Origin of the sequence: Gilliamella apicola (genome assembly GCF_003202655.1) — a bacterium.
Lineage (GTDB): Bacteria > Pseudomonadota > Gammaproteobacteria > Enterobacterales > Orbaceae > Gilliamella > Gilliamella apicola_R.
In genome coordinates this window covers 461,374-576,716 of the sequence record NZ_QGLR01000009.1, presented here as the reverse complement: position 1 = coordinate 576,716, position 115,343 = coordinate 461,374, and the positions used below count along the sequence as shown (strand labels likewise).

General features: G+C 35.0%; 111 protein-coding genes, 4 tRNA genes and 3 pseudogenes (2 of these 118 only partly in view). 51 read left to right on the top strand and 67 right to left on the bottom strand.

The window, feature by feature from the left end; genetic code table 11:
• The 10 genes from DKK70_RS16975 to DKK70_RS07235 form a co-directional block, all read left to right on the top strand.
• Positions 1–304, top strand: the end of a protein-coding gene (locus DKK70_RS16975; protein WP_219999713.1) for a phage tail-collar fiber domain-containing protein. The gene continues 1,196 nt to the left of window position 1, outside the view; 304 of the gene's 1,500 nt are visible here — the last part of the coding sequence; its start codon lies beyond the left edge, outside the window; its stop codon occupies positions 302–304.
• A gap of 15 nt (positions 305–319) precedes the next feature.
• Positions 320–928, top strand: a complete 609-nt coding sequence (locus DKK70_RS07275) for a tail fiber assembly protein (protein ID WP_110433383.1) — start codon at positions 320–322, stop codon at positions 926–928.
• A gap of 210 nt (positions 929–1,138) precedes the next feature.
• Positions 1,139–2,314 (top strand): phage tail sheath protein, encoded by a 1,176-nt coding sequence (locus tag DKK70_RS07270; protein WP_110423392.1) that lies wholly within the window; start codon positions 1,139–1,141, stop codon positions 2,312–2,314.
• Positions 2,315–2,327: 13 nt separating this feature from the next.
• Positions 2,328–2,840, top strand: coding sequence for a phage major tail tube protein (locus tag DKK70_RS07265; RefSeq protein WP_110423391.1), 513 nt, complete (start codon positions 2,328–2,330; stop codon positions 2,838–2,840).
• Positions 2,841–2,909: 69 nt separating this feature from the next.
• A complete protein-coding gene (locus tag DKK70_RS07260; protein WP_110423390.1) occupies positions 2,910–3,209 on the top strand; it encodes a phage tail assembly protein in 300 nt (99 codons plus the stop codon).
• 8 nt (positions 3,210–3,217) lie between these two features.
• Positions 3,218–3,340, top strand: a complete 123-nt coding sequence (locus DKK70_RS07255; protein WP_110423389.1) for a GpE family phage tail protein — start codon at positions 3,218–3,220, stop codon at positions 3,338–3,340.
• A gap of 138 nt (positions 3,341–3,478) precedes the next feature.
• Complete coding sequence (locus tag DKK70_RS07250) at positions 3,479–5,683, top strand: phage tail tape measure protein (RefSeq protein WP_110433382.1); 2,205 nt, start codon at positions 3,479–3,481, stop codon at positions 5,681–5,683.
• A gap of 1 nt (position 5,684) precedes the next feature.
• Complete coding sequence (locus DKK70_RS07245; RefSeq protein WP_110423387.1) at positions 5,685–6,122, top strand: phage tail protein; 438 nt, start codon at positions 5,685–5,687, stop codon at positions 6,120–6,122.
• A 7-nt stretch (positions 6,123–6,129) separates the two neighbouring features.
• Positions 6,130–7,266, top strand: a complete 1,137-nt coding sequence (locus tag DKK70_RS07240; RefSeq protein WP_110433381.1) for a contractile injection system protein, VgrG/Pvc8 family — start codon at positions 6,130–6,132, stop codon at positions 7,264–7,266.
• 260 nt (positions 7,267–7,526) lie between these two features.
• Positions 7,527–7,745 carry an ogr/Delta-like zinc finger family protein gene (locus tag DKK70_RS07235; RefSeq protein ID WP_082205083.1) on the top strand — a complete coding sequence of 73 codons (219 nt, stop codon included), beginning with the start codon at positions 7,527–7,529 and terminating at the stop codon, positions 7,743–7,745.
• A 415-nt stretch (positions 7,746–8,160) separates the two neighbouring features.
• Here the strand turns inward: DKK70_RS07235 and DKK70_RS07230 are convergent.
• Positions 8,161–8,237, bottom strand: a tRNA-Ile gene (locus DKK70_RS07230).
• Between the two features lie 220 nt (positions 8,238–8,457).
• Between DKK70_RS07230 and DKK70_RS07225 the strand changes: the two genes are divergently transcribed.
• Positions 8,458–8,817 (top strand): DUF4156 domain-containing protein, encoded by a 360-nt coding sequence (locus DKK70_RS07225; RefSeq protein ID WP_110433551.1) that lies wholly within the window; start codon positions 8,458–8,460, stop codon positions 8,815–8,817.
• A 58-nt stretch (positions 8,818–8,875) separates the two neighbouring features.
• Here DKK70_RS07225 and serC read toward each other — a convergent pair whose 3' ends face one another.
• The 6 genes and pseudogenes from serC to DKK70_RS07195 all read right to left on the bottom strand — a co-directional run bounded on the left by serC (position 8,876) and on the right by DKK70_RS07195 (position 16,562).
• The gene (gene serC / locus DKK70_RS07220; protein WP_110433380.1) at positions 8,876–9,961 is read right to left on the bottom strand and encodes a 3-phosphoserine/phosphohydroxythreonine transaminase; all 1,086 of its coding nucleotides are present in this window, start codon (positions 9,959–9,961) and stop codon (positions 8,876–8,878) included.
• 157 nt (positions 9,962–10,118) lie between these two features.
• The gene (gene argH, locus DKK70_RS07215; RefSeq protein ID WP_110433379.1) at positions 10,119–11,495 is read right to left on the bottom strand and encodes an argininosuccinate lyase; all 1,377 of its coding nucleotides are present in this window, start codon (positions 11,493–11,495) and stop codon (positions 10,119–10,121) included.
• 244 nt (positions 11,496–11,739) lie between these two features.
• Positions 11,740–12,951 (bottom strand): annotated as a pseudogene (locus tag DKK70_RS07210) (argininosuccinate synthase); the annotation flags it as partial.
• Between the two features lie 107 nt (positions 12,952–13,058).
• A complete protein-coding gene (gene argB, locus DKK70_RS07205) occupies positions 13,059–13,838 on the bottom strand; it encodes an acetylglutamate kinase (RefSeq protein WP_110433377.1) in 780 nt (259 codons plus the stop codon).
• A 51-nt stretch (positions 13,839–13,889) separates the two neighbouring features.
• A complete protein-coding gene (gene argC, locus DKK70_RS07200) occupies positions 13,890–14,900 on the bottom strand; it encodes an N-acetyl-gamma-glutamyl-phosphate reductase (RefSeq protein WP_110433376.1) in 1,011 nt (336 codons plus the stop codon).
• A 198-nt stretch (positions 14,901–15,098) separates the two neighbouring features.
• On the bottom strand, positions 15,099–16,562 hold the full coding sequence (locus DKK70_RS07195) for an aminoacyl-histidine dipeptidase (protein WP_110433375.1): 1,464 nt from the start codon (positions 16,560–16,562) through the stop codon (positions 15,099–15,101).
• A gap of 149 nt (positions 16,563–16,711) precedes the next feature.
• On the opposite strand from DKK70_RS07195, the gene gpt reads away from it, so the two are divergent.
• From gpt to proA, 8 genes are all read left to right on the top strand, one after another.
• A complete protein-coding gene (gpt, locus tag DKK70_RS07190) occupies positions 16,712–17,242 on the top strand; it encodes a xanthine phosphoribosyltransferase (RefSeq protein WP_110433374.1) in 531 nt (176 codons plus the stop codon).
• A 32-nt stretch (positions 17,243–17,274) separates the two neighbouring features.
• Positions 17,275–18,528, top strand: a complete 1,254-nt coding sequence (gene frsA / locus DKK70_RS07185; RefSeq protein ID WP_181415940.1) for an esterase FrsA — start codon at positions 17,275–17,277, stop codon at positions 18,526–18,528.
• A 26-nt stretch (positions 18,529–18,554) separates the two neighbouring features.
• The gene (gene proB / locus DKK70_RS07180; RefSeq protein ID WP_181415939.1) at positions 18,555–19,664 is read left to right on the top strand and encodes a glutamate 5-kinase; all 1,110 of its coding nucleotides are present in this window, start codon (positions 18,555–18,557) and stop codon (positions 19,662–19,664) included.
• Positions 19,665–19,687: 23 nt separating this feature from the next.
• The gene (locus DKK70_RS07175; RefSeq protein WP_110433371.1) at positions 19,688–19,978 is read left to right on the top strand and encodes a hypothetical protein; all 291 of its coding nucleotides are present in this window, start codon (positions 19,688–19,690) and stop codon (positions 19,976–19,978) included.
• Between the two features lie 32 nt (positions 19,979–20,010).
• Entirely contained in the window at positions 20,011–20,433 is a 423-nt protein-coding gene (locus tag DKK70_RS07170; RefSeq protein ID WP_110433370.1) for a hypothetical protein, read from the top strand.
• 219 nt (positions 20,434–20,652) lie between these two features.
• Positions 20,653–21,078 carry a hypothetical protein gene (locus DKK70_RS07165; RefSeq protein WP_110433369.1) on the top strand — a complete coding sequence of 142 codons (426 nt, stop codon included), beginning with the start codon at positions 20,653–20,655 and terminating at the stop codon, positions 21,076–21,078.
• 25 nt (positions 21,079–21,103) lie between these two features.
• Complete coding sequence (locus tag DKK70_RS07160) at positions 21,104–21,634, top strand: hypothetical protein (RefSeq protein ID WP_110433368.1); 531 nt, start codon at positions 21,104–21,106, stop codon at positions 21,632–21,634.
• 10 nt (positions 21,635–21,644) lie between these two features.
• A complete protein-coding gene (gene proA / locus DKK70_RS07155) occupies positions 21,645–22,898 on the top strand; it encodes a glutamate-5-semialdehyde dehydrogenase (RefSeq protein WP_110433367.1) in 1,254 nt (417 codons plus the stop codon).
• 51 nt (positions 22,899–22,949) lie between these two features.
• Here proA and trhP read toward each other — a convergent pair whose 3' ends face one another.
• The gene (gene trhP / locus DKK70_RS07150; protein WP_110433550.1) at positions 22,950–24,287 is read right to left on the bottom strand and encodes a prephenate-dependent tRNA uridine(34) hydroxylase TrhP; all 1,338 of its coding nucleotides are present in this window, start codon (positions 24,285–24,287) and stop codon (positions 22,950–22,952) included.
• Between the two features lie 415 nt (positions 24,288–24,702).
• On the opposite strand from trhP, the gene DKK70_RS07145 reads away from it, so the two are divergent.
• The 3 genes from DKK70_RS07145 to DKK70_RS07135 all read left to right on the top strand — a co-directional run bounded on the left by DKK70_RS07145 (position 24,703) and on the right by DKK70_RS07135 (position 28,532).
• On the top strand, positions 24,703–26,007 hold the full coding sequence (locus tag DKK70_RS07145; protein ID WP_086320046.1) for a GntP family permease: 1,305 nt from the start codon (positions 24,703–24,705) through the stop codon (positions 26,005–26,007).
• 17 nt (positions 26,008–26,024) lie between these two features.
• On the top strand, positions 26,025–27,170 hold the full coding sequence (locus tag DKK70_RS07140) for a glycerate kinase family protein (protein WP_110433366.1): 1,146 nt from the start codon (positions 26,025–26,027) through the stop codon (positions 27,168–27,170).
• Positions 27,171–27,383: 213 nt separating this feature from the next.
• Positions 27,384–28,532: a sugar diacid recognition domain-containing protein gene (locus DKK70_RS07135; protein ID WP_110433365.1), complete on the top strand. Its 1,149-nt coding sequence runs from the start codon at positions 27,384–27,386 to the stop codon at positions 28,530–28,532.
• A 16-nt stretch (positions 28,533–28,548) separates the two neighbouring features.
• On the opposite strand, the gene DKK70_RS07130 is transcribed toward DKK70_RS07135, so the two are convergent.
• Complete coding sequence (locus DKK70_RS07130) at positions 28,549–28,749, bottom strand: thermostable hemolysin delta-VPH (RefSeq protein WP_110433364.1); 201 nt, start codon at positions 28,747–28,749, stop codon at positions 28,549–28,551.
• Positions 28,750–29,692: 943 nt separating this feature from the next.
• Positions 29,693–29,766 (bottom strand) — tRNA-Cys (locus tag DKK70_RS07125).
• A 390-nt stretch (positions 29,767–30,156) separates the two neighbouring features.
• On the opposite strand from DKK70_RS07125, the gene DKK70_RS07120 reads away from it, so the two are divergent.
• From DKK70_RS07120 to DKK70_RS07090, 7 genes are all read left to right on the top strand, one after another.
• On the top strand, positions 30,157–30,453 hold the full coding sequence (locus tag DKK70_RS07120; RefSeq protein ID WP_110433363.1) for a DUF6694 family lipoprotein: 297 nt from the start codon (positions 30,157–30,159) through the stop codon (positions 30,451–30,453).
• 219 nt (positions 30,454–30,672) lie between these two features.
• On the top strand, positions 30,673–31,518 hold the full coding sequence (locus DKK70_RS07115; protein ID WP_110433362.1) for a MurR/RpiR family transcriptional regulator: 846 nt from the start codon (positions 30,673–30,675) through the stop codon (positions 31,516–31,518).
• Between the two features lie 208 nt (positions 31,519–31,726).
• On the top strand, positions 31,727–32,158 hold the full coding sequence (locus DKK70_RS07110) for a PTS sugar transporter subunit IIA (protein ID WP_110433361.1): 432 nt from the start codon (positions 31,727–31,729) through the stop codon (positions 32,156–32,158).
• Between the two features lie 11 nt (positions 32,159–32,169).
• Positions 32,170–32,643 (top strand): PTS system mannose/fructose/N-acetylgalactosamine-transporter subunit IIB, encoded by a 474-nt coding sequence (locus DKK70_RS07105; RefSeq protein WP_110433360.1) that lies wholly within the window; start codon positions 32,170–32,172, stop codon positions 32,641–32,643.
• Between the two features lie 37 nt (positions 32,644–32,680).
• Complete coding sequence (locus DKK70_RS07100) at positions 32,681–33,472, top strand: PTS mannose/fructose/sorbose/N-acetylgalactosamine transporter subunit IIC (protein WP_110433359.1); 792 nt, start codon at positions 32,681–32,683, stop codon at positions 33,470–33,472.
• Positions 33,469–34,284 carry a PTS system mannose/fructose/sorbose family transporter subunit IID gene (locus DKK70_RS07095; RefSeq protein WP_110423363.1) on the top strand — a complete coding sequence of 272 codons (816 nt, stop codon included), beginning with the start codon at positions 33,469–33,471 and terminating at the stop codon, positions 34,282–34,284. Before DKK70_RS07100 ends, DKK70_RS07095 begins: the two co-directional genes overlap by 4 nt.
• A gap of 14 nt (positions 34,285–34,298) precedes the next feature.
• Positions 34,299–35,357 carry a tyrosine-protein phosphatase gene (locus tag DKK70_RS07090; RefSeq protein ID WP_219999712.1) on the top strand — a complete coding sequence of 353 codons (1,059 nt, stop codon included), beginning with the start codon at positions 34,299–34,301 and terminating at the stop codon, positions 35,355–35,357.
• A 113-nt stretch (positions 35,358–35,470) separates the two neighbouring features.
• Here DKK70_RS07090 and DKK70_RS07085 read toward each other — a convergent pair whose 3' ends face one another.
• The 8 genes from DKK70_RS07085 to uvrA form a co-directional block, all read right to left on the bottom strand.
• Positions 35,471–36,085, bottom strand: a complete 615-nt coding sequence (locus DKK70_RS07085; protein ID WP_181415938.1) for a YiiX/YebB-like N1pC/P60 family cysteine hydrolase — start codon at positions 36,083–36,085, stop codon at positions 35,471–35,473.
• Positions 36,086–36,166: 81 nt separating this feature from the next.
• On the bottom strand, positions 36,167–36,577 hold the full coding sequence (locus tag DKK70_RS07080; RefSeq protein WP_110433357.1) for a DUF4878 domain-containing protein: 411 nt from the start codon (positions 36,575–36,577) through the stop codon (positions 36,167–36,169).
• A 124-nt stretch (positions 36,578–36,701) separates the two neighbouring features.
• Positions 36,702–37,115, bottom strand: coding sequence for a DUF4878 domain-containing protein (locus DKK70_RS07075; protein ID WP_110433356.1), 414 nt, complete (start codon positions 37,113–37,115; stop codon positions 36,702–36,704).
• Positions 37,116–37,359: 244 nt separating this feature from the next.
• Entirely contained in the window at positions 37,360–38,067 is a 708-nt protein-coding gene (truC, locus tag DKK70_RS07070; protein ID WP_110433355.1) for a tRNA pseudouridine(65) synthase TruC, read from the bottom strand.
• Between the two features lie 15 nt (positions 38,068–38,082).
• Positions 38,083–38,904, bottom strand: coding sequence for a pyridoxal phosphatase (locus DKK70_RS07065; RefSeq protein WP_110433354.1), 822 nt, complete (start codon positions 38,902–38,904; stop codon positions 38,083–38,085).
• An 80-nt stretch (positions 38,905–38,984) separates the two neighbouring features.
• Positions 38,985–39,590 carry a recombination mediator RecR gene (recR, locus tag DKK70_RS07060; RefSeq protein WP_110433353.1) on the bottom strand — a complete coding sequence of 202 codons (606 nt, stop codon included), beginning with the start codon at positions 39,588–39,590 and terminating at the stop codon, positions 38,985–38,987.
• A gap of 208 nt (positions 39,591–39,798) precedes the next feature.
• A complete protein-coding gene (gene plsY / locus DKK70_RS07055; protein WP_219999711.1) occupies positions 39,799–40,398 on the bottom strand; it encodes a glycerol-3-phosphate 1-O-acyltransferase PlsY in 600 nt (199 codons plus the stop codon).
• A gap of 45 nt (positions 40,399–40,443) precedes the next feature.
• Complete coding sequence (gene uvrA / locus DKK70_RS07050) at positions 40,444–43,278, bottom strand: excinuclease ABC subunit UvrA (RefSeq protein ID WP_110433547.1); 2,835 nt, start codon at positions 43,276–43,278, stop codon at positions 40,444–40,446.
• 315 nt (positions 43,279–43,593) lie between these two features.
• Here uvrA and DKK70_RS07045 point away from each other — a divergent pair, with 315 nt between their 5' ends.
• A complete protein-coding gene (locus tag DKK70_RS07045; protein WP_110433352.1) occupies positions 43,594–44,331 on the top strand; it encodes a cyclase family protein in 738 nt (245 codons plus the stop codon).
• A gap of 99 nt (positions 44,332–44,430) precedes the next feature.
• Here the strand turns inward: DKK70_RS07045 and DKK70_RS07040 are convergent, their stop codons facing one another.
• Together DKK70_RS07040 and DKK70_RS07035 are read right to left on the bottom strand one after the other, a co-directional pair.
• Positions 44,431–45,369 (bottom strand): sugar kinase, encoded by a 939-nt coding sequence (locus DKK70_RS07040; RefSeq protein WP_110433351.1) that lies wholly within the window; start codon positions 45,367–45,369, stop codon positions 44,431–44,433.
• 27 nt (positions 45,370–45,396) lie between these two features.
• Entirely contained in the window at positions 45,397–45,867 is a 471-nt protein-coding gene (locus tag DKK70_RS07035; protein WP_110433350.1) for a YhcH/YjgK/YiaL family protein, read from the bottom strand.
• A gap of 377 nt (positions 45,868–46,244) precedes the next feature.
• Here DKK70_RS07035 and DKK70_RS17495 point away from each other — a divergent pair, with 377 nt between their 5' ends.
• Positions 46,245–46,385: a hypothetical protein gene (locus DKK70_RS17495; protein ID WP_375334977.1), complete on the top strand. Its 141-nt coding sequence runs from the start codon at positions 46,245–46,247 to the stop codon at positions 46,383–46,385.
• A 454-nt stretch (positions 46,386–46,839) separates the two neighbouring features.
• Here DKK70_RS17495 and DKK70_RS07030 read toward each other — a convergent pair whose 3' ends face one another.
• Together DKK70_RS07030 and DKK70_RS07025 are read right to left on the bottom strand one after the other, a co-directional pair.
• The gene (locus DKK70_RS07030; RefSeq protein ID WP_110433349.1) at positions 46,840–47,364 is read right to left on the bottom strand and encodes a low molecular weight protein arginine phosphatase; all 525 of its coding nucleotides are present in this window, start codon (positions 47,362–47,364) and stop codon (positions 46,840–46,842) included.
• Positions 47,365–47,707: 343 nt separating this feature from the next.
• A complete protein-coding gene (locus DKK70_RS07025) occupies positions 47,708–48,052 on the bottom strand; it encodes a MerR family transcriptional regulator (RefSeq protein WP_110433348.1) in 345 nt (114 codons plus the stop codon).
• Between the two features lie 72 nt (positions 48,053–48,124).
• On the opposite strand from DKK70_RS07025, the gene DKK70_RS07020 reads away from it, so the two are divergent.
• The 4 genes from DKK70_RS07020 to DKK70_RS07005 all read left to right on the top strand — a co-directional run bounded on the left by DKK70_RS07020 (position 48,125) and on the right by DKK70_RS07005 (position 51,637).
• Positions 48,125–48,496 carry an EthD domain-containing protein gene (locus DKK70_RS07020; RefSeq protein ID WP_110433347.1) on the top strand — a complete coding sequence of 124 codons (372 nt, stop codon included), beginning with the start codon at positions 48,125–48,127 and terminating at the stop codon, positions 48,494–48,496.
• A gap of 500 nt (positions 48,497–48,996) precedes the next feature.
• On the top strand, positions 48,997–49,377 hold the full coding sequence (locus DKK70_RS07015) for a nuclear transport factor 2 family protein (protein ID WP_110433346.1): 381 nt from the start codon (positions 48,997–48,999) through the stop codon (positions 49,375–49,377).
• A 180-nt stretch (positions 49,378–49,557) separates the two neighbouring features.
• Positions 49,558–50,250 carry a JAB domain-containing protein gene (locus DKK70_RS07010; protein ID WP_110433345.1) on the top strand — a complete coding sequence of 231 codons (693 nt, stop codon included), beginning with the start codon at positions 49,558–49,560 and terminating at the stop codon, positions 50,248–50,250.
• Between the two features lie 205 nt (positions 50,251–50,455).
• Positions 50,456–51,637, top strand: coding sequence for a hypothetical protein (locus tag DKK70_RS07005; RefSeq protein ID WP_110433344.1), 1,182 nt, complete (start codon positions 50,456–50,458; stop codon positions 51,635–51,637).
• A gap of 206 nt (positions 51,638–51,843) precedes the next feature.
• Here DKK70_RS07005 and DKK70_RS07000 read toward each other — a convergent pair whose 3' ends face one another.
• From DKK70_RS07000 to DKK70_RS06955, 12 genes and pseudogenes are all read right to left on the bottom strand, one after another.
• On the bottom strand, positions 51,844–52,041 hold the full coding sequence (locus DKK70_RS07000; protein WP_110433343.1) for a helix-turn-helix transcriptional regulator: 198 nt from the start codon (positions 52,039–52,041) through the stop codon (positions 51,844–51,846).
• 35 nt (positions 52,042–52,076) lie between these two features.
• Positions 52,077–52,436: pseudogene (locus DKK70_RS17175) on the bottom strand (integrase domain-containing protein); the annotation flags it as partial.
• A gap of 70 nt (positions 52,437–52,506) precedes the next feature.
• Positions 52,507–52,764 (bottom strand): phage integrase N-terminal domain-containing protein, encoded by a 258-nt coding sequence (locus DKK70_RS16960; protein WP_110433340.1) that lies wholly within the window; start codon positions 52,762–52,764, stop codon positions 52,507–52,509.
• Between the two features lie 871 nt (positions 52,765–53,635).
• On the bottom strand, positions 53,636–54,358 hold the full coding sequence (locus DKK70_RS06980; protein ID WP_375334976.1) for a tyrosine-type recombinase/integrase: 723 nt from the start codon (positions 54,356–54,358) through the stop codon (positions 53,636–53,638).
• Between the two features lie 36 nt (positions 54,359–54,394).
• Positions 54,395–54,595, bottom strand: a pseudogene (locus DKK70_RS17490) (phage integrase central domain-containing protein); the annotation flags it as partial.
• Positions 54,596–54,625: 30 nt separating this feature from the next.
• On the bottom strand, positions 54,626–54,781 hold the full coding sequence (locus DKK70_RS17485) for a hypothetical protein (RefSeq protein ID WP_375334975.1): 156 nt from the start codon (positions 54,779–54,781) through the stop codon (positions 54,626–54,628).
• A 2-nt stretch (positions 54,782–54,783) separates the two neighbouring features.
• Entirely contained in the window at positions 54,784–54,933 is a 150-nt protein-coding gene (locus DKK70_RS16950) for a hypothetical protein (protein ID WP_219999708.1), read from the bottom strand.
• A gap of 216 nt (positions 54,934–55,149) precedes the next feature.
• Positions 55,150–56,733 carry a glutamine-hydrolyzing GMP synthase gene (gene guaA / locus DKK70_RS06975; RefSeq protein WP_110433339.1) on the bottom strand — a complete coding sequence of 528 codons (1,584 nt, stop codon included), beginning with the start codon at positions 56,731–56,733 and terminating at the stop codon, positions 55,150–55,152.
• A 299-nt stretch (positions 56,734–57,032) separates the two neighbouring features.
• A complete protein-coding gene (locus DKK70_RS06970) occupies positions 57,033–60,383 on the bottom strand; it encodes an autotransporter outer membrane beta-barrel domain-containing protein (protein WP_110433338.1) in 3,351 nt (1,116 codons plus the stop codon).
• 19 nt (positions 60,384–60,402) lie between these two features.
• On the bottom strand, positions 60,403–60,879 hold the full coding sequence (locus DKK70_RS06965; RefSeq protein ID WP_110433337.1) for a toxin-activating lysine-acyltransferase: 477 nt from the start codon (positions 60,877–60,879) through the stop codon (positions 60,403–60,405).
• A gap of 372 nt (positions 60,880–61,251) precedes the next feature.
• Positions 61,252–63,402: a phosphate acetyltransferase gene (gene pta, locus DKK70_RS06960; protein ID WP_110433336.1), complete on the bottom strand. Its 2,151-nt coding sequence runs from the start codon at positions 63,400–63,402 to the stop codon at positions 61,252–61,254.
• A gap of 67 nt (positions 63,403–63,469) precedes the next feature.
• Complete coding sequence (locus DKK70_RS06955) at positions 63,470–64,675, bottom strand: acetate kinase (RefSeq protein WP_110433335.1); 1,206 nt, start codon at positions 64,673–64,675, stop codon at positions 63,470–63,472.
• 192 nt (positions 64,676–64,867) lie between these two features.
• Here DKK70_RS06955 and yfbV point away from each other — a divergent pair, with 192 nt between their 5' ends.
• Both yfbV and priC read left to right on the top strand, forming a co-directional pair.
• Entirely contained in the window at positions 64,868–65,314 is a 447-nt protein-coding gene (gene yfbV / locus DKK70_RS06950; RefSeq protein WP_181415937.1) for a terminus macrodomain insulation protein YfbV, read from the top strand.
• A 13-nt stretch (positions 65,315–65,327) separates the two neighbouring features.
• Entirely contained in the window at positions 65,328–65,834 is a 507-nt protein-coding gene (gene priC, locus DKK70_RS06945; RefSeq protein ID WP_110433333.1) for a primosomal replication protein PriC, read from the top strand.
• A 531-nt stretch (positions 65,835–66,365) separates the two neighbouring features.
• On the opposite strand, the gene DKK70_RS06940 is transcribed toward priC, so the two are convergent.
• The 4 genes from DKK70_RS06940 to DKK70_RS06925 all read right to left on the bottom strand — a co-directional run bounded on the left by DKK70_RS06940 (position 66,366) and on the right by DKK70_RS06925 (position 68,182).
• Positions 66,366–66,602 carry a hypothetical protein gene (locus tag DKK70_RS06940; RefSeq protein ID WP_110433332.1) on the bottom strand — a complete coding sequence of 79 codons (237 nt, stop codon included), beginning with the start codon at positions 66,600–66,602 and terminating at the stop codon, positions 66,366–66,368.
• Positions 66,583–67,242 (bottom strand): zincin-like metallopeptidase domain-containing protein, encoded by a 660-nt coding sequence (locus DKK70_RS06935; RefSeq protein WP_110433331.1) that lies wholly within the window; start codon positions 67,240–67,242, stop codon positions 66,583–66,585. The genes DKK70_RS06940 and DKK70_RS06935 overlap by 20 nt, the downstream gene beginning before the upstream one ends.
• 16 nt (positions 67,243–67,258) lie before the next feature.
• Positions 67,259–67,543, bottom strand: a complete 285-nt coding sequence (locus DKK70_RS06930; RefSeq protein WP_110433330.1) for a hypothetical protein — start codon at positions 67,541–67,543, stop codon at positions 67,259–67,261.
• A 354-nt stretch (positions 67,544–67,897) separates the two neighbouring features.
• Positions 67,898–68,182 (bottom strand): hypothetical protein, encoded by a 285-nt coding sequence (locus DKK70_RS06925; protein WP_110433329.1) that lies wholly within the window; start codon positions 68,180–68,182, stop codon positions 67,898–67,900.
• Between the two features lie 481 nt (positions 68,183–68,663).
• Here DKK70_RS06925 and DKK70_RS06920 point away from each other — a divergent pair, with 481 nt between their 5' ends.
• Positions 68,664–69,038, top strand: coding sequence for a hypothetical protein (locus tag DKK70_RS06920; protein WP_110433328.1), 375 nt, complete (start codon positions 68,664–68,666; stop codon positions 69,036–69,038).
• A 796-nt stretch (positions 69,039–69,834) separates the two neighbouring features.
• Here the strand turns inward: DKK70_RS06920 and DKK70_RS06915 are convergent.
• The 3 genes from DKK70_RS06915 to DKK70_RS17170 all read right to left on the bottom strand — a co-directional run bounded on the left by DKK70_RS06915 (position 69,835) and on the right by DKK70_RS17170 (position 70,855).
• Positions 69,835–70,398 (bottom strand): hypothetical protein, encoded by a 564-nt coding sequence (locus tag DKK70_RS06915; RefSeq protein ID WP_110433327.1) that lies wholly within the window; start codon positions 70,396–70,398, stop codon positions 69,835–69,837.
• Between the two features lie 125 nt (positions 70,399–70,523).
• Positions 70,524–70,688 carry a hypothetical protein gene (locus DKK70_RS16945; RefSeq protein WP_219999707.1) on the bottom strand — a complete coding sequence of 55 codons (165 nt, stop codon included), beginning with the start codon at positions 70,686–70,688 and terminating at the stop codon, positions 70,524–70,526.
• Between the two features lie 44 nt (positions 70,689–70,732).
• Positions 70,733–70,855, bottom strand: coding sequence for a hypothetical protein (locus DKK70_RS17170; protein ID WP_258363913.1), 123 nt, complete (start codon positions 70,853–70,855; stop codon positions 70,733–70,735).
• A 418-nt stretch (positions 70,856–71,273) separates the two neighbouring features.
• On the opposite strand from DKK70_RS17170, the gene cysK reads away from it, so the two are divergent.
• Positions 71,274–72,239, top strand: coding sequence for a cysteine synthase A (gene cysK, locus DKK70_RS06905; protein ID WP_110433326.1), 966 nt, complete (start codon positions 71,274–71,276; stop codon positions 72,237–72,239).
• Positions 72,240–72,338: 99 nt separating this feature from the next.
• Here the strand turns inward: cysK and ruvB are convergent, their stop codons facing one another.
• From ruvB to recQ, 5 genes are all read right to left on the bottom strand, one after another.
• Positions 72,339–73,343, bottom strand: coding sequence for a Holliday junction branch migration DNA helicase RuvB (gene ruvB / locus DKK70_RS06900; protein ID WP_110433325.1), 1,005 nt, complete (start codon positions 73,341–73,343; stop codon positions 72,339–72,341).
• A gap of 18 nt (positions 73,344–73,361) precedes the next feature.
• The gene (gene ruvA / locus DKK70_RS06895) at positions 73,362–73,970 is read right to left on the bottom strand and encodes a Holliday junction branch migration protein RuvA (protein ID WP_110433324.1); all 609 of its coding nucleotides are present in this window, start codon (positions 73,968–73,970) and stop codon (positions 73,362–73,364) included.
• 256 nt (positions 73,971–74,226) lie between these two features.
• Positions 74,227–74,565 carry a YbaB/EbfC family nucleoid-associated protein gene (locus tag DKK70_RS06890; RefSeq protein WP_110433323.1) on the bottom strand — a complete coding sequence of 113 codons (339 nt, stop codon included), beginning with the start codon at positions 74,563–74,565 and terminating at the stop codon, positions 74,227–74,229.
• Between the two features lie 33 nt (positions 74,566–74,598).
• Positions 74,599–76,731 carry a DNA polymerase III subunit gamma/tau gene (gene dnaX, locus DKK70_RS06885; RefSeq protein ID WP_110433322.1) on the bottom strand — a complete coding sequence of 711 codons (2,133 nt, stop codon included), beginning with the start codon at positions 76,729–76,731 and terminating at the stop codon, positions 74,599–74,601.
• Positions 76,732–76,994: 263 nt separating this feature from the next.
• Positions 76,995–78,824 carry a DNA helicase RecQ gene (gene recQ / locus DKK70_RS06880; RefSeq protein ID WP_110433321.1) on the bottom strand — a complete coding sequence of 610 codons (1,830 nt, stop codon included), beginning with the start codon at positions 78,822–78,824 and terminating at the stop codon, positions 76,995–76,997.
• A 301-nt stretch (positions 78,825–79,125) separates the two neighbouring features.
• Here recQ and DKK70_RS06875 point away from each other — a divergent pair.
• A tRNA-Val gene (locus DKK70_RS06875) sits at positions 79,126–79,202 on the top strand.
• A gap of 502 nt (positions 79,203–79,704) precedes the next feature.
• Here the strand turns inward: DKK70_RS06875 and DKK70_RS06870 are convergent.
• Both DKK70_RS06870 and DKK70_RS06865 read right to left on the bottom strand, forming a co-directional pair.
• Positions 79,705–80,037: a tail fiber assembly protein gene (locus DKK70_RS06870; RefSeq protein ID WP_110433320.1), complete on the bottom strand. Its 333-nt coding sequence runs from the start codon at positions 80,035–80,037 to the stop codon at positions 79,705–79,707.
• Position 80,038: 1 nt separating this feature from the next.
• Entirely contained in the window at positions 80,039–80,590 is a 552-nt protein-coding gene (locus DKK70_RS06865; protein WP_181415936.1) for a hypothetical protein, read from the bottom strand.
• Between the two features lie 846 nt (positions 80,591–81,436).
• Here DKK70_RS06865 and DKK70_RS06860 point away from each other — a divergent pair.
• The gene (locus DKK70_RS06860) at positions 81,437–81,619 is read left to right on the top strand and encodes a ribbon-helix-helix protein, CopG family (protein ID WP_110433318.1); all 183 of its coding nucleotides are present in this window, start codon (positions 81,437–81,439) and stop codon (positions 81,617–81,619) included.
• Between the two features lie 702 nt (positions 81,620–82,321).
• On the opposite strand, the gene DKK70_RS06850 is transcribed toward DKK70_RS06860, so the two are convergent.
• Positions 82,322–82,393: transfer RNA gene (locus DKK70_RS06850), tRNA-Arg, on the bottom strand.
• Positions 82,394–82,520: 127 nt separating this feature from the next.
• Between DKK70_RS06850 and DKK70_RS06845 the strand changes: the two genes are divergently transcribed.
• Positions 82,521–83,279: an MlaA family lipoprotein gene (locus DKK70_RS06845; RefSeq protein WP_110433316.1), complete on the top strand. Its 759-nt coding sequence runs from the start codon at positions 82,521–82,523 to the stop codon at positions 83,277–83,279.
• Between the two features lie 61 nt (positions 83,280–83,340).
• Here DKK70_RS06845 and DKK70_RS06840 read toward each other — a convergent pair whose 3' ends face one another.
• Both DKK70_RS06840 and DKK70_RS06835 read right to left on the bottom strand, forming a co-directional pair.
• The gene (locus DKK70_RS06840; RefSeq protein ID WP_110433315.1) at positions 83,341–84,132 is read right to left on the bottom strand and encodes a TIGR03915 family putative DNA repair protein; all 792 of its coding nucleotides are present in this window, start codon (positions 84,130–84,132) and stop codon (positions 83,341–83,343) included.
• 3 nt (positions 84,133–84,135) lie between these two features.
• The gene (locus DKK70_RS06835) at positions 84,136–85,401 is read right to left on the bottom strand and encodes a putative DNA modification/repair radical SAM protein (protein WP_110433546.1); all 1,266 of its coding nucleotides are present in this window, start codon (positions 85,399–85,401) and stop codon (positions 84,136–84,138) included.
• 311 nt (positions 85,402–85,712) lie between these two features.
• Between DKK70_RS06835 and fabB the strand changes: the two genes are divergently transcribed.
• On the top strand, positions 85,713–86,924 hold the full coding sequence (fabB, locus tag DKK70_RS06830; RefSeq protein ID WP_110423267.1) for a beta-ketoacyl-ACP synthase I: 1,212 nt from the start codon (positions 85,713–85,715) through the stop codon (positions 86,922–86,924).
• 103 nt (positions 86,925–87,027) lie between these two features.
• Here the strand turns inward: fabB and DKK70_RS06825 are convergent, their stop codons facing one another.
• The 6 genes from DKK70_RS06825 to DKK70_RS06800 all read right to left on the bottom strand — a co-directional run bounded on the left by DKK70_RS06825 (position 87,028) and on the right by DKK70_RS06800 (position 93,699).
• A complete protein-coding gene (locus DKK70_RS06825; RefSeq protein WP_110433314.1) occupies positions 87,028–87,750 on the bottom strand; it encodes an amino acid ABC transporter ATP-binding protein in 723 nt (240 codons plus the stop codon).
• A complete protein-coding gene (locus DKK70_RS06820) occupies positions 87,737–88,498 on the bottom strand; it encodes an amino acid ABC transporter permease (RefSeq protein ID WP_110423265.1) in 762 nt (253 codons plus the stop codon). Before DKK70_RS06820 ends, DKK70_RS06825 begins: the two co-directional genes overlap by 14 nt.
• A gap of 12 nt (positions 88,499–88,510) precedes the next feature.
• Positions 88,511–89,293, bottom strand: a complete 783-nt coding sequence (locus tag DKK70_RS06815) for a basic amino acid ABC transporter substrate-binding protein (protein ID WP_110433313.1) — start codon at positions 89,291–89,293, stop codon at positions 88,511–88,513.
• A 255-nt stretch (positions 89,294–89,548) separates the two neighbouring features.
• Positions 89,549–90,595 carry a LacI family DNA-binding transcriptional regulator gene (locus tag DKK70_RS06810; RefSeq protein ID WP_110433312.1) on the bottom strand — a complete coding sequence of 349 codons (1,047 nt, stop codon included), beginning with the start codon at positions 90,593–90,595 and terminating at the stop codon, positions 89,549–89,551.
• 196 nt (positions 90,596–90,791) lie between these two features.
• On the bottom strand, positions 90,792–92,657 hold the full coding sequence (locus DKK70_RS06805) for a TRAP transporter large permease (protein ID WP_086359710.1): 1,866 nt from the start codon (positions 92,655–92,657) through the stop codon (positions 90,792–90,794).
• A gap of 25 nt (positions 92,658–92,682) precedes the next feature.
• Complete coding sequence (locus DKK70_RS06800; RefSeq protein ID WP_110423261.1) at positions 92,683–93,699, bottom strand: TRAP transporter substrate-binding protein; 1,017 nt, start codon at positions 93,697–93,699, stop codon at positions 92,683–92,685.
• Positions 93,700–94,069: 370 nt separating this feature from the next.
• Here DKK70_RS06800 and DKK70_RS06795 point away from each other — a divergent pair, with 370 nt between their 5' ends.
• Together DKK70_RS06795 and DKK70_RS06790 are read left to right on the top strand one after the other, a co-directional pair.
• Positions 94,070–94,834, top strand: a complete 765-nt coding sequence (locus tag DKK70_RS06795; RefSeq protein ID WP_110433311.1) for an SDR family NAD(P)-dependent oxidoreductase — start codon at positions 94,070–94,072, stop codon at positions 94,832–94,834.
• A 51-nt stretch (positions 94,835–94,885) separates the two neighbouring features.
• Positions 94,886–95,302: an RbsD/FucU family protein gene (locus DKK70_RS06790; RefSeq protein WP_110433310.1), complete on the top strand. Its 417-nt coding sequence runs from the start codon at positions 94,886–94,888 to the stop codon at positions 95,300–95,302.
• A gap of 829 nt (positions 95,303–96,131) precedes the next feature.
• Here DKK70_RS06790 and DKK70_RS06785 read toward each other — a convergent pair.
• From DKK70_RS06785 to DKK70_RS06760, 6 genes are all read right to left on the bottom strand, one after another.
• Positions 96,132–97,409, bottom strand: a complete 1,278-nt coding sequence (locus DKK70_RS06785; RefSeq protein ID WP_110433309.1) for an MFS transporter — start codon at positions 97,407–97,409, stop codon at positions 96,132–96,134.
• 321 nt (positions 97,410–97,730) lie between these two features.
• Positions 97,731–98,963 (bottom strand): pyridoxal-phosphate-dependent aminotransferase family protein, encoded by a 1,233-nt coding sequence (locus DKK70_RS06780; RefSeq protein WP_110423257.1) that lies wholly within the window; start codon positions 98,961–98,963, stop codon positions 97,731–97,733.
• A 50-nt stretch (positions 98,964–99,013) separates the two neighbouring features.
• Entirely contained in the window at positions 99,014–99,937 is a 924-nt protein-coding gene (gene allS, locus DKK70_RS06775) for an HTH-type transcriptional activator AllS (protein WP_110433308.1), read from the bottom strand.
• A 3-nt stretch (positions 99,938–99,940) separates the two neighbouring features.
• The gene (locus tag DKK70_RS06770; RefSeq protein ID WP_110433307.1) at positions 99,941–100,879 is read right to left on the bottom strand and encodes a DUF2877 domain-containing protein; all 939 of its coding nucleotides are present in this window, start codon (positions 100,877–100,879) and stop codon (positions 99,941–99,943) included.
• Between the two features lie 3 nt (positions 100,880–100,882).
• On the bottom strand, positions 100,883–102,142 hold the full coding sequence (locus DKK70_RS06765; RefSeq protein ID WP_110433306.1) for a DUF1116 domain-containing protein: 1,260 nt from the start codon (positions 102,140–102,142) through the stop codon (positions 100,883–100,885).
• Between the two features lie 11 nt (positions 102,143–102,153).
• Positions 102,154–103,821, bottom strand: coding sequence for an acyl-CoA synthetase FdrA (locus DKK70_RS06760; RefSeq protein WP_110433305.1), 1,668 nt, complete (start codon positions 103,819–103,821; stop codon positions 102,154–102,156).
• Between the two features lie 399 nt (positions 103,822–104,220).
• Here DKK70_RS06760 and allC point away from each other — a divergent pair, with 399 nt between their 5' ends.
• The 5 genes from allC (at position 104,221) to allD (ending at position 109,615) form a co-directional block, all read left to right on the top strand.
• A complete protein-coding gene (allC, locus tag DKK70_RS06755; protein WP_110433304.1) occupies positions 104,221–105,447 on the top strand; it encodes an allantoate deiminase in 1,227 nt (408 codons plus the stop codon).
• 12 nt (positions 105,448–105,459) lie between these two features.
• Positions 105,460–106,692, top strand: a complete 1,233-nt coding sequence (locus DKK70_RS06750; protein WP_110433303.1) for an MFS transporter — start codon at positions 105,460–105,462, stop codon at positions 106,690–106,692.
• A gap of 116 nt (positions 106,693–106,808) precedes the next feature.
• Positions 106,809–107,588: a (S)-ureidoglycine aminohydrolase gene (gene allE, locus DKK70_RS06745; RefSeq protein WP_110433302.1), complete on the top strand. Its 780-nt coding sequence runs from the start codon at positions 106,809–106,811 to the stop codon at positions 107,586–107,588.
• A 26-nt stretch (positions 107,589–107,614) separates the two neighbouring features.
• Complete coding sequence (locus DKK70_RS06740) at positions 107,615–108,517, top strand: carbamate kinase (protein WP_110433301.1); 903 nt, start codon at positions 107,615–107,617, stop codon at positions 108,515–108,517.
• 48 nt (positions 108,518–108,565) lie between these two features.
• A complete protein-coding gene (gene allD / locus DKK70_RS06735) occupies positions 108,566–109,615 on the top strand; it encodes an ureidoglycolate dehydrogenase (RefSeq protein ID WP_110433300.1) in 1,050 nt (349 codons plus the stop codon).
• A 564-nt stretch (positions 109,616–110,179) separates the two neighbouring features.
• Here the strand turns inward: allD and DKK70_RS06730 are convergent.
• Positions 110,180–111,667 carry a hypothetical protein gene (locus DKK70_RS06730; RefSeq protein ID WP_110433299.1) on the bottom strand — a complete coding sequence of 496 codons (1,488 nt, stop codon included), beginning with the start codon at positions 111,665–111,667 and terminating at the stop codon, positions 110,180–110,182.
• A 955-nt stretch (positions 111,668–112,622) separates the two neighbouring features.
• Between DKK70_RS06730 and asnA the strand changes: the two genes are divergently transcribed.
• Positions 112,623–113,615 carry an aspartate--ammonia ligase gene (asnA, locus tag DKK70_RS06725; protein ID WP_110433298.1) on the top strand — a complete coding sequence of 331 codons (993 nt, stop codon included), beginning with the start codon at positions 112,623–112,625 and terminating at the stop codon, positions 113,613–113,615.
• Positions 113,616–113,841: 226 nt separating this feature from the next.
• Here asnA and DKK70_RS06720 read toward each other — a convergent pair whose 3' ends face one another.
• The 3 genes from DKK70_RS06720 to DKK70_RS06710 form a co-directional block, all read right to left on the bottom strand.
• Positions 113,842–114,423: a DUF1161 domain-containing protein gene (locus DKK70_RS06720; protein WP_110433297.1), complete on the bottom strand. Its 582-nt coding sequence runs from the start codon at positions 114,421–114,423 to the stop codon at positions 113,842–113,844.
• Between the two features lie 138 nt (positions 114,424–114,561).
• Positions 114,562–114,795, bottom strand: coding sequence for a hypothetical protein (locus DKK70_RS06715; RefSeq protein ID WP_110433296.1), 234 nt, complete (start codon positions 114,793–114,795; stop codon positions 114,562–114,564).
• Between the two features lie 506 nt (positions 114,796–115,301).
• Positions 115,302–115,343 carry the 3' portion of an SWEET family sugar transporter gene (locus tag DKK70_RS06710; protein ID WP_258363435.1) on the bottom strand. It continues 222 nt past the right edge of the window, so the window shows 42 of its 264 coding nt (coding positions 223–264); the start codon falls outside the window, past its right edge; it ends in the stop codon at positions 115,302–115,304.

Sequence of the window (115,343 nt, the reverse complement as noted above, 5' to 3'; positions counted from 1 at the left end):
ATTTATCAGGGGGTGGGATAATGCGCGGGGTATAGATCCGTATCGAGTTATATTGAGCTTGCAAGAAGATGCAATACGTAATATAACCGGTGAGTTTCCTGTTTCTTTCCGCGATCGTCAAGGCATAATTGAACCGCCAGTCGGTGCATTCAGAGAAATCAATAGGTTCAATTCTGATTTAAAAATCGGCGGTCCTGATGAGTGGGGGCGTGTATATTCATTTGATGCGTCACGAGTTGTGCCGGCATCGCATGATAATCATCCGCGAAACATTGCATTTATGTATATCGTTAAAGCAGAATAATCAGGAGAACAAATAATGAAATATCAATTACAACCAGCATCAGCCGTATTAGATAAAAATGGTTTAACCATCTCCGCCGGTTGGGCAATTATTTATAATGTTGACACCAAAGGTGAATTTTCACAAGCTACCTATCAATATTTGCCTGTTGGCGTTGGCTTACCGGCTCATGCTTACTTAGAAGCCCCGAAAAACGTCCAAGACAATCAAGCCATCATCCACAATGGCCAACAATGGACCTACCCTACAGATTTACGCGGCACCAAGATCTACTCTACCGAAACTGGCGCGGAAACGACCATGCAAGAGGTTGGTGAGATTCCTGAAGGTTACACCACCTTAAAACCAGGCAGTGAATTTGACAAATGGGATGGTAAAAAATGGCAATTAGATAAAAATAAACAGCACCAATCGCAAGTCAACCAAGCGACAACTCAAAAAAATCAACTTATCGCGGAAGCAACCTCGCAAATCAGTTATTTACAAGATGCAGTTGATTCGCAAATCGCCACTGAACAAGAAATTCAATTACTCGCTGAATGGAAAAAATATCGCGCACTAGTCAATCGCATTGATGTTCAACAAGCACCAAATATCGACTGGCCAGATATGCCAAATAGCTAATTTCAATATTAATGACTGTCATTTACTTAGCTGATTTCCAATAATAAATGACAGTTTTTTGCCTGTTATATCTATCTAATCTGACAAACATTTTCGCTATAAATTGTAACAAATTTCGCTACAAATCCAATCACTAACCACTTTGTATTAAATATGCAAATATTGCCATGTACTTTAACTTTACAATATGTAAACCACAACGGAGAACTTATGGCTAACGATTATCATCACGGCGTCCGAGTCATCGAAATCAATGAAGGTTCACGCTCTATCAGAACAGTATCAACCGCTGTTATTGGTATTGTTTGTACTGGCGATGATGCCGATGCGACGCAATTTCCACTTAACACCCCTGTTTTAATTACCAATGTCAATAGCGCAATCGGTAAAGCTGGCTCAACAGGTACACTAAAACCAACGCTAGAAGCGATTGCCGATCAGTGTTCACCAGTGATTGTTGCTGTTCGTGTTGAGACAGGTGCAACTGTTGCAGAAACAGAAGCAAATATCATTGGTACCACCACTGAAGATGGCAAATATACAGGTATGAAAGCGCTACTTTCAGCACAAACGCAATTGAAAGTAAAACCACGTATTTTAGGTGTACCTGGTTATGACTCATTACCAGTTGCAACAGCACTAGTTTCATTAGCACAAAAATTACGTGCCTTTTGTTATGTATCGGCTTACGGCGCTAAAACCAAAGAACAAGCAGTACTTTATCGCGATAAATTAGGTGCGCGTGAAGCAATGGTAATTTGGCCTGATTTTGTCGGTTTCGATGCTACACAAAAACAAAATGTCACTTTAGCTGCAACGGCTAGAGCGTTAGGTCTACGTGCCCAAATCGACCAAAAAGTTGGCTGGCATAAAACATTATCAAATGTTCCTGTCAATGGCGTCACTGGCATTTCTAACGATGTATTTTGGGATTTGCAAGAAGAAAGCTCAGATTCAAATTACTTAAACGAGCACGATGTAACAACTTTAATTTGCAATCAAGGATATCGCTTCTGGGGATCTCGCACTTGCTCAGCGGATACATTATTTGCATTTGAAAACTACACACGTACCGCTCAAGTTTTAGCTGATACTATCGCTGAAGCTCAATTCCAATTAGTTGATGCACCAATGCATGCCTCATTAATTAAAGATTTAATTGAATCAATCAATAACAAATTCCGTGAATTAAAATCTAACGGCTACATTGTTGATGGTAAAGCATGGTTTGACCCTGAAGCTAATACCCCAGACATTCTAAAAGCAGGTAAATTATATATTGATTATGATTACACACCTGTCCCGCCTCTCGAAAATCTTATGTTACGCCAACGCATTACCGATAAATATTTGGTTGAGCTGGCTAATTCAGTCGCCACTAACTAAGGAGAACAATTAAATGGCTCTACCTAAAAAACTCAAATACTTCAACGTCTACGTTAACGGAACCTCTTTTGCTGGTGAAGTCGAATCATTCACACCACCAAAATTAACCCGCAAATTTGAAAACTATCGCGGTGCCGGTATGCCAGGCAGTGTACCAATCGACATGGGATATGAAGATGATGCATTAAATGTTGAATGGACAATCGGTGGCTTAGCTCACGAAGTGCTAAAACAGCATGGTGGCTTACTCAATGGTGTTACATTACGTTTTGCTGGTGCTTACCAAAAAGATGATAGTGAAGATTTTATTAAAGTCGAAATCATCGTTAACGGACGCCATAAAGAACAAGACCGTGGTGAACTTAAACAAGGTGAAAGCAACTCAACCAAAATTACTACGCAATGTACTTACTATAAAGAGATCATCGACAACGAAGAAATTACTGAAATCGACCTAATCAACATGATCGACAAAGTAAACGGAAAAGATCGTCTATCAAAAGCACGTAGTGCAATTGGATTATAACAATTAATTTAATCCTAATTAATCATTTAAATAAAAAAGCCCGCAAGGGCTTCTTACGAGGGGAAACAAATGACAAGCAGCAAAAAAATCACATTAAAAAATGGAATTAAATCAGGTAAAACCACCATAACCGAATTTACTATTCGCAAACCAGTAACTGGTGATTTACGTGGTGTAAAATTACTTGAATTTATTGATTTAGATATCGACTCATTAGCAAAAGTATTACCACGCATTACCACACCATCAATTGCTGAACATGAAGTATATACTTTAGATTTAATTGACTTGTCGGAAATCACCAAAGAGGTAATCAATTTTTTGTCCCCGAACTCGAACGATGCCAACAAGGAATCCCTAACCGAGTAGAAGAGGCAATGGCAGATATTGCACTAATCTTTCATTGGCAACCGTCTGCCATGGATGAATTAAACTTATCTGAACTTATGGAGTGGCGAGAGCATGCTCGCGTCAGAAACGGTACCAATAATCAACAATAATCAGGGAGTGAATTATTAAAAATAAGGTACCGTTTGACGCCATTGATTATTAAATAATTAAAAAACGAATTAGTACTTAATCAATGCGCCCAACATAAACATCATTAATCAAAATCAGAAAATAAAAGTTTATTAATTATGGCCAACGAAAATAACAGAAATTCAGAAGATGAAGAAAAAACAAGTTCGCAAAGTGAAAAACTAAAAGAGTTTGGCACAAATCTTGGTAAACCAATATTAAGTTCGGTTGAATCCTTTATAGAACTTGAACAGGCTATGAATAAAGTTGCTAGGCAAGTTAAAGGGCTATATGACCTACAAGGCAAACCAACTAAATTATTTGACAGCATGAAAGAACAAATTCAATCACTAAGTCAACAAATACCAACTGCCAAAGGAGCACTAGATATTGCTGAACAGGTAGAATCCAATGCCAAATTAGGCCTAACTAAACAAAGCGATCCTATAAGCGAACAACACAAACAACTACTAAACTTTACTAAAATCTCAGCAATTTCAGCCAATGCCTTTGGCTTACCGGCAAATGAGTTAGCCTCAGATCTGAGTGAAATTGCCAAATTATTCAATATTCCAATAGAAAATATTGAAAACTTAGCCGACACCATTAATTATCTAAGTGATAACACCGATGCTAATGTAGCAGATATCATAAGCTCACTAAAAAGTATGGATGATATTGCTGATAAACTCGATTTCAAACAAGTTATGGCATTAAATTCGGCATTCTTAAACCTAAATATAAAACCAGATGGTGCGATTGCCGCCACCAATGCTATCGTCAACAGTTTATCAAAAGCGACAACGCAATCGGAGCAATTCCAACAAACATTACAATCACTTGGATTTGATGCCACACAAATAGAAAAAAATATGTCAATCGATGCCATTGACACAATACAAAAAGTACTAACAACCATTAAACAACAGAATACAACCCAACAAACAGAAATCCTTAGTCAGTTATTTGGTAGTGAACAGGCGCAAAACACCGGCAAACTTACCAATAATTTGCCTTTACTCACCCAACAACAATCAGTAATTAATAACCCCAATGCCACGGGTTCTTTACAAATAAAAGCCGATATTGACAGTAAAAGTTTTGCGTCACAATTTGAAATATTAAAAGCCACACTAACTAATATCTCAAGTTCTATGGGTGGCTCCATGCAAGGACCAATAGCTAGTGCAATGCCATGGTTAACCGAGCTAACAGCAAGTACTCAGCAATGGATAAACAACCACCCTACTTTTGTAGCTACCTTTATGGAAATAATTTCAATCAGCTCCATGGCAAGTACAGCATTAGGTACATTAGGTGAAATTCCTATCAAAGGCGTAATCAATGCATTTAAAAGTTTAGGCACGGTTATCGCAACAGTTAGTCAAGCATTTTCACTTAGCACTATCGGCCTTGTTGTTATGGGCATCGCTGCTTCCGCACTGCTGATTCGCAAATTCTGGGAACCAATTAGCGCATTCTTCACTGGTTTCTGGCAAGGACTTACCAATGAAATACAGCCAGTTATTGATGCTTTCTCATCCTTAGGACCAGTATTCACAACGATAGGTGATGCAATAGGTGGAGTAATCAACTGGTTTAGTGAATTATTATCACCAATGAAACTCACAGATGAACAGTTTGAAAGCTGTAAATCGGCCGGAACCTCTTTTGGTTCTGTTGTGGGGAGTATCCTTATGGCACCAATCAGACTTTTTGAAAGTCTTTCAAAAATAGTCGGTGAGACATGGGATCTTATTATGTCATTACCTGAAAAAATAAAAGAACTACCTGAAAAAATAGGACAAATTTTTACTGGCGAAAATGGATTATTTAATAAGTTTTTAAAAATAGGCGGAGATATTATCGACGGAATAATAAACGGTATCAAAAATGCTTGGAACAGCTTAAAGGAAAGTATATGTAATCTTGGAAGTAACATTTGCAGTTGGTTCAAATCAAAACTTGGCATTAACTCACCATCGACAGTCTTTAAAGAATTTGGTGTTAACACCATTGAAGGCTATCAAAATGGGGTTGATGAAACGCAAGATACCGCTTTAGACTCAATGAGTAAATTTGCTGATAAAGTTAGTACCAAGGCGCCGCAGATTCCAACCAATACCGCAAATAATATACCAAATGCTAATAGCAATTCAGCGATTAACACTATTCAAGGTGGAACATCACAATATTACATTACCATCAATGCCGCACCAGGTATGAATGAAGAAGAAATCGCTAGAGTCATCACTCAAGAACTCGATCGTCGAGAACAACAACAATTATTTCAAATTAGAAGCAGCTTAAGGGATATCTACTAAAATGATGATGTGTTACGGCTTTTTTGTTTTCAGCTTAAAAACATTACCCTACCAAGAAATGACATTAAACAAAAGTTGGAACTGGGCAAGCAATAATAGGGTCAACAAACGTTCAGCCTTACAGTTCACCGGCCCAAATAACGAAACCATTACCTTATCGGGTTCAGTATTCAGCGAATTAACCCATGGTAGAGTCAGCATTGAAGTCTTAGAACGTATGGCATATTTATCTGTACCACTACCGCTTATTCAAGGCGATGGGGTACCGCTTGGCTTTTTTGTATTAAATGGTGTCGAAAGAAAATACACCGAACTCGATCGTCACGGTGCTCCACGAAAAATCAACTTCACCATAAAACTAACTAAAGTTGACATTTCAGACTTCTTTGATGAAGGTATAATCAAAGATATTATTGATATTATTGATATTATTATATAGGTACAACATGGCAAAACCATATTTTAAAATTATCTTATTAGATGATGAGCAGCAAGAAGATATTACCGAAAAATTTGATAATCGTCTTATATCAATGAAAATTGAAGATAAAAATGGATTTCAAGCAGACACAATCACTATAGTCATTGACGATTCCGATCAGAAAGTCAATTTGCCTAAAACAAACGCTAAATTAGAAATTACCCTTGGTTGGAAAGCGGATAAGCCAAAAACCACGATTGACGATGAAGAAGCGAAAATCTTTGAAGCAAATATAAAAAATGTATTTACCATTACGCAAGTTACCCATTCTGGTACACCAGATATCATTACTCTGCAAGGTACAAGTGCAAATCTAAAGGATGGTAATGCCCTAAAACGACGGGAAGATTCTTATATAAAACTAACCCTAGGCCAGATAATCGCCAAGATTGCAATACGTAACAAGTTAACTTATCGCTTTGATAAATTGATAGGTTCTAACTTCATACCACATATTGACCAAACAAATGAATCAGATAGCTCATTTCTTACTCGATTAATTGATGACTATGGAGGGGGCGTAACGATTAAAAATGATATGTTAATCGTGTTTAATAAAGGTCAAGGGATAACCGTAAATGGCAAAAAAATCCCACCGGCTAAAATCAAAAGAGCATCTGGAGACATGCACAGCTACACATTCATTAAAAGTCCATATATAGGTGTAAAAACCCGATGGTATGATTACCAAAAACCTACCAAAGAACCGCACAAAATTATTTATAAACAGCAAATTGAAGATAGTAAAGTTCACGTCGAGGGGATGGATGAAAAGAATGCCAACCGAGATGAGATGAAAGATAAAATCAAAGAACTCAAATATGTTTATGCCAATGAAGAGAGTGCAACAGCAGCAGCAAAAAGCGAATTGAAAAAAATTGTACAAGGAATAGCACAATTTAAACTCAAACTTGCTTTAGGCCGTCCCGACCTATTTAGCGAAATGCCGGTTGAAGTAGATGGATTCAAACCAGAAATAAACTCAACAAATTGGACTATCGCATCATGTACACATTCATTAAGTAAAGGTAGTGGATTTACTACTGAATTAGAATTACAAATAAAACCTGAAGAAGAAAGTTACGAAAATATCTTCAAATAATGCCCACACAGTACAGCGAACCAACTTAAGTTAAGTTTAATTTCGTTTTAAATACTTAGTAAATGATGACTCTTACCAAGAGTCATCCATTAAACCCCAAAAAAAACAGATAAAATCAATAGATAACCAAGTTATCGCTCAGCTAAGCTTCATCACCAATTAACAAAAGACATGGCAAAAAAATAAAAATAGAAAAACACTAGACTTAAACTTAAATTAATGTAAAATTAACTAAAGTTTAATTCAAAGGGGTTAGTCACATGAAATGTCCACATTGCCGAAACAAAACATTTATCCGATCTAGTGAAGAAATAAGCAACTTAACTCGCAAACAGTATTACCAATGTTCCAACATATATTGTGGACATACTTTTACTGCAATGCAATCAATCTCAGAAACGATTGTACCAAGCGCAATCCCAGACCCAAAAGTCAACATCCCAATATCGCCATACAGCCGACACGCCAAAAAAGCCTAAACCATCACCAGATTGCACCTCACAGCAATCTGGTGCCCTCTCCCAATCAAAACATCTACTAACGACATAACTAATATCATTATAAACAGATAGCTTTAATATTGGACTACCAGCCATAATTGCAGAGGAACAACCTAATTTACTAAACGAAAATACTAAACCACCACACTAATAACTACTAACTACTAACTACTAACTATTAACTATTAACTATTAACTATTAACTATTAACTATTAACTATTAACTATTAACTATTAACTATTAACTATTAACTATTAACTATTAACTATTAACTGACAAGATTGAAAAGTTAAACGGAAAAAATCAACCGCCATTTTATCGCCACAGCCAAAAATAACACATAAAAGAAAACATTATTAAGATAGATAACTGATTGAATTTAAAGATATTTGATGGTGGCCCCTACTGGACTTGAACCAGTGACCAATCGATTATGAGTCGACTGCTCTGACCAACTGAGCTAAGGGGCCTCTTTTAAGGTGCTACTGACTTAGTAGGGTTGCGATTATAATAGAGTTAAATTGAATTTGCTACATTTAATTAACAAAAAAGGTTGATTTGCTTAATTATTAAACTAACATCTATCAGAATATCATCATTTATAATAAGCGATATTTTTTAGTTAATTAACCTGATACAATGCTTTTAACAATTACTACTAATGATCGTTATATTGGTTGGGGAAATATTATGTCTATCAAAAAAATTCTTTTTATGAGCGCAGCTTTATCTACTGCATTGTTTTTAAATGGTTGTAGTAACTCAAATTACCAAGCCACTTCAGCTGGTCGACAAGTGCAGTTCATTGATACCAAACCTGCAGCAAATTGCCAATTCATTGGCAAAGCTGAAGGCCGTCGTGGCACTTTCTTTTCTGGTTTAAAAACCCATAGTGAGTTAATTAGTGATGCAGCAACAGATCTGATGAATAAAGCGGCGGCAATGGGCGGTAATGTGATTTATAATGCACAAGATGCATCTTTACAATATGTTTCAGATATTGCTCCGACAGATGCCGTGATGACTGGTGAAGTCTATCGTTGTAAATAATAAATCGTCAATAAAAAAGGGATATTGTTATCCCTTTTTAATTAGCTTACCAATATTATTAACCATTTTGCTTTTCAAATTGTTTCATAAATTCAATCAGGTATTTAACACCATCGATATCCATTGCATTGTAAATAGATGCCCTCATTCCGCCAGCGATTCGATGACCTTTGATACCAATAATATTTGCTTGAGTTGCCTCACTGACAAATTTTTTATCAAGTTCTTCGTTTGGTGATAAGAAAGTAACGTTCATAATTGAACGATTAGGAATTGCTACAGTATTGCGATAAAAACCGGATTGATCGATAAACTGGTAAAGTAATTGTGCTTTAGCTTGATTTCGCTGTTGCATAGCAGATAATCCACCCAAGTTTTTAATCCATTTAAACACTAAGCCTGACATATACCATGCAAATGTAGGTGGCGTATTAAACATCGAATCATGATCCATTAATAGTTTATAGTCTAATACTGAGGGTAATACCTTTTGAGCATAGCCAATTAAATCTTCTCGAACGATAACAATTGTGATACCTGAAGGACCAATATTTTTCTGTGCACCGGCATATATAATGCCATAACGACTAACATCGATAGGTTGAGATAAAATACAAGAAGATAAATCAGCAACTACTGTTTTATCGCCAAAGTTTGGTTGTTCAAATATTTCTATTCCGTCGATAGTTTCATTAGGGCAATAATGGACATAGGCACTATTATCACTCAATTGCCATTCAGACATCGGTTTGATTGAGGTTATTCCATCATTTTTAACAACCACATTTTGTTCAATCACATTACAGTATTTGGTTGCTTCTTTGGCGGCGCATTGACTCCAATAACCACTATTAATGTAATCGGCATCTGTTTTATTGCCTAATATATTTAATGGCACAGCAGCAAATTGTGCCCTAGCCCCACCTTGGCAAAATAAAATTTTATAATTTTCTGGTACCTTTAAAATATCACGAAGATCGTCAGTTGCTGCAATTGCACATGCATCAAAATCTTTACCTCGGTGGCTTAATTCCATCACCGAAGCACCTGTATCTTGCCAATTTAGTAATTCAGCTTGTACTTGTTTTAGAACATCCGCAGGAAGTTTTGCTGGACCTGCACTAAAATTATAACTTTTCTTCATTGCAATTCATTTTCATCCGTCAAAAATAGAAAATCTATTTTTACACTCTATTTACCGATATACAATCAATTTTTTTATCAAAAAAAGTTGCTAAACGTTTTTTGGCAGCATAAAAATGCCGACTAAAGTCGGCATTTAGAATAATTCGTAAAATTTATTATAGTGAAAGTTGCTGCTTGGCATTGTCAATTGCAAATTTGACCTGTATAGGCGATACCCCACCTTTAGCAGATCGTTTAGCTAAGCAAGATTCCAACGATAAAATTGGATAGACATCATTTTCAATAACATCACTAAATACTTTTAATTCTTCAAGCGTTAATTCCTCTAGTGCTTTTTGCTTAGCTATCGCAGCTACAACTGCTTCACCAACAATGTGATGAGCTTGCCTAAATGGAATACCTTTAGCAACCAGATAGTCAGCAAGTTCTGTCGCGTTAGAGTAGCCTTGTTTAGCGGCATCTTGGCAATTTTGGTAATTAATTTTAATATCCTCAAGAACCAAACTGGCCATATCTAAACACACTTGCCAAGTATCCAATGCGTCAAACAGGTGTTCTTTATCTTCTTGTAGATCTTTATTATAGGCAAGCGGTAAGCCTTTAAAAGTCACCATAGCCCCAGTTAATGCGCCGACTACTCGCCCAACTTTACCTCGAATAAGTTCTAAAGCATCCGGATTTTTTTTCTGAGGCATTAATGATGATCCTGATGTTACCCGATCGGATAGTTCAACAAAATTTGCTTCACCACTATTGAAAATAATTAAATCTTCAGCAAATCGAGATAGATGCACCATACCTATAGAGGCATTATTGAGTAATTCTAGAACATGATCTCTATCTGATACCGCATCTAAGCTATTATTCGTTGCAGTTGAGAAACCTAACCAATTAGCTAGTAGATCGCGATCCATTGGATATGCTGTACCGGCTAACGCTCCACATCCCAATGGACTAACATCTAAGCGTTTAAGCGTATCTTGTAAGCGACTTTCATCACGCGTTAACATTTCATAATACGCCAAGCACCAATGCGCAAAAGTGACGGGCTGAGCACGTTGTAAATGAGTATAACCAGGCATAACCGCATCTTGATGTTGCTCTGCGGTGAGCACTAAGCGTTTTCTTAATTGATTAATAGCAGAAATAAGATGAGCAATTTCAGCTTTACACCATAATTTAAGATCGGTGGTTGATTGATCATTGCGACTACGGCCAGTATGTAATTTTTTGCCTAAATCGCCAACTTTTTCAATCAGTTTTTGTTCTACCCAACTATGAATATCTTCCGCATCACTTTGTAGAATCTGCTGCGGATCTTGCCGTACTGAATCTAATAATTCGGTTAACGCTATTTCAAGCTTTTTTTGTTCATCATAAGATAAAACGTCCACAGTAACCAATGCTTTAGACCATGCAATTGATCCAATGATATCTTGCTCTGCAAGCCGATAATCAAAGCGTAAAGAATCATTAAAATGTTTAAATCGCTGATCCGCAGCTTGGCTAAAACGCCCACCCCATAATGCCATAATTACCTCAAATGTTATTTTCAATCAATCCTAAACGATTTAAATTTTATCGTTTTTCTAATAATGTTAATGATAAATTAAAATGCAATAATACGATAAAAAATATATACAGACTAAAGCCTGTATATATTGTGTGTTATATCTTACTAAAAAGTATTAAAAATTACTTTTTACTTTTAGTATTGCTCTTAGATTTTGTAGTTTCTTTTGCTGCTACTTTAGCTTTTTTGACCGGTTGATTTTTCTTACCTTCATTTAATGCTCGAATACGTGAAGATAATGAGAATAAACGAATAAATCCACCCGCATGGCTATGATCATAAACTTCATCTTCACCAAAAGTTGCAAACTCTTCACTATATAAGCTATTTGGTGATTTCTTTTGAACAGCTGTTGCATTTCCTTTGTAAAGTTTAACGACAACTTCACCAGTCATATCTTCTGCCAATACATCAGCCGCCGCTTGAATAGAACGACGATATGGCGCAAACCAACGACCATCATAAACAACATATGCCATCTCTAAACCGAGTTGTTCACGCCATTTAAAGCTATCACGATCTAAAATCAGTTGTTCTAAACCACGTAATGCGGTCATCATGATTGTTCCACCCGGGGTTTCATAACAACCACGAGATTTGATGCCAACTAGACGGTTTTCAATGATATCAACACGACCTACACCATGTTTGGCACCAATTTTATTGAGCGTGGCTACACAGTTATATGGGGATAATTTTTTACCATTAACAGCCACAACTTCACCTTTTTCGATACCAATGGTGACAAGTTCTGGTGTATTTGGCGCATCTTCTGGAGACACTGTCCAAGCCCAGCAATCTGCATTAGCTTGATTCCAAGTGCTTTCAAGCACACCACCTTCGGTAGAGATATGCCACGCATTTTCATCACGGCTATAGATTTTTTCAACGGTTGCTGTTGTTGGAATTTTTCGTACTTTTAAATAATCAATTAAAGCTTCTCGTGAGCGTAAATCCCATTCACGCCAAGGTGCTATGACTTTAAGTTGTGGCGCTAAAGCGGTATAGGTTGTTTCGAAACGGACTTGGTCATTACCTTTACCGGTTGCGCCATGGCAAAGGGTGTCAGCGCCAATTTCTAATGCATATTCAACTTGCGCTTTGGCAATAATTGGGCGAGCCATCGAAGTTCCAAGATAGTAAGTTCCTTCATATAACGCGCCAGTTTTCAAAACAGGGTAAACATAATCTTTAACAAATTCTTCTCGTAAATCGACAACTTTGCACGCTACTGCGCCAGATGCTTTGGCTTTTTTCTCGACATCTTTTAGTTCTTTAGGATCTTGACCGACATTAGCGACTAAAGCGTAAACTTCACAACCGCCATAATTCTCTTTTAACCAAGGAATAATGGCGGATGTATCTAATCCACCCGAATAGGCTAAAACCACCTTTTTTGTTGCACTTTTTTTCATGTTATACCCTTTCTTAATTTACTGACGAAAAAAATAAATGATTTAAAGATTAAATAAAGTATATTTAATAACAAATACACCCACTTAATATACTAACTGATCTATATTTAAGCAATGATTCTTGTACCTGTTATTCCCGATTTTCCATTAAATAATTCAATGAGTTTATCTGATTCTTTCCAACTGGCTATATCAATTGGTCGTCCGAGCGTTTTTGCTGCTTCAAATGCCGAATTGACTTTGACTATCATGCCATCTGTAATAATACCTTTGGCAATGAGGTGATCAGCTTCAGTTTGTGTTAATGATGCAATTAGTTGTTTGTTTCCATCTAACACTCCTGAAACATCAGACAACAAAATTAAATCAGCATCTAACGTTTTTGCTAGTGCAACGGCAGCGTGATCGGCATTAACATTCATCATCTTGCCTTCATCAGTAATACCAATTGAACTAACAATAGGTAAATAACCATTATTAAGTAACAAATTGATTAAAGATGGATCGCCGACTAGAGCTTCGCCTACATAACCTAACTCTTCAGAAATTTGCTTAACTTTGACACTATCACCATCAGCTAAACACAGACCGATACTAGGAATTTGTTGTTTTTTGGCTTCCGATAATATTGTCGTGTTGGCGCTTCCTGCAAGACTACCCACAATTACATCAATCTGATCTGCTGGAGTAACACGTAAACCATTACGACGAACCACCGGTAATGAAAGTCGATCCATTAATGCATCAACTACACTACCACCACCATGAACAATAATTAAAGGTCGTTTAAAATTCTTTTTATATTCGCTAATGACAATGAATAATTTACTTAATACATCTTTATTATCGAGTAAAACACCACCAAACTTAATAATTAAAGGTTTCATTTTGCTTTCCTATCCATTTTAATATGGGTCATCTTATATAAAATTATTAATTTATAATAAGGCTGTTGTTTCATCAAAGCCAAATCGAATATTCATACATTGCACCGCTTGTGCAGCAGCACCTTTTAATAAATTATCTTCTACCGAAATTAGAATTAGATGTTGCCCTTTAAGCACAAAGCCAATATCACAATAAGGTAGACCAATTACTGATTTTAATGCAGGCCAATCTTTTTGATAAACTCTTATTAACGGCTTATCTTGATAATATTTGTTTAACGCGTTAAGAATATCATCTGATGTTACCCCTTCTTTCACCAAGCAGGTAATGGTGGCATGAATACCCTGCTTAAAACAACCAAGGTGAGGTGTAAAAATAATTTCTTGACCTAAATGTGTTGCAATTTCAGGTTGATGGCGATGAGTAAATAGTCCATAAGCATGTAAACTGACTTCACAAAATATATTATTTGTTGAAGGTTTGCGGCCTGCACCACTCACACCACTAACGGCATTAATAATAGGCCATTGCCTTTTGTCTAATAAGTCTTCTTCGATTAGTGGTTTTAATGGCAATTGTGATGCGGTTGGATAACAGCCAGGAACAGCTATTAATTGCGCCTGTTTTATTGCCTCAAAATTCCATTCAGCTAATCCATAAACGGCTTTATCCAACCATTGCTTGTGCTGATGTTCAAAACCGTAAAATTGAGTATAAAAAGATGAGGAATTAACGCGAAATGCACCAGATAGATCAAAAACAGTACAGCCTTTTTCTAAGAAATATGGTGCTATATCATGACTAACTGAGTGTTCGGTAGCTAAAAAAACAATATCAATATCGTTAATGAGAGATGAATAATCAGCGGTTGCAATTAATGGTAAATCCACCACACCTTTTAATTGCGGATATAAATCATAATCCGAAATCAGCTTGCCACCATCAAGACTATTTTCTGAAACGGTTAAAGCCACCAACTCAATATTAGGATGCTTTGTTAAATAATATGCTAGTTTTGCACCTGCATAACCACTTGCTCCAACAATTATTGCTTTCAACATACCTTTCCTTATTCATTACTATTGATTTTTTTAGGCATTATAGTAGGCTTTCTAAAAAAACAAAGCAAGTAAAAATTGAATTTTTATTCACTTTTTGTGAATTAATTTTCAGATAACAAGGTTTCAATCATTGAAAAAGAGTATGTATAGGTAGGATGATTCCTCCTACCAACTTATTAATAGGAGGAATAATAGTGATTATTTCAAATAACAGGCCGATTTTAAGATGGCAATTAATAATTCCCAATAACGGTAAACGCTTTGAATATTGACCTTCTCATCAGGTGAATGAGGCGACACAATAGTTGGCCCAATTGAAATCATATCCATATGTGGATATGACTGTTTGAATAATCCACATTCTAAACCAGCATGGATGACCATAATTTTAGCTTGCTTAGAGAAAATCTCTTGGTACTTATCCTTGGCCAATTGTAAAAGGCTAGAATTTAAATTCGGTTCCCAACCTGAATAACCACCGCTGATCTCATAATTAGCATTTACTAATTGACTTAGTGATATTAAGGTTGAAACTACAGCATCTTTGGCACTATCAACTTGTGAACGGATTAAAAAATTCACGCTTAATTGGTTATCACTAATAGAGACAATACCTAGATTTAAAGATGTCTCTACCACACCGTGAATCTGATTGCTCATACTTACCACACCATTAGGTGCAGTATTTAACATATTGATGATTTTATTTTGTTGTTCAATGGCGATAACCCGTTTAACACTATCTGTTGTAACTTCTTTCACCGTCAATTCGATATCAGGTTCAACTTGACCAAACTCATTTTGTAAGATTGATTGGTATTGTTTAACTATCTCTGCTAATTTAGGTAAATCTTGTTTATTTAAAGTTAATTCAGCAAAGGCTTCTCTTGGAATTGCATTACGTAATGAACCTCCTCTGATATCAGCTAATCTAAATGAGATATCTTGCCCGTATTCAGCTAGTAATCTCGCCATTAATTTTATGGCATTACCACGCCCCAGATGAATATCACAACCTGAATGACCACCTTTCAAACCTTTTAACGCAAGTTCAATATAGCAATCGTGAATTTCTGGCATTACCGCATAAGTAATTGCAAAATTAATTGAGAAATCTACACCACCCGCGCAACCTGTAAATATCTCACCTTCATCTTCAGAGTCAGTATTGATGAGATAATGGCTTTTTAACCAATTTGGTTGAAGACCGAAAGCACCATGCATGCCAGTTTCTTCAGAAGTAGTGACTAATACCTCAAGTGGACCATGTTCAACAGAGGGATCAATTAATACCGCCAGCGCAGAAGCAAGACCAACACCATTATCAGCGCCTAATGTTGTTCCTTTTGCTTTAACCCATTCACCATCTACATAGGCTTGAATAGGATCGGTTAGAAAATCGTGCTGTGTACCTTCATTTTTTTGAGGAACCATATCCATGTGAGCTTGTAAGGCGATAGATGGGCAATTTTCCATACTTTTAGTTGCAGCTTTGCTTAATAAAATATTTCCAGCTTTATCAAGCTGACAATCAATATGATGAGTTGCTGCAAAATCGACAATATACTTGGTTATCATTTGTTCATGATGAGAAGGATGGGGAATTTTACAAATATCATTAAAAATCTGCCAAACAAATTTTGGATTTAAGGTCGATAGCATATTTTATCCTCAATATTAGGTGGGTAAAAAATTAATGAGTGATTTTTTTATCTAATCACTCTATAATAAGGTGCAATTTTACATCTATTTTAAGTCCATTAATATTAATTTATTGAATTCGTTTATTCGATTAAAATTGCAGGTTACACATGTCAATAGAACAAAATTTAACAGAAGAACAAATCAAAGCCAAAAAACAGCATAAAGCAGAGATCATTGCTGAAAAGAAAAAATTTAACGTTACTTGGGAAATGCTACAATCTTATGGGCGTCAACTTGCTGAAAGATTATTACCTGCCAATCAATGGAAAGGTATTATCGCCGTTAGCCGTGGTGGCTTAGTTCCTGCTGCAATTCTAGCTCGTGAACTGAGTATCCGTTATGTTGATACCGTCTGCATTTCAAGTTACGACCACGATCATCAACGTGAAAAGTTAATCTTAAAACAAGCTAATGGTGATGGCGAGGGTTTTATTGTAGTTGACGATTTAGTTGATACCGGAAGCACTGCTCACACTATTCGTGAAATGTATCCGAAGGCTCATTTTGTGACTATCTTCGCAAAACCTGCTGGCAAACCATTAGTAGATGACTATGTTATCGATATTGCTCAAGATACTTGGATTGAACAACCATGGGACACTGGTGTAATGTTTGTTAAACCAATAAGCGATCATTAACAATTTAACATTTTTACAAGGTTGCCATGGTTATGACTGAAAACTTGTCTGAAAAGATATTCAAACCACAATATGACTACCCTGAAACATCATCGCTAATCAAACGAATAGATAGTAGTAATGGTAGCAGTACAAGCCCATTTGATGGTGAAATTGATTCAAAGTGGTACCGAATCATTAACCCTATTTTATGGTATTGGCGAGGTTTGCCAAAATTAGAAATCGAAGCGGTTTTATCACAAATCGCTATATCGACTAAACGTCATACTGATGATAAATGGCTAGATACAGTTATTGGTTATCAACCTGGCAATTGGATTTATGAGTTTTTAAATCAAGCAGCAAAATGGCAAGCAAAAATTGATGCGGTAGATCAAACAAACTTATCTGAAGAAGCTAAAAATAATTTACATCAAGATTATTTAATTGCAAGCGAATATGCTAGTATCGCAAGTTATCCTCATTTCAAAAATGATGAACTCGCGTTGTATGCACAAACTTGTGCATATCAAGCTTATATGAAAGCACTCGAATATTCGCCTTACACGACAAAACAGATTGAATTTAAAGTTGAAAATCGTAGTATTAAAACGATTTTACATTTACCGCAAAATTGTGATGGCGTATGCCCTGTCGTCTTAGTATGTAATGCATTAGGCAATCTACAGATCGATTATTATCGTTACTTTAGTGAATATCTTGCTCCACAAGGTTTTGCTATGTTAACGGTAGATTTACCAACGGTCGGATTTAGTCGAAATTTTGTATTAACTCAGAATAGTAGCCAAATTCATCAAGCGATTATCGAACAATTAGCAACAGTACCATGGATAGATAGTAATCGCGTGATAGTTGCGGGATTCCGTTTTGGTTCGCATATTGCAACTCGCCTTGCCTATTTAATGCCCAATAAAATAAAGGGACTTTTCAACTTCACCCCTTTTGTACATCAAATATTTGTGGATAAAACTTTACAACAAAATTTACCTAACTGTTATAAAGACATGTTGGCTTGTCGATTGGGTTTAACATCGGTATCAAATCAGCAATTAGCAGCAGAATTGAATTATTTTTCGCTTAAAAATCAGGGATTATTAACTCGTTCCTGCCCTGTGCCTATTATGAATATTATCTTTGAAGATGATAAATTGAGTAATCTAACTGAGGCGAAATTAATTCAATCTTCGAAACAAAGTAAAATTGTGACTATTGCTAAAACACCATTACAAAAAAGCTTACAAAACGCTTTAACGCAATCAGTTAAATGGATGGAATCTATTTTGTAATAAATGATTTAAATAAGAGTATTGCTATGAAGAATAAAAAACAACTAACGGTCGTTGTTAAGCTAGGTACTAGCGTTTTAACCAGTGGTACTAAACAGTTAGATCGTGCTCGAATAGTAGAGCTGATTCGTCAATGCTCTTATTTACATCAAAATGGTCACAAAATTATTATCGTTACTTCAGGTGCTATCGCTGCCGGCCGAGAATATCTAAACTTCCCTAACCTTCCTAATACCGTTGCATCAAAACAGTTACTTGCATCGGTTGGTCAAAGCAAACTTATCCAACTTTGGGAACAGTTATTCTCTATATATAAAATTTATATCGGTCAAATGCTATTAACACGGGCAGATTTAGAAGATCGTGAACGATTTTTAAATGCACAAGATGCCCTAAAAGCGATGTTAGATAATAATATTATTCCTGTTATCAATGAAAATGATGCGGTTGCCACTGCGGAAATTAAAGTTGGTGATAATGACAATCTATCAGCACTTGCCGCGATTTTAGCTGAAGCGGATAAACTCTTATTACTAACCGATATAGAAGGACTATATACAGCCGATCCGCGAACCGATCACGATGCAAAATTGATAGAAGAAGTTTCTCAGATTGATGATAGTTTACGTAGCATTGCTGGTGATAGTGTATCAGGTCTGGGAACCGGTGGTATGAGTACCAAAATCCAAGCAGCTGAAGTAGCTGGTAGCGCGGGTATAGAAGTAATAATTGCTGCCGGGAGCAAAGAAAATGTGATTATTGATGCCGTCAATAATCAATCTGTGGGCACTCGTTTTTTACCACAAAAAACACCTTTAGAGCATCGCAAACATTGGCTATATGGTGCTCCCAATGCCGGAAAAATTATTCTTGATGATGGCGCTATTAATGCTATTTTAAATAATGGTAGTTCGCTCTTGCCAAAAGGAATTATCGCGGTTGAAAAAGATTTCTCTCGTGGAGAAGTAATTGATATTTGTGATAAGTCTGGAAGACGAATCGCACGAGGTGTAAGTCGTTATAATAGTGATGCATTAAAACAAATTGCCGGCCATCATTCGCAACAAATTAGTCAAATTATTGGTTATGAATATGGGGCTGTTGCTGTACATCGAAATGATATGATTATTAAATAACCAAAATAATAAGGAAATAAAGAATGGGACTAGCGATAGGTGGTGTAATAGCTAACTGGTTTGGTGTATTAATCGTTTACATGTGCTCACTTGAAGATCAAATTTATGGAAGTATTTTACCAATTGCCTGCATATCAGCATTAATAAGTACGATAGGAATATTATTTGCAGGAGATAATAAAAAGATAGCAAGTATTTTAATTATTATTGGCAGCATAATATTTGTCCCTTTGGGATTAATTGGGATTTTTGGCGCTAGACAAATAACTAATCTTGCTAATGAAAAAACATTAGAAGAGAGACGTAATTCATAAAATAACATGAATATTATTTTTTAAGGATAAAAATGGAATCTCATAATCAAAATATAAAAGAATTTCAAGCTCGACGTCACATCATACTTTTGATGATAATATGTATTATTGCATTTTTCATTATGTTAATACTTCCTACAAGTAGAAATGTAAGTGTAGGAGTGCCAATAATCTTATTGATGCGCGCTATTTGGCAATTTAATATGATTTACATCTCTATTGGAGATGATTATATTACTTATAGACCTACTGCACCTCTAAGAAGTGGGGCGAGTATGCTTTTTAAAGAAATCTCATCAATTAATTATCAAAAAAATAAAGTAATTATTAATTACAAAAATAAAATTAGTCATAACGAACATACTGTAAAAATACCTTTAACAGTTATGGAAAATGAGGAAAAAGAAAAACTTTTAACTACTTTACGTACTGTATTAAAAGATAAGGAACAATAAACTAATAAAAGTTATGATTTAGAACAAAGATTAAAACATCTTTGTTCTAAACTTTTTTATTAATTGATGACTCCACATTAGGAGAGTGATGCTTTTTTGGTACAAATTGTAGATCATCATTCACAACAAATTAGTAGGTAATTGGTTATGAATATGCATCGGCTACTGTATATCGCAATGATATGATTATTAAACAATAAATCTAGGTTAAAATTAAAAATGGACTCTAAAAATCAAAGTGTTAAAGAATTTCACGCTCGAGGTTATGTTTTACCAATAGCCTTAACATTTCCAGTTCTACTATTGCCTTTAACGATAAGCCTCGAATTTATCATAATAGTTCTTGGTTTGATTATATTTCTTTCAATTTTAATATTACTTCAATACAACATGGTTTATGTGAAAATCGGGCATGATTTTATTACAATAAAACCAACATTAGGAAGAATGAAGCAAACAGTACTTTTTAAAAATATAACCTCTGTAAGATATGAGCCTAAATGTGTCCATATCAATTATTTTAGTAAAATCAAAAATGCAGAGTTAACATTAAAAATATATACCAATCAGTTAACGTCTAAAACTAAAACTGAGCTTTTAAACACCCTACATACCGTGTTCAAAGATAAAGAAAAAAGAAGCTAATATAAAATATTAAAAGGTTATAACATTGAGTATTGAAGTTAGTAGTTATCACGAAAAATGGCAAAAAGATGAGCAAGATTTAGTCTTTTATCGACGTAAATACATCAAAAATTTTATAATAATTCTGCTTACCTGCTTTATTGCTTTCTTTATTTTCTCACACATAATCGAAATCCCTTATCACCTCGGATTAGTTTTATTATTAATGATTGTTTTTTTGTTATTGCAGTGGGCAGAAAAATATATCATTTTGGGTAAAACATTTATCAGTATTAGAAATAGCCAGTTTACTGTCACGGATCTCATCATGTTTACACTGTTTTTTATTGTTTATGTATTTCTAAGAAGAAAAGATAATAATAAAATGACCTGTATTCTGTTTAAAAATATTATTGATATCTCAGAAAAAAATTCTAATACCATAATAATAAAACACAAGATAAACAATACTATTGAGGATTATATTATTGATCTTAATATGATGTTGGATACAGACAAACAATTATATTTAGAAAAAATGCAGTCTATTAGAAAATTTTGTGAACACAATCTATAAAGGTTAAGTAATGATAAACGAAAAGGGAAAAGCAGCCAAACTTGCTTCATATCAATTAGCGCAATGTTCAACAGAAACTAAAAATAACGCATTGATTAATATTGCTGATTTATTAGAACTGAACTCTGATAAAATTCTTAACGCAAATCAGAAAGATATGGCTATAGCAAAAGATCAAGGATTAAGTGATGCAATACTGGATCGTCTGCTATTAACATCTGAACGATTATCATCTATTGCCAATGATGTTCGAAATGTTGTTTCTTTGAAAGATCCGATTGGCCAAGTTATCGATGGTTCAACTTTAGCTAGTGGATTGAAGCTACAACGTCACAGAGTCCCTTTGGGGGTGATTGGCGTTATCTATGAAGCCCGTCCTAATGTGACTATTGATATTGCAGCTCTCTGCTTAAAGACCGGCAATGCAGCCATACTGCGTGGTGGCAAAGAGACGGTTAATACTAATGCCGCTATCATAGCTATTATTCAACAAGCGTTAAAACAAGTTGGTTTACCTGAAACAGCTGTTCAATCTATCGATAATCCCGATCGTAAATACATCACTGAACTGCTTAAACTGGATAAATATGTCGACATGATCATTCCTCGTGGTGGTGCCGCTTTACACAAACTTTGCCGTGAACATTCAACCATACCTGTGATCACTGGTGGTATTGGAGTTTGCCATATTTTTGTCGATGAAAGTGCTGATTTTGATAAAGCGCTATCAATAATAGTTAATGCCAAAACTCAGCGACCAAGTACTTGTAATACCGTGGAAACATTGCTCGTCCATACCGCAATTGCTAACACCTTCTTACCAAAACTTAACCAAATCATGGCTGATAACCAAGTCGTATTACATGCGGATGCCGATGCTTATAAAATTTTAAATTCAGGGGTTGCTAATGTATTTCCTGTTAAGGATGAAGAACTTAGACAAGAGTGGCTTTCTAAAGATCTGAATGTTGTAATCGTAGACTCACTTGAATTAGCTGTTGAACATATACGGGAATATGGAAGTGGCCATTCAGAAGCCATTCTAACTCGTAGTTTACTTAATGCTGAACAGTTCGTTAATTTAGTGGATGCAGCTGCCGTTTATGTCAACGCATCAACGCGATTTACTGATGGAGCACAATTTGGTTTAGGCGCAGAAGTTGCTGTCAGTACACAAAAATTGCATGCCAGAGGACCAATGGGTCTGGAAGCGTTAACCACTTATAAATGGATTGGTTATGGCGAAGATTTAATTCGCCAATAAGATAGCAACTAACTGCTCGCAAACTCGAGCAGTTAGTTAAATTGAGATGGTTTACTCAAAATTACGCATTAAAAGCGCATAATTCAAATCGATATCTTCGTCTACTGGAATGTAAACAATATGACCATCACCAAGGCCAGCAGGGACCGGTTGACCTTTTTTATTTTCCATTCGTTCAATAATAAATGTCATATTACCTTTAGGAGTCATCATTTCAACACTATCGCCTACTGAAAATTTGTTTTTCACAATAACTTCAGCCAATCCATTTAGACGTTGACCACTAAACTCACCAACAAATTGCTGTCTATCTGAAACTGAGTGGCTATGCAGATAATTTTGCATATCTTCATGTTTATGACGACGCAAAAAGCCTTCGGTGTAGCCGCGATGAGCTAATGAATCAAGTTCAACCAATAGGCGAGGATCAAATGGTTTACCTTCACTGGCAGCATCAATAGCTTGACGATAGACTTGAGCGGTTCTTGCACAGTAATAAAACGATTTGGTTCGCCCTTCAATCTTAAGTGAATGTACGCCGATCTTAGTTAAATCTTCGACTAATTCAACCGCTCTTAGATCTTTTGAATTCATGATATAAGTACCATGTTCATCTTCAAAAGCTTGCATATATTCACCGGGACGACCAGATTCTTCTAACATAAAAACTTGATCAGTTGTTGTGCCAATGCCCAAAGTAGGTTCAACTTGTTGTACCGGAATTGGCTCGCATTTATGCACAATCTGCCCTACTTCATCTTCTTTACCTTCGGATACTTTATACTCCCAACGACAAGCATTGGTACAAGTACCTTGATTAGAATCACGTTTGTTAATATAACCCGATAATAAACAACGCCCCGAATAGGCCATACAAAGCGCGCCATGAATAAAAACTTCAAGTTCCATTTCCGGCACTTTTTCTCGAATTTCTTTGATTTCATCGATGGATAACTCTCGTGACAACACGACACGCGTCAATCCCATCTTATGCCAAAATTTTACCGTCGCCCAGTTAACCGCGTTGGACTGCACAGATAAGTGAATTTCCATCTCAGGAAAATGCTCACGAACCAACATAATTAAGCCAGGATCAGACATGATAAATGCATCTGGCTTCATATTTACGATTGGTTCTAAATCACGGATAAAGGTTTTTAATTTCGAATTATGCGGTGCAATGTTCACAACTACGTAAAACTTTTTACCTTGAGCATGAGCTTCGTTAATACCGATAGCAAGATTCTCATGGTTAAATTCATTATTGCGCACCCGTAAACTATAACGTGGCTGCCCGGCATAAACTGCATCAGCACCATAAGCAAATGCGTAACGCATATTTTTAAGCGAACCAGCAGGTGAAAGTAATTCTGGTTTTGGATATAACATTGTCATTAAAAAATGCCTCTGATTTCAAGTCAGTATTACCGGTGAGGTAATAGGTTAAGCAAAATAGGATGGGCATTTTACGCTTTAGCTATAGGATTGGCAAATTAATTGTAGTTGTAATGAAGAATAATAAAATCTCAATAACAAACAAGAAACGATAATTTGTTGAATATGGAGTTATGTTATAAATTTAAATAAAAATAGTGAAATATTTTTTAAATCGAATAAAAATAATAAAATACCTATAAAAGCCCCTAAATTTGTGACTAAGATCACATAAAACTATTATAAAGCCCAATATTTTTTTGTTTTTATTGCTTATATTTGTGCAAAACCACATAGCATAACCAACAAATTCAATAATAAAATTAGTGCAACTTTTTTTAATAGTTGTAAAAACATGAGGAAAATTTAAATGACTGAACTCATTAGTTGGTATGGAGCAATTATAGGGCTTTTTCTTGCTATTTTTTTAATTCTACGCGGAATAAATCCTGTTTATTCGTTATTTTTTGGCGCGATAATTGGTGCTTTTATTGGTGGTGCAAATCTAGTACAAACTGTTTCCGTTTTAACTAGCGGCACACAAAGTATTATGGGTACCGTAATACGAGTATTAGCGGCAGGTATTCTAGCTGGCGTAATGATGGAATCAGGTGCTGCGGAAACCATCGCACAAGCTGTGGTAAAAAAATTAGGTGAAAAAAAAGCATTACTCGCTTTAGCATTAGCTACTGGCATTATCACTGCATCAGGGGTATTTATTCCTGTTGCAGTATTAATTGTTGCCCCAATTGCACTTTCTGTAGGTAATAAAATGGGCATTTCCCGATTAGCTTTATTACTAGCACTTTCAGGTGGTGGTAAAGCGGGAAATATTATCTCCCCTAACCCAAATACTATTGCGGTTGCCAATGGATTCAATTTAAGCTTGAGTGACGTGATGATAGCTGGTTTTATTCCTGCACTATTTGGTTTAATTGCAACAGTTTTAATTGCTTCATTAATCAAAAAGAAAGGTGATAAAGTAACTGATCAAGAAGTGATTGCTTTGCAAAAAAATGATACTGAACAAAAAAATAACAACCCTTCTCTAGGTAAAGCTGTTGTTGCACCTGTAACCGCAATTTTACTATTAATGATCAATCCTATAGGTAATATTTTCCATATTGAAGCATTAGCTAATTTAAAACTTGATGCTTTATATGTACTGCCTGTTGCGGGGATCATCGGAATGCTAGCCATGGGACAACATCGTAACATTGCTATGTATACCAAATCGGGAATTGAAAAAATGACACCAACTGTACTCATTTTGGTCGGTGCTGGTGCTATTGCAGGTTTAATTGGTGCATCAAACCTGGCAGCTCAAGTTATCTATATTATTGATTCCATGGGTATCTCAGGCTATTACTTATCACCAATTTCCGGCGTATTAATGGCAGCAGCCACAGCTTCAACCTCTACTGGTGTTATTTTAGCAACAGGAACTTTTGGTTCAACCATTACTGACATGGGTATACCTGCTATTAGTGCAGCAGTTATGATGCATACCGGTGCAACGGTTATTGATTCATTACCTCAAGGAAATTACTTCCATGTCACTGGTGGAAGTATGAATATGACAATTAAGCAACGTATGAAACTGATTCCATATGAAGCTATGGTTGGTGGAACAATGACACTCGTTGCCACAATTTTCTATCAATTTATTATGTAATATTAAGAGTAATTTTTATGAAACAAAAAACATTTGTACTTGCACCTGACTCGTTTAAAGAAAGTTTAACGGCAAAACAAGTCTGTCAGGCAATGGAATCAGGGTTAAAAAAAGTTTTTCCTGATGCAAAATATATTCATGTCCCGATGGCTGATGGCGGTGAAGGTACAACACAGTCATTAGTAGATGCCACTAACGGTACATTATATGCTTGTGAAGTTACAGGCCCGCTGGGTAACAAGGTAACGGCCTATTATGGAATTTTGGGTGATAACGCAACCGCAGTTATTGAAATGGCATCTGCAAGCGGTATTCACCTTGTTCCTAAAGAACAACGTAATCCACTAATAACTACAACCTTTGGAACTGGGGAGCTAATTCTCGACTGCTTAAAACGGGGAATTAAAAAAATCATCTTAGGTATTGGTGGTAGTGCCACTAATGATGGCGGAGCTGGCATGGCACAAGCTTTAGGTGTAAAACTTTATGATAAAAATAATCAATTACTTCCTAAAGGCGGTGGTGCATTAGGAGATTTAGCTAAAATTGATACCTCGGAAATCAATCCTCAATTAGATACAGTTGAATTTATTGTTGCTAGTGATGTAACCAATCCATTATGTGGCGAAAAAGGTGCTTCAAGAGTCTTTGGTCCGCAAAAGGGAGCAACCCCTGAGATGGTTGAACAACTAGATGTGAACTTACAGCATTACGCATCAATCATAAAGACTCAGCTAAATAAAGATGTCGCAACGATTCCGGGCGCAGGCGCTGCTGGTGGATTGGGTGCTGGATTAATGGCTTTTACCAATAGTAAAATGGAAAAAGGCATTGATATAGTTATCAAGTACAGTAATTTAGAAAATCAATTAATTGGTGCTGATTTCTGTTTTACCGGCGAAGGTGGAATTGACTTTCAAACTAAATTTGGAAAAACGCCTTATGGTGTTGCACAAACGGCTAAAAAGCACAATGTTCCGGTTATTGCATTAGCGGGAATGATTGGTGAAAATATCGAGGAACTTTATCCTGAAGGTATTAACACCATTTTTGGCATTATTCCTTCTTTAGCTAAGATTGAAGATTTATTAGCAGATGGCTTTAAAAATATTGAACGCACCAGTGAGAATATTGGTCGTCTAATTAATATTACTCAACTTTAACATTTTCAGACAACTAACAAATAAGAGAATGGGGAAATAAAGAGGCTATTTTTATTTCCCCAATTATTATAAACACCAATAATTTTTATCATTAAAATAACCTATTCAAATTAGCTATAATTGAAATGCTTCAGACGATATGGATAAAGATCCAAGCAATAAAATCAATAAGCTATAAAATATAAATCATTAAAAATAAAAGAGTTTATCACTATGAAAGTTCAAAGCATCTCACCAAAACTTGCTCAATATATTGTTGATAAAACCATGCAAATCATCAATTGTAACGTAAATATAATGAATAACCATGGAGAAATTATCGGTAGCGGTGATTTAGAACGAATTGGCGAATTACATGAAGGTGCGGTATTAGCCATATCGCAAGGCAGAGTTGTTACCATTGACAATCCAACTGCCAAAAAACTTAAAGGTGTTAAACCGGGTGTTAATTTTCCCCTGAAACTTAAAGATGAAATTGTTGGTGTTATTGGTGTCACGGGCGAACCTAATAAAATCATCCAATTTGCAGAACTAGTAAGTATGACAGCCGAGATGATGATGGAACAAGCGTTATTACTCAATCAGCTCTCTCAAGATAATCGTTTAAAAGAAGAATTTATATTATCAATAATTCAATCAGATAACACAATGGCAAACATAACTGAGTGGAGTCGAAAATTAAATATTGATTTATCTTTACCGTATGTAACTGTGATTATTGAAATCGAAAGTGGCCAGTTAGGAATTCAAACAGCTATGAGTGAATTACAACAAATTCAAAATGAACTCGAAACAATAACCAAATTAGTTGCCATAAAATCGCTAACCGAAATTGTGATATTACTTCCAGCCTTAAATAAGTTTAATCGATGGGATTTAGTAGAGCATAAAGCAAAACTTGAAAAACTAGTTGGTCAGACAAAACTACTTAGTAAATTTGTAATAAAAATATCTTTAGGAAATTACTTCCATCAAGGTAACGACGCCATAGCAAGATCTTATCAAACCGCCAAAACAGCATTGGAAATTGGAAAAAAAAGATTACCACATTGTCGTAATTATTATTATCAGGACCTAATCTTACCGGTTTTATTGGATGGTTTAAACCAAGATTGGCAAGCTGAAGAGTTACTTTCACCGTTAAATAAATTAAAAGCATCTGATACAAATGGCTTACTGCAAAATACTCTCCAAACTTGGTTTATTCATAATCTTCATAACAATAATACTGCAAAAGCCCTATTCATACATCGCAATACACTTGAATATCGATTAAACAATATTGCCAAAGTAACAGGATTAGATTTATCAAAAATTGATGATCGTGTACTGCTTTATATTGCATTACAACTCGATAAATAGCTTTATCAATTGGATATTAATCCTTTTCACCCTCCCCCCCAATAAGCGGTAAATATTCTTGCCAGCGATATTCTCTTATTGGCATTGGATTAGCATTTTTAAAATATAAAACTAACGCTGGCTTGATACCGTTCCAGTTATCAACAAATTCGTATCGAACAAGTAAGCCCTCTTTTATCAAATTTTTGGCTTTGGCATGATAGTTAAAGTAACCCATATTTACTTCATCCTAATTATTCAGCAACATTATAAGAGGCTAAAATTCAATCAATACTTAGGACTAATGATGACCTCTAATTTTGATTGAAACCCAGACGTTAATTTTAATTAATAAAGTAAAAAATCGAAATCAATGGTGCATTAATTAATCACAAAGATTTAGTAAAAAATAGCTACAATCCCTGATTTTGAATATATTAGTAAAATTAGTGATTTTTGGTTGTGCGGATGATAAGCATAGTGATCATCTATAAGTAATTTTGAAAAATCATTATGCGCATTGGTGACCAATTATCCTGAAAGGTATAGTGAAAATCAACTTTGAGATGAGCCGATTATTGTTTCTCTAATCACCCGACTTACTCTCGGTAACTAACCTCTTATAATTACATTTTATATATCAAATCATGTGAACTATGAGAACTATGGGAATTATATCGAAAAGTAAAAATGAAACAGTCGGATAAAGCTATTAGGTAATTGAAACTTTATTAAATAGCTTTAACAACCATTAAATTTGCATTATTAAAAAAAATAACCATCAAAAAAGGTAACTAAATGTAATAAGCATGAAATATTAATTGAATAAAATCAAACCTATCGATAAATTAAAGTTATGACGACGACATTATTCCGATTCTCTTTGCATGAGGATATTATTTAATTGTGGTGCCAAATACGAATTTTTTTATAGATAATTTAGTGAAACGGAAGCTACTATTGATAAATTTAAAAAAATTAAATAGTAAGATATGTTCAAAGGCTTTAAAAGTACTCATCCTATACTTTATGAGTTAATAGCACTTTAAAAAATACTAACGTATTACAAACGGACTAACCTTAGGTAAATAGATAAAAAAGTTAAGCAAACTTAATACTCTAAATGTTAAAACAATCGAATTTGATAAGACTATAAGAAAGTGATAAATCTGATAATATAATGGAGGCGCGTCCCGGAGTCGAACCGAGGTAGACGGATTTGCAATCCGCAGCATGGCCACTCTGCCAACGCGCCGTAGAGGTCTATCTGAATAGGTGGCAAATATTAGCATTGGCTTACCTTATCGTCAAGGCTTAATAGCTTATAATTACAGCAGTCGGTTAGATTATTTCACTTGTACTAAACATAGAACAGTAATTAAATACGCCAATGAGTATATATAAAGCAGTATTATTATTAAAAGTTGAAAAATTATTTCAAACTTTAAAAACCGATTTATTCGAAAGAACATTGCTTGATAATTTCCTAAAAAGAAATAATTTTAGCTAAAATTAATTTGATTAAATTCATCTTTTTTTTAACAATTTTTATTTTTATTGAAGAATGGATTTATTACTTGATAATCATGTGTATTTAGTATAAAAATAGCGCTACCTATTAACCATATATTTTTAAGGAAAGGAAATGTTCAAAAAATTATTAGCGGTATCATTATTAAGTTTTGTTCTTGTTGGTTGTGGTGACGATGCTCCTAAACTGGACTTATCAACAAAAGAGGCTTATACAACTTCTGTACAAAAAGCCGGTGAAAAATTAAGTGACGCGGATAAAATTGCTTTTGCACGTGCAATGGTTAAAGTAACTGCTACTGCAGCAACTAACCAAGCGAATGCTGGCGATGAAAACAAAATCTTTGATGAAATTAAAAGCAAACTTAACGGTAAAACAGCTAAAGAAATTATCAGTGAATTTGATAAATAATTTCCTTGGTTAACCGGTAAAACCCGCATAAGCGGGTTTTATATGAATAAATCTAGCTATATTTTACCTTTTTTTATTACTTCCTTTCTTTTATAAATGATAATTACCACTGGTTTTAATTATGATAATTTTATTAATTACATAATTTATAATTTTTTTTTAATTTTTTAGTCAAATTTTATATACTTACTTCACTGAAAGTTTTTTTTGAGGTGTGCAATGATTGAATTAAAACTCAGAGAAGTGAAAAAAGATTTATCAACTAAAGAGTTAAAAGTATCAGAGTATATTATTGCCAATACTCAAGCACTAAAAAATATGAGTATACAAACCTTAGCCAAGCTCAATCATGTTAGTACAAGCACTATCTTACGACTCTGTAATAAGTTGGGTTATAAAGGCTTTAGTGATTTTAAGGTCGATCTTATTGGATCAATTCCTCAAAAACTAAGTACTGAAATTCTTCAAGATGATATTAATCTCAATGATTCTCTTGAAGATGTTAACAGTAAAGTTCAAGCTATGGAAAAATCCTCAATAGACGAAACTCACTCTATTGTTAATGTGAACGCATTAAATAGTGCCATTGAATTAATCATCCAAAGTAATAAAATTGTGATATTTGGCGTGGGTAGTAGCGGCTTAGTTGGTAAAGAACTTGAATATCAACTGATTAAAATTAAGAAAGATGTAAATTGCCATTTTGATCCGCATATGTCGCGGAATTTAATCAGTACATTAGACAATAATGATCTGGTTATTATTATTTCCCATTCGGGTGAGACGCCCGATTGTGTTGAATTACTTAAACTCGCTGAGCAATCATTTGTCCCCTCAATTGCGATTACTAAAATGGGACAAAGTCAAATCTCCTCATTAGCCTCTATTGTCTTGCATACCACCTCAATGGAACACGCATCGAGATTAATTCCTATACGATCTAAAATATCACAAATATCGGTAGTGAATATGTTACTCACTAACTTATTCATTCGAAAATATGATGAAAGATTGTTACAACAAACGCAAAATCGTGAAAAACGAAAATATCCGCGAAATAATTAAAAACAAAGTTTAATAAACAAACATACCAAATAATCCCATCATATTAGAGGGTTACTATCTTCTACCTTTCACTTAATAAATTTGATCTTGTTCACAAAATTATAAAAATTTAACAAAAAATAGATGACTATTTTTAGTTGAAGATGTAACTTTGTTACTAAGCAAAACAAAATATTTAGTAATAAAATTACATTATAAGGAAATTTTTATGTCAAATCCTTTACCTATCATTTTAGCCAGTCATGGTCCATTTGCTCAAGGTGCACTTGAGTGCGCACAGATGCTTATGGGCGAACAAGAAAATGTCCATATTATTTCAGTCTTAATTGATAGCAATATCGATATGTTACGCCAAGAAATGCAGAGTAGTTATAGTCAACTTAATCAAGGTAATGGAGTGATTATTTTGGTTGATATTATGGGAGGAACTCCCTGCAATCTTGCTAGCGAATTACTGATATCCCATAACGATTTATTGTTATTTTGTGGATTTAATATTCCTGTATTACTTGAAGTTTTAAACAATCGAGAAGGAACATTAAATGATGTAAAACAAGCTATTGAAGATATTTTTCCTCAAAGCTGTATAGATGTTAAGCAATTATTAAATGTTCAACATGAAGAATCTAATGAGTTGTAAGGAGAACAGCAATGCCAATTAATGTAGCACGAATCGATGACCGCCTAATTCATGGACAAGTTATTACTACTTGGGTAAAAAATTATGATATAGAGCAAGTGTTAGTTATCAACAATAAAGTGGCTAACGACAAGGTCCAACAATCAGTATTAACCATGTCGGCACCACCAGGATTAAAAGTACTAGTATTTGGAGTACAAGAATTTATCGAAATTCTTAAAAAGACAACTATTAAAAAAAGGACGATGTTACTTTTCACCAACAGCATTGATGTTGACGCATTAGTTGATGGTGGATTGCCGCTAGAAAAACTTAATGTTGGTGGTATGCGAATGCAAGATGGTCGTCATCAATTATCCAGAGCGGTTTCAGTTACTCCTGAGGAAGAACAAGCATTTAAGAACCTAATTGCGAAAAATGTCATAGTTGAAGTTCAAATGGTGCCTAAAGACCCAATTGTCGATCTTAAAACACTACTCAGTTAATTAATATATCTTTATTTCATCATTTGGAGGTTAACATATGTTAACACAAGCTATTCTTGTCGCCATTTGGGCGGGAATTTGTTCACTCGATGACGTCGGACCACAAATGCTACGTCGACCTTTATTAACTGGTACTGTAGCTGGGATCATTATGGGTGATATGGTTCAAGGATTAGCCATTGGCGCAACACTTGAACTAATGTGGATGGGCGTTGGCAATGTTGGTGCCTATTCTGCCCCAGATATTGTTGCTGGCGCAATTATTGGCGTTTCATTAGGAATTTCTACCGATGGTGGCGTCGCAACAGGCGTCGCTCTTGCCTTACCGGTTTCAATTCTTTGTCAGCAGTTACTCATACTTTGGCGATCATTTGCTTGTTTCTTAAACCCATGGGCAGAAAAAAGTATACAAAATGGTAATTATAAAGGACTTGTTAAAGTACACTATTTTTCAACGCCTATTTGGTTTTTGATTAGAGCCGTCCCATGTTTCTTAGCTATTTATTTTGGTAGTGATCTGATTAAAACAATATTAGACGCGATTCCAAAGAATATCATTGACGGTATGGGTGTCGCTTCAAAATTAATCCCCGCAGTCGGTATCTGTATTTTATTACTGATGCTCTTAAAAGGATCTATGTGGTTCTTCTTTTTACTTGGATTTGTTTTAACGAGTTACCTAAAACTACCGATCATACCAGTTACCTTTGTTGCACTTGCCTTTGCTGTTTTATATGACATGGCATTTACCGCTGGTAAAAATAATAATCAAACTAACACTGAAAAACCGATACAAAATGACAGCATTGAAGAGGAATATGACCTATGAGCAATGAGAAGAAAATTACGAAAAAAGATCTTAATAGCGTCTTTTGGAAAATTCAAACTATCCCTTTTTCATTCAACTATGAAAAATTACAAACTATTGGATTTGCACATTGTATGATTCCAATTCTCGATCGTCTTTATAAAGATGCGGATAAAGAAACCCGTGTTAAGGCAATGCAACGTCATTTTGAGTTTTTTAATACTCAGGTTAATGCTGGTGCTTTAGTCCTTGGTGTTACTGCTGCTGTCGAAGAGAAAACAAGCGAAGAAGAAAAAGATGCCGTCATTTCATTAAAAGCTGGATTAATGGGACCGTTTGCTGGATTGGGCGATAGTTTACTAAAATTTACCTGGATGCCGATATGCGGAAGTATTGGCGCGGCCTTTGCATTGCAAGGTAATATTATTGGTCCAATATTAATGTTTTTAATCTACAATTTTGTGAATATTTTCACAAAATATTTCTTTGTTCACTATGGATATAACAAAGGGATTGATCTTATTGAACAATCCAAAAATTCTAATATTATCCAAAGAATTAGTAATGTAGCCAATGTCGTGGGGGTAATGGTATTGGGATCGCTGATTGCTTCAACTGTAAAAGTTTCAACGCCTTATTTGATCGAAGTTGGAGAGCAATCAATAAAAGTACAAGAGATGTTTGATAAGGTAATGCCGAATTTATTAACACTTCTTTTTACCTTAGCTGTATTTTTCTTAGTTAGAAAATTCCAAGGTAAGTATACGGTATCACTAATTATCGCGGTTATGGTAATCGGTGTCATTCTTTCATCATTCGGTATATTACACTAAGCAGGAAGATAGCTATGATAGAAAAAAATAACGAAATATCTGTAGTTCGCAACAAACAAGGAAAATTGGAGGTAACTTTTAGTAGTGATCAGCCTGCTAATTTATATTGGACAACCGAAGCTAATGCCCATACTAATAATAAAACGTTAATTGGAAAGGCATTAAACTCACCGGTAATATTTGATGATCCGTTAAACGCCAAAAGTCGAATCTATCTTATATTAGATATTCATGGCCATTCGCCATATCTATTTGCAGAAAGGACATTACCAATCACAGGACTTAATAATTTCCGTGATTTTGGTGGGTATGCTGGTGCCAAAGGGAAACGGGTAAAATGGGGACTGTTATATCGTTCCAATCATCTTCATGGACTCAAACCCGATGCGCAACAATATATACAGGCGTTGAATATCAAAACGATAATTGATTACCGTAGTGAAAATGAAATAAAAACTAACCCCAATGATACAATAGGCGAAAAACAAACCTTCAATTTTGATGCGTCAGCACAAACAGCTGAACTTGCTGCGCAATTTGCTGCCGATCCAAGTAATGAAGATCAAGCATTGATTGAAAGTGTGCTGCGCGATATTCCAAAAGAGTTAGTTAATGGCGATGGCATACAAGTCCTTGAACAGTATCGTAACTTTGTACTGAGTGAAAAATCGAAAACAGCTTATCGACAAATGTTAAAAGTAGTTTTAGACGCCAACAATAGTCCTAGCCTACAACACTGTCGTGGAGGAAAAGATAGGACTGGTTATGGTGTAATGCTAATCCAAATTATGTTAGGTGTATCTGAATCTGATATTATTTATGATTATATGCTAACCCATGATAATCGTTTAGAACGTAATAAAATCAAAATGGCAGCTTATCGAGAAATTACAGATAATGAAGATGTTTTAGGTTATCTACTAAGTTTAATCGATACCCGAGAAAGCTTTATTAATGAGATTTTCGATACGATGAGAAAAATAGCTGGCTCACCGAGCAACTACATTAAGCAAGAACTTGGTTTCACCGACCAAGATTTCGAAAGAATGCAGTCTATTTATCTAGAAAATTAATCATCAAATAAAACAATTCAAAAGCGTAATTGTAAAATTGCGCTTTCTTATTTAAAAACGCTTCTAATAGTGTTTAAGCACAGCTCCTAGCTGGCAATAGAAAGCAACATGCTCTATGGCTTTTTGTCTGGATAAACATAAATCCAAGTGATATTTGGATAATTAGCAAAGGCCCCGGGAAATAAATAATCACCACTTAACAGTGGAAATTTGGCGTATTGCCATTCTGGATTAAAATCAGGTTGATATTTGATAATGGTATCATATAACAAAGATGTACAATATAAATGTTCTTGATCGCGAGAAGCAAGTATAAATTTCTCACCTTGTTTGGTTAACAGCTCTTCAATAATCTGCTTTTTTTGCTTATCTGATAAAAAATTCGGTCTTGCCACCGCATACATTTGCGCTAAATCGGGGGCAGTGAACTCAGTTAAAGTAGAAATGATTACTTGATTAGGCTTATTTTCATTATCATTGGTTGTTGCATGAATTATCTTAATTTCAGGTTCCACGGAAACAATCATGCCAATATGGGAATAATCACTACCATCAAGTTTTTTAACGATAAAACTATCTATTTGAACACCATTACGGAAAATCCAATCACCAGCTTTAATTTGTGAAAAATTTTTTATAGAGGAAATATCCGAATTTGCCAAGTCTAGTGCATAAACAGGAGTTTTTATAAAAAGGAGAAAAATAAAAATATAATGGAGAAATTTCATAAACATTTAAAGTTGTAATCTATAACCTAAAAAGGTAATAAAATTAGTTTTCCTTTTTAGGTTATCAAATAATTCTATGAATTATTTAAAATTAATAAACCATTTATCCTCAACTTTTATTAAAGATAATGCTGAATTAGTCTTAGTTCCATTTTTAAAGATAACGGTTGTTTTAACATTTGCTAACGTTTTATCACTATTATATTCAATTGGTGATAATTCTACTTTGTCAAAACCTCCATTTTGTTGGGCTGTAGCGACGGCTTGGTCGGTAACACCTTTCATTTTACTCTTCATTAACCCCTTGACATCAACACCTTTAGTTTTTAATTCATCAGGAATGTATAAAGCATCGATAAGGCCATTAACATCACCTGTATAACCAGCTTTAATGAATTTTTCAGCTACCGCCTCAGGTGTATCATTTGAAGAACAAGCTGTAACAACTAATGCCAACATAAATACACTTAAAAATTTAAATAACAATTTCATATTTTATTTCCCTATTTAATAACTTATTTATTTTATTCTTTACTTTTAACTGAACAACAGCAAATAATAAAAAACATTCTCATTTAATACATGATTAGAAAACCATTAATATATAATATTAAACCTAATGACCTAATTCAATAAACCAATTACCATCAACTTTAATTAATTTGAGTTTTTCATTTTTATTCTTACTGTCTTTAAAGACAACATTCATCTCAACCACTGCCAGAGTTTTATCATCATTAAGATATTTTGTTGGCTGATATTCAACTTTATCTACGCCACCATGATTCTCAGCATAGGTTTTCGCTCTGGTTACACTATCTTGTAATTTACCTTTGATCATCATACTAACCTGAGATGATTTTTCACTGTCAGGAATATTTATCATCTTTATTATGGTATCGGCATCACCGTTATACATGGCGCTTACATATTTTTCTGCAACTTTTTCTGGTGAACTTTCACCTGATGAACAGGCAACAGCAAGTAAAGTAAAAAAAAGAATTCCTATATACTGAGCTAATCGTTTCATTGTTTTTCCTAAATAATTTGTTTAATTTTGACTTTATAAATTTCTAACAGTGCTAATAATAATCTAAAAACAGTATGAATAAAGTTCTTTAATTATTGTGTAATGGAATAGTTAATTGCGGTAAAAGGTTATACCACCTAATTGAATAATGCAATAACCAATGAATTTTTATTAAATTGAATAATTGAGATTTATTAATAATATTAAGGAAAATATTCAAAATTTAACGATTAATCAATTCAATTTACTTGAATTCCCTCAATATTTTTAACCAATCATCACTTAATTTTGCATGAATAGTGAGGGGGTTAAGGGTAATAGGATGGATTATTTTAACGGTGCTAGCATGCAACATAAGACGCTTAACAGCAAAATAATGACTAAAAGCACGATTTTGATGAAGATCACCATGTTTGCTATCACCAATAATGGGATGGAAGATATGTTTAAGATGACGACGTAATTGATGCTTTCGCCCTGTTTGTGGTTTTAATTCAACAAAGCTATATCTAGCTGTTTTATATTTTCCCACTTCGATAGGTAACTCTATTTTGCTAAGACCTTTATAAAAGGTTATGGCTTCTTGAGCAGGTTTATCTTTATTGGCAAACTTATCAGCAATCTTATCCAATTCTTCAACTAATGGATAATCGATGATAGCTTCACCATCAACATAACCACGTACAATGGCATGATAAGTTTTCTCAATTTTATTTGAGGCAAATTGTTCCGACAACAGCCTTGCTATCTCACTAGATAAGGCAAAAATGAGTACACCTGAGGTTGGTCTATCTAAGCGATGAATGGGATAGACATGCTGACCAATTTGATCGCGCAACGTTTGCATGACCACGACAGTTTCATGTTTATCAAGCCAGCTCCGGTGCACTAACCACCCTTCTGGCTTATTGATTACGATTAAATCATTGTCTTGATAGAGAACTTCAAACATTATCTTAAAATTAACTTAATTAAAAAATATTTTCTCAAGTTCAGCGGCAATACTTGGGCTATTGTTATCACCAATTGAATAACTCGCTTTTTCTTTGACCTCTTTTTCAGCATTACCCATTGCGATACCTAATCCTGCAATAGTTAACATGCTAATATCATTAAAGCTATCCCCAAAAGCAACGATTTCGCTTAATTTGATATTTTCATGTTCGGCCCAATGCTTTAATCCATTGCCTTTAGTTTTTCCTTTTACCGCCACATCAGCACGATTTGACCATGACCATTCACAAGAAAATTCATCAAGCGCATCAACCGCTTTTGAGAATTGTTTTAATGCTGGAATATCATGACTACTTGTCGCAAATTTAAAAATTAAATCAGCCTGTTCAATAAGTTTTTCGAAGTCATCAACTTTTTTCACTTCCGGTTGTAAAAATTCAGGTAAAGATTTTATCCATTGGAAGAAACCGGCTAAATGATCATCAAGAACTTCATAAGTCATAAATTTGTCGGTATAAATTAAAGTATGGATGCCATGTTGATTAACTAAATTTAACAGTGTATGTGCTTGCTGTTTAGTCATTGGTTTTGCAGCAAAGCTTTGTTGTTTTTCAAAATCGTAGAGATAAGTTCCATTACAACAAATCGCTGGTGTTGATAATTTCAATTGATAATAGTATGGATAGATAGCGGTATGATGGCGACCGGAAACCAAAATGACTTTTATTCCTTTATCACTGATTTTTTTTATCATATCTACAGTTTCAGGGAGAACTAATCGGTTACTACCAAGTAAAGTACCATCCATATCAAAGGCGACTGCTTTATATTTCATAAAATCTTTTTTCCCATTATTTAATATATATTGATATTTAATAACCCTGTTGGATTATAAATCGTAATTAATAATAAAAGCTAAAAATCTATCTTCTGGCGACCAATAAATGAATGCGATAATGTAGTGCCATCCACCATTTCAAGCTCACCTCCGACAGGAACACCATGCGCGATGCGAGTGGCTACAATGTTAAATTCACTGCACATTTGAGCAATATAATTGGCAGTAGCGTCACCTTCAATCGTTGGATTGGTGGCTAAAATAACTTCACTTATTGATTCTGATTCTAGTCGCCTTTTTAATAAATCCAAACCAATGTCACTCGGACCGATACCATCGAGTGGCGATAGATGACCAAGTAAAACGAAATAACGACCACTATACTGCCCAGTTTGTTCAATAGCAAAAATATCTGCTGGTGATTCCACCACACAGATTTGATCATTACTTTGTCGTCGAACATTCGCGCAGATATTGCAGATCTCTTGCTCAGTGAAAGTTCGACACTCTTTACAATGACCTATGTTAATCATTGCCTCATTTAACTCTTGAGCTAAATGGAGCCCTGCTTGACGGTTACGTTGTAATAAATGGTAAGCCATTCGTTGAGCCGATTTGGGACCAACCCCTGGTAGACAGCGAAATGCACTAATAAGTGATTCTAAAAGCGGACTGATTTGCATGAATTATTTTGTTACCACATAGTTATACTAATTAAATAATAATACCTTGTTTCAATTGTCTATAAAACAAAATTATTCTATTACTTCAATTTAAAATTATTTAGATTTTGAGAAATTTCAATCAAAATCAATTAGTTTAGTTTTTCGAATTTTTATCGCTAAGATTTTAGTGATAAAAGATTAGGATCTATAAAGACTAGCATTTAGTTTATTTTTTACTGCGATGATAAAAACTTTTTGACTCCTCCCCTTTCAACAATCGCATAATATTACTGCTATGACGAACAATGATTAAACATGAAAGCATTGTCACAGGCAATGTCAATTCTGGTTTAAATAACCATACATATAAAGGCGCAAAAAGAAAACCTACTATTGCTGCAACGGAAGAATAACCGGTTATTATTAACACTAAAAACCACGTCAAAAGAAAACAACCCGTAAAATCAAGCCCAATAGGCGCCATCATCCCTAACGCAGTTGCCACACCTTTTCCTCCACGAAAATGAAAAAAACAGGGGAAAATGTGTCCAAGACAAGCTGAAATACCAATAATACCTAAAAAGAAAGGTGATATCCCAAGCCGATAAGCAATATAGACCGGAATAGCACCTTTTAACATATCAAAGATTAAAACAAAAACAGCAGGTAATCGTCCATTTATCCTTAATACATTAGTTGCGCCAGGATTATGTGAACCATATAAAGAAGGATTATTTAACTTCATTAAATGGCAAATAATCATAGCGCCAGAAAGTGAACCACAAAGATAAGCGATAATGATCATTAATATAATTTGTAATGCCAAATCCTTTCTCCTAAGGTTTACTTGATTTAGATATATAAGTAGTTATTATTTTTGCTTTTCCAATAATGGTTTCAAATATTGACCAGTATAGGATCTTTTCGATTTAGCCACATCTTCAGGTGTACCTTCAGCGATAATTTCACCACCACCACTTCCGCCTTCTGGACCTAAATCGACAATCCAATCGGCGGTTTTGACAACATCTAAATTATGTTCGATAACCACAATGGTATTACCTTTGTCCCGCAATGAGTGTAATTGAGCAAGCAATTGTTTAACGTCAGCAAAATGTAACCCAGTGGTTGGTTCATCTAAAATATAAAGCGTACTACCAGTATCTCGCTTAGATAACTCTTTTGCAAGTTTTACTCGTTGTGCTTCACCACCAGATAGTGTCGTTGCTGACTGACCAATTGTGATATAAGCCAGCCCCACATCAATTAATGTCTGTAACTTACGGGAAATCATTGGTACCGCGTCAAAAAATTCTCGCCCTTCTTCAACCGTCATATTTAGAATTTCATTAATCGATTTGCCTTTATATTTGATCTCTAATGTTTCACGATTATATCGAGCCCCATGACATTGATCACAAGGTACATAAATATCAGGTAGAAAGTGCATTTCAACTTTAATTAAACCATCGCCTTGGCAAGCTTCACAACGTCCACCTTTAACATTAAAGCTAAAACGGCCAGGATTATATCCTCTCGCTCTTGCTTCAGGCACCCCGGCATAAAGTTCACGAATCGATGTGAAAAATCCGGTATAAGTTGCTGGATTTGAACGTGGTGTCCGTCCTATAGGGCTCTGATCTATCGCAATAACTTTATCGAAAAAGTCCAATCCTTTAATTGATTTATATGGCGCAATTTCGGTTTTTTCTGCACCATTTAATTCGTTTTGAGCTAAAGGATATAAGGTATCATTAATTAAGGTTGATTTCCCTGAACCAGATACACCGGTAATACAGGTAAATAGTCCCACTGGAATATTTAAAGTTACATCTTTAAGATTATTACCAGTCGCGCCAATTAACGATAGCATTCTTTTCTTATCAACTTTATGACGCTCTGCTGGGATCTCGATTTTCTCTTTTCCTGAAAGATATTTACCGGTTAATGAGTTATTGCATGCCATAATCTGCTTTGGTGTACCTTGAGCGACAACCTCACCGCCATGAACACCTGCTCCTGGACCAATATCAATAACATAATCAGCAGCCATGATCGCCTCTTCATCATGTTCTACAACAATGACGGTATTACCTAAATCTCGTAAGTGAGTAAGCGTATCAATCAAGCGACTATTATCCCGTTGATGTAAACCAATTGATGGTTCATCAAGCACATACATCACACCAACAAGCCCTGCACCAATTTGACTAGCCAGTCGAATTCGCTGCGCCTCGCCTCCGGATAAAGTTTCCGCAGAACGTGACAGGGTTAAATAGTTCAATCCAACATTGATTAAAAATTGTAGACGATCATTAATTTCTTTTAAAATCTTTTCAGCAATTTGAGCTCGTTGTCCAGTTAAAGTGAGTTTATCAAAAAAATCTTTAGCTTGTTGTGTACTTAAATCGCTGATGGTTGGTAAGTTAGTATCATTAATAAATACATGTCGGGCTGTTCTACATAAACGTGAACCTTCACAACATGGACAAGGACGATTACTGATATACTTAGCTAACTCTTCGCGAATAGTTTGCGAATCAGTTTCTTTATAACGGCGACTAAGATTATTGATAATCCCTTCAAAAGGATGATTACGTTTAACAACATCACCACGATCATTGGTATAAACGAACTGTATTTCTTCGTCACCAGAACCATTTAAGAGAATATCTTTTACTTTTTCAGATAATTTCTGATATGGTTTATCGATATCAAACTTATAATGGTTAGCCAACGATTTTAACATCTGAAAATAGTAAAAATTACGTCTATCCCACCCTTTAATCGCTCCGGCTGCCAATGATACTTCTGGCATCTGAACAACGCGTTTCGGATCAAAATATTGTTGTACACCTAAACCGTCACATTCAGGACAAGCACCAGCAGGATTATTGAATGAGAATAATCTTGGCTCAAGTTCAGAAATGCTATAACCGCATAATGGGCAAGCAAAGTTGGCAGAAAACAGATGCTCTTCCGCTTTAGGATCATCCAAATTAGCGACTTTAACAATACCATTGGTGATGGAAAGTACGGTTTCGATTGACTCCGCCAAACGCAATTTCAAATCATCACGAATACGAAAACGATCAACAACCACTTCAATGGTGTGCTTTTTCTGAAGTTCGAGTATCGGTGGATCAGACAGATCATATACATCACCATCAACTCGAACGCGAATATAACCACTTGCCGCAAGTTGCTCAAATAATTTAACAAACTCACCTTTACGCTCAGTGACAACCGGCGCAAGTAACATATACCGGTTTTCAGATGGCAACGCCATAATACTATCAACCATTTGTGAAACAGTTTGCGCTGCTAACGGTAGATTATGATTTGGACAACGCGGTTCACCAATACGAGCAAATAAAAGTCGTAAATAGTCATAAATTTCAGTGATGGTACCCACTGTTGAACGGGGATTATGTGATGTTGATTTTTGCTCAATCGAAATAGCAGGCGATAATCCTTCAATATGATCGACATCAGGTTTTTCCATGAGTGACAAAAATTGACGAGCATAGGCCGACAACGACTCAACGTATCGTCTTTGTCCTTCTGCATATAAGGTATCAAATGCTAATGATGATTTACCTGAACCAGAAAGACCTGTAATTACCACCAATTTATCTCTTGGTATAATTACATTTATATTTTTTAAATTGTGTGTTCTTGCACCACGAATATCGATATCTTTAATTGACATAGATCTCTTCTTTTGTGTGTTTATAGATGAATGAAACAAAAATTAACTGTATATTATGCCAGTATTTATTGATTAAATATACAACTATTTAGTTTAATAGTGTCGGTTAGCAGAATTTCAATGATACAAAGCAAAAATCTTAATTAAAAAGCATTAATAAAGTATTTTTCTTATTAAAAAATCCTTTCCTCAACTTTTTCTTAATTGATTAAAACAAAAAGTTATATTTTTATAACTCAAAATTATTGGTTAACTTAATCTATTCATTTTACAATAAAAAAGAGATTTTTTTAAATATAAGGAATAATTTTGAATAACCAAGTCTTACAAGCATTAACTTTATTAAAGTCGAAAAAATGGATAGATTTGACTCATGCTTTTGATCACAATTCTCCCCACTTTTTTATGTTTAAACCTGCAGAAATAAAAACACTATTCGACCACAGCGATGGCTTTTTAGCACAAAACTTTAGTTTTGCTGGTCAATATGGTACTCATTTGGATGCGCCAATTCATTTTGTTCCTAAAACTCGTTATTTGCATGAACTGGAGTTGCAAGAGCTTGTATTACCATTAATCGTCATCGACCAATCTGAACGAGCCAAGCTAGATCCCAATTTTTCGTTTTCTAAAGATGACGTATTAGCTTTCGAACAGCAGCATGGACAAATTGAAGCTGGTAGTTTTGTGGCGTTACGCACAGACTGGAGTAAGAAATGGCCATCTCAATCTGCGATGGAAAACAAAGATGCCGCTGGAAATAATCAAATTCCAGGCTGGGGACTTGATGCATTGAAATTTTTATTCGAAGAGCGAAAAATTAAAGCTATTGGTCATGAAACTTTTGATACTGATTCAGCGAAAGCATTCCGAGAAAACAATGCGTTAAAAGGCGAATACTATGTTTTAGAGCAAGACACTTATCAAGTTGAGTTAATGACCAATTTAGATCAATTGCCAGCTAAAGGAGCAGTGATCTTTAATATTGTTGCTAAACCGAATAATGCTTCAGGTTTTCCGGTACGCTCTTTTGCCATAATGCCATAATAATTATTAGGCTCTAAAATCAAGATTATATTTTTAGAGTCACTATATCAAAATACGATAATTTGAAATAAAAAACGGTCAATAATGACCGTTTTTTTATTAAGCTTCGATTAATTTTGGTGTAGCATCTAACGGAATAATAGCGCCACGATATTGAATCACGGTACCAGCAACTAAGTGACCTTGGCTTGCTGATTGTGAAGGATTGTGACCACTCAAACGCGCCGCTAAATAACCAGCACTAAATGAATCTCCCGCCGCAGTTGTATCTATAACATCTTCTTTGGCGATTTTGTTAGCAGGTACCTCAAAACGACCTTCCAAAGAGTCAATAATACAACTATCGCTACCACGTTTAATCACAACTTCGCTAACACCAAATTTCTTGGTGCGCTCAATAACTTGTTCATAAGGTAATTTACCCCATAATAAGTCTTCATCATCGAGAGTTAAAAACGCAATATCAGTAAAAGATAAAATATCAGAATAAACGCTACGCGCTAAATCTAAGCTACTCCATAAACGTGGACGGAAGTTATTATCAAAAATCACTTTACCGCCATTGGCTTTAACTTGTTTTAATAAATCTAATAATTTAATAATACTTTCTGCATCTAAAATCGCGATACTAATACCACTTAAATAGACATAATCACATTTAGCGATTTGTTCAGCAACTTGGGCTGTTTCAGCTGTTTTTAACCAAAATTTAGCCGCTGCATCATTACGCCAATAATAAAAAGAGCGCTCACCTTGATCATCCGTCACAATTGAATAAAGTCCCGGCATTTTATCCGACATTCTTTGTACTAAATCAGTTGAAACATGCTCTTTTTGCCAGCTATCAAGCATCTCTTGACTAAAAGGATCGGTTCCTAAACCTGTCACATAGTGAATAGAAAAATCTTTATTTTTTAATAAACGAGATAAATAAACTGACGTATTAAGAGTATCTCCGCCAAAGCTACGGGTTGTTGAATCTTGTTTTATTGAAAGTTCAATCATACATTCGCCAATAACAGCGATTTTTGTTGTCATAGTGCTACCTAAAATCCTTACTTCTACTTATAAATAATCTAATGCGATTTTTACCACAACTTTCCGAACATTTGCAATCTTATTGTCGACTGCACAAAGCGGTTTGTGTACTTCATTCGGTAAAAATACAATAAAATCGTCTTGCTGTAATACTAACATAGTTTCTTCGTCAGGTGTTTTGATGAAAGCAATATCATTCTCAGTTATTTTATCATCTAATACTTGCGTATGCGGAGGTAGAGTAGAAACAGCCATCCCTTCTTGACCATCTAAAACAATCTGCACATCGATATACTTCTTATGATACTCAGGATTGGCTTCATGAATATATCTTAATGAATTATCAGACACAACAAAGAACATATTATCACCATCAATATCATAACGACCAGCTGGTGTATTGCTATTAACATTGTCTTTTACATATTCAATTGATTGTTTAATCTTGGTAGGCAAATAAGGAATTAAATCCAAATGATTAATATTACCTAAAATCATACTTAACGGTCCTTAACAGATAAATTGATGCAATAACTATTTTTATACTCTTCTACATATAACTTTGGAAGCATAAAATCTTTAGGCAAGAGTATATACTCAAGCGATGTTTTTTTGTAGATCATTTGTTAATAAGTATAACGACATTTTATAATTTTTATGAGATGTTAAAATTTATCATGATAATAAAAACAACAAATAAAAACATTTATTATAAATTTAGCAATTTAATCATTAAAAAATCCTGTATTGAAAAAAATGTTAAAGTTTAGAACAAGATTATCAATTATCTGATGATTACATTCGACATATTTCTAACGATTATCTAACTAACGGTGAAATTGACTGTGACTAACTCATATAAGTGTTTATAAAAAATTATCGATAATAACCTTCCATATACCTTAATTCTTGAAGATGATTCTGTTTTAAAAAAAGTACCCAAATTTTTGAAAAGTTTTGAACAGAAATTTTTAAACACGGAATTTATCTACTTACTGTGGATTTATATTATCTGATGAATAAAAAAGTCAAGATTGGCGATTTTGAACTGTTCAAAAGCACTAAAGCGGTAAGAGCAATTGGATATATAATCACAAATAATGCAGCGAGGTAATTAATCAACTTTTACCCTCCCCATTCGATATGTTTTGATTTATTTTAATTATTTAAATTATGCTCCGGCATAAAGATATATGGTTTAGTACCCTATTTGATCGTGGTAATTAAAGATCATAATTTGAATTGTTCGATTGACGCAGACAGAGTTTTATTAATTAAACATCTTTCAAAATACAGAAAAAGTATTTTTAAAAAAAATATCATAATAAGATTAATATCTTACTTGCTTTGGAAAATTCCATTAAAGAAATTCGAAAAAACTAAATATTATACTGATTAAATATTTTTCAATAAAAAACCCGCTAAGCGGGTTAAATTGTTCTGATTAATATAATAAAAAAATAACTCAAATTATTTCTCTTTAGCAATTTTATCCAAAGCCAATGGTAAAAATTCATCTAATTGTTTTTCTACTTTGATATAAGCAGATAATGGTAATTTATATGGATCAGAAAGATCTTCATTTTTACCTGTGGCAAATTCAGATAATGTAAATACTTTACCTTTCGATTCAGGAAATTGACTTAGAATTTTATCTTTATGTTTTTGCGTCATTGTCAGTAAATATTCTGATTTATCAATATCTTCTTTCTCTAATTGCGTTGCTTTATGTGACGATATATCAATATTTCTATCTTTTAATACTTTAACTGTACCTTCTTCTGGGGTTAATTCACTCGGATCTACATTAACACCCCGTGATTGAACCTCAATATTGAGATTATGTTTGTTGACATAATCCTTAGCTAATGCTTCGGCCATAGGGCTACGGCCGGTGTTACCAGTACAAACAAAAGTAACAACGTGATCGAGAGCAAAACAAGAAGCACTAAACAATGCCAATAAACCAACTAAATATTTTTTTAAATTAAACATGTTTTACCTTAATAATTAGCCAAAAAACAAATTTTATAATAACAAAAATAATATTAAATTCTAATTAGTTTTAATTCAATACTTACTCCTAATAGCATCCTATTTACTAACTAATTCAAATCATTTTCAATCTGCAAAAGTCATCAACAATAACCTTTTACTAAAAATATCACAGGATTATTAAAAGAAAACTACCATTAATTTTTATCAATATCGTTGTAATTAAGATGATAACGCCACCCCACAAAGGATTAACTTATCCATTGTTTAGTAAATTTAGGTAACAACCCACTCTATCTTAACATTTGGCTATTGAAAACCTTTTCATGTAAAAAAATAAATATTAGTTTTCATTTAACAAACTTATTAAATGACTACGACTTTGCTGCAAAAGTTCAATTTGCTCATCTAATTTTAATAAAGTGTCACTCAATCCATTTTTGAATTCTTTACAAGGCGAAAACTTTTTATTTTGATGTTGCCAACAAGGAAGGATCTTGCGTATAACTTTTAATGTTAATCCAGCACTATTTAATTTATGAATGAGTTTAACTCGCTCAATGTCCGCTATTTCAAACTGGCGATAACCTGAAACAGAACGTTTTGGAGCAAGCAATCCTGCTTCTTCATAGTATCTAAGCATCCTTATACTAATTTGACTAAGTTTGGATAATTCACCAATTTTCATAACACCTCCTATTGACTCTAACAGCGCTGTCATACTTTACCATATGGTTTTATTTATTAAAGGAGATATTAAATGATCAAATTAATTACGTTAGTTAAACGCAAAAAGACATTAAGTTATCAAGAATTTGATGATTATTGGCATAACCATCATGCAAATTTGGTTAATTCACAAAAAGAAGCGCTAGGAATTCTTCATTACGTCCAAAGTGTTCCATTACAGGATAAAAAACCGGGAAATGCTATGCGCAATAGCAGAGGTGCACCTATTTTTGATTTTGATGGAATGGCTGAAATTTACTGGCAAAGTAAAGAAAAAATGTTAACTATCAGAACTTCACCTGAAGCCCAAAGAGCCATCCAATTGTTATTAGATGATGAAAATCAGTTTATCGATCACTCACAATCGTTAATCTGGTATGCAACAGAACGAACGATTATTTAAATGCATATGATTTACTATAATTCGTTATTATCATTTTAAATTCTAATAATTTTATTCTAAGTAAAAAAGCCATTCGGAAATGAATGGCTTTTATATAGATTAACAAAAATTAATAACTGTAAAGGATTTACTCCCACTCAATCCTAGCACTCACTTATTTTTATTATTTAATCAATAAGTTATAAAATAAAAAAAATGCTTATACCGTTAAAAATACCGTGCAATACTGAGTGGATATATAGTAGACAATTGAGCCCCTAAAAAAATATTTATAATCAATGAGTTACAAAACTCTAATAAAAAATATTTTTTTAACCTAACCACTTGCAATCTTTTTATACAATATATTACACAGAAACTATATGATTATGAATAAAAAGACTATTTTTTATGAGTTTAATATTACCCCAAAATCCTAAAATTTAATACCGTTTGTTAGAATTAAAAATACAAATTATATTATCGTTTTGACCTATGTTATAAATTATAGGGAGTTGGTTATGAATCAAAGAACGGTATCGGCTAATAAATATAATGAAGTCACGAATATAGCCGCTAAATATATTGAAGCCTTACGAATAGGCAGCGTTGATATGTTGTCTGATATTTTTCATAAAGATTGCGTAACCTATGGAACCGTCAACGGTCAACTTATGGGCGGAGCCAGTAATCCCACCTCCGACTTTATCAATAACTATGATAAATACCCTAACATCGTTTCTCATATCGACATTCTCGATATTACCCCAACTACCGCAATTGTTCGAGTTGTTATGGCAAAAGATGCAGTTAATTCTGATTGTAACGACTATCTAACGTTTCTTAAACTTGATGGAAGCTGGAAGGTTATCACCAAAGTTTTCCACCAGTTTGATAAATGATTTTCTTTTGAAGCAACCATTGACTGAATAATATACTTATTGCTTCAAGGCATATTAAATTAGTCAACCTGTAGTGAAAAATATAAACTACATATCATTAGCTTAGCTGATGCCGTTTACTTAAAATAGCCTGTAAACTATGTTATATTTTTGACCAACACTCCTAACTAAGAACGACCTATGGATATTAAACTCGGTAAAAATGATAAGCGTTATATAGAAAGTTCAGATGATGTATATAGCATCATGCAACGCGTACTCCTTCGTGAAAATAAGATAGACAAGGAAAAAGAACACTTCTGGATTATCGGCATGAACGAAGCAGGGTATATTCTCTATATAGAATTAATTGCTTTAGGTTCAGTAAAAGCCGTTAATATAGAGCCTATGAATGTTTATCGTGTTGCTGTGATGAAAAATGCGACACGAGTCATTGCTATTCACAATCACCCAACTGGACGCTTAGCTCCTTCCAAAGCAGATTTAGATATCACAGATCGCCTTATTCAGGTAGGGCGTATACTCAATATTGCACTTGTAGATCACCTTATAATCAGTACCGAAGCCTATGATAGCTTAAAATCAAGGGGAGTAATGGACGAGTTAGAGAAAAGCCTTAAGTATGTTCCGACTTATCAGGTTATAGAGCAGATTAGGAAAGAAGAGAAAGCAATTGCCCGAGATGCCGTTAAAACAGCAAAAGACATTGCTAAAGCGGCTAAAAATGAAACTAAGAAAGAGCGTCAACAAAAAGAAGCTTTAGTTATAGCTCTTTGGGAGAAAGATGTTTCAGTCGAACAAATTGCCATAATTATGGAGACAACTCCAAAATTAGTTGAGAAGATTGTAAATAGGAAAAAGACTAGTGTTTGATCTATTTACTTATCTATAACTTGATGCTGTTGCCATATTTAAATGATTACAAAATAATGTGTTAAAATATAGGCACATTTCTATAAATTTAAGATGAGTAAAAGTCAGAAAAGATGTTAGAGAAATGTTCGTCTTGTGGAAATGGAGCTTTCTATTAAATTATTAGATTCACAGAGAGCATAAACTAAAACAACAAGGAGGAAATATGTCTCAAGAACTAGAAAAAGCCGAAGTAAAACCGCGTAGTTCCAGAGCAGGCAAAAAGCAGATATCGACAAATGATCTTCCCAAGAAAACGCTGGAAGAATGCATTGCAGTTATTAAACCAATATATGATACATATGCTGGAAATCCAGTTACTTGGGATGAAATAGCAGGAGCAATGAATGTTGGTGCAAAATCAAATAACACCAAATATTTAATTTGGGGAGCTCAAGCTTATGAGCTTATTGTCAAGGAGGGCGATAAATTCAGACTCTCTGAAACTGGTCGAAAATTATTAGCTCCAACATATCCACAAGAGAAGTCAGAGGCAGCAATTAAAGCTGTAAGAATTCCTACACTACCTAGCAAGTTTTATTCGGATTTTGATGGCAAACTTATTCCAGAAGATGAGTTTCTTAATAATGTACTAGAAACTAATTATGCTATACCTCGAGATCGTATCGAAGAAGCTAAGAACATAATAATTTCTAATGCAGAATATGCTGGAATAATTCTAGAGCACCAAGGTGGCAAAAAAACTATACGTTTAGATGGAGTTGCACCAAATGCAGTAACAAATAGTTTTAAGGAAAATAAAAAAACTGATATTTTAGAGGCTGAAAATGAAGTTTCCGAGGACACCGATGATAATCAAGCTGATATATCAGATGTCGAAAAACTATGTTTTTATATTACTCCGATAGGCGATGATACTTCAGCAGAGCGAAAGCATGCTGATATGCTTTTAAGACATTTGGTTGAGCCTGCGTTTTCTGAATTCGGTATTCAAGTAGTGCGAGCCGATAAAATTGGTCGATCAGGACTAATTTCACAACAGATATTTGAGCATATAGTTTCTAGTAAATTCTGTGTTGCAGACCTTTCATTTGGTAATCCTAACGCATTTTATGAATTGGGTGTTAGACATATGACGAAACTTCCGACAATTCAGATAATAAGAAAAGGAGATAAAATTCCATTCGATGTAGCTCAGGGACGTACGATCGTTATAGATGTTTCAGATATCTATACGTTAATTGATAGAATGGAATCGGCTAAAAACGAGCTAGTTGAGCATATTAAAAATTACCTAAATCCTTCAGATAGTAATCGAGGTGAAGATAATCCGATAAGTATCCATTTACCAGGATTGCAGGTCAAACTTCCTAGTGTAGGAAAATAATTCCTTTAAAAGAGCAGCTTTTAGATAGATGTCTTGCTGCTCAAACTAGCTTAAGATTTACGCTTAACTATCTAATTTTAATCGATTTCCAGATTTAATTGACCTTATTAATACTTAGGTTTAAGACTAAGAATTACCAATCCATGACATATATGAAATAGTGCTACAAACTTGTAACACTATTTTAAGGTACACCTAATAGATAACTATTCACCTTTTCCCTCCATTTCAACCAAATACCCATCAATCCAATCATCAATATCGCTCTCTAACCAAGCAACGGCTCGTTGACCTATCTTGAACTGCTTAGGGAACGTATTTTGCTTGATATGAAAATAGATAGTGGCTCTTTTTAAGCCTGTTTTTTCCATTACTTTAGGTAAACGGAGTAGAATTTTGCTCATTGTTCTTCTCCTGTATTACCATAAACCAGCTTAATCTAGCGTCCTCTGCCATCACCATGACCTAAGTTCATTGAAATCATAGCCATGACCTTTTTTTCTGAATGTCCTTTCGCTTTGTAATATCGCATTAAATTCTGAGCAAATGCATACCGTAAACTGTGAGGTGCCAATTTACCCGTTACCCCTATAGAACTACAATGATTACGCCAATAAGTCATTGCTTGCTTTAAGGTGGGGTTATTAATTAACTTTCCATTTTGTTATTCAGCGATCGCTAAGGCATTATTGACAGCATTAATTACTCTAGTTCTGTCTAATACCGTTGTTTCTCTAGGTCTACCACCTTTAGTGCCAAAAACCACTTTAAGCTTGGTAGCTCCGTTGGCGAGTACTGTTTGCCAAGTTTTTAAGGATTGACAACTTTGTACTGCTTCTTCACCTCTTAAGCCTAATACTCAGGCAATTTCAATAGTGGCGGTTAATGCAGGGCTTTTTTGGAGTGCGTTTTTTTACTCCCTGCTCAAAACGATGAGCAATATAGCTTTGAATATATTTGGCTTTGATTTGACTGATGTCTTTAATTTGGATGTTATTGACTTTTAAATAATAGCCAAGACGTATAACATGTAGTTTCCTTGCGTGTTCAGTTACTCGAGCTCCTTTAGCTTGCACAGCAACTTGCATTAATTGTTTGTTTAGACTTTTTGATTTTCCAGATTTCATAATTTTTTCCTCTAACGTAATTCATAAATGGTTAATTGCTATCTCTAATGCGCGCTTTTTCGAAATAAACACAACAATAAAAAGCGTTTACTTTTTCCTGACCTGGTTATTTCCTTGAGGGATACCTTTGCACCAGAGCGGAACAACGTTGAGGTCAAGGGGCTCGGATGATGTACTTAGTACGACCGCCTGTTACATGTAATCCCTTCATGTCATGGATGGTGACAAGCCATCGGTATCAGTCAAGTGCTCCTAATAAACATTATTGGCAACAATAAATTATGAAAAGTGGTGAAATTATCTAGAAAACCTGTAGAAAGCCTGTCGGCTTAGATTTAAGACAGTGTCTATAAACGGCGTCACTTTCTAACTCCACGCTTTAAGGTGACGCCTAAGAGCAGCGTAAGTTTGAAACTTAGCTATTGTTGATTAGTAAAAAAGCAGCAGGAAAAGGGATTAAGCTTGTGCAAAGTCCCTTAGTAACATTTATGCCGTAGGAACGGCTAAATGAAAAGGATTGAACCTTAATGAATGTTCTTACAGCAGTTCATTACGCTTCAATAAGCAGAATTAGGCACCCATTAAATTAATAAATAAAACAAGTTTAACAGAACAATAGATGGCAAATGGCTTAATAAAATAAAAAATTAGCAAACTTTGTAGAATAAGTATGCTCTCTACAGCTTTCTATTACGAAAACAGCCCACACGCAGAAGGAAGTTTAAGGTGTATGTGGTTCTTATCCTAGTTTTTCACTTGAACAGAGACTCGAAAGAACCTGTCTCACTGGGATTGTGGATAGCCCCACGCGGCATGATGCGTTCCACGAACGCGATACATTGTATTTATTATGGATATGAAAAAATATAAATCAATAGCAAATTAATTTAAAAACTTTTATAAACAACAGGTTAATTTCAATTTTTAGACGATAATGAACATTAATAGCAACTAACGGAAGGTTAAAAAATATTTTATTGACTCTGTAAATTTTTATTTCAACACGGTCGTTTCGAAATTCTCTGAACCTGTTATGCATATTCAGCCTTGTTGTAAACTGCTCTAACGCCTTTCTGTTCGTGGGATAACGCTTTTTAATCCAGTCCGAATGATAGACTGGTTCATGTAAGTGGGTAGAAGCGGTTCGGCGCATATCATGCAGTACAAATTTTTCTATTGGCAAGCCGTTTCTTTGCGCTAGCTCAAAGGTATGTGCGGCGGCTCGATTTAATGAACTTAGTGATACAGTGCTATATTTTGATTGACCGAAACTAAGTAAAACATATTCTGAACCGCTCGCTAATACATACAGCTGCATAAATAAGTCTAATGCTTGTATTGATAGGTAAACAACGTGTGGACGGCCAGCACCCTGACGGCTTACTTTCATTTTTTCGGTAGGTATTGTCCATTCGGCTGCCACAAAATCAATTTCATCCCATGTGGCATTAACCAAGTTACTTTTTCTAACCATCGTTAACATAAGTAGTTTCAAGGCAACTTTTAAAGCGTGAGAGGTTTGAGCATTTTTTAAAGTATTAAAGAAAATACCGATTTCTCGTTTAGATAAAGCTCTATCTCTAGGATTAAATATCGCGATCGTTGAGGGAACAACATATTCGGCAGGATTTTCACAGTTAATCCCTCTAGCTTTGGCATAACTGAATACATTACCAATAATATCACGAGTTCTTACAGCTGATGCAAATGCCGCTCGATTTTTAATTTTTTCACAATGGCTTTGTAGCATATCCGCTATGATTTCATTGAAGGCTTTTTTGCCAAACATAGGCAAAACATCGCGTTTAATAATGCATACAATAATATTACGAGTGCTATCTTTATAATTAACATCTTTTAGCTACTTTTCTAGCCAATTACTAAAATGATTTAATTTTCCTTGTTCTTTTATACGTTGTTTTTCTGTCGCTTGGGAAACGCCTTGAGCTAATAATTTCTTGGCATTTATCAGTTTCTCTCGAGCTTCACCTAGCGATATAATACCATATTTACCAATTGTTAAAATCTTTCGGCGTTCATTAATTTTGTAATCAAATCTAAATGTGATTTGCCAGATTTAGCAACAGTAGCGTATAAGCCATCACGATCCGAAATTTTATAGACTTTATCCTTGGATTTTAATGCCTTCAATTTGGTTTCAGTCAACATATCTCCCCCTTAAAAGCTAATTAAATTTTACCGCAACCTTGAACGGTAAAAATATAGCATATCACAGTATATAAAAATTTTTACCGTTATTTTTTACGGTAAAATCTAAAAAATGTGCTGGATTAATATGGATTAAAAAAGACAAAAAAGCCAGTAACACTATTGATATCACTGGCTTTTTAAATATTGATTTATATTAATAACAAAAAGAGAACATTATTCCCACTCAATAGTCGCAGGCGGTTTGCCGCTGATATCATAAACCACTCGTGATATGCCATTAACTTCGTTAATGATACGGTTTGATACTCTTCCTAAAAAGTCGTAAGGAAGATGCGCCCAATGAGCGGTCATGAAGTCGATGGTTTCAACCGCACGCAGTGAGACAACCCAATCATAGCGACGGCCATCGCCCATAACGCCAACCGAGCGTACCGGTAAAAATACGGTAAAGGCTTGGCTAACTTTGTGATATAAATCGGCTTTGTAGAGTTCTTCGATAAAGATAGCATCCGCTTGTCTCAATAAATCACAGTACTCTTTTTTCACTTCACCTAATACCCGTACACCTAAACCTGGTCCAGGGAATGGGTGGCGATAAAGCATATCGTATGGTAAACCAAGTTCCAGACCGACTTTACGTACTTCGTCTTTGAATAATTCACGTAACGGTTCAACTAAGCCCATTTTCATATCTTCAGGTAATCCACCCACATTGTGGTGAGATTTGATGACATGGGCTTTACCGGTGTTAGCCGCCGCAGATTCAATAACATCAGGATAAATAGTCCCTTGAGCAAGCCATTTTACATCTTTAAGTTTTGCTGCTTCTTCATCGAAAACTGCGACAAATTCACGACCAATGATTTTACGTTTAGCTTCTGGATCGGCTTCACCTTTTAGTGCTGCCATAAAGCGATCTTCAGCATTAACAGCAATAATATTTAAACCAAATTTATCACCAAACATCTCCATTACTTGCTGTGCTTCATTTAAACGTAGTAAACCCTGATCCACAAAAACGCAGGTTAGCTGATCGCCGATGGCTTGATGTAATAAAAGTGCGGTAACAGATGAATCAACGCCACCAGAAAGACCTAATAATACTTTATCCTTGCCCACCTTCTCTTTGATACGGGCCACCGCATCAGTGATAATAGAAGATGGTGTCCATAATTTTTCACAATGACAAATATCAATTACAAAACGTTGTAATAATTCAAATCCTTTAACAGTATGGGTTACCTCTGGATGGAACTGTACACCATAAAACTGTTTTTCGTCATTTGCCATAATGGCAAATGGACAGGTTTCTGTTTGACCGATTACGGTAAATGTGTCAGGTAAAGCAGTGACTTTATCACCATGACTCATCCAAACATCGAGTTGCTCAATACCCGCATCATTCGTGCTATCTAAAATACCCTCTGTTAATTTGGATTTTGCAACAATATCAACTTTAGCATAACCAAACTCACGTTGATTAGATGCTGTAACTTGTCCGCCATGACCTACTTGGATCGCCATTGTTTGCATACCATAGCAAATCCCTAATACCGGCACTCCTGCATTAAATACAAATTCAGGTGCACGAGGGCTATTTTGCTCGGTTGTACTTTCCGGACCACCCGATAAAATAATGCCTTTAGGATTAAACTGTTTAATTTTCTCTTCCGAAACATCCCACGGCCACAGTTCACAATACACACCGATTTCGCGAACTCGTCGAGCAATTAATTGCGTTACTTGTGAACCAAAATCCAAAATCAATATACGCTGTTGGTGGATGTCTTTATTCATCAATTTTAATTCCTAAAATATGGGCTAATACAAAAATTGGAGGCTATTGTATCATCTAATTATTATGCTTAAATAGCGTAGCAGTATTTTTTTTGTATATTGTGTCTATGTATTAATAGATCGATAACTTACTTAGAGAAATAAACTGCGTAATGGAGATAATTTAATAGACATGTGAAGTAAGAGTTGTGGAAAATTTTTGAAAATAGTTTATGAATAATAAAAAAAATATATACGTAGCAACTATGGAGCAAATTACTACGTATATATAAATAGATAAAACTAAGCAATTTTATGTCTTACCATTTGTGCTCAACACCAATATTACCGCGATAACCTTGATGTTCAGCACTACTGAAATTATGTTCGAAGCGCGCATCACCATATAAATAGGTATCTTTAACTATTGGTGTTTTTGCGCCTAAACCAATTTCCCCCCAACTACTGTTATATTTTTCACTTAAACGGTCTCTACCCACTTCAATACTACTTGGTTTAATAAAATCGTGCCAAACATTGGCTATAGTATAAAAAGAAGAGATTTGTTGTGATTGCGCCAGGTCATTGTAAGCCAATCGAACACCAATGCGACCACGAAGTAGTTTTTGGTTATTTTGATCCACACTTCGATATTTATCCTTAAAGTTATCCAAATCAATATATTGATAGACAAGTTGCATTTGTGGTTCCATTGACCAATCACTTTGCTTAATATTATTTTGGCCAAAATTAAAAGCATATCCTGTTTCTGCCGAAACCGCTACAGCAAAGCCATTTTGGTGAATTGAACTAGTGCTTTTATGCGCATCATATTTGTTTCGTAATGCCGAGAATTGGCCAACTAAATCGATGTAACTATTATCAATTGAAAAATAAGTATTAGTTAATCCAAGGCTAAATGCTTCCGAGGTACCTTTACCTGTTTTTTTGTTATGAGCAATTAAACCATTAACTGCACGATATTTATCGGAAAAATCAGTATTGGCTTTGGTATATGAAAAATAGGCTCCGATATAATTGTGGCTACCATCGGCAAATAAATTATTTACTAGATCATGACCAAGTTGTAATCCATAGACATCAGTTTCTAAATTCAGCCGTTTTTTCCCATCTAATTTTAGATGTTTTCCTAATATTCTTCCCCATGTTTCACTTAGATAGTTATCACAGGTACTACAATTTGCTAAATTAAAATTGGTAAAGCTACCTCTACGTTCATGCAAAGTACCAATACTTAATAAACCTTGCTCTTGGTTTACTCGTGGCATTGAAACATATCCGGCCACTGCATGTGAATAAATCACTTTTTTCGGTGGCGTCGGAGGCACTGGTGGTGACGGCGGTGACGGCGGTCCCGGTGGTGATGGTGGTTCTGGCGGTGACGGCGGTCCCGGTGGTGTTGGCGGTTCTGGTGGCGATGGCGGTCCCGGTGGTGTTGGCGGTTCTGGCGGCGACGGCGGTCCCGGTGGTGTTGGCGGTTCTGGTGGCGATGGCGGAGTTACTGGCTTAGCAGCCTCCATCGTCCAATAGTATTCATCACCATTAGCTGTTTGGCGTTTTGCTAATTGAATTTCAGTCGCACCTTTGGTTTGAGCATCTCCAGTAAAATTGTTTACGGTGGTTGATTTTTCTATTTTAATAATCGGTATACTATTCAATACGGTAGCAACTTGATGTATATTGCCATCAATAACATTTTCATCGCCATTGGTATCAACAGGTATGATTTTGGTCAAACCCTTAACTTCACCCATAATTTTCAGTAAGTCTGATTGCGAACTGTTTGCATAAGTATCACTTGGATTATTCCATAATGTATTCATCTTAACTATCGCATTATTGGATGCAAAATAGTTACCTTGAATGGTTAAAATATCATTATATTCTCCATGTGAACGGTTATCCATACTGATAATGCCACCATCATTGGTAACATTGCCTTGTAAAACAAATTCATTATCGCCGGCATTATCAAATGCCGCATTAAGTACTGCGCCATTGGCTAAGGTCAAATTATCAAATAATGCGGTTTTATTAGCGCCATTTGCTTTCAAATTCCAAGTAAAACCATTATTTAAGTTTAAATTAAGTGATGGCGTTTTATCGGTATCTAATACTTCACCCTCTTCAGTTTTAACCAACCCTTTATAAACTAGCCCAGTCATACTACCTTTATCAGAAGCATTAAAGGTAACCGATGACGCTTGATAGGCATCATGGTTCTGTTCATCACCAGTTTGATCATAAGTGTTAGAAAAGAATTGATATCCAGGAGCGGTATAATTGCCACTCACATTGATAATATAACCAGCATCATTTGCCGTAAGATCTGTTTTATCACCACTGAAAGATAAAACGGTATTGACTTGCCCTTGATCGACAAATATTAAATCTTTACGACCGACCGAACCACTAATAACAGGATCAGCACTGGTACCATTAGTAGTAAATATGGCATTTTTAAAGCTGGCACTAACATTATGTGAGGCAGCTTGTTCAAATTCGCCATTTGAAGTAGTATCATCATGGGTACCTATTTCAAGTGCATAACCATTGGTCTTGATAATTGTCGAACTAGCATCATAATCAGCTTTTAATAAAGAATTTCGCACCATTTTAATACCAGAACCATTTAAAGCATTAGTCGTATCAATGGTGAGTTCGCCGTGAGATTCTAAAATACCGGGGCCTTCCCCCATATTACGTGTCTTACCTAATTTAATACCACTACTGTCCCAATCTATTGATGAACTATCACTACCTTTATTCAAAACAATACTATTTTTAGCACCTTTTAAAATCACTATTGGCGTCAATTGACCATTAGAACCTGTCTCGTTGGCTCCCTTATAATTGCTTGCATTACCAGATACATAAATACCTACAGCACGATTACCTGTCAACGTCATATCCAAATCATCATTAACAATAACTCGGCCGGTTGAACCATCGCCGCTATTAGTATATGCACCTTGAATAGCGCGAATACCATTATTTAATAACGGTGAAGTTTTACCTCCTGATGTTGTTTGATTGATTGTCAGTTTATCTACTGTAATTGTGCTATATTTACCATTATAGGTGTTTCCTTCAGCTGAATTAACGGCTGAGCCAGCTAATATTCCATAAGCTTCAACCCCACCACTAGAGTTTTGACCACGGGTATAATTATCGTTTATATTTAATGCAACATCTTTAGCGGTTATATCGACGTTGTTGTAGGTAATCAACCCCAACACATTACCATTATTATTAATAGTAAAATTTAAATTACCAGCATTAATTGAACTACCGTAAACACCATAAGTATATTGGTTACCTAAACCAGTATAATCGCCTCTGACATTTGCAGTAAGGGTTGTATCACCAACATTAAGTTGTTCATGTAATTTACTCCTTGTTAAAATATAGAAACTTGCATTACCTGTTTGCGTTACAGTTGCCTCCTTTATATTATTGCAACTAGGGTTATTTTGACCGACTAAATATGATCCATTAGCACTCGGTGTACAATCTAACGCAAAAGACGAGGCGGAGGCAGACAAAATTGAAACCGTTATCATTACTTTACTAACACGTCGTGTCAATTCAGAACAAACTATGCTAGTACCAGTAATAAAATTATATTTAGTTTGGTATATTCGATTCATAATTTAATCCTTATAGACTCTAACATTGAACTTTTTTTACGACAGTTTTTGTTTTCGATTTGTGATAACCAAAAAAGCAGAGATTATTTTTTAGGACTTTTTTACATATTGATTTCATTAAGAGAGATTCATTCAATCCAAATGGACAAAAAAAAGATAAAAGCCATAAATTTTTGCTATCATCTTTGGTATTGCATTGAACAAAATTTATATAACTATCAGTTTTATTTAAATATTGACATTCTTCATCTGAGTTCAAATAAGCCCAATTGAGATAACCCAAGGGTCGGTTATTTTTAATGAGTAAAATGAAATTTTTAGACTGAATGATAGGTAGTAATGTTTCCACCGCCGAGTTTATGGCAGCATTTCGGTAATATGAGTTTCTGTTCCACAACCAAACCATAGCACCTAATACTTCTGCCTCATTCCATGAAGTGTCATGATATATATTTGGTGCAATAACTCTTATGGAGTCATGATTAAGACAATTCATTTCGTTCTACCTTTTGTAAAATTAATGAGAAATTGATCTATTTGGAAAAATAAAACCTAATTTTTTTAATGTAGAAATAGAGACGCAAAACCGTCATTTTTTTAATTAAATAATTAAAGAGGTGAGGCATAACAGCAAATGTAACCACATGATTGAATTACAGAAATATAGGTTACAAATAAAAAATTATTTAAATATTAACCAAAAAATATTCAATAATTATGAGAATAAGATCAAAAAACAGCATTAAACAATGTAAAACTTACATCATCCTTAACTAATTTTGTCATTTATAAAAATGATAAGACTTGTGAGACAGGAAAATTGAGAGGTTATAGAAAAACCTCTCATAAATTAAAACATAGATTTTAACTATTTGCTAGCATTTTGTTCTTGTGCAGATTGAATAGCAGTTAGTGCAATAGTATAAACGATATCGTCAACTAAAGCACCACGTGATAGATCGTTAACAGGCTTACGCATACCTTGTAACATAGGTCCAATTGAGACAAGATCAGCTGATCGTTGTACCGCTTTGTAAGTGGTATTACCAGTATTTAAATCTGGGAAGATAAACACTGTCGCTTTACCCGCTACTTGTGAATTTGGAGCTTTAGATTTAGCCACATCTGGCATCACTGCCGCATCATATTGTAACGGTCCATCAATCATTAAATCTGGACGTTTTTCTTGAGCTATTCTTGTAGCTTCTTTCACTTTTTCAACATCAGCACCTTGACCTGAACTTCCGGTTGAATAAGAGATCATAGCAACACGTGGTTCAATACCGAAGGCAATAGCGGTATCTGCTGATTGAATAGCGATTTCCGCAAGTTCTTGTGCATTCGGATCTGGATTAATCGCGCAGTCACCGTAGATATACACTTGGTCTGGCATCAACATAAAGAACACTGATGACACAAGTGAACTGCCTGGTGCTGTTTTGATTAATTGTAGTGGAGGACGAATAGTATTAGCGGTGGTATGCACTGCACCAGATACTAAACCATCAACTTCATTTGCTTCAAGCATCATTGTACCAAGTACCACGTTATCCGCTAATTGTTCACGCGCAATAACTTCGGTCATACCTTTGTTTTTACGTAATTCAACTAATCGAGGTACATATTTGTCACGAATACGTTCTGGATCAACAATTTCAACACCAGCACCTAAAGTAACACCTTGAGATGCAGCTACTTTTCGTACTTCATCAGGATTACCAATTAACACACATTTAGCAATTTGACGTTCAGCACAAATTGCAGCCGCTTTAATTGTTCTAGGTTCGTCACCTTCTGGTAATACCACTACTTTTTTCGCATTACGTGCCAGTTCAGTTAATTGATAACGGAATGCAGGAGGAGATAGACGATGAGCTGAACTAACTACTTCTTTTAAAGATTTAATCCAACTTGCATCAATATGGTCGGCAACAAAGTTTTGAGTATTATCCATACGCTCTTTATCATCGACAGGAATTTCTAAATTAAATTGTTGTAAGTTGATTGAAGTTTGGAAAGTGTTAGTTTTAACTGTAAATATTGGTAAACCTGTATCAAATGCTGGTTGACATAATTTAGAGACATTTTCGTCAATGTCATAACCACCGGTTAGTAATACACCACCAATTGCCACTCCATTCATAGCAGCTAAACAAATTGTTACTAACACATCAGCACGATCGGCAGAAGTTACAAGTAACGCGTTAGGTTGGAGGTGATTAATGATATTTGGAACACTACGTGAACAGAAAGAAACATGCTTAATACGACGGTTTTTAATGCCACCTTCATTGATGATTTTAGCTTGCAAATGGTTAGCTATATCATAGGTACGACAAGCACTTAAATCGATATTCCAAGGAATACAACCAAGTACCGGTAAAGGACTATGTTCATTTAAATCTTTAATTGTGATTTTTTTACCGTCAAATTTAGGGGTATGATAAATTTCAACCACATCTGGGCGAGCAAGATTTTGCTCTTCAACCGGTGCATTTACTTTATTGACGATCACACCAATGATCTTATCATTTTTAATACCACCAAAATTAGATCGAGCAATCTCAATACGATCTTTTAACTGCTCTGGGCTATCTTTACCCATATTCACAACAAAAATAATTTCTGCGCCTAGCGTTTTGGCGATATTATTATTTAATTCATTCGCAAATGGATAATCCGTGGTCGGTACAATACCTTCAACTAAAACAACATCAGCACCCTTAGTATTTTCGGCGTAAAGTGCGACAATTTCTTCCATTAATACATCTTGTTGATTTAAACCTAATAAGTTTTCTACATGACTCATTTTTAAAGGTTTTAGAGTTGGAATTGATGTATTGTTGCTAACTAAAGTTGTAGTATTATCTGGAGCATCACCACCAGATCTTGGTTGTGCAATAGGTTTAAATACATTTAAATTAATACCTTGACGTTCCATTGCTCGAATAACACCAAGACTTACACCTGTTAATCCAACATTAGTACCAGTTGGAATCAGCATAATGGTACGAGACATAATATGTTTCCTCTTAATTCTTTATTAAATCCAAAAACAAACCGCCTTAACGGCGGTTTTAAAATTCTTAAGCTGTTAAGCGTGCAGCATCTTGTGCAATGACAAGTTCTTCATTAGTTGGGATAACCATTGCGATAGCTGAACCATCTTTAGTGATGACACCACCGTTACCAAAACGTGCTGCTAAATTACGTTCTTGATCAATCTCAAAACCTAGAATGTTTAATTTTTCTAGTGTTTTACGGCGAATCCCTTCAGCATTTTCACCAATACCGCCAGTGAATACAATTGCATCTAAACGACCATCTAATAGCATTGCATAACCACCGATATATTTTACTAATCGATGAACAAACACTTCTAAGGCATTTTTAGCATTTTCATCTTTATCTGCATTATCAGTTACATAACGACAGTCACTGCTAACACCAGTTAAACCTAGTAAACCAGATTTTTTATTTAATAAGTTATTAATATCAGCAACAGACATATTTAAATTGTCATGTAAGAAAAACATAATAGCCGGATCGATATCACCACTACGTGTTCCCATAACAAGACCTTCAAGCGGCGTTAAACCCATAGAAGTTTCAACACATTTACCGTTTTTCACGGCTGTAATTGACGCACCATTACCTAAGTGACAAGTGATCACATTTGTTTGATCAACTGGCTTATTGAGTAATCTTGCTGCTTCACGACTTACATAATAGTGGCTAGTACCATGTGCACCATAACGACGAACACCATACTTAGTATATAATTCATTAGGAATGGCATATAAATATGCTTCTTTAGGCATTGTAGTATGGAAAGCGGTATCAAAAACGGCAACATTTTTATTTTTTAAATGTGGAAATGCAGCAAAAGCTTCACGAATACCGATTAAATGAGCTGGATTATGTAGAGGAGCAAAAGCAGCTGCATCCTCAATACCTTTTAAAACGGAATCATCAATCACAACTGATTGGGTATATTTTTCACCGCCATGAACAATACGGTGCCCAATTGCTTTTATACTGTCTAATAATTCTGGTTTTTGTGGAAAAATGTTATTAACGATAAATCTAATCGCTTCGCTATGAGCCGCACCAGCACCTAAAGAAGCTTCTTGCTTTTCACCATCTAATTTCCATTTTATACGAGCATCAGGAAGGTGAAAACATTCAGCTAAGCCAGACAAAAATTCATCGCCATTTTCAGGGTTTATGATCGCAAATTTTAAAGATGAACTTCCACAATTCAGAACGAGAGCGTTATTACTTGATGACATAGTAATTCCTATAAATTGAATAAAAGATTTATACCAATCAAAATTGGTAACTCTACACATGACTAAATAATCTATGTGTTATACAAGGCGACTTCTGATATCTTGAATTTTGATATAAAATAAAGAGAGCCCCCAATTTGAATGGCACTATTTTAAGACAATAAAATGTGAATGTCGAGGAATCCAAAGCAGATGAACTTAGTTAAAATTTTTAAACAAGGACAAACATATATGGATATTTGCCCAAATGATAAAGGACTATCCTACTCATTTCCTGAATTAAAAATTATAAACTACATCAAAATGGCAAAAAAAATTTTACCGCCAATCATCATCGGTCTAATTCTTTGGCAATATTATTTACCCGCACAATTAGTGGTAACAATCATCACCATTTTATTTACTTTAAGCTTACCTATCCAAGGGATCTTATGGTTAGGCTATCGATCCCAATCACCTTTACCACTCAATTTAGTTGACAACTATAACCGAATTAAATTACAACTAATTGAAAAAAAAGTATTAAGTCCAAATAAAAATCCAAATGAAAAATTAACTTTTGCATCGTTAATGAAACTTATAAACTTATCTAAAATTCATTTAGGTAATTATTTTGGACAAGATAACGATAATCAATAATGAAGATAGATCCATGCAAAAATTTTTGGACAAATTAAAAACTCAAATAAATGAACTTGAACAGCAGATCAACTTAGCCGATCAACACTCCTATCAAGAGCTCTATTTTGATGAACATCTGTTTAATACGAGTAAGATTGAAACTAATCTTCAATTCTATTTGGACAAAATCAAACAAACCTATCAAGCACTTTGTGATGCAACACGCTTACAAAAACTAACTCAAATTGAATTTTTATCTGAAAAACTTATTAACCAAATCACCGCCCTAACACGTGAACTTGCCACAGTACATCTCCGTAAACCAACTCCTGAGGATATTATTCAAGAAACATTAGTAGAAAAACACTCAAGACATTTAGATTATTTACGACGATTACAAGAGATGAAGTATGAATTTGAACTCTCACCAAAGTTAATAGATCACACTAGATTAGCCGCCCTTGACAATCGAATATATCGCTGCCAACAAGCGATAACAAGAATTGAATTAGAAATGGAAAATAGTATACCGGATTAATTTAATAAATTAATTGATTTTACCAAACCATATTCATCCATCATGATAAAAAAGAAAGCTATTCTTTGCTCTAGACAAACTAAAAACTATCATCACAAATATCCTTAAAATCATCTGTGTTAATTCTAATGTTTTTGAATAAAAGTCATAATAATATCCGGAGTTGATATTATATTGCTTAACAATATCTTTAAATTTATCTAGACAGTTATTCTCAATTTGGTGACAACTATTGTTTAAATGTTTATCCAGATTATTGATTTAATTAGCAAAATTTTGCCATTTTCCCTTGGCTAGAATTTGCCAACGCTCTTTTTTGTTATTAGATAAAAAATTATCAATATAAAAACTTAAAGCATCCATAATTCATTTCATGAAGTAATATGATAGTTATTTGCAATATATCATTCGCATTATTTTTTTGTCGTTAATGAATTTAATCATTGAGGTAGTTTGGCTGAGTTGATCTTTCGAGCTAGGCATAATTTGGCTACTTTTTACCGAGGATCAACATATAAACAACAGCCACCATTAAAACTCCATACTGGCGGCTGTTTGCTTTGATATTGCTGCATTTTCACTAGATTGCAGTGCTTTTAATAATGCCCTTAAGTCCTCTGGACAATTGTCAAATATTAAATTATAGACTTTATCCGTTTCATGCAAAGCATTTCCTAACTCACTTTTCTGCTCTAGCATATCATTATCAAATTTAGCTAAATTATATTTAATATATGCTAAACTCTTATCATATTTTGAATAACCCACACAGTTTGATTGCTGTCAGTTCGGCAACTAATGCTTCTTTTCTTGCAAAAACTACTGTTTCCGCTAGAGTAGTCGGAGTTCGATTTAATTGTTTAGCCGTTGAATGTCCAAATTCATGAAACAAGTCATTATAATAACCTTCCGCGGTATCATATTGTGAAGGATGTGGCATATGAATAGAGTGATTGATAGGATTATAACGAGGACTAGAACAACTATTATGCAATATTGCAATCTTTTGTGCTTTCATAACTTCTTCAGCAGCATCATTTCTAACCCAACTCGGAGTAGGTTTTACATCTATGGGTAAAGTGTCAAAAGAGGCCTTATCTAACTGCTCAACATTATAAAATTTAACATTTCTATAATGAGTATCATTTTGATATAAATCACTTTCGATAAAATTTGCTATTTCATCGGGTTTTAACTGTAATCCTTTAGCCTTTATTTCCTCCTCAGTTAACCAACACGTTTCGTTAAATCCTTTTCGATGACCATATCTGTATAAATCATTAGCTTCGTAGATTTCATTGGTATAGGGGTTTTTAGGATAATTGACATTAGTTTGGTTAAAATTAGGAGTAGGCAGAGATTCATCCGCTAATTGAATTTTTTCATATAGTTCATCAACTTCGTTCATAGTATCAAAATCCTTTTTACATCTCTATAAGCCATGTATATTCTAGATTGTTTTTAGTACGTTCTCTCACAAAACTAAGTGCAATAACCCTTTCATAATAGGCATGAATTTTTAACCAATCTTCATCGTAAAAACAGAGATCATTTTTATACTTTTCATAAATATAATCAGTTAGTGCTTTAAGCTCTTGTAAATAGTTGTCATGCTGCTCTTGAGTGATTAAATTGACCTCTAAGGCATATTCAAATTCATTTTTCATTGTACTTTCAATAATATACATCCTTTCTCTTTGGTCTCGCATTTCTTCTCCTTTTAAATGACTAATCTCTAAAATTAAAATATTTTTTTATCTTATGCAATCAGTTTTATTGATTATGGTTAATGCAGTGGTAAAAAAAGCTAATTGAGGTGATAACTTATTTTTTAGCTGATTAATGTTTTTAAATATTGTAAGAATTTATATTTTAATATAATTAATTAGCAACCTTAAAAGAGTCAATAGATTTTATACTTATAAAGCGAATTGAAGGAAGTTGGCAGGAATGGATATTAATTCAGATAAATTTGGTTAAAATTAGCGATGACCTGAGTCTTATCCACTAATTGCATTTTTTATATAATACATTAACTTTCTTCGTGACATCAATATTCATTTTTACATCTCTATAAGCCAGAAATATTCTAAATCCTCTTTGATATAGGGTCTTACAAAGTCAAGCGCAATAACCCTTTCATAATAGGCATTAATTTTTAACCAATCTTCATCGTAAAAACCAGGAAAATCTTTATACTTTTCATAAATATAATCGGTTAGTATTTTAAGCTCTTGTAAATAGTTGTCATGCTGCTCTTGAGTGATTAAATTGACCGCTAAGGCATATCTAAATTCATTTTTTACTAATAGTTCAATACTATACACTCTCTCTTTTTGGTCTCGCATTTCTTCTCCTTTTAAATGACTAATCTCTAAAATTAAAATATTTTTTTATCTTATGCAATCAGTTTTATTGATTATGGTTAATGCAGTGGTAAAAAAAGCTAATTGAGGTGATAACTAAGTTGTCGTTAATTTTCATGCTCACAACTCATTGTAAGTTTAAGAAGAATTTATTGAAATAATGGCATAGCTAAGAGTTTTTTAGGTTAAATCTTTATATTATTCATAACGCAAATACAATAATGGCATTAACCGATAAAGTTCTGTTTGGATATATTTAAGTCTACTATAATTATATTTGTCATCATTCTGCCAATAATGATATCGCTACAACAAGATAAAAACAGCAATAGCTAAATACCATTATAGTGAGCTTTTTTTGGTGAAATTCATTGCCCAAGTTAATTAATATGGTGCGATAATTGCTAGGCGCGTAAAATATCTAAACGCTTTAACGTTTAATTATGTAATGGAATAAGTAATAATGATTAGTAATCTTACAGTAGACTCTTCTGGAAGAAACATATCTTGGATGAACTGTAATTCAACCATAAGCAAAAATTTTAAAATGAAAGTTTTTCAGGTAGTGGAAATTAAATTTTTAAATCAAATATTAATCATATCTGACTATAAAGAAAACGGTGAAAAGAATATGTTCATATATGATGAAAATGGATATTGTATTGCCAATCCTAAGATGCCTTCATCCGAATTTTATGGTGTTTATGCTATTTGGTATAGAGATAATAATAAATTGCAAACAGTTGTATTGTTGAGTAATGCTAATTCAAGTTATGAAAAAAAATGTATGTTTAATCTTGAGACTTTTGTTTTTTCAAATTTTTCAGAAACTAAATGATGGTTAATGCTAACCATAATAAATTATACAGCTTCTCTCCTAATAAAATAAAATCTAATTCAATTAAATCATACTAGGCGTAATGATTTAGTGACATTGTTGATATTTTAATTTAGAAATCTATAGCCATCAAATCACAATTAAAGTTCAGCATTAATAACCCGAATCATTCGCTTATAATTATTAATTGAATAATATAGGTAATCCATGCAACAAAATTAAGGTGTATAGCGATATTAAGACGAAATTAAAGATAAAGCTTTAAAGATAAAGCTAAATTATTAAGCTTAAAATCACACGGCAAGATATAGATATATGGCAACTTAACCATCTGAAGTTTATACAAAAACAGTTTTTATCAAAAATTTTATGGCAAACCTAAAAATGGAAAAAATGAATATAAGCACAATAATCGATCCGAAGGTGTAGCAACATTAAACGTGTAAGATGTTTTTTAATTGGTGAATGCATAAACAATCAAATTGTAACCACAACTTTAGCTATACTGCAAAAAGTAACTGTTCTATTTGCAAAGTGAATAAAAAATATATCAAAAAAATTATATTAGATTGGATATAAAATAAGATAAGTTATCCAAAATAATCATAAATCTATTTAAATAGAGATAATAGCTAATGGAATTAACTCAATTACGATTATATTAGTAGATTCAAATCTTGTGAGATTAGTAACCAGTACATTAGTTCCAAAGGTACCGGTTGATTTCTGTTGGATAGGCACTTTTGTGGTATAAAAGAGTGTGATGAAGAAAAATTTTACCCGTTTATCTATTCAACTATCCAAAGAAAAAATACATAAAATTATCAATATACAACTTAGAAGAAAGATTTTTGTTTAATTCCTCTTCAATTCTTGATAAATATTCAGGTTTGGGATTAAAATCATCATCAGTCACATCCCCGCCAAATTCAATCTGTTCCACCTCAATAAATTTTGAATAAATAATCAAAAATTCACTTAATGAGTCAGTCAATTTATACATCTCCATCTGTACACTACCATAAACTGGAGATTTAAGGTCAGATGAATCGCAAAACAATACATCACCATTACATTCAGCAAATATGATATAACTATCTTTCCATTCAGGATTATTGTCCCAACCTTCAAGTATCCTTTTGAATCTATTTCTTTCGATAATACTAATCCAAGGATTGCATCCAAAAAATGGCCCATCTTCAAGTATTAAATGGTCATAAAAGTACAAAATCTCTCCAGTCAATGGAAGGTCAATTTTATCAGCCTGCAATTTCGTATCAGAATACTTCATTACTCCTAGCGGTTCACCACTATTTTGAAAGGATTCTACAAATTTACGTAAAGCATCATCTATAAGCATACATTTTTACCTTTAATATTAATTGCTTTGCTTTTATTATCTTTTTTCTATCGACAAACAGCCATTGCTGGTGTTTTGAATATTGTTTTTTATCATTTAACTTGCTAATCGACTTCTTCTATCCTCTAAAAAGGTAGTGCTCCTTTAATAGCAGAAAATTTTTTAATTTCAATGCGTTGCCCTCTAAAATAATTTAAAGCGTCTTCTATATTGGAAAACCTACTAATTTCTTCAATGGCATAGTCTTCAGTGGCATAGTCTTCAATGGTAAAGTCTTCAAACATTGTCATTTTATTTTCCGGTATATGGAAAAATAGGTATGGTATTTTTCATCCTATTTTTTAAAAGCATATTCGAATAAATAATTTTCACCATTTATTTCCTTTACTTCATCAAAACCTCTAACTTTACCTTTTTCTATAGCAGTAATTGATTTTTCAATATCTAAATCCATCATCTATATCAATCCTAACTATTCTTTTAGTAATGTTATCGTTGGTATTTGTTAGTCGCAATCATAATTGCAATGTTATTTGATGAGATAAACAACTTTATTATTTAATCATTTTGTTGGAATATTTCATATTATTTTAGATATTATCTTTTGCAGATTAAAAGTTCAAGAATGGATAAAATAGTAAATCCATCAATGATTGTTATGGGGGGATGGAATTTAGCAACTAACACGTTTTTCCAATTAGTATTCTAACATCTTTGATGTCAGTCATTTTTCTCATTATTTTTTGCTTATGACTAAAATGTATATTGTTATAATTATTAATTAGTTTCATCTTTTATCGTTGTATTTATAATGGTATTACTTATTAGCACTAACTAAATGCTATTTATCATTAGGCAATAAAAAGGATACTAACATGAGTAAAATATTTGATGATAATTCCCAAACCATTGGTCATACGCCTTTAGTTCGATTAAAACATTTTGGTAAAGGTAATATATTAGCCAAAATCGAATCTCGTAATCCTAGCTTCAGCATAAAATGTCGTATTGCATCAAATATGATTTGGGATGCCGAAAAAAGAGGTTTACTCACCCCTGATGTTGAACTTATTGAACCAACCAGTGGCAATACCGGTATTGCATTAGCCGCAGTGGCTGCTGCTCGCGGTTATAAGTTAACCTTAACTATGCCAGAAAGTATGAGTATTGAACGCCGCAAACTTCTTAAAGCTTTAGGCGCCAATCTAATATTAACCGAAGCGAGCAAAGGGATGAAAGGTGCCATCGAAAAAGCAGAAGAAATCGTTGCCAGCAACCCAAAACAAAATATCATGCTTCAACAATTTAGTAATCCCGCCAATCCAGAAATTCACGAAAAAACTACCGGACCAGAAATCTGGCTTGATACTGATGGCCAAATCGATATTTTTATTGCCGGTGTTGGTACAGGTGGAACATTTACCGGCGTAACCAAATACATTAAAAAGATCCAAGGTAAAAATATTACTGCGGTCGCAGTCGAACCAACTACCTCACCAGTCATCACTCAAGCGCTTGCAGGTGAACCTATCAAACCAGGACCACATAAAATACAAGGTATTGGGGCTGGATTTATTCCTGATAACTTGGATTTAAGCTTGATTGATTTGGTCGAAAGAGTCTCTAACGAAGAAGCCATCGAAACGGCACGAATAATAATGGAAAAAGAAGGCATCTTAGCGGGAATTTCATCCGGTGCGGCAGTATTTGCTGCTGACCGCTTGGCGCGACTACCAGAAAATGCCAATAAAACCATCGTGGTTATCTTACCATCTTCAGGTGAACGTTATCTTAGTACTGATTTATTCAGTGGTATTTTTACTGAAAAAGAACTCGGTTAATTTATACTACAACAGCAAACACCGCCAATCGGCGGTGTTTTATCAAATATTCGGTAATTTAAACTGAATGTAAATTAATCTAATTGTAAATTAGTCTAATTAATCATCTTGAACAATACCAAAGTGTCGATAAGCATGCGGAGTTGCAATTCGTCCTCTTGGCGTTCTTTGAATATAGCCCTGTTGAATCAAAAAAGGCTCCAACACATCTTCAATGGTTTCACGTTCTTCGCCTATTGCAGCGGCAATATTGTCTAATCCTACTGGTCCACCCATAAACTTTTCGATAATAGCCAGTAGTAACTTACGATCCATATAATCAAAGCCTGCATTGTCGACATCTAACATATCTAAAGCTTGTGTGGCAATACGTTCATCAATAATACCTTTAGATTTCACATCCGCATAATCTCGTACCCGTCGCAATAAACGATTGGCAATGCGCGGAGTTCCTCGTGAACGTTTAGCAATTAAGTAAGCGCCTTCTTTAGAGAGATCCATCCCTAAAAATTTTGCGCTACGGCTTACAATATATTCCAAATCCTCAACCCGATAAAACTCAAGGCGTTGCACAATTCCAAAACGATCACGTAATGGCGATGTTAAAGAACCAGCTCGTGTGGTTGCGCCAATGAGCGTAAACGGTGGTAAATCAATTTTGATTGAGCGTGCAGCAGGACCTTCACCAATCATAATATCGAGCTGATAATCTTCCATTGCAGGATATAAGATTTCTTCAACAACAGGGGATAAACGATGGATTTCATCAATAAATAGCACATCATTCGGCTCTAAATTGGTTAACATTGCCGCTAAATCACCTGCTTTTTCTAACACAGGACCAGAAGTTGTGCGCAAATTAACATTCATTTCATTAGCGACAATATTGGCCAATGTTGTTTTACCTAAGCCTGGTGGGCCAAAAATTAGAACATGATCAAGTGCATCACTGCGTTGCTTAGCTGCTTGAATAAAAATTTTCATCTGCTCACGCACTTGAGGTTGACCAATATATTCATCCAGATATTTAGGACGAATAGCTCGATCTAGCGACTCTTCTTCTTTTTGAGCCTGTGGTGCGATTAAACGATCCGCTTCAATCATCATCGATCCCTACTTTCTTTATAATGCTGACTTTAATGCTTCACGTATTAGCGTTTCACAATCCATATCTGGTTTTATGACTTTGCTAATAATACGGCTCGCTTCTTGCGGTTTATAACCTAGAGCAATAAGCGCAGAAACCGCTTCACCTTCAATTTGATTGGATGATTTTTTAACGCTACCAGTCTCAACAGTTGCGTTCATATTAGCTAACTCTTCACCAAATCGTTTAACACGATCTTTCATCTCAACAATCAATCGTTCAGCCGTTTTGGTACCCACACCTGGTAATTTTACTAACGTTTTAATTTCACCTTGTTCAACTGCGCTAATAAATTGACTGGCGGACATTCCTGATAAAATAGCTAACGCTAATTTAGGTCCAACACCATTGACTTTAATCAACTCACGAAATAGCTCTCGTTCTTGTTCATGATTAAAACCATATAACACTTGAGCATCTTCACGCACGGCAAAATGAGTTAACACAATTACTTCTTTACCATTTTCAGGCAACTCATAAAAACAGGTCATTGGCATAAAAACTTCATAGCCAACACCACCAACTTCAACTAACACTTTGGGTGGTTGCTTTTCAATTATGATTCCACGTAAACGACCTATCACAGCATATCCTTAATAATTAATGTTAATCAAACAATTTGAATCAAATAAGACCGATATTAAATAACTTCTACCCTTCAACATCAGTCTAATTAGCATGATCAAGATTGAATTAGAATTAAAAAACGATTGTGAGTTAGTTTACCTGATAGGAAAAAATTAATAAAGATAAACTGTATAAATAGACAGGCGATAAATAGAAATTTTGCCAACACAAGTTGGCAAAACCAATAATAAAATATAGCGTTAATTATCCAAATTAAAATGGCATTTTAAAACCAGGTGGTAATTGCATGCCACCAGTAACTTGAGCCATACGCTCTTTTTGAGCTTCTTCCAAACGTCGAGTGGCATCATTATAAGCAGCAGCGATCAGATCTTCTAACATCTCTTTATCATCCTCGGTTAATAAAGATGGATCGATTTCAACCCGTTTACAACTATGTGTACCATTAACGGTAACCTTAACGATACCCGCGCCAGACTCTCCAGTAACCTCTAGTTTAGCTATCTCTTCCTGAGCTTGCTGCATTTTTGCTTGCATTTGTTGGGCTTGTTTCATCAAATTACCCAAACCGCCTTTTCCACCTGGAAACATAATTATTCCTCATTAAAAACATTTAGTCTGTAATTATACAGGACGAATACTCGATTCATCAATCTTGGCATCAAAATATTGACAAATCGTCTCAACTTTAGGATCTTGGTGAATCGTCAATTTAGCTTGTTCAAGCTTTTGTTGATATAAATCCTCACGCATTTCTAACGGTGTCTTATTAGCCTTATTATCATCAATCACCACCTCTAGATTGAGTGTTTTTTGACGATAATTTGACAGCGCAGTTCGCAACTTAATACAATTTGCTGACGATTTAGCTAGATGCTCCACAGCCGAACGCGTATGCAAAATAATATGATTATCATCAATTAATTCAGGGTAGGAATTAATCGCAATTTGCTTAATTAACGGTGCAATCTCCAACTGTTCAATTTCCGCACTCCAAGCATCTTTACTGACCATCTCTTCAACCAATTTTTTCGTCATCTCTGGTGTTTTATCAACTTTAAGCGATTCACGAACCGATTTCGCATCAATCAACGAGTCATTTTTAGCGTCATTTAGTCCACTAGATTGCCATTGATAATTTTCTGCGGTAATTTCTTCTTCATCATCCAACTCATCAACCACCGCTACCTCAACCTTACTGTTTGAGTTTGCCACAGGACTAACGCGCTTCAATTTAGATTTAACTAGGTTGCTTGCTGGTTGATTGACATCAACCGATTCAGACTTTTTTGGCTTCTGTTCCTCTTTAATTAACTGCATTCGCATCTCTAAAATATTTTTAGTGATGGATGAGGCTTCCTCAGGAAGCGATATCGACGAATCAGATCCAGACGAAAGAGCATTGTTAGCTTGATTAGCCTGTTGTGGTAATGCTGCATTATTGGCAGCAAAAGCAGATAATTGTGTGTCGGTTTGCTTTTGTGGTTGTTCCTCAACTTGTGATTCAACTGATGACTTATTGGTTTCTTTGATTGTAGAGATCGGAGAAGAAGTCACCGAGGTTGTTGCTACTGTTGCCGGATCCATTTTTGGCGGATTAGACTTTGCGATGGGTGAATGTCCAATAGCCGTTTCGCTAACGGTTGTAGCTGGTGGAGTAATCGAATCAACATTTTTAGGCATAAAAGCTAAAGCTCGTAAAAAGCTCATCTCAATGCCCATTTTCTTATCTGGTACAAAGGCGAGCTCTTTTCGCCCCATTAATAAAATTTGATAGAACAACTGCACATCATTTGGCGCCATATATTGCGCTAAAAAGCGCAACTGCTCCTCATGATCTGCATAATCACCTAAGGCAGTAGGTACCACTTGCAATAATGCAATTTGGTGCAACAACGCAATACTTTCCGCCAATAAATTATCCCAATCAGCACCTTGCATTGCCGCCGCGGCAATATGTTGCATCAACGCATTTCCATCGCCTTGATAAAGCGCATTAACTAATGCAAAAGGGATGGCCTTATCTAAGGTGCCTAACATAGATGCAACCGAAACGGCATCGACCTTACCATTGCCAAGTGCAATAGCTTGATCGGTCAAACTTAACGCATCACGCATGCTACCATTCGCGGCTTTTGCTAACAATTGAATCGCTTTTGGTTCACTCTCAATATGCTCTAATTGTAAAATATGATTCAGTTGCTCGCCAATTATCGACGTATCAAGCACATTCAAGTGCAAATGCAAACAGCGCGACAAAATAGTAATAGGTAATTTTTGAGGATCAGTTGTTGCTAACAAGAATTTAACGTGTTCCGGCGGCTCTTCTAAGGTTTTCAACAGTGCATTAAAGCTGCTGCGTGACAACATATGCACTTCATCGATTAAATAAACCTTAAAACGCCCTTTAGTTGGTAAATATTGAATATTATCTAAGATTTCACGAGTATCTTCGACTTTAGTTCGTGAGGCGGCATCGATTTCCAACAAATCAACAAAACGGCCTTGTTCAATTTCACGGCAATTATCACAAACACCACAAGGAGTTGCGGTAATACCACTTTCACAATTTAAACCTTTAGCTAACAAACGAGCGATCGAAGTTTTTCCCACCCCTCGGGTACCTGAAAACAGATAAGCATGATGCACCCGACCAAGAGAAAGGGCATTAGATAAAATCTTCAAAACATGTTGTTGCCCTACTACCTCAGAAAATGATTTGGGTCGCCATTTACGTGCTAAAACTTGATAACTCATAATCACCATTACTTATTACTATTAAATTTTGCTAATCATACCACAATCAGTCAAATTAGTCTTTAAGATGCCGATCGCTGACTTAATCATTGACAACATATTATTAATAAGGAAGATTTCTGTTCAATTAGGCTATTGAACCGACATTATTTTCGAAATAAATTTATCATAGACACCATCTTAAATAAGGTATCTTTCATTTAAAAAACCTCTTTTCTTAATTTTTTTACCGATGGAGTAATTTGAATAACTTAAATCTCAGGTTATCTGTTCTTTAGTGTAAAATCAGTAATCTCATCTAAAAAAAGATCACCGTATTTCTCTAATTTAATTTTACCCACACCCGACACGTTGATAAGTTGTTTCTTACTGTCTGGCATAGTTTGCACCATTTCAAGCAAGGTTGCATCACTAAATACAATATAAGGAGGGATGTCATCCATATCTGCAATTTGTTTACGTAATCGCTTAAGATTATTAAATAAAATTCGTTCTTCGTAGGATAAAATAGTGGTTAAATTAATCGCCCTTGCATAACGATTAAGACGACTTTTCTTAACTATTTCTAATCGTGGTTTGGCTAACTTTAACGATACTTCACCTTTCAATATTGGCCGAGCATTTTCAGTCAATTGCAAAGTGACAAACGTTGAAATATTTTGATGTAAATACCCTAAAAAAATTAACTGTCTAATCACACTATGCCAATAATCAGAAGAGTGCTCTTTACCAATCCCATAAACCGACAACTTATGATGACCATTTTCTTTAATTTGCGAACGTCCTGACCCGCGTAGAATATCGATAATATATTGCGCACCATAACGTTGCTCGACTCGATAAACACAAGACAAAACCTTTTGCGCATCAATCAACCCATCATATTGCTCAGGCGGATAAAGACAAATATCACAGTTATTACAAGGTTCGGTACGGTGTTCACCAAAATAATTTAACAACACAATCCGCCGACAAGTCATACATTGTGCAAACGACTCCATCGCCTCAATTTTATGCTGTTCCACTTGTTTCTGCTCATTATCATATTTTTCAGCAATTTGTTGCTGATACCAATTTAAATCTTTATTATTAAATAGTAGTATCGCCTCTGCGGGCACACCATCACGCCCTGCACGACCGGTTTCTTGATAATAGGCCTCAATTGAACGAGGACAATCAGCATGGACAACAAACCTTACATTAGGCTTATTAATCCCCATTCCAAAAGCAACCGTTGCAACAATAATTTGGGTATTATCTTTTAAAAAACTCTCTTGAGCCATTTGGCGCTCATTTGGTGATAGACCAGCATGATAAGCCATAGCAGAAAACCCTCGTGCTACAAGTCTGGTTGTCATATCCTCAACTTTAGAACGGCTAGAACAGTAAACAATGCCACTATTGCCTTTTTGGGTTTCAATAAATGATACTACTTGCTCAGTGAGATTAAATTTTTCCACCACCGTATAACGAATATTCGGCCGGTCAAAACTGCGTACGACAACCAACGGATCGACTAAATTAAGCTGGTGAAGAATATCTTGCTGCGTCATCTTATCGGCAGTGGCAGTAAGAGCGATGATTGGCACTTTGGGAAAGCGCATTGATAAATGATTTAATTGACGATATTCAGGTCTAAAATCATGTCCCCATTGTGAAATACAATGCGCTTCATCAATAGCGATTAAGGATGGTGGATGTTGCTCGATCATTGACAAAAACGAAGAAACAGCCAATCGTTCAGGAGAAATATATAATAGCTTTATTGAATGATTTAAATATTGCTGAATAATATATTGTTGTTCTGTTCCAGATTGAGTCGCATTTAAAAAAGCAGCAGGGATACCATTTACCAATAGCTGATCGACCTGATCTTTCATTAAGGAAATAAGCGGAGAAATCACCAAAGCAGTACCTGACAAAACAACCGCCGGAATTTGGTAACAAAGGGACTTACCCCCACCAGTCGGAATAACAGTTAAAACATCACGTCCGCCAATCACTGATTCAATAATATCTTTTTGTTGATTCCTAAATGACTTATAGCCAAAAACATTATGTAGAACATCTTCAATCTGATCTTTTAGCGACATAATAACCTGAACCAGTAATACTTAATAAAGTTGTGGAGTATAGCCAATTTAAAACTTGCAAACCACTAGCAACGCACATTTACTTATGAACAATAATAAAAAATCGAATCAATTTCGAATAATCGTTAAGATTAAAGTAGAAATAGAATAATAAAAATGTGACTATTATTCGACTTTTCAATATAAAATTTGCTTATTTTATCATCAAATTTGTTCGACAGATTAAAAAAACAGCTATTTTTAATTATTTTACTTGAAACAAAACTATTTGCCCGCTAATATTTGCGTGTTTCCAAAATATACGCCCGTAGCTCAGTTGGTTAGAGCATCACCTTGACATGGTGGGGGTCAGTGGTTCGAGTCCACCCGGGCGTACCAATTCAACGCGTTATTCTACAAACCTTACAGTAGATTCTTATTAGCTTTAAAAAAACGTTGGGATAAAACCTTCGACAAGAAGTTTGTATTGTTAATATCAAAATAGCTAATTTTGCAATTCAATTTCTAAATTTTTGTTGATCACACCACTAATTCAACTAGTGATTTTAGTTCCTTACTAAACTGTAGCGTTTTGTTGGCTATTTACCTATATATCAGACTTCAAGTTTACCTATTACGACGTTTATCTCTGAAAATTTGTCCGGAGCCATTTGCGAAAGCCAATAGGCGAATTGTCCATGATTATCGAATTAAGTTTGTAGATTGCTGCCGTGATAGCCAATGTGTGTACTACCCTTCTGATTAGATAACTCATATAGGAGCAATATATCATTTATGGAAGCCATTAGTTTCCTATTAATAAATAGTATTGTTTTCTCCAATTTTAGATATTAAAAACCACCCGAAGGTGGTTTTTATTATTGTAATTGTGTTAAAAAAATTAATGAGGCTTTTCTGGGAAAGTGAGATTGATATCGTTGACGTCTAATTTTTTTAGATTAATTCGATATAATTTCCATTCTTTTAGGATTGCTATATCTTCATCAGCAGCCTCATCAAACTCTATTTTATCATTTAGTATATCTATTTCGGCGTTTGCTTCTTTCAACAAAGATTGTTTAACCTGATGATTTTGATAAATAATTTGCTCATCTGTTAACTTCATTGGTTGCGGAACAACGAAAGTTAATTTGCTGTTTTCAATTTTTAACGCCCTACCTTCCTCATTGGCTTTTATCGCTGCTTCTGCATATTCTTGATTTGTAATTGTCATATTAATATCCTCTTACTGTCCAACGAACTAGTACTGCTCCAGGAATGCTTGATGTAAACGATGCTAGCCAAAACGCGGTTGGATAAACTTCTGCATAAGCAAACTCTGTTTGAGCCCAAGCACCACTATTAATCTTATCAATACTTATTCCATAATTATATGATTTCATTGGTTTTAGCAAATTAATGAATGTTCCGTGTATTGCATTAATGCTCTTAGTTTCTATATATTGAGCATCAGATTGTTCAATAAATCCATCTGAATAAACTCGATACCAAGCGTTACCATTATGATACGACTCAACAACATATCCGCGATTACTAACAGTATTTAAACTATCTCTAATTGAGTTAATTTTATTATCAACATCAGTTAAATCTGTAATTAATGATTTACCATCCACAGTCGGCATTTTTTTGAACTCAACATTAGAACATATTGAGTGGGTAGTTGTTCCATTTTCAACACTTTTTGTCGCAGGTAAAGCACCAACAAGATCAGCAGATGCATTAGCGGTTGTAAGGGCCTCATACCAAGCTCCGTTTCCTGTCATGTCTGAGCATCTATAATAAATCCGGGGTCGATTGTTATTAATAATTGAGCGTGTTTCAATGCCCAATGATTCACAAGTAGTTCCACATTGATAATTAGTTAATTTTTCACTCATATTTCCATCCTTTAAACAAAAATTCAAAGTACCAATAAGATAATTGAAATAGTTAATTGTGTTTCAGGTAATGTCCTATTTATGAGTTATTTATAAAGTGCATTGGATCTGCATTTCATAAAATGACTCGCTAAAGATAATGCCACAATCTAAAAAATTAAGTTAATTAATGGATTTGTAATAAAAAATGATACAAGTGTAGTCAATTAGAGATAATTAATAAGAAAAATAAAACCATTTGTAAAATAGTGAAGATTTGTATGTGAGTTAACTTTATTTAGGTTGGTTAAACTGTAAATACTCCATTGTAAATACACAAGTCTAGTAGTAAATCACGCTATTTGCTTCATGTTTTTATATTCAATTGGTAACATATTACTTAATGCTACATGCGGTCTTTCTATGTTATACATCTTTAACCACTCTTCGTTTTTTTTCTTACTTATTTTAGATTTTCAGATAAATACAGATCTAACACCTTCATTCGAGACGCCCGGTTAAATCATTCTATATAGCCATTTTGCTAAGGGTTGCTAGGTTTAATATATTCAAAGGTTATTCCATGTAATTTTGCCCAGTTTGTTAATCTGTTATTTTTATTATCAGTGAAAAACGCGCCTTCAGAAATAAATTTTAAAGTATGCACAAAAGATTCAAACTATTGTTAATCGTAGCTATCAATCTTATAGTACTCTAAGGATACAAAAGGTATTGTCAAATGAAGGAGACTATATGGCATTAACTAGAGCTGAGATTCAAAGAAAAAGTGACGAAAAACGAGGTGTTAAATCAAAAGCATATAAGCTACCCATTGATATTATTGAATTAATTGTTGAATTGAGTGCTAAAACGGGAAAATCTCAAAGTAAAATTATTGAAGAAGCAATACTAATGTTCAATCATTCACTTAAATAATTAATATATTGGCTAGCCTATTGTTGCTAGCCAATAAACTATAGGTCGGGCTTTTCGTGATTTGCAATTTGATTTATAACTGAGCTCATACTCATTGACATCATGCGTTTGATGGGTAGGCATTTTTCATTATCAATCAACTTTTGAATTTGATCTAGAATGTCGTCGCACCACGGTTTATTTTGAATCAATTCGTGAACCTTTCTAAGATTATCGTCTTTCATGTTTTTCAAGAAATAGAATATTTACCTAATTTGATAATATAACTTTTCCTGTTTATTGTTAACCTCTTAATAATTCGATCTAATTGCTTATTAGCATCATCAGAAAGCGGTACTGCATTGATAAAGCTTATTCGCTATCAGTCTTGCAAAATTTTACTTCACAAATATTACACAATTTGTTGTTGGTAACCAAAGGAATAGCGTTACCAAATTGCCATAACTACTCAGCAAAAAATGCTTAAACTCGTTTATTTTGTTAAAGAAGAAATTCTTCTATAAACTAGGATTAGTGATATAGGACACTATAATTGGAAGCGCAGATTATATGATTCGCAAAAAAATTTACCAAATCCTTTTAAATATTGAGAAGCTGAATGGGAAAAGGTCAAAAAACATTTAAAGATGGCATAGATTTTAAAAAAATCCAATCAGTGCTTGATAGTTGATAAATTTATAGAATAGATTAACATATTAAATTTGACCCCAGCAGGAATCGAACCTGCAACTAGCCCTTAGGAGGGGCTCGTTATATCCATTTAACTATGAGGTCAGCAACGATGATTATTCTAATAAATTTATCAAGATAATACCATTTAATTAATGAAAAATTTTCTATTTTGAGCAAACATGATACAATTCATCTATTCGGCAATTTATTATTTTTATTCGGTAACATTATGAAAAAAAGAATAATAGGTATGATGTTCTCGGTTATGGCACTAACTAGTTGCGCAACCTATCAACCTGAAACAAATAGTTATAGTGACCCATTATCGGGTTTTAATAAAACCATGTTTAATGTTAACTACTATGCACTTGACCCGTATATTTTACGTCCTGCTGCTGTAGTTTGGAAGGATTACGTACCTACACCAATACGTAAAGGGGTTGTGAATTTTTCATCTAACCTCTCTGAACCTGCATCGGTTGTCAATAGTGCGTTACAAGGTGAAGGACGAGAATCGGGTAAACATTTAGCCAGATTCTTCATCAATAGCGTTTTTGGTGTAGTTGGTATTTTTGATGTTGCAGGAATGGCTGATCCTCAGTTACAAAAAGGTGCTAAACATAGTTTTGGTCAGACATTAGGTCATTACGATGTGCCTTATGGTCCTTATGTTGTGTTGCCTTTCTATGGTTCAGCAACCCTTCGTCAAGAAGGTGGTGATCTTGTTGATTCTTTGTATCCGCCACTTGTTTGGTTAGACTGGGAATGGGCATTAGTGCGTGGCGCTGTTGATGGTATAGAACTTCGCGCCGTAGCAATTGAGTATGAAGATTTACTTAAAAATAGCGATGATCCTTATAACTTTATGCGTAATGCTTACTTCCAACGTAATGATTTTAATGCGTCTGGCGGTAAAGTTGATGAGCAAAAAGAGAAACAACGTCAAGAAAGTATTAACAGCATTATTAGCGATATCGACGCCCAATAATTTTCGCTTCGCTTTAATACTTGATAAATTTGATAAAAAACGCCGATTTGTTCGGCGTTTTTTATTTTCCTTGCATTTCCGGCAAATGATGCCAAAACCGTTTTGGCATATTTTGTCGTTGTAATTTAGGGTTAATTCTTTCTTTGATCGTTAGCGCATTACAATAGCGATACCACATGGTTTGAAAACGCTTTTCATCATCTGTCAAATAATCTTGATTGATTTTGTTATCAACAATGAGATGATCATCCTCATTTAACGAAATTTGCTCAAGCTTTTCTAAATTATAAAAATAACCATACTGGCGCTTTTCATCATAAATTGCCCATTTTTGGTCAGCATAGCGATCTTTGAAAAATCGTGTGGTTAATGGTAAAGCATTATAAATAGGCTCGATAACCGCAAAATAGATTTTTTCATCAATATCGCTTGCTGGGTTTTGGATACTATTAAATCGTACAAATTGCTGGATATGATGCTTCTCTTTATTCACTTTTTTTGCTATATCGTGAACTGCAAGTACATCTGGATCACCAAAATCGGTTTCAATTGAACGGTTTGATTTAAAAACTTTGCAAATATAACGAAAGATGATTAAGTCACTTTCAGGCAGTTCAGATAACCAAGTAAACAAGATTTGATTAAGGGCTATCGGCGATAACTTTTTTTGTAGCGCCGTGTATACTCTTTCATATTTACTGTTCCGATATTCCACTTGGTGAGATTCTGACAGTAAAAGCGGCACTATGTCATCAGTTGTCAACAAACATTCAGGCATTTTTTTGAGTTTAAACGCATCAAAAACCGCACATAACAGCCCTTCAAAAGTTTTGTCATAATAAAACCCAAGCATAGCTTACCACCCCATCACTAGTTGTTGTGGAATAGGATCTTTGTTAACTTCAATCAGAGGCTGATCTTGCAAGCTAAGTCGAATATATTCAGCGGATGAATCAAGTAATTTATAGGTTCTCATTTCATGACAAACAATAAAGAATTGCGCACGTTTAAGCACCACGCCGATCCGTTTTAATGCTTCGATATTGAGTTTTCGATGTCGTCTTGCCATCACAATTAATTTTGCTGATTTAACACCAATACCGGGTACTCGCAAAATCTTTCGATAACTATCACGATTAATATCGACCGGAAAAAACTGTGGATTACGAATCGCCCAAGATAACTTTGGATCGACAGTTAAATCAAGATCAGGATGTTCATCATTAACAATCTCATCGACGTTAAAATCATAAAAACGCAGTAACCAATCCGCTTGATAAAGACGGTTTTCACGCACTCTTGGTACTTCTTGCAGTACGGGTAAACGTTTATCATAACTATTTACCGGAATAAATCCCGAATAGTAAACTCGCTTCATACTTGGGCGCTTATATAACTTAGCGGTAAGTTGTAATATTTGATTATCGGTTTCATCCGTCGCGCCAATAATTACCTGTGTGCTTTGTCCTGCTGGCACAAATTTTGGTGTTGATTTGAGCTTTTTACGGTCTTCAATATTTTCCAGTAAATTTTGTTGAATATGGCGCATGGGTTGATAAATAGTTTGATGATCTTTATCTGGCGCAAGCAGTTTTAAATTGCGTTCCGTTGGGATCTCAAGATTGACACTCATTCGGTCTACCAATAACCCTGCCTCACGAATTAACTCATTACTTGCACCCGGGATCGCCTTCATATGGATATAACCATTGAAATGATATTCTTGGCGTAAAATTTTAACCACGCGAATCATTTTTTCCATGGTATGATCAGCACTACGCACAATACCAGAGCTTAAAAAAAGCCCTTCAATATAATTACGACGATAAAACTCAATCGTTAAATCGGCTAACTCTTTCGGTGTAAATCCAGCGCGAGGAATATCATTGCTTTGGCGATTGATACAGTAAGCACAATCAAACATACAGTAATTGGTCAACATGATTTTTAGTAACGAAACACATCGACCATCGGCGGTAAAGGAATGACAGATACCACAACGTGAAGCACTACCAATACCTTTGTTTTTATTACTGCGAGAAGTACCGCTGGAGGCACACGAAATATCGTATTTCGCAGATTCCGCCAATATCTCAAGCTTTGATATCATTTTGTCTTGAATCATAATCATTACCAATAACTGTATATATTAACAGTATTATAACTATTTTAGATGCCTTCGCAAGTAAATAATCAGATCGCAAATAACAAAAAATGTGTGCCATTAAACCACTTTTATAGCCAATTTCATTAAGAAAGCATTAAGGAAATGTAAAGATGGTTAATGCTATTGATAACTTATTTTACAAACCTCATCTTATTTAAAAATTTATAAATAAAATCAATCGTAGGGTATTGTTCAGCTTACAAGTGTACGCTATAATCAGTCCAATTTTTCATATGAAGCCAGTTAACTTAGGAGTAGAGCATTAGATGAAACGTGTAGTAATTACCGGATTAGGTATTCTTTCAAGCATCGGAAATAATACCAAAGAAGTTTTAGAGTCGTTGAGAGTGGGCCGAAGCGGTATTACTTTCTCGCAAGAAATGAAAGATAGCGGAATGCGAAGTCATGTATGTGGTAATGTAAAATTAGACACCACTGGATTAATAGATCGTAAAGTTGTCCGTTTTATGAATGATGCTTCTATTTATGGATATCTTGCACTACAACAAGCAATTGAAGATGCAAAATTAACCCCAGAACAAGTATCTAATCCGCGCACAGGTCTTATCGCTGGTTATGGTGGTTCAACCAAAACTCAATATAATGTGGTTGCTGGCATGAAAGAAAAAGGTTTACGCGGTGTTGGTCCTTATGCAGTAACGAAATCAATGTCATCAGCAATTTCTGCATGTTTAGCCACCCCATTTAAAATTAAAGGTATTAGCTACTCAATGACATCTGCTTGTGCAACCTCTGTTCACTGTATTGGTCATGCGGCCGAGCTTATCCAACTTGGTAAACAAGACGTGGTTTTTGCTGGTGGTGGTGAAGAATTATGTTGGGAAATGTCATGTGAATTTGACGCTATGGGTGCATTATCCACCAAATACAATGACACACCAGAAAAAGCATCACGTGCTTATGATAAAAACCGTGATGGTTTCGTTATCGCTGGCGGTGCAGGAATGGTGGTAGTTGAAGAACTTGAACATGCTCTTGCTCGTGGCGCGCACATCTATGGTGAATTAGTTGGTTATGGCGCAACATCTGATGGTTACGACATGGTTGCACCATCTGGTGAAGGTGCAATGCGTTGTATGCAACTAGCTATTCAAGATCTTGATGGACCAGTTGATTATATCAATACTCACGGTACTTCAACTCCTGTTGGTGACGTTAAAGAATTATGGGCAATTAAACAAGTATTTGGTGATAACATCCCGGCTATCTCTTCAACTAAATCAATGACAGGTCACTCATTAAGTGCAACGGGAGCCCAAGAATTGATCTACTCACTACTTATGCTAGAACATGGTTTTATTACACCAAGCATCAATATTGATGAACTTGCTGATGAAGCAGTAGGCATGAACATTATTACCGAACCAACCGAGCGTGAATTAACCACAGTCATGTCAAATAGCTTCGGTTTTGGTGGTACTAATGCTTCAATTGTAATGAAAAAATATAAAGCATAAAACCAGTTTGTATGTAACTCCAAGTTGAAAACCGCACTAACCAATGGTTAGTGCGGTTTTTGTTGCAGACTATTTAATCAATCAAATGCTAAATGAGGCTGGTTTACAATACTTTACTTAAAAACAACTGGGTTCTTTCATTTTGTGGTCGAGTGAAGATTTGCTCAGGCGAGCCTTGTTCTTGAATAATACCCTGATCGATAAAAATAACCCGAGTCGACATCTCTCTGGCAAACCCCATTTCATGGGTGACAACCACCATGGTCATCCCCTCTTGCGCGAGTGACTTCATTACCGCCAATACCTCACCAACTAACTCAGGATCAAGCGCCGAAGTTGGTTCGTCAAAAAGCATCACTTTCGGGTCCATCATTAATGCACGAGCAATCGCAACACGTTGTTGTTGTCCACCTGATAATTGATTGGGATAAGCATCAATCTTATCAATCAATCCAACCTTAACTAACAGACCTTCCGCCTTAGTTATGGCCTCATTTTTGGGCATTTTCTTTACATCTATTGGTGCCAAAATGAGATTTTGCAACACTGTCATATGCGGAAAAAGATTAAAGCGTTGAAAAACCATACCTACCGATTCACGCAGTTGATTAATATTGGTTTTAGCGTTAGGTAGTTTAAATCCATTGACTTCAATTTCTCCTGAAGTAATGTCTTCTAATCCATTAATGCAACGTAAAAAGGTGCTTTTTCCTGATCCGGAAGGACCAATAATTGAAATCACCTCTTTTTCCTGAATATCACAAGAAATACCACGTAACACATGGATATCACCAAATTGTTTTTGTAGATTTTTAATGTGAATCACTTTTGCCTAACCTTTTTTCTAAATATTTAACCAATAATGAAAGCGAGAACGTCATTACCCAATACACAATGGAAATAACAATATAAGGTTCAGAATAAGAACCATATGCAGCACCAGATGTTCTTGCGGCAAAAGCTAAATCAGCAAGACCGATGGCGGCACCGAGTGACGAGTCTTTCAAAATAGCAATGGCATTATTACCTAACGGAGGAAGCATGCGTTTAAAAGCCTGCGGTAAAATCACCTTACGCATGGTACTGCCATAACTCATTCCAAGTGACCTAGCCGCTTCCATTTGACCTTTATCAATTGATTCGATACCCGCTCTAAAAATTTCGGAAATATAGGCTCCGGCATTTAACGTAATTGCCGTAACACAAGAAATAAAAGCACCATACTCCGAACGCCAATAGCGCGCGGTAGCCACTGAGATAAGATTATCAGAGACCAATAATCCATCACGCGGATTTAGAAAAAACGGCATTAAAACATAATGCACTACCATAATTTGTACAAATAATGGTGTACCGCGAAAAGCACTAACATAAATTTTAACAGGCCATTGCACGCCATAATAAAGCACCCATTTCCACAAACCATATTTGGTGGATGCTGTTCGTCCAATACCTAAAGTCAATCCCCATAATGTCCCTAAAATCACACAAATAATAGTACATTGAACGGTAGTTTTTGCCCCTTCTATAAAAAGGGGGGTATATTCTTCAACAATTTGCCAATTAAATGCCATGACAATTCCACTTTACTCTTTAGAATCTAATGGTAAAGATGGAACATTGCTATCGAACCATTTTTTATAAATTGAAGCGTAAGTCCCGTTTGCAACAATCTTTTTAAGTCCTTCATTGATGCTATTACGTAGCTCACTATTACCTTTAGCGACGGCTATACCAAAGTATTGCGATTCAAACGTATCATCATAAACTAAATTAAAATCTTTGCCGGGATGCATTTTGATATAAAACTTAACTACACCAACATCACCAACCGCGGCACTAATGCCTTCTTCATAAAGTTCTTGAAGTAACAACGGAGTATTATCAAAACGTTTGATTGCCGTACTATTTTTACCTAATACTTTAGAAACAACTACATCAGCGGTACTACCGTTAACTACACCAACAGTATGACTACTTAAATCATTAATTGATTTAATTTCAGTTGATTTTTGCGAAACGATAACTTGTTCAGCAGGAAAATAAGGCAATGAAAAATCGACAGAATTTTTACGTTTATCCGTAATCGTAATACCTGAAATGATGATATCTCGCTCACCGTTATCTAAGGTAGCAAAAATACCTTCCCACGGCGTGTTGATTAATTTGATGTTGAAGTTTTGTACTTCAGCAATCGCTTTAATAAGATCAATATCAAAACCTTCTAATTGTTTATCACTATTTTCGTATTCAAAGGGTCGATAGGTTCCACCAGCACCAACCACATAAGTTTGCTCGCTAGCAAAACTAAATGAAGAGATTAATAATAACAATGAAGATAAAATAACAGAAAAAAAAGAGTTGCGCATACACAGTCCTATCCATAAATAAGTGTTAGAAATATAATAACTTTTAAGCAAAATATTGCAACTTATTATTTAACTTGATTATTATTCTTGATTAAAAGATTGATGCATATCGAGAGGCTAGATACCCTGCCCCTCAATTTTTTAGGTCAATTGTGATCTATTTTTACCGTTGATGGTCATTTTAAATCTTCAGTCAGTCTAAAATTAAGAATATGAACTAATACCACGAACTATTCATATTCTTATTGATTGATATTAATAACGTACCGATTCTCGTTTAACTAAATAAGGTTTAAATAGAAACTCGCGAGGTTCGATTTTATCGCCATTAAGCATTGCAATTAGGCGATCAACCATTAATGTTGCCATATCCGATAATGGTGAAGCTATCGATGTTAATGACGGACTAAACAGGGTATCTAAAAACATATTATCGATACCAATAACGGAGATATCTTGTGGGATTTTCACGCCTAAGCGAGTTAATTCAGAAATAATACCTATCGCTAACATATCGTTAATAGCGACTATTCCATCTGGCAGCGTTTTGTTGTTTTTGATAATTTCATTTGCCAATAATTTACCTATTTCCGCTAATTCACTATCACCATAAGCGAATTGCGCCGTGCCTTCAATAATACGATTTTTGGTACTTAAACCAGCATTTTTTAAACTATCTAAAAAACCTAATATTTTGTTATTCCGACTGGTAATATTTCCTTTTATCGTTGCAAAGACAATATTTTTGCACCCTTGCTGTAATAAAAAATCTGCTGCAAGCTTTCCTGCTTGAAAATTATCCATTGAAATACTATCAATCAGAATTTTTTTGTTGTTATGAGCTTCCTCTGAAGTTAATCCGTCATAATTTACCATCACCATCCCTTTATTAATGGCGTTAATAAAATGTTTCTTTTCAATTGACGATGAAACCACTATGACACCTTTAACCCCAAAAGACAGCAGATCATTGAGAAACAATTTTTCTTGTTTATCTTGACGAGAAGTGTTGGCCAATAGGACTTGATAACCATATTTTTCTTTAGCTATTGATTCAATGTTGTTAACTAAGGCAGCAAAATTTGGATTCATGATGGAAGGAACTAATATCCCTAACATCTTTACATGTCCAGTTTTCAATTGTTGTGCAAGTTTATTCGGATGATATTTTAATACTTTGATACTCTCTTCTATACGCTTTAATGTTTCTTTTCGCATTTGGTCTATTCGGCCATTTAATACATTAGAGACAGTACTTACAGAGACGCCGGCATGTTTAGCAACATCGCGAATGTCAACCATACTAAATTCCTTAAAGATTTTTATACGCTTTTAGATAAAATACACTATACAAAAAGTTTACTAACAACTGAACTTATTTTAAAAGATGAGTATAAATAAAGATGGTAATTATGTTAATCAAGTTGTTTACAATTACACTGGTTGATTAAAAATTAATTTGCTAATTAAGTAATACTTAACTAGCAAATTGATGATATTAATATCCCATTATGTTAGGTAACCATGTTGTAATAAATGGGAATAAAGCGACTAAGATTATTCCAACAAATATTACCATCTGATATTTAAGCATAGGTTTCATAACATCTTTCATTGTTACTCCACAAATGGTACAGGTAGCATAGAGCCCTAATCCAATAGGCGGCGAGAACAATCCAAAACCCATAGCAAAAACCATTACTATACCATAATGTAATGGATGGAATCCTAATTGAATTGCAATTGGTACCAGAATTGGAGCAAATATAATTAATGCTGGTGCACCTTCTAATACTGAACCAAATACAATGAGTATTAAAATCGATAAGATTAAAAATAACCATGCGCCATGATTAGTACCGATAGATACCAAGATATCAGCACATTTTTGCGGGATCATCTCAATGGTTAATGCGTAGGATAAACTTGTTGCTGAGGCAACAATAAATAACAACATCCCTGACATGGCTGACATATCAATAAACAATTTGATGGTTGCTTTTAAGGTTAATTCTCTAAATGCAATGCGACCAACGACTATAGCGTAAACCACAGCAAAAGCCGAGATTTCTGTTGATGTTGCAATTCCGGCCACCACACCACGACCAATCATAAGAATCATTAATAACCCAACAGCTGCACCAAGGATTAACTGTTTTTTAGGCATAAGAACAGGATAAGCATCCGATACATTAATTTTCTTTCCAAAAATATTAGCCGTGATTAATAAAATAATTAACAAACATACGGCTGGTACTATACCGGCAATAAATAAAGCACCAATTGAAATATTGGCAACAAAGCCCATAACGATCAGATTAACACAAGGTGGGATTGATTCAGCCATTACCGCTGAGGCGGCAAATACACCGGCTGCATCTTCGCGACTCTGCTTTGTTCTTTTTACCGCTGGCATTAATACGCCACCGACTGCGGCTACATCAGCTAATTTCGAACCAGAAATACCGGAAAAAAAGGCCATGGATAACACGGTTGTCATATTCAAACCGCCTTTGAATCTACCCATTCCTCTAACAATAAATTCGACTAAACGAGAAGACATACCATTGATTTCCATTGCCGAACCAGCAAGTAAGAAAAATGGTATCGCTAATAATACGAAATGGTCTACACCTGCCGAAACTTGTTGGGCGAAAAATACAAATGGTAAAGTTGGATTACTTAAGAAAAATACCATCGAAGATAGACCCAAAGTAAAGGCTATCGGAATCCCAGCTATAATTCCTAAGAAAAAACAAGCAAACATAAAAAAGGCTGGTAATGACTCTAATTCAGGAAATAATGAATAAGTAGTAAAACCAATAACAATTAACCCTAAAACGCCAATACCACTTCTCAATACTATTTTCTTTTCTTGTTGAAATACATGTTCTAACGTTGCAACAAACATGACTATAGCGCCAATAAATACCGGTATATAAAATAATGCTAACGGCATGCCGGTTTCAGTTGTTTGTTCTAACGATATATAAACCAAATCATAACTTGAGATGACCAGACCAATTGAGACAAAGACTAAAATCCACCGAGTACTATGCACAACATAGGCTCTTAGCGAGCTAGGTAATAATCCTAAAAATAAATCTATCCCTATATGCCCACCTCTGCCTGAAGAAGTGGCAACACCGAAAAAGACTAACGCTATCATTAATGCTCTAGCTACCTCTTCCGCCCACTCTAAAGGTGAATGGAAAGCATAGCGAAATATAACCGATGAAAATACCACAAGAACATTAATAAAGAGTGATAATCCCCCTAAAATCGCAGTTATTTTTGTTAAAAATCGACTTAATGGGGATATCACTGGAACAAGTAATGTGTTTGTACCAGTAATATCTGACATAACTTTCTCCTGACAACACTCTAAATTATTCAATTGATTGAATAAATTCTACAATTTCTTTTGTTTGTGGATATTTTTTAACAAAATCTTCATGCACATGTTTTGTTTTTTCTTTGTAATAAGCTCTATCCACAGTAACAAAATTGACACCTAGTGATTTAAGTTCATCGATAGCTTTTTGTTCAGAACTTGCCGATAAACTTCTTTCATGATCGGTTGCCTCTTTAGCTGCCGCAATAAAATCCTCTTTAAGTTCAGCTGGAAGACGTTCAAAAGCATTTTTATTCATTACCGCTACGATTGGGTTATAAATGTGTTGACTTAAAATAGCGTTTTTAGTTTGTTCATAATATTTACTGGTCAAAACAGTCGGTGCATCGTGTTCAACACCATCAATAACCCCCATCTGTAAGCCAGAATAAACTTCACCACCAGGCATAGGAATTGGCACGGCACCCATACTTTTTATGGTTTCAAGGAAGTTAGGTACCGGAAGTGCTCTAATTTTAAGGCTATTCAAATCTTCCGGTTGATTGACTGGTTTTTTGGTATAGATATTTCTTGCGCCCAAGCTATAACCAAATCCTAATACTTTAATATTGGCTTTTGTTTGCATAATTGAAGCAAGTTTAGTACCCGCATCACCATCTAATGAACGACCGACATGATCCATATCATTAAATAAATAACCTGAATCAAGAATACCTATCTCTGGTACAATCGTAGACCAAATAGATGTACCCGAAATCATGATATCAATTGCACCAATTTTTACCTGTTGTGCAGCATCGGCTTCTTTACCTAACATGGCATTAGGAAAATAGCTAAATTTAACTTTATCATTTACTCGTTTGGCTAAATTTTCTTTGAAGCTGGCATACCATATATAATGAGCAGAATTATCGTTTTCAGGTAGGGAAGAATAAACTCTGACATTAACTTGAGGTGCCGCATAAGATATTTGCGGAACCAATGCAAAAGATGACAAGCACAATACTGCGCCAGTTATAATTTTTGTTGATAGCTGTTTTAAATTATTCATATTAAAAACCTTAACTTAGATTAATTGCAAAAAATTTTTTCATCCCGTACCAGCTATAACGTTTTACTGTAACGTTATAGTTAACTATAATTTCAATTAGATAAATTAGTAAACAAGTTTTTTAAGAAAATGTTAAATGTGTGATTTAGATCATATTTAAGAGAAATAATATAACTGTAACGTTTTAGTTAATTACTTGTTACAACCTAGCTTGATCGACCAAAGCTACTATTTTGATAAAAATACAATTATTTTATTCTGTGATTTATGTCACATTTTCTAAAAAATTTGGCTATATAATTTAAAACTCATCCCGTTACCAGTAACAGTCAAATTTTATTTCACATAAATTATCTAAAAGGAGATAAAAATGGGTAAGTTATCTGGTAAAAAAGTATTTATTACAGGTGCAGAACAAGGTATCGGCAAAGCAACAGCCAAAGAGCTGATTGAAGCCGGTTGTGATGTTTACCTGCACTATTTTAGTGGCGAAGAAGGCCCTAAAGAGTTAGTTGAGCTAGCCAATAAATTAGGTCAAAGAGCTGAATATGGCTATGCAGATTTAACCAAAGAAGAAGAAACGCAACAATGTGTTAATGCGGCAGCAGAATTTTTAGGTGGCATTGATATTCTTATCAATAATGTTGGCGGAATTATTGCCAGAAAATGGTTAGGTGAAATTGATAAACAATTTTGGCAAACCGTAATTGATGTCAATATGACTACCATGTTAAATGTTACCCAAAATGCACTACCATATTTAAAACAAGCTAAAGATGGTGCTAGTATTATCAATCTAGCGTCGTTAGCTGGTCGATCTGGTGGTCATGCTGGTTCATTAGTTTACTCAATGACCAAAGGTGCGGTTTTAACTTGGACGCGGTCATTAGCTGCAGAACTTGGTGAGCATGGTATCCGAGTTAATGCTGTTGCGCCTGGTCTTATTCTTGGTACTCGTTTTCACAATCAGCATACCACTAAAGAATCAGCAGATGAAACCATCAGATCCATTCCATTAGGTCGAGCTGGTAGTTCTGAAGACGTCGCGCGGGTTATTAAATTTTTAGCATCAGAATACGACGGTTTTGTTTCTGGCGCGACAATCGATATTAATGGTGGAGTTTATAGAATGTAATTAGTTAACTTGACATAATGCAAAGTTATGTCAAGAAACAAGGAAATTTGTATGATAAAAACTGAAATTCTTCATCCGCAGCTATTAGAAACATTAGCAAAATGCGGACATAAAACCAATATATTAATTGCCGACAGTAATTATTCTTTTGTGACAAACTCTTCACCTCATGCCACAATTGTCTATCTTAATTTCTGTGTGGGTGAGATTAAAAGTACATTGATTCTCGAAAAAATCTTAAAATATATTAATGTTGAAAAAGCCGTTTTAATGGAAAGCCCTGCTGATTTTGTTAATGAAATTGAAGCAGAATACAAAAAACTACTCCCTGAAGCAGTAGAAATAGCACATGTTGCACGTAATGAATTTTATTCATTAGCTAAATCAAACGATACATTGTTAGTTATTGCAACCGGTGAAAATCGGCGATTCGCCAATATATTACTAACTGTTGGTGTGGTGGCTTAGCGAGTTTTTCACTTTCATCTCTATTATTCATCACAAAAAAATACTCAAACTAGGTTTGAGTATTTTTCTATCATTTCTTATCATCGACAGCTTACATGACCATTTTTTTGATAAAAAGGTCAATATGGCAAGCTTATAAGGCTCTCAATAAAATATTATATCTAGCTTTACCCATAAATAACCGCACTGCTCAGATACTTTTGGGGATCATCGTTATCTAATCTTACTGAGTTTTTTGTAAAAAATAATTGAGCGGTTTATACCATTTCATTAATATTAAAGTGACTATTCACTGTTTTAATATTAAAGAACATGAATAAAATAAGATATCTTCCTTCGCTAAATCATGCTTATTGCCAAGAAAATACCATATCCCTCTTACCCACAAATAACCGAATTGCTCCAATACTTTTTGGTAGCATCATGACGTATTTTTACTGAGTTTTTTGTAAAAAATAATTGAGCAGTCCATACCTTATCACTAATATTAAAGTGACTATTCACTGTTTTAATATTGAAGAACATGAATAAAATAAGATAACTTCCTCGACTAAATACGCTTATTGACTAGAAAATATCATATCCCTCTTACCCACAAATAACCGAATTGCTCCAATACTTTTTGGTAGCATCATGACGTAAGTTCATTGAGTTTTTTGTGCAAAATTGAGCAGTCTATATCATTTTGTCAATTATAAAGTGGATAGTTTTGATGGATTATTACTTATTTATCAATTAATTATAAAAAATTAATATTACTTAAAGACACAAAAAAATACTCAAACTAGGTTTGAGTATTTTTCTATTACAACTCATCATTTTCAATGCTTTAAATATTCATCTTTTTGATGAAAAAGGTCAATATGGCTGAGCTTATTAACGCTATAACCATAAATAAGAAGGCATGGTTATAACCACCATTGGCGTTATCGATTAGGAAGCCGATGATGAATGGTGATAATACGCCAGCGACTTGGCCGCCAAAATTAACAATGCTTGAGGCTTTACCCATAATTGCTGGGGGAATCATATGCATTAACATTCCCCAGAAGATAGCGAATGCAATAAACATAAATAGTGCCGATACACATTGGAAGACCATTGCCGCTTGAAGGTTTTCAACTTGGAACATCAAAAATAGAAATATTCCCGAGATGAAAGCCGTTAAGCCATAGACATATTTTAATTTTTGTGCAAACTTATCAGCAAAATAACCGCCAACTAAGGTGCCTAATGCGCCAAATAGAAAAGGTATTGCCGCTAAGATGCCGGTTTTGGATAGTGACAATCCTCTAGCTTCAAGTAAGTAACTTGGTAACCAAGTAGTGAAGCCCCAAAATGTGATGTCGAATAGAAACCAGATTAGCGATAATTTCCACAGTATTGGCATTTTTAATACATTTATTAATGAAACCGAACTATTTGTGACAGTTTCAACGGTATTATCGTTGTTAATTGCTAATTCTTGTAGTTCATTTGCATCAATCAGCCTATTTTCCGTTGGATTGTTGCGAATAAATTTGTAGATAAAAAAGCCTAATATAAAACCGGGAATACTTAGAATGATGAAGACATCACGCCAACCTAACCATTCAATAATGGCAACCGCCACAATTACGGATATTGCTGGCCCTAAGGTATTAACTGATGATTGAATTGCCGTTGCTCGCCCGCGCTCTTTGGCGGGAAAATAAGTAGCAATAGTTTTCCAAGATGAGGCAGGAAAACAGCCTTCACCGGCACCAAACATAAATCGGGTTAATAACATTAAAGGCAATACATAGATAAGCCCAGTAAACAGAGTAAACATTGACCACCAAATAATAGCAAAAGCCATCACTTTACGCGGGCCAAATTTATCCGCTAAGTAACCACCGGGAATTTGAAACAGTGCATAACCAATAAAGAAGGCACTGATAATAGAACCTTGCACAGTCTTATCAATACCAAGGTCGTGACCAATAAAAGGCAGTGATACACTCATGACCATGCGATCAAGAAATGAAAGTAACCAACCTGACCATAAAAGTAATAAGATGGTATACCGCCCTTTCCATTTTTTTTGCTTATACCCAGAGGTAGGAATTTTAGTATTTAACTCATTCATACGATTTCCTTAAATAGTGTCATCCTAATTAACTTGGAACAACAGTTAACTTATTTTTGTTACAGTTTCTCAACTACATTTTTTAACTGCTCTATTTTTTACTGCTCTATCTTTAACTATGATATTGAAAATTACCGTATTGATAACTATCGTTTTGATAACTATCGTATTGATAACTACCATATTGTTAATTGCAGTATTTTTATAGTAATTTGTCGCTAATTAGGTCAACAAATTACTATTAATCGTGGTAAATCAAAAGCTCAAAAATCCAATGGGTATAATTCCGTTCACTTTAGTGAACTTTTATTATTATATTTACTATTTGTTATAAACATTCCAAGCCGCTTGTAAACCAGCACCTTGGGTGGTTTTAAAGCCAACCCGATTTAACACGGCCTCGAAAGCGGTTAATGTTTGCATAACACAAGATTTTCTAGCATTGTAGCCCATAGTTCCGATGCGCCATACATTGCCTTTGAGCGGACCAAATGAAGCACCAATTTCAATACCAAAATCATTTAGCATTAAATTACGAACTTCGAGATCGTTGATATGTTCTGGGCGAACAACACCAACAACGTTATTCATTTTGTGATCCAGATCACCAAACAATTTAAGTCCCATGGCTTGTAAACCCGCAACCATCGCCGCCCCATTAATACGGTGACGTTCAATGACATTATCAAGACCTTCTTGCAACACAATTCGCGCACATTCACGTGCAGCATAAAGCATTGAAGTCGCTTCGGTATGGTGGTTAATACGTTCTGAACTCCAGTAACGGATAATCATATCAATATCAAAGTAGTTAGAGTAGATCATCTCATCTCGACCACCTTCATCATTATCCGCTCGAATACCAAGTTCAACACATTTACGAGCTTGGATAATTTCGACCATTTTTGGACTCAGAGTAAGAGGTGCAACTCCCGGAGGACCACTCAAACATTTTTGTAAGCTAACTGATACCCCATCAAGTTGCCATTTATCAACTTCTAGTGGATTGCCTACAATCGATGCAGTTGCATCCACATAAGACAATACCCCATGACGGCGACAGATTTCACCAATTTTATCTAGTGGTTGTAATAATGTGGTTGAGGTATCACCTTGTACACAAAGTAAGAGTTTTGGTTTAACTTTTTTGATGGCATCTTCGATCACATTAGGATCGAAAACTTCGCCCCATGGCACTTCAATAGTATGCACATCAGCACGACAACGATGGGCAATTTCACAAAGTAATAGACCAAAACGACCAAATACTGGCACTAATACTTTATCACCTGGTTTAATTGTTGACACCAGAACTGCTTCAATACCGGCTCTTGCGGTACCATCAATAACAAATGTTTGTTCATTTTGGGTTTTGAAAATATCCCGATAAAGTGACATAGTCTGATTCATATAATCAGTCATAACTGGGTCAAACTGACCAATTAAAGGTGCCGCCATCGCTCTAGTCACGCGTGGATCAGCATTGATTGGACCTGGTCCCATTAATAGTCGCGTAGGCGGATTAATTTGGTCATATTTATCTAGGTCTAACATTATTTTTTTCCTTTATTATATCGAGTTAATTAGTTGAAGATTACACTGATTCATCTTCTTTTATCTATATTTTTTAAAAAATTGTTGGCAATGGGATGATGAAATTTAAATAGATTCACAATTTCATTCATCACTTTACCCATATGGGATTTTTTCCAAGCTAATGACAATGGTGACGGTTTACGTTCATTCACCACTTTACATGCTATCAATTCACCTGACTCTAAATATGATTGGCAAATTGATTTTGGTAAAAAGCCAATACCTAATCCTTTTAAATGACAAGCTAATTTGGTGTTTATATTTGGCACAATAATTTCGGATTGACTTGGTAATAACCAGGCTACTCGCTTATTCATATGAACAGAAGTATCTTCAACATTAATTGCTGGATACTTACGTAAGATATCATTGGATAATGCGCCATCAATTTGTGTAATAGGATGATGTTTTGCCGCCACAAACACCCAACTCACTTCACCAAGAGGTAAAATATTAATCATGGTATCGAGCGATTCAGTACCCGTTGCACCGATAGCTAAATGGCATTCACCATGCAATAAAGAATCCCACACTCCCATATAGACTTGTCGATTGATATTGAAAGTTGTGAATGGGAATTTCTCTGTTAAAAACGTTAACAAATCAGTTACCGCTTCAACATCGTATAACAGATTATTGATGGTAATATTAATTTTACGCTCAACACCATCCCGAATTTGTTGCAACTCCTCCGGCATGGTTGATAACCAAAGTAACCATTGACTACATTGTTCATAAAGATGTTGTCCTGCTAGCGTAAGTGTCACGGTTCGCGTGGTGCGCTCAAAAAGCTGAGTATTGAGATCCGCTTCTAATGATTTAATACGATAACTAATTGCCGCCGGTGTTTTGTAAAGTAGCTTAGCCGCTTTAGAAAAGCTATTGCTCTCAACTACTTTTATAAAGGTTCGCATGGTTTCAGTATCTAGCATGATTTAATCCCTTAAAACAAAACGATCTATACCTAACCATATACCAAGTAACAAATCGGATCCAGAGGTGTGACCATAATTCACTAAATTTTTTATTGATGAATGGCGATAATTATGTTTTTCAAATGATTTAATCACTTGTTGCACCAATAAAGAAAATTTTCCTTGCAGTGCATAAGTCAAAAAACTAACACTCACCTTAGTAGTTAATAAATCTAATGGCAATGGCTCAAAGGCTAATTTTAGTTGTCGCATTTGAGTGGTAAATCGATGATCGCCAGAAATAACTGCCAACATGCCGACAATAATATCATCAAAACTTGGGGTTAAACCCGGTCCTAAACCAATAAACGGGGTAATATCATCAGCGATGCCATTCATTAAATTATTCATAGTGCTACATAACATTTCAAGTTGCGGTGGATACTCGCCACTTAAATTATTGCTCAATTCACCAAATAAACCGGTTGGTTGGTTAATTTGCTTTAACAGACTGGCAATATCGGATTTATTAATTAATGAATGACTTTTAAGAGTTAACTGACAAACATGTGTTGCAAGTGAAATGAGATATAGCCCAATTTGCAGTTCGCCAGTTGGTAATTGATAAAGCGGTATCTCACCATCCAATAAAAACGTTAAAAGGTCATCAAAATCAGATGATTTAAGCACCATGCCCATAGGCGATAAACCATTATTATAACGATGAATGGTGATTAATTGCTGATTTGGAGTGATTAAATTAATAGTTTGCGGATGAGTACTAAAAAGTGACAACTCACCCGCTTCTATCGGAATATCTGCACTAACTAAAAGAGGTTTGATAATATGCGTTGCTTGCGCTATAGCACGCGGTTGAAAAAGCTCAACAGCGTGCATATTTAGTCGCGTGTGATTAATCGGCTTATTTAAGCATTCATCATCGGCATATAGCAAACTCATAATCTACACTTCTAGTTTTTTGGCTAATGCCTCGAGTGCTTTTTCAAAACAGGCTAACGGTGCTCTAACTGTTCCTGCGCCAATTTGACCTATACCGGCTTGTTTATGGGCAATACCAGTATTAATCAATGGTGTGATCCCCGTTTCAACAACCAGACGAAGATCTAAGCCTAAACAGCATCCTTGAAAGTTCCATGTCGGAATTTGCAACAACATATTATGTTCTAGATAAATTTCACTCATCTCTTCAGATACTTCAAATGCTGCATCTGTACCACCCGCGCCAACAAAGCGAGTTACTCCCGGGGCAGCGACCATCGCCGCACCGCCAATTCCAAAGGTTTCAGTGATGGCACTATCACCGATATCTGGGTTAGCATCTTGTTGCGAATAGCCGGTAAAGAACAGTCCTTGCGGTGTATTTACTGGAGCGGTGAACCATTGATCGCCAAGTCCACTGACTTTAATACCAAATTCTTTACCATTACGCGTCATTGCGGTAACAATAGTCCCTTCTTTAATCTGCGCCGCGCTATCCATAATGGATTTACAAAATGCCATCGCCACGTTTAGGAAGAACTGATCTGTCACGCTTAAAAAGCTAAAGATTTTTTCCATTTCTGCTTTACTGCGGTCAAGTAAAATTAATTTTGGAGAAAGTGTTCTTAATAATAACGCTGAAGCGGCAATATTACGTTGATGGAATTCATCGCCCATGGTAATCGCTTGTGCCATCAAAGCGGTTAAATCGATACCATTATCAAACAGCTTTAAAGCATCGTTTAAGGCTGGTCCTAATGACTCTTTCATCCAACGATGACGATCTAACACCTCTTGACCATAAGCACCAAAACGCATCACTTTACCAATACCTTCGTTTAAATTGCAGTAAGCGCGATTACCATGGGTAACGTTTTCAACCACAATCATTGGCATATTGGCTGAGGTTATGCCCCCCATCGGACCAACCGCATTAACAGAGTGACAAGGAATAAATTCGACTTGGCCTGATTCTAATAACTGTAAAGCTTGTTTTTCATCTTGCGCCCAACCTTCAAACAAGCAGGCACCAATACAAGCTCCCTGCATTGGTCCAGTCATATCATGCCAAATAATCGGCGGACCAGCATGTAAAAGTTTTTTACCTTGCGCTAAGGTTGGTACGGCTTCTTTCGCAGCAACAACGCCTACCCAATGTGGTCTAGCCGCTTTAATTCTTTCAATAATTTTTTGGTTTGCTTCATTTATTGCGGTACTTAACATATCAAAACCTCTTAATTTAATTTTTGCAAAATAGCCGCTAATTTTTTATTGCCGCCGGCTATTGGCGCCCATTGATAATGCACAACAGGAATATTCGATGATTGAAGATCTTCAGCAAAACTTCTCAAACCAGCATTGATAACACTAATATGACTTAATAAAAGATAGGTTTTAATTAAGTTGGTTGATTTAGTTGGTGTGATCAGTTTTTTGGCAAGCAAAATAGCTTCAGGTAAATTATTCATCACAACAATATTGGCTGCTTTTAATGCTTCGATTTGCTTGCTACGGCATTGTGGATCTTGTTCTGAACCGGTCACGGTCGCGATAACAATCAGTGGATGATTTTCATCTCGCTTAGCACAGGCTTTTTGATAACCAGCAATCACTGATTCAGCTGGATCACCATTTGCACCATAGCCAATCACCAAATCCACAAGTAATACGCCAACATCAGGTTTATCACCTAACTGAGCGATCTCCTCTTCACGAATAGAAGGATCAATCATTGGATGAGGTTTACCCACCGTATAAAAATCATCACCTAAATCGATAATTTTATGCCCTTGTTGATCTAACATAATTCCTTTATCGTGATGATGACTGGTGGTTAAACCGAGTTCCTGAGCAAGCAACATCGCCGCTTCGGAAGCTAAGGTTCCCCCAGTATATAAGCCAGTAATAGTTTTATTGGCTAAATTAGGTAACTTATTGGCTGTCGCCTCAACAGGACTGAGCAAACAGGCTAATCGTGCGGCTTCATCGAGTGTTCTGGCAAAATAGATATTATCGTCTTGAGGTTTATCGATTTTTGAGCCCAAAAATAGCGCTACTACTGGTTTAGGAATTAATTTCATCGCTGAAATCACGTTTTCCCGTACACTTTCTGCCGGTGGTTTAGAGATAAAGGTAATCACTTGGGTATCGGCATCGGCCGCTAACATATTTAACGCTGTAAGCGCACTAATACCACCTACTTCGAGCGACAAATCACGGCCACCTAAGCCGATGGCTTGCGTGATACCTTGATTTAATAAAGCGATTTGCGAAACCACCTCTTGAATACCAGTACCAGATGCCCCAATTACGCCAATATTTCCTTTAGGAATAACATTGGAAAACGCTAATGGTGCACCGGCAATAAATGCGGTTCCACAATCTGGTCCCATCACAATTAAATCTTTTTTAGCTGCTTTAGTTTTTAAACGGATTTCGTCTTCGATAGATACATTATCAGAAAAGATCATCACGTTTTTATTATCATCTAATGCCTGATCGGCTAACTCAGCGGCGTACTCACCTGCAATCGAAATTAAGACTAAATTTGCATCAGGTAATTTTTTTGTTGCACTGGCCAAGCGTCTAGCTTTGAGTAACTTGGCACCACCTTGTTGAGCTTGAGCAATATTTTTTAAAGCATCCTCAAGTTGTTGACTGATTAACTCAACAACATCTTTAGCATCATCCTTGGTTTTAATAGCGACGCAAATATCATTTGGTGTCGCATCATTAAAACTATCACTCCAAAACCCTGTTGCGGTTAATAACGATTTATTGGCAGGAGTACCCATCATGACAGATACTTCTTCAACCTCATCAAGATTACTGAGTTTTTTCGATATCAACATCAAACTGACAGAATCTTGAAAGCTTCCCTTTTTTATAAAAGATTGAATCATGAGAACAGGCCTCTCAATTATGAAAAATGCGATTAACTTTGAACCTCTTTAAGCTCATTATAAAAATCTACACGTTAGATAGTATTTATATATTACGGAAAAAATGCCGAATAAGCAGGTAATACATCACAAAACATTAACGATATCAAAAGTATAATATTATTTAAAATCAGTATGATAAAGAATTATTAAAAAATTTTTTATAATAATAACTCCTTAATTTAATTAAATTTCACAAACATAAAAAAGCTAGTTTGATCACATTATTATTTGCTATTAATAGTATGGTAAACAAAAAAACATTTAGAATGATCGGTAATATCGAAATGATATGCGCGGTTAATATCAAAAATAGTCGATGTTAACAATGATGGAGTTTTAAATAGCAGGTAAATATTTATGAATATTTTATACGATGATGTTGCTAATGCCGTTAAATGGATATCTAGCTTTGGTGGTTTAGAACAAGGTGGTACTACCCGATTACTTTATACAGCAGAGTGGCTAGCTGCCCAAAAAGCCATCCAAGAAAAACTCTCACATATTGGCATGAACACCTATTTCGATGATGTCGGCAACTTATATGGTCGATTTGAAGGTAGCAAATACAGAGATCAAGTCATCATGTCGGGATCGCATGTTGATACCGTGGTCAATGGCGGCAAACTCGATGGTCAGCTTGGTATCATTGCCGCTATGCTTGCCATGAAATACCTTAAAGAAAATTACGGTCAACCGTTACGCACCTTAGAACTTATCTCCATGGCCGAAGAAGAAGGCAGTCGCTTTCCTTATGTCTTTTGGGGAAGCAAAAACGTATTTGCCATTGCTAATAATGAGGATGTTGCCTCAATTGAAGACAATAATGGTATTAAATTTGTCGACGCTATGCGCAACTGCGGATTCAAATTTAACAGCCAAAAAGCGCGTACCGATATCAAAGCCTTTTTAGAAATCCACATCGAACAAGGTGGTGTGCTGGAAAGAGAACAAAAAAGCATCGGGGTGGTTACCAGCATAGTCGGCCAACGTCGTTATAATATTCGTTTAATTGGTGAAGCTAATCACGCCGGCACCACGCCAATGAGCTATCGCAAAGATGCCATCTACGCCTTTAGCCGAATTTGCCAAGAATCAATTAATAAAGCAATCAAAGTAGGCGATCCGCTAGTATTAACCTTCGGTCATGTCGAGCCAAAACCGAATGTGGTTAATGTGGTTCCTGGTGAAGTGATGTTCACAATTGATTGCCGTCATACAGATCAAGCAGACCTGAAGCAATTTACTGAAGAACTTGAAGCTGACATGTTACGTATTGCCAAAGAACTTGGTCTTGAAATTGAAATAAATCGTTGGATGGATGAACCACCAATTCCCATGGACAACAAACTAATCAAAATGCTTGAAAACATCTGCAAACAAGAAAATCTAAGCTATCGCGTGATGCATAGCGGAGCTGGTCACGATTCGCAAATATTCGCACCACGAGTGCCAACCGCGATGTTATTTGTACCTAGTATCAAAGGCATTAGTCACAATCCAGCAGAAGACACTAAAACTGAAGATTTAGTCGAAGGAATAAAAGCATTAACTTACGCCCTTTATCAATTGGCTTATCAAGAATAATAAGGAAATAAAATGACAGAAAAAAAAGGTGGCATTCAGTACTGGCATAAAATCGTCGCTTTACTATTCCTTGGTTGGTTAGTCATGTGGATTTATCGTCCGGTTTTAGCTGCAATTTTTCCGGAAATTCAGCAAACTGTAGGACCGCAATCCAATACTGAACTTGGTTTAATTGCTAGCTGTTACTTTTTTTCCTATACCTTAATGCAAATTCCTGCTGGGATCTTAGTCGATAAATATGGCAAAAAAGCTGTCGTCATTCCCGGTTTTATCCTCTTTACCATTGCGGCAATTATGATTGGTAATGCACAAACTATGACGATGATCTACATCGGTAGTCTGCTCGCTGGTCTTGGTTGTGGATCTTATTATGGTTCGGCTTGGTCCCTATCAGCTGAAAATATTCCTGCTGAAAACCGTAGTTTTGCTTCAGCCATTATCAATACTGGAGCCGCATTAGGTATGGGGGTGTGTTTATTATCGACTAGCTTTTTAGTTAAAGCTTTAGATATGCCATGGCAATATATGCTCTATATTATTGCTGTGCTAACACTCTGCCTAATTGCTGGATTTGCGATCATTATCAAAGAACCATCAGTCAAAACCGTTATTGCTCAGAAAAAACAGCAGAAACCAGATACAAATATTGCGCCAAAAGAAAAAAACAACTTTTTTACTAGCCCGATGATAGCGTGTTACATCATGTACTTTGCGACATGTTATGGCTACTACATGGTGGTAAGCTGGTTACCAAATTTTCTCGAAACTGAACGTGGCTTTACCGGCGGTAGTATCGGTTCGGCATCATCATTAGTGGCTTTCGCCGCCATTCCTGGTGCGTTGGTTATCAGCAAAATTTCGGATAAATTTCGGTCTAAACGACTTTTCTTTATCATTGTCTTGGAACTGCTCTCTGCGATGACTCTATTAATGGCAGTTCAATCCTCAACCATCACCTTATTATTAATGGGATTAATCCTTTATGGATTATTTGGTAAGTTTGTGGTTGAACCGATTCTCATTTCGCATGTGGCAGATATTGCGCCTAAAAACAGTTATGGTACAGCATTTGGGGTATTTAATTTCTTTGGTATGAGTTCATCAGTGATCGCCCCACCATTAACTGGTTTATTAGCGGATATAACAGGAACCAAAATTACAGGGTTTTATGTTGCTATTGCAATCTTATTTATTGCAACAGCCTTATTCTTTGTAATTAATTTGCGTAAACACATAACCAATTAATTACGCAAACTAGCAACTATTTATCGACAAGAAATGCGATAAATAGTTGATTCAAATTAGTATGTTAACGGCATATTTTGCCTAAAATCTCAAGTATATGTTCCAAGGAGATCATTATGGGATATATCAACAATAACATCGGTTACCCAAAAGACCTATTAGCTTCACGCGCAGTGATCAAACGGCAAAATTTTGCCTTAATCCCTCCAGATGGTCTAGTTAAAAATATAATTCCTGGTTTTGAAAATTGTGACATTACTATTTTAGCTACGCCTAAACTTGGAGCTTCTTTTGTCGATTATCTTCTCACCATGTATCAAGGTGGACAAAACTTACAAGGATTTGGTGATGATGGCATTGAAGTATTTGCTTATGTGATTGAAGGCGAAGTTAGTGCTAAAGCTAATGAGCAAACATATCATCTACAAACTGGTGGCTATATCTATTGCCCCGCAGGCGTCAAACTCTATTTACAAAATTTGATGCCTTCCTCGCGTTTATTTTTATACAAACGCCGCTATAACCCTATTTCAGGATATCAAACACGTGTGATTGCCAATCATATTCAACATCTTGAGCGGGTAAATTATGAAAATATGGATAACGTATTCATCCAAGACTTACTGCCTAAAGAGCTCGGATTTGATATGAATTTCCATATTCTCACTTTCCTACCAGGCGCAAGTCATGGCTATATCGAAACCCATGTACAAGAACATGGCGCCTATTTACTTAGCGGTGAAGGTATGTATCTGCTTGATAATCAATGGATACCGGTCAAAAAGGATGACTACATTTTTATGGGTGCCTACGCTTTGCAAGCTTGTTACGCCGTTGGCCAGCAGCCATTAAGTTATATCTACTCTAAAGATTGCCATCGTGATGTGGAACTCTAAACAATAAACATAATATAGGACACCGTATGGAACTGATAGTTATAGCATTAGGTGGTAATGCGATTTCAAAACGAAACGAATTACTCTCTATTGATAACCAATATCAAAATATCAACAGCACCACTAAATTTATTGCAAAATTAGCCAATAAATATCGACTTGTTATTGTGCACGGCAACGGGCCGCAAGTGGGACTTCTTGCTCTACAAAATGCTAGTTACCCCAATGTACCTGCTTACCCTCTTGATGTGCTAGTTGCACAAACACAAGGCATGTTAGGTTATATGATAAAGCAAAGCTTACAGCAATATGACAATGTCAACCAAGTCGCCTGTGTATTAACACAAGTCGAGGTAGACAGTAACGACCCTTCATTTAAAGAGCCTACCAAATATATAGGGCCTGTATATCAACCAGAAGAACAACAAAAACTCCAAGCTCAATATGGCTGGCAATTTAAACAAGATGGCAAATACCTGCGTCGAGTAGTCGCATCACCAAAACCACAAAAAATTATCGAGCTTGATACTATTAAAGACCTTGTCAACCAAGATACTATCGTTATCTGCAATGGTGGTGGAGGTATTCCGGTAATTAAAGATAAATCGGGCTACAAAGGTATTGAGGCGGTGATCGACAAGGATCATAGCGCTGCACAACTCGCCATTGAACTGAAAGCCGACCATTTAATGATCTTAACAGATACTGATGCCGTATATGAAAACTGGGGAACACCACAACAAACAGCTTTAGGCAAAGTCGATACTAAACGAATACAACCAATGGCAATTGATGACGGCGCTATGGGGCCAAAAATAAAATCAGTCATTGAATTTGTTCAGCAAACCGGTAACACCGCTTATATCGGCAACTTAACCGATATTGAATCGCTATTAGCACAGACCAAAGGTACCATCATCACACAATAGCGCAAAATCTAAATAGCCATAACCGATAGCGTGGCGAGGAGTTTTAAAATGAGACTAGATAGACCAACACTACACAACTTAATTGCCAAAAAATTACATAAAGCGGGATTGACTCAAGAGCATGCCGATATCGCCGCAGATACGCTAGCATTTGCCGATGCACGAGGCATTCACTCACATGGCGCCGTACGAGTTGAATACTACGCTGAACGCATTGCCAAAGGAGGCATGACTGCCCATCCTAATGTCAGCTATAAACAGACTGGTCCATCGTCAGCAATATTAGATTTTGATAATGGTTGCGGTTTAGTTGCCGCTAAAGTTGGTATGGACAAAGCGATAGAAATGGCAAAAAAAAATGGCGTTGCCGTGGTAGGAATTCGTCGAATGTCGCATAGCGGCTCGCTTTGCTACTTTACTGAAATGGCTGCTAAACAAAACTTAGTCGCCATATCCATGTGCCAGTCCGACCCAATGGCCGTTCCCTATGGTGGCGCCGAAGAATTTTTTGGCACTAATCCTATCGCTTTTGCTGCACCGACTAACGATGAGCGAGTTGTTTCGTTCGACATGGCAACCACAGTTCAAGCATGGGGAAAAGTCTTATACGCAAGATCTAAAGGCGCTGCAATTCCACCAACTTGGGCGGTTGATGAACATGGTGAACCCACAACTGATCCCTACAAAGTAAATGCCCTATTACCAATCGCTGATGCCAAAGGTTATGGTTTAATGATGATGGTAGATGTGCTTTCTGGCATCCTACTTGGCTTACCATTTGGCAAAAACGTCTCATCAATGTATGCCGACCTCTCTAAAGGCCGAAACCTCGGTCATCTGCATATTGTGATCAATCCTGAATATTTTATCGGCCTAGATATTTTTAAACAAACTATGTCCGCTATGCTAGACCAACTAAAACAAGCTAAACCAGCCAAAGGCGTTAGTGAAGTTTTCTTTCCCGGCGAAAGAAGCAAAAAACGTGAAGCCGATTACTTAAAAAATGGCATAGAGATTGTTGATGATATCTATAATTACTTAATTAGTGATGATATTCACTATAATCGTTATGATCATAAAAATAAGTTTGCTGAATAAACTTAGAATAACAAAAACCCCGTTTCTCAATTTTTTTGAGAGACGGAGAACTGCCTACACGGCAGTGAACAGGTTAAGACAATTAAGGATTATGTTTTAAAATTTCTAAACTACCTACACGGCAGTGAACGATGTGATGGTAAGCGCTCAATGTTTCGTTTTTTTCTAAACTACCTACACGGCAGTGAACTAGAACAAGACATACTATAAACATTGTTTGCTAAAAGGCAAAGGGCAATTTGGGTTTAAAAAACCCTTTTTTTAAGTTGTATTATAATGCAATGATTTTTAATGATTTTATTTTTAACTAAAAAAAAAGGTTAGCAATGGGTTAATTTAAAGTTTCAAAACATGTATTCCTTTATTTTTGCGGTAATAATACCATTACGCCCCAAATAGCCTCTACTCGAAGCGATGAGTACACGCTAAGTCTTAAAATCGTTTTTTATTAACCATTTCATTAATTCAATTGTCTCTAGCAATCAAATATTTCCAAGAGAACTAACTCAGTTTTTACTGTTTATGCCACTCCAGTTTAAGAACTAATAGGCAAGAAATAAAGCGCTAAGGATAGACGCAAAGCCCATTGCTATTTCTTGGACTAATAACGGCATACAACCAACCAGAACCCGACCAAACGGCAAATTGGTTATCGGTCGTCCAATAACCGCCGTAAGTGGCGAAGTTGGCATTTTGGTAGTCTTTCATATAGCCCCACTCCGTGAATAAACCTGCAGCAATATGGCGCTGATAATAATTACCCGTTGATAAAGGCGTGGCACCTAATCCACGCTCATTAGAATTAGTTAAATCCTTAACTTTAGGCATACGGTATCCAATATTAGGGCACCAAGATGATATGCTAGAATAGTCATAACCTTTTTTAGCACCGCGGTTAACAAACCACTGCTTTAACTCAAAACCATATTTGACGATGGCATTACCATGGCTATCTCGACCTATTAACTCAAATACCTGAGGCAAAGATGGCTGATCGATATTACCCGGATTATCTGACTCCCATTGCGAGTCGGTAGCAACTGGGCCAGTTAGGGTAACGCGAACGCTAGTACTTGTTGAATTGGTCATAGTAGCAGTAATACCGCCACCGGAAACTTGAGCCCAAGTTAAAGCTTCACTACCAACTATATCTAAATCAAAATATAAATTATTAGCACCTGTGGTAGGAAAATTTAAACCATACGACGAAACGGATTGTGTGAGAAACCCCTTATCAGAGTTCCAAATCCAAGCAAAACCAGCGCGAGGACCTGTACCAGCATTTAAATTTGGTTTAGCAAAACAGACCGAAGGTGATGCTTTAGGCTGAACATAATAGGTCACATTTCTTTGACTTAAAAGACTTTCATTAGGTACACCATAACGTGTTTGTAATGTTCCTTCTGTATTAGATAAGGTCAATTTATAAGGTGACCTACAAACAGTAAGCACTTCATTACGGGCAACAGTTTGATTATATTTATCAGAGATAGCTAACATTAAATTACCTGTAACCGTTATACCGTCATCACCCTGACCATCACCATCATCATCGCCCCAATAATTATAGGGTGGACCGATAAGTAAACTTAATGCAATAGAATCACTATTAGTTGGGACTAACATATCTATATCTGCAAAACTCTCACCAATTGTAGGTAATTCGATTGGATTGGTTATACTTGAATTATTGGTTGTAGGCGTAAATTTTCGACCACTAGAAAGAGATATCCAGAACAGAGCATCGGTGTTGGTTGCTCGTGAGCGACCACCATCGAAGGTTAAATATGGTGCATTACCATTAATAATATTTGATGTTTTAGAGGTTAAAGCGTGGCTAGAATAGGAAGTTATTACCGACAATCCAAACCATAACCCTAAAAAGATCTGCTGGGATAAAGGTGATCGAGGCAACGATTGCAATAAAATTCGTGCAATTCCTTGCAATCTCGATAAAAAATAAACCATTGTTAAGAGTGAAGATTGTGAACTTAGCTTTGATGAAACTAAATTATAGGTTGGCCATGTTTCGTGTTTAAAATTATAATCCATTTCGACAGCCTTGTCAAGTAATCTTTTGATTTATTTGCGATTTTATACTCATCAACTAGATTCTAACCGTTTACATTTAACGGTTGAAAAAGTATAGTGACTGAAAAAAAACGATGCAACATTTTTTTCTATTTAATTGTTAACTTTCGTAAAGAAGATTACTAAAGACACCAAAATTGCATCTTATAACCCCTATTCCAAATAAAGCATAAGCACTCTACCTTTTCTTACAAACTTAAGCATATTGATGATAAAAAAATTTATTCGGAGATAATTGGTTGTTTTAAAAAATTCGAACAAGGAATTTATTAAGTTTTAGAACAGATTTTGCGCAGCAAAACTACATTTCTTAAAAATTTTTTCTTGAGTTTTAATGAGTTATTTTTAGCCAATAGCTATTTGTATTTTGCACGTTTTTAAGCTTATAAGCGATTTATATTATGTATAATATGATGGAATGAAATTAGAAAGGATTGATTGATATTTTAACCATACTGGATTATCTATATTCGATCTTTCGTCAATATCTATATGTGTTGATAGAAGGAGAATTAGATAATTGTTGATTATTTGATGGTCTTTAGCATTAAAATTGAAATATTTCAATGTTTACACTCATTAAAATGGGATAACTACCATCAATTTAACAAGCATGAGTAATTTAAGTGATTAATCCATGTGATTACCAATTGAGAAGATTGATGCAATAAGATTAAGCAAGGTGGTTTAAAAACAAATTATATTTTATTATGAATAATACAAACTATTTAATTCATTTCTAATCGTTTTCTTTTAACTAACTGGTAAAATTAAAAATATTTTGAATACTTATCGTATTTTGAGAATAATAAGAATAATTTTTCATCTGTGATTCACTTCGATTAACTAGACTTGCATATTTCTGTTTTCTAGTTTAATTTATCGTCACTAACCAATTCACTTTTTGAGATGAAACATGACGATATCATTTAAAGAGCAGCAACAACGGATCAATTTTGTTAAACACTTTTTTGCCGAGCAATTAGCCAATAACCTTTCACTAATTGAAGTTCAAGCACCAATATTGAGTCAAATTGGTGATGGAGTTCAAGATAATTTATCTGGTACTGAAAAAGCAGTTCAAGTTAATATTAAGAGTATTCCAAATGCACAATTTGAAGTGGTGCATTCATTAGCGAAATGGAAACGTAAAATTTTGAGCCAACACCATTTTCCAGTTGGAGAAGGTATTTATACCAATATGAAGGCCCTACGCCCTGACGAAGAAAAACTCTCTCCTATCCATTCGGTTTATGTCGATCAATGGGATTGGGAAAAAGTAATTCGTCCTGAAGATCGTAATTTAGCTTATTTGAAGCATACAGTTGAAAAAATTTATAGTGCGATTAAAGCAACCGAAAAAGCGGTTTCCGAAAAATATCACCTTTCTTGTTTTTTGCCAGAAACGATCACTTTTATGGATAGTGAACAATTGTTAAAACGCTATCCGAATTTATCACCGAAAGAACGTGAAAATGCAATTACTAAAGAGTTGGGTGCGGTATTTTTAATTGGTATTGGTGGTAAATTATCAAACAATGAAAAACACGATGTTCGCGCTCCGGATTATGATGATTGGAGCAGTGACAATGAGATGGGCTCGAAAGGCTTAAATGGTGATATTTTAGTTTGGAATCCGGTGTTAAATAGTGGTTTTGAAATCTCATCAATGGGTATTCGTGTCGATCCTGAAACGTTAAAACGTCAATTAAAATTAACCAATAATGAAGATCGCTTACAATATGCTTGGCATAAGGCGTTAGCCGATGGTGATTTTTTGCAGACAATTGGCGGCGGAATTGGGCAATCTCGATTAACAATGCTACTTCTACAACAACAACATATTGGTCAAGTCCAAGCAAGCGTTTGGGATGATATGACTAAGCAAAATTATCAACAACTTTTGTAAATTAAATCCTATCTGCTTTTCCACTTATTGGTTGGAAAAGCAAGCTTATTATTGTCCTATTCCTTTTTCCCCTTCACTGGTTTTTAGTAAGAAAAGACAAAAGCTAACCAATACGAAGATTTTTGGTGTTTAACGCACAGCCTATGATTAGTTTATTAAATCGCTAATGCGGATAATTTACTCATTTTTAATGATATAAGGTTATCCGCACTGTTAATGTTAAAAATTAATTTGCTGATTTATTATCGGTTGCTTGATCTTCAGATATTGATTGATTATCTGTAGGGGCAACTTCTGGTACTACGGAATCATTTACCTCTGATGCTTTTTCAACTGATGAAGCCGATTGAGATGTAGTTGATTGAGATGTAGTATCTTGAGTAGTTGTTGCCGATGTTGAGGTTACTGTTGGTTCGACTACTGATTGAATTTTCTCATTTTCAGATGAATTGGTAACAGGTGCAACATCTTTATTAGGAGTGCCATCAACCTGCGGCGTTGTTGAGTTTGGTGATGTTGATGGCTCAACTGGGGCTTTAGTTTCATCTTTAACAGATTGTATATTTGATGATGAACTGACTTTACCACGAATATAGACAATGCGTTGCTTACCACCATTACATGAACCAACTACTTTCCCTTGACCTTGTATATCTTGATCTGCGGGAACCAGTGTTAGTTGAAAGTTATCTTCAGGCACACCGTTATTTTTGATTTTTTCGGCGATATTTGCTCTAATATCGTCACAATTAGACGCAGATACCACCACTGGAAAACTTAACAATAACATTATCGCTAACTTTTTCATAACCTTTCCTTTAAATTATCTAAATAAATATTATAAAACGATTATATGATCATTCCATATCGTTTGCTTAGATGCAACAAATATATCTTATCAAGATTGTTGAAAAAGCTAGCCTAATATAAATAGGATTAAATTTTTTTAATCACGCTCTTGATGTTGGCTTTCAAGTAATTTTAATTTATTTAAAACCCAAGCTCGAATATCAGATAATTCGGCTTCAGATAGTCTATTTACAAAATCTCTTTTTTCATGAAGTTGTTTTCGATCTTCTTCCGTCAAAACCACACCTTTTAGATTTAATAACACTTCTTTGCGGTACATAGAATAAATAAAATCTTTTATTAAATCATCAGAAAGATTAATGTCAGCCATGGTGATTTCCTTATTTTATGTCTGTAACACTTGTCATACTAACCATGCAAATTTAATTAAATTCAGATTAATGACATCATTACGTTCTATTGATATCAAAGATGAATCCAGCCTAAAAAACAGACTGACTTTAACTATAATCTAATCAATAATGCATGACAATGATCGAATTGAATAAAAAAACAGATAAGTTAGCTTTTTCTAAAAAATGCCAAGATGAAATTATCCACTTCATTACTTAATAAGTATTTAACAAACCTGTTGATAACTATGTAATATTATGATTATTATAAATTTAATTTCTTGGTTAAATTTTATTCTTCACCAGTATTCTATATTTTGGGGCAAAAATATTTAAATTTAATTTACAAAAATTACAATTCATTTGAGTAAAATTAAGCAATAATGGCTAAAAAAATACAGCATAACCTTTAAATTATGCTGTAAAAAAAACAAGAAATTTAAACAAGAAGTTATAAAGATATTAAAAAGATAATATAAAGATGTTATAAAGCAGTAAAAAATGCGATTAAACCAAATAATACACC

Excerpts from the sequence above, each read along its gene's own strand:
- DKK70_RS07275 (WP_110433383.1), top strand. The coding sequence starts at position 320 with ATGAAATATCAATTACAACCAGCATCAGCCGTATTAGATAAAAATGGT.
- DKK70_RS07270 (WP_110423392.1), top strand. The coding sequence starts at position 1,139 with ATGGCTAACGATTATCATCACGGCGTCCGAGTCATCGAAATCAATGAA.
- DKK70_RS07265 (WP_110423391.1), top strand. The coding sequence starts at position 2,328 with ATGGCTCTACCTAAAAAACTCAAATACTTCAACGTCTACGTTAACGGA.
- DKK70_RS07260 (WP_110423390.1), top strand. The coding sequence starts at position 2,910 with ATGACAAGCAGCAAAAAAATCACATTAAAAAATGGAATTAAATCAGGT.
- DKK70_RS07255 (WP_110423389.1), top strand. The coding sequence starts at position 3,218 with ATGGCAGATATTGCACTAATCTTTCATTGGCAACCGTCTGCCATGGAT.
- DKK70_RS07250 (WP_110433382.1), top strand. The coding sequence starts at position 3,479 with ATGGCCAACGAAAATAACAGAAATTCAGAAGATGAAGAAAAAACAAGT.
- DKK70_RS07245 (WP_110423387.1), top strand. The coding sequence starts at position 5,685 with ATGATGATGTGTTACGGCTTTTTTGTTTTCAGCTTAAAAACATTACCC.
- DKK70_RS07240 (WP_110433381.1), top strand. The coding sequence starts at position 6,130 with ATGGCAAAACCATATTTTAAAATTATCTTATTAGATGATGAGCAGCAA.
- DKK70_RS07235 (WP_082205083.1), top strand. The coding sequence starts at position 7,527 with ATGAAATGTCCACATTGCCGAAACAAAACATTTATCCGATCTAGTGAA.
- DKK70_RS07225 (WP_110433551.1), top strand. The coding sequence starts at position 8,458 with ATGTCTATCAAAAAAATTCTTTTTATGAGCGCAGCTTTATCTACTGCA.
- serC (WP_110433380.1), bottom strand. The coding sequence starts at position 9,961 with ATGAAGAAAAGTTATAATTTTAGTGCAGGTCCAGCAAAACTTCCTGCG.
- argH (WP_110433379.1), bottom strand. The coding sequence starts at position 11,495 with ATGGCATTATGGGGTGGGCGTTTTAGCCAAGCTGCGGATCAGCGATTT.
- argB (WP_110433377.1), bottom strand. The coding sequence starts at position 13,838 with ATGAAACCTTTAATTATTAAGTTTGGTGGTGTTTTACTCGATAATAAA.
- argC (WP_110433376.1), bottom strand. The coding sequence starts at position 14,900 with ATGTTGAAAGCAATAATTGTTGGAGCAAGTGGTTATGCAGGTGCAAAA.
- DKK70_RS07195 (WP_110433375.1), bottom strand. The coding sequence starts at position 16,562 with ATGCTATCGACCTTAAATCCAAAATTTGTTTGGCAGATTTTTAATGAT.
- gpt (WP_110433374.1), top strand. The coding sequence starts at position 16,712 with ATGTCAATAGAACAAAATTTAACAGAAGAACAAATCAAAGCCAAAAAA.
- frsA (WP_181415940.1), top strand. The coding sequence starts at position 17,275 with ATGACTGAAAACTTGTCTGAAAAGATATTCAAACCACAATATGACTAC.
- proB (WP_181415939.1), top strand. The coding sequence starts at position 18,555 with ATGAAGAATAAAAAACAACTAACGGTCGTTGTTAAGCTAGGTACTAGC.
- DKK70_RS07175 (WP_110433371.1), top strand. The coding sequence starts at position 19,688 with ATGGGACTAGCGATAGGTGGTGTAATAGCTAACTGGTTTGGTGTATTA.
- DKK70_RS07170 (WP_110433370.1), top strand. The coding sequence starts at position 20,011 with ATGGAATCTCATAATCAAAATATAAAAGAATTTCAAGCTCGACGTCAC.
- DKK70_RS07165 (WP_110433369.1), top strand. The coding sequence starts at position 20,653 with ATGGACTCTAAAAATCAAAGTGTTAAAGAATTTCACGCTCGAGGTTAT.
- proA (WP_110433367.1), top strand. The coding sequence starts at position 21,645 with ATGATAAACGAAAAGGGAAAAGCAGCCAAACTTGCTTCATATCAATTA.
- trhP (WP_110433550.1), bottom strand. The coding sequence starts at position 24,287 with ATGTTATATCCAAAACCAGAATTACTTTCACCTGCTGGTTCGCTTAAA.
- DKK70_RS07145 (WP_086320046.1), top strand. The coding sequence starts at position 24,703 with ATGACTGAACTCATTAGTTGGTATGGAGCAATTATAGGGCTTTTTCTT.
- DKK70_RS07140 (WP_110433366.1), top strand. The coding sequence starts at position 26,025 with ATGAAACAAAAAACATTTGTACTTGCACCTGACTCGTTTAAAGAAAGT.
- DKK70_RS07135 (WP_110433365.1), top strand. The coding sequence starts at position 27,384 with ATGAAAGTTCAAAGCATCTCACCAAAACTTGCTCAATATATTGTTGAT.
- DKK70_RS07130 (WP_110433364.1), bottom strand. The coding sequence starts at position 28,749 with ATGGGTTACTTTAACTATCATGCCAAAGCCAAAAATTTGATAAAAGAG.
- DKK70_RS07120 (WP_110433363.1), top strand. The coding sequence starts at position 30,157 with ATGTTCAAAAAATTATTAGCGGTATCATTATTAAGTTTTGTTCTTGTT.
- DKK70_RS07115 (WP_110433362.1), top strand. The coding sequence starts at position 30,673 with ATGATTGAATTAAAACTCAGAGAAGTGAAAAAAGATTTATCAACTAAA.
- DKK70_RS07110 (WP_110433361.1), top strand. The coding sequence starts at position 31,727 with ATGTCAAATCCTTTACCTATCATTTTAGCCAGTCATGGTCCATTTGCT.
- DKK70_RS07105 (WP_110433360.1), top strand. The coding sequence starts at position 32,170 with ATGCCAATTAATGTAGCACGAATCGATGACCGCCTAATTCATGGACAA.
- DKK70_RS07100 (WP_110433359.1), top strand. The coding sequence starts at position 32,681 with ATGTTAACACAAGCTATTCTTGTCGCCATTTGGGCGGGAATTTGTTCA.
- DKK70_RS07095 (WP_110423363.1), top strand. The coding sequence starts at position 33,469 with ATGAGCAATGAGAAGAAAATTACGAAAAAAGATCTTAATAGCGTCTTT.
- DKK70_RS07090 (WP_219999712.1), top strand. The coding sequence starts at position 34,299 with ATGATAGAAAAAAATAACGAAATATCTGTAGTTCGCAACAAACAAGGA.
- DKK70_RS07085 (WP_181415938.1), bottom strand. The coding sequence starts at position 36,085 with ATGAAATTTCTCCATTATATTTTTATTTTTCTCCTTTTTATAAAAACT.
- DKK70_RS07080 (WP_110433357.1), bottom strand. The coding sequence starts at position 36,577 with ATGAAATTGTTATTTAAATTTTTAAGTGTATTTATGTTGGCATTAGTT.
- DKK70_RS07075 (WP_110433356.1), bottom strand. The coding sequence starts at position 37,115 with ATGAAACGATTAGCTCAGTATATAGGAATTCTTTTTTTTACTTTACTT.
- truC (WP_110433355.1), bottom strand. The coding sequence starts at position 38,067 with ATGTTTGAAGTTCTCTATCAAGACAATGATTTAATCGTAATCAATAAG.
- DKK70_RS07065 (WP_110433354.1), bottom strand. The coding sequence starts at position 38,904 with ATGAAATATAAAGCAGTCGCCTTTGATATGGATGGTACTTTACTTGGT.
- recR (WP_110433353.1), bottom strand. The coding sequence starts at position 39,590 with ATGCAAATCAGTCCGCTTTTAGAATCACTTATTAGTGCATTTCGCTGT.
- DKK70_RS07040 (WP_110433351.1), bottom strand. The coding sequence starts at position 45,369 with ATGACAACAAAAATCGCTGTTATTGGCGAATGTATGATTGAACTTTCA.
- DKK70_RS07035 (WP_110433350.1), bottom strand. The coding sequence starts at position 45,867 with ATGATTTTAGGTAATATTAATCATTTGGATTTAATTCCTTATTTGCCT.
- DKK70_RS07030 (WP_110433349.1), bottom strand. The coding sequence starts at position 47,364 with ATGTTTAATTTAAAAAAATATTTAGTTGGTTTATTGGCATTGTTTAGT.
- DKK70_RS07025 (WP_110433348.1), bottom strand. The coding sequence starts at position 48,052 with ATGAAAATTGGTGAATTATCCAAACTTAGTCAAATTAGTATAAGGATG.
- DKK70_RS07020 (WP_110433347.1), top strand. The coding sequence starts at position 48,125 with ATGATCAAATTAATTACGTTAGTTAAACGCAAAAAGACATTAAGTTAT.
- DKK70_RS07015 (WP_110433346.1), top strand. The coding sequence starts at position 48,997 with ATGAATCAAAGAACGGTATCGGCTAATAAATATAATGAAGTCACGAAT.
- DKK70_RS07010 (WP_110433345.1), top strand. The coding sequence starts at position 49,558 with ATGGATATTAAACTCGGTAAAAATGATAAGCGTTATATAGAAAGTTCA.
- DKK70_RS07005 (WP_110433344.1), top strand. The coding sequence starts at position 50,456 with ATGTCTCAAGAACTAGAAAAAGCCGAAGTAAAACCGCGTAGTTCCAGA.
- DKK70_RS07000 (WP_110433343.1), bottom strand. The coding sequence starts at position 52,041 with ATGAGCAAAATTCTACTCCGTTTACCTAAAGTAATGGAAAAAACAGGC.
- DKK70_RS16960 (WP_110433340.1), bottom strand. The coding sequence starts at position 52,764 with ATGAAATCTGGAAAATCAAAAAGTCTAAACAAACAATTAATGCAAGTT.
- DKK70_RS16950 (WP_219999708.1), bottom strand. The coding sequence starts at position 54,933 with ATGTTGACTGAAACCAAATTGAAGGCATTAAAATCCAAGGATAAAGTC.
- guaA (WP_110433339.1), bottom strand. The coding sequence starts at position 56,733 with ATGAATAAAGACATCCACCAACAGCGTATATTGATTTTGGATTTTGGT.
- DKK70_RS06970 (WP_110433338.1), bottom strand. The coding sequence starts at position 60,383 with ATGAATCGAATATACCAAACTAAATATAATTTTATTACTGGTACTAGC.
- DKK70_RS06965 (WP_110433337.1), bottom strand. The coding sequence starts at position 60,879 with ATGAATTGTCTTAATCATGACTCCATAAGAGTTATTGCACCAAATATA.
- pta (WP_110433336.1), bottom strand. The coding sequence starts at position 63,402 with ATGTCTCGTACCATTATGCTGATTCCAACTGGTACTAATGTTGGATTA.
- DKK70_RS06955 (WP_110433335.1), bottom strand. The coding sequence starts at position 64,675 with ATGTCATCAAGTAATAACGCTCTCGTTCTGAATTGTGGAAGTTCATCT.
- yfbV (WP_181415937.1), top strand. The coding sequence starts at position 64,868 with ATGAACTTAGTTAAAATTTTTAAACAAGGACAAACATATATGGATATT.
- priC (WP_110433333.1), top strand. The coding sequence starts at position 65,328 with ATGCAAAAATTTTTGGACAAATTAAAAACTCAAATAAATGAACTTGAA.
- DKK70_RS06935 (WP_110433331.1), bottom strand. The coding sequence starts at position 67,242 with ATGAACGAAGTTGATGAACTATATGAAAAAATTCAATTAGCGGATGAA.
- DKK70_RS06930 (WP_110433330.1), bottom strand. The coding sequence starts at position 67,543 with ATGCGAGACCAAAGAGAAAGGATGTATATTATTGAAAGTACAATGAAA.
- DKK70_RS06925 (WP_110433329.1), bottom strand. The coding sequence starts at position 68,182 with ATGCGAGACCAAAAAGAGAGAGTGTATAGTATTGAACTATTAGTAAAA.
- DKK70_RS06920 (WP_110433328.1), top strand. The coding sequence starts at position 68,664 with ATGATTAGTAATCTTACAGTAGACTCTTCTGGAAGAAACATATCTTGG.
- DKK70_RS06915 (WP_110433327.1), bottom strand. The coding sequence starts at position 70,398 with ATGCTTATAGATGATGCTTTACGTAAATTTGTAGAATCCTTTCAAAAT.
- DKK70_RS16945 (WP_219999707.1), bottom strand. The coding sequence starts at position 70,688 with ATGACAATGTTTGAAGACTTTACCATTGAAGACTATGCCACTGAAGAC.
- DKK70_RS17170 (WP_258363913.1), bottom strand. The coding sequence starts at position 70,855 with ATGATGGATTTAGATATTGAAAAATCAATTACTGCTATAGAAAAAGGT.
- cysK (WP_110433326.1), top strand. The coding sequence starts at position 71,274 with ATGAGTAAAATATTTGATGATAATTCCCAAACCATTGGTCATACGCCT.
- ruvB (WP_110433325.1), bottom strand. The coding sequence starts at position 73,343 with ATGATTGAAGCGGATCGTTTAATCGCACCACAGGCTCAAAAAGAAGAA.
- DKK70_RS06890 (WP_110433323.1), bottom strand. The coding sequence starts at position 74,565 with ATGTTTCCAGGTGGAAAAGGCGGTTTGGGTAATTTGATGAAACAAGCC.
- dnaX (WP_110433322.1), bottom strand. The coding sequence starts at position 76,731 with ATGAGTTATCAAGTTTTAGCACGTAAATGGCGACCCAAATCATTTTCT.
- recQ (WP_110433321.1), bottom strand. The coding sequence starts at position 78,824 with ATGTCGCTAAAAGATCAGATTGAAGATGTTCTACATAATGTTTTTGGC.
- DKK70_RS06870 (WP_110433320.1), bottom strand. The coding sequence starts at position 80,037 with ATGACAATTACAAATCAAGAATATGCAGAAGCAGCGATAAAAGCCAAT.
- DKK70_RS06865 (WP_181415936.1), bottom strand. The coding sequence starts at position 80,590 with ATGACAGGAAACGGAGCTTGGTATGAGGCCCTTACAACCGCTAATGCA.
- DKK70_RS06860 (WP_110433318.1), top strand. The coding sequence starts at position 81,437 with ATGGCATTAACTAGAGCTGAGATTCAAAGAAAAAGTGACGAAAAACGA.
- DKK70_RS06845 (WP_110433316.1), top strand. The coding sequence starts at position 82,521 with ATGAAAAAAAGAATAATAGGTATGATGTTCTCGGTTATGGCACTAACT.
- DKK70_RS06840 (WP_110433315.1), bottom strand. The coding sequence starts at position 84,132 with ATGCTTGGGTTTTATTATGACAAAACTTTTGAAGGGCTGTTATGTGCG.
- fabB (WP_110423267.1), top strand. The coding sequence starts at position 85,713 with ATGAAACGTGTAGTAATTACCGGATTAGGTATTCTTTCAAGCATCGGA.
- DKK70_RS06820 (WP_110423265.1), bottom strand. The coding sequence starts at position 88,498 with ATGGCATTTAATTGGCAAATTGTTGAAGAATATACCCCCCTTTTTATA.
- DKK70_RS06815 (WP_110433313.1), bottom strand. The coding sequence starts at position 89,293 with ATGCGCAACTCTTTTTTTTCTGTTATTTTATCTTCATTGTTATTATTA.
- DKK70_RS06810 (WP_110433312.1), bottom strand. The coding sequence starts at position 90,595 with ATGGTTGACATTCGCGATGTTGCTAAACATGCCGGCGTCTCTGTAAGT.
- DKK70_RS06805 (WP_086359710.1), bottom strand. The coding sequence starts at position 92,657 with ATGTCAGATATTACTGGTACAAACACATTACTTGTTCCAGTGATATCC.
- DKK70_RS06800 (WP_110423261.1), bottom strand. The coding sequence starts at position 93,699 with ATGAATAATTTAAAACAGCTATCAACAAAAATTATAACTGGCGCAGTA.
- DKK70_RS06795 (WP_110433311.1), top strand. The coding sequence starts at position 94,070 with ATGGGTAAGTTATCTGGTAAAAAAGTATTTATTACAGGTGCAGAACAA.
- DKK70_RS06790 (WP_110433310.1), top strand. The coding sequence starts at position 94,886 with ATGATAAAAACTGAAATTCTTCATCCGCAGCTATTAGAAACATTAGCA.
- DKK70_RS06785 (WP_110433309.1), bottom strand. The coding sequence starts at position 97,409 with ATGAATGAGTTAAATACTAAAATTCCTACCTCTGGGTATAAGCAAAAA.
- DKK70_RS06780 (WP_110423257.1), bottom strand. The coding sequence starts at position 98,963 with ATGTTAGACCTAGATAAATATGACCAAATTAATCCGCCTACGCGACTA.
- allS (WP_110433308.1), bottom strand. The coding sequence starts at position 99,937 with ATGCTAGATACTGAAACCATGCGAACCTTTATAAAAGTAGTTGAGAGC.
- DKK70_RS06770 (WP_110433307.1), bottom strand. The coding sequence starts at position 100,879 with ATGAGTTTGCTATATGCCGATGATGAATGCTTAAATAAGCCGATTAAT.
- DKK70_RS06765 (WP_110433306.1), bottom strand. The coding sequence starts at position 102,142 with ATGTTAAGTACCGCAATAAATGAAGCAAACCAAAAAATTATTGAAAGA.
- DKK70_RS06760 (WP_110433305.1), bottom strand. The coding sequence starts at position 103,821 with ATGATTCAATCTTTTATAAAAAAGGGAAGCTTTCAAGATTCTGTCAGT.
- allC (WP_110433304.1), top strand. The coding sequence starts at position 104,221 with ATGAATATTTTATACGATGATGTTGCTAATGCCGTTAAATGGATATCT.
- DKK70_RS06750 (WP_110433303.1), top strand. The coding sequence starts at position 105,460 with ATGACAGAAAAAAAAGGTGGCATTCAGTACTGGCATAAAATCGTCGCT.
- allE (WP_110433302.1), top strand. The coding sequence starts at position 106,809 with ATGGGATATATCAACAATAACATCGGTTACCCAAAAGACCTATTAGCT.
- DKK70_RS06740 (WP_110433301.1), top strand. The coding sequence starts at position 107,615 with ATGGAACTGATAGTTATAGCATTAGGTGGTAATGCGATTTCAAAACGA.
- allD (WP_110433300.1), top strand. The coding sequence starts at position 108,566 with ATGAGACTAGATAGACCAACACTACACAACTTAATTGCCAAAAAATTA.
- DKK70_RS06730 (WP_110433299.1), bottom strand. The coding sequence starts at position 111,667 with ATGGATTATAATTTTAAACACGAAACATGGCCAACCTATAATTTAGTT.
- asnA (WP_110433298.1), top strand. The coding sequence starts at position 112,623 with ATGACGATATCATTTAAAGAGCAGCAACAACGGATCAATTTTGTTAAA.
- DKK70_RS06720 (WP_110433297.1), bottom strand. The coding sequence starts at position 114,423 with ATGAAAAAGTTAGCGATAATGTTATTGTTAAGTTTTCCAGTGGTGGTA.
- DKK70_RS06715 (WP_110433296.1), bottom strand. The coding sequence starts at position 114,795 with ATGGCTGACATTAATCTTTCTGATGATTTAATAAAAGATTTTATTTAT.